Genomic DNA, 82,868 nt, shown 5'->3' with positions numbered 1-82,868 from the left:
AGGGCGGAGGAGAGAGGGGGGCTTCGGGTGGGCCGGAGAAGGTGTAGAAGACGCGGCCCGGCTGGTCCGCCCGGGCGGCCGCCCCCCCGCCCGGGCCGCCGCGACCAGCGTCGATGCGGCGCCCAGCGCGAGGGGGCGGCCGCCGGTGCGGACCAGCCGGCCCAGGTGGATCTGCGTCCCCAGCGCGGTCATCGCGGCGCCGAGCAGCAGGGTGGTGACCGGCTTGACCGCGGGCAGCAACGCGTCGGGCAGCACGCCCGACGACCGCACGGCCACCGCCACGACGAACCCGACCACGAACAGCGGCACGAGCGGCGGCCGTCCGGCGCCCGTCCGGCTCCCCTCCAGCGGGGTGCTCGCCCGCCGCGCGACCCCGACCCCCGCGACCAGCGGCGCGAGCAGCACCACGCGCGCGAGCTTCGCGACCACGGCGACCGACAGCGCCGCGGCGGACACGGTGCCGGCCGCCGCGACCACCTGCGCGACCTCGTGCACCGACATCCCCGCCCACAGCCCGGCGGTCCGGTCGGAGAGCCCGAGCGCGGCGGCGGCGAGCGGCACCCCGACGATCGCGAGGCTGCCGTACACGGTGACCAGCGCGACCGCGGTGGCGACCTCCTCCTCGTCGGCGTCGGCGACGGGGCTCATCGCGGCGACCGCGGCGGCGCCGCAGATCGAGAACCCGGTGGCGACCAGCAGGGTCAGCGCGCGCCCGACCCCGAGCCGGGGCCCGAGCCACCGCGTCGCCGCGAAGGTCACCGCCACCGTGACCAGCAGCACCGCGGCCTCGGCGACGCCCAGCCCCAGCAGGTCGCCGACCGACAGCTGCAGCCCCAGCAGCACGACGCCCGCACGCAGCACCCGCCGGCCGGTCCAGGCGAGCCCGGGCTCGAGCGCCGTCGGCAGCAGCCCCGTGGACCGCGCGACCGCCCCGAGCAGGATCGCGACCAGCAGCCCGGGGAGCACGGGGACGGCGCGGGTGAGCGCGAGGCACGCCGCGGAGACGCCGACCGCGACCAGCACGCCCGGCAGCAGCACGGCCAGGAGCGCGCGCGCCCCGGCGGTGGCGGAGCGGCGGGGGACGGCGGGGACGGGCTGCGGCACCCTGCCACGATCCGCGACGCCGCCGCCCGCCGGAACGCCCGATGCCCTCGCACCCTCTAGCCTGACGCTATGGCTCCGGACGCACCCGGCCGACGTGTCCCGCTCGGCGCGCTCGAGCTGCTCGACGCCGTGGACGCGCACGGCTCGCTGTCCGCAGCCGCGCGGGCGCTCGGGATGGCCCAGCCGTCCGTCAGCACGGGCCTGCGCCGGCTCGAGCGGCAGACCGGTCTGGCGCTCGTGGTGCGCACGGCGTCCGGGACGCGGCTGACCGACGCGGGGACCGCGCTGCTCGGGCGCGCGCGCGACGTGCTGGCCGCGTCGGACGCCCTGGAGCGGGAGGTCGCGGCGCTGCGGACCGTCCAGCAGGGCCGGGTCCAGATCGCGGCCAGCCTCAGCGTCGCGGAGTACCTGGTCCCCGGCTGGCTCGCGTCCCGCCCGGCCGGGTCGCCCGTGGTGGACCTGGAGGTCGCGAACTCCCGCGACGTGGTGGACGCCGTGCTGCACGGCCGCGCCGACCTGGGGTTCGTGGAGGGACCGGACGTCCCGGACGGGCTGCACGCCCGCCCGGTCGGCGACGACGAGCTGGTGGTCGTGGTCGCGCCCGGGCACCCGTGGGCCCGCCGGCGCCGGCCGGTGACCGCGGCGGAGCTCAGCGCGGCGCCGCTGGCCGTGCGGGAGGCGGGGTCGGGGACGCGCGCGGTGCTCGAGCGCGCGCTGGTCGCGGCGGGCCACCCGCTCGGCGGGTCGCCGGCGCAGCTGGGCTCGACGTCGGCCGTGAAGAACGTGGTGCGCGGCGGCTCCGCGGCCGCCGTGCTGTCGGCGCTGACCGTGGCCGACGAGCTCGCGCGCGGGGACCTGCGGCGCGTGCCGGTCGACGGGGTGGACCTGCGGCGCACCCTGCGGGTGGTCTGGGCCCGCGGGCGCCGGCCGTCCGCGGCGGCGCGCGACCTCGCGGAGCACGTGCTGCAGGAGTCGGGGCGCGCACGACGCTGATCCGCCGGGCAGGTCCCTGCGCCGTGGGGGCGGCGCGGCGGGACGCGTCCGGCGGCGGTCGGCCCGGGGGCCGGCCGCGGCGGGTCAGCGGATGCCGGCGGCCTTCGCCCAGGCGACCGCCTCGGCGCGCGTGGAGACGCCGATCTTGCGGTACACCGAGCGGACCTGGGACTTCACCGTGTTGCGGGTGACGAACAGGCGGCGGGCGATGTCCTCGAGCGTGACGTCCTCCGCCAGCTCGGCGAGGACGACGCGCTCACGGACCGTGAGCGGCTCACCGAGGATGCTGGTGGTGGACGGCGTGGGGGCGAGCTCCAGGGTGGCCATGGGTGTCCTCCGTGTGCGAGTGACGAGAAACCGGCTGCTGGGGGTCTCCGGCGGCCTACTCCCCGTTGATCGGCAAGTGTGGCCGTCGGTGTCGCAGTTCGGATCTCACCCGCTTCTCACCCGCGGCGGACCAGACGGTACTGGTGGGTACCGTGGTAGGTCCGAAGTCCCAGGTCACCCTCCGGCAAGCGATATCCAGCCCCTCGGTACAAGTCCACCCGAACGGGCTAACACCCTTTCGGGTGCATCTCAGTCCGTGATCTGAGCCGCGTACTCCTCGGCCGAGAGCAGCGCCCCGGTGCCCGTGACGTCCACGCGGAACAGCCACCCGGCGCCGTACGGGTCGGCGTTCACGACCGACGGCTCGTCCACCGCCTCCTGGTTCACCTCGACGACGGTGCCCGAGACCGGGGAGAACAGCTCCGAGACCGACTTGGTGGACTCGACCTCGCCGACCACCGCGCCCGCGGCGATCTCGCTGCCGACGGTCGGGAGCTCGAGGTAGACGATGTCGCCGAGCGAGTCGGCGGCGTTCTTCGTGATGCCGACGGTCGCGGGGGTCTCGCCCTCGATCCACTCGTGCTCGGCGGTGTACTGCAGGTGGGAGGGGACGTCGCTCATGGGGGTTCTCCGGGGACTCGGTGGGAAGCGGCGGGCGGGGAGGTCGGTCAGGACCGACGGTAGAACGGCAGCGCGACCACGCGGACGGGCTCGCGGCGGCCGCGCACGTCGACGGCCAGCTCGGTGCCGACCGCGCTGACCTCGGGCGTCACGTACGCCATCGCGATGGGCGTGCCGAGCGTCGGGGACGGCGCGCCGGAGGTGACCCGCCCGACGGTGGCGGCGTCCGGGTCGGTGCCGGCGACGACCTCGTACCCGTGCCGGGCGGCGCGGCGGCCGGTCCCGACCAGGCCGACGAGGACGCGGGAGGGGGCGGAGTGCGCGCGGGCGGCCAGGGCCTCCCGGCCGACGAACGGCAGCGGGTTCCCGTCGGCGTCGACCTTGTCGAGGCGCACGACCCGCCCGAGGCCCGCGTCGTGCGGCGCCGTGGTCCGGTCGAGCTCGTTGCCGTACAGCGGCATGCCGGCCTCGAGGCGCAGGCTGTCCCGCGCGGACAGGCCGGCGGGCACGAGGCCGAGCGGCCGGCCCGCCGCGAGCAGCGACTGCCAGAGGCCGGGCGCGGCGGCGGCGGGCACGAACAGCTCGAACCCGTCCTCGCCGGTGTAGCCGGTGCGGGCCACGAGCGCCTCCACGCCGGCGACGGTCGCGGGCACGGCGGCGTAGTACTTCACGTCGCGCACCGCCTCGACCTGCGCCGGGTCGGTCAGCCCGGTGACGATCTCCGCCGCCCGCGGGCCCTGCACCGCGACGAGCGCCGTCTCCAGGGACCGGTCCGTCAGCGAGGCGTCGAACGGGGCGAGCCGCTCGGCCAGCGCGTCACGGACGACGGCGACGTTCGACGCGTTCGCCACCACCAGGTACGACGCGTCACCCAGCCGGTAGACGATGAGGTCGTCGACGATGCCGCCGTCCTCCTGCACGATCATCGTGTAGCGGGCGCGGCCGATCGCGAGGCCGGAGATGTTCCCGACCAGCGCGCGGTCCAGCCCCGCCCCGGCCTGCGGGCCGTCGACGTGCAGCTCGCCCATGTGCGAGAGGTCGAACAGCCCGGCGGCGGTGCGCACCGCCTGGTGCTCGGCGAGGTCGCCGGCGTAGCGCAGCGGCATCATCCAGCCGGCGAACGGCGTCATCGTCGCGCCGAGGGCGACGTGCTCGTCGTGCAGCGGGGACAGCACCGGCTCGGTCGCGGTGGTCGTCGGCTCGCTCACAGTGCGGCTCCCTCGGCGTAGGCCTCGATCGGCGGGCAGGCGCACACGAGGTTGCGGTCCCCGTGCGCGCCGTCGATCCGCCGGACCGGCGGCCAGTACTTGCCGGCGCGCAGGCTCGCGACCGGGTAGGCGGCCAGCTCGCGGCCGTACGGCTTGTCCCACGTGTCCGAGGTGACGGCCGCGGCGGTGTGCGGGGCGCCCCGCAACGGGGACTCCGCGACGGTCCACCGCCCGGCGGCCACCGCGTCGATCTCCCCCCGGATCGCGACGAGCGCGTCGACGAACCGGTCGAGCTCGGCCAGGTCCTCGCTCTCGGTCGGCTCGACCATGAGGGTCCCCGCGACCGGGAACGACAGCGTCGGGGCGTGGAACCCGTAGTCCATCAGGCGCTTGGCGACGTCCTCCGCGGTGACCCCGGTCTCCTTGGTGATCGTGCGCAGGTCGAGGATGCACTCGTGCGCGACCAGCCCCGCGGGGCCGGTGTAGAGGACCGGGAAGTGCGGGGCGAGGCGGGAGGCCAGGTAGTTCGCGGACAGCACCGCGGTCTCGGTGGCCCGGCGCAGGCCGTCGCCGCCCATCAGCGCGACGTAGGCCCACGAGATCGGCAGGATGCCGGCCGAGCCGAACGGCGCCGCGGACACCGCCGGGGCGGACCCGCCCGCGAGCGTGCCCTCGTCGCCGGTCCACACGGCGTCGGTCGCCGGCAGGTACGGCACCAGGTGCGCCGCGACCCCGATCGGCCCGACGCCGGGGCCGCCGCCGCCGTGCGGGATGCAGAACGTCTTGTGCAGGTTGAGGTGCGACACGTCGCCGCCGAACTCGCCCGGCCGCGCGAGGCCGACCAGGGCGTTGAGGTTGGCGCCGTCGATGTAGACCTGGCCGCCCGCGGCATGCACCAGGTCGCAGACCTCGCGCACGTCCTCCTCGTAGACGCCGTGCGTCGAGGGGTAGGTGATCATGATCGCGGCGACCCGGGGGCCGTGCTGCTCGAGCTTGGCGCGCAGGTCGTCCAGCTGGACGGAGCCGTCCTCGGCGGTCGCGACGACGACGACCCGCATGCCGGCCAGGGCGGCCGAGGCGGCGTTGGTGCCGTGCGCGGAGGCGGGGATGAGGCAGACGTCGCGGACCGGGACGTCCTCGGGGGCGGCGCCGGCGGCGACCGCCTCGGCCCGGCGGCCCTCGTGGTACCCGCGGATCGCGAGCAGCCCGGCGAACTCGCCCTGCGAGCCGGCGTTCGGCTGCACGGACACCGCGGCGTACCCGGTGATCTCCGCGAGCCACGCGGTCAGGTCCCCGATGAGCTCCGCGTACCCGGCGGCCTGCTCGGCCGGCACGAACGGGTGCAGCCCGGCGAAGCCCGGCCACGAGATGGCCTCCATCTCGACCGTCGCGTTGAGCTTCATCGTGCAGGAGCCCAGCGGGATCATCGTCCGGTCCAGCGCGAGGTCCTTGTCGGACAGCGCCCGCAGGTACCGGAGCATCGCCGTCTCGGACCGGTGCCGGTGGAACACCGGGTGGGTGAGGTAGGCGCTGGTGCGGCGGAGCGACGCGGGGATCGCGGGTGCGTCGAGGCCCTCGGCGGCACCCGGCGCGCCGGCCGCGGCGTCGGCGTCCGCGAACGCCGCGAGCACCTCGGCCACGTGCGCCTCGGTCGTCACCTCGTCGCAGGTCACCTGGACGTGGTCGTCGTCGGCCGCCCAGACGTTGATCCCGCGGGCGGCCGCCGCGGCGACGACGGCGCGGGCCCGGCCCGGCACCACGGCGCGGACCGTGTCGAAGAACTGCGCGTGCTCGACCCGCACGCCGCCGGCGCGCAGGCCGTCCGCGAGCGCGACCGCCCGTGCGTGCACCCGCTCGGCGATCTCCCGCAGGCCGTCGGGGCCGTGGTAGACCGCGTACATCGAGGCGACGATCGCCAGCAGGGCCTGCGCGGTGCAGATGTTGCTCGTGGCCTTCTCGCGGCGGATGTGCTGCTCGCGGGTCTGCAGGGCCAGGCGGTAGGCGCGGGCGCCGTCCGCGTCGATCGAGACGCCGACCAGGCGGCCCGGCAGCGAGCGCTCCAGGCCGGTTCGCACGGCCATGTACGCCGCGTGCGGCCCGCCGTAGAACAGCGGGACGCCGAACCGCTGCGCCGAGCCGACGGCGATGTCGGCGCCCTGCTCGCCGGGCGGGGTGAGCAGCGTGAGGGACAGCAGGTCCGCGGCGACGGTCACGAGCGCGCCCGCGTCCTTCGCCGCCGCGATCAGGGGCGCCAGGTCCCGCACCGCGCCGGACGCGCCGGGGGCCTGCAGCACGAGGCCGACCAGCGCCTCGTCGCCCAGGTCCGGCAGGCCGGCGGAGAGGTCCGCGACCCGGACGGCCAGCCCGGCGGCCTCGGCGCGCCCCAGCGTGACCGCGAGCGTCTGCGGCAGGCAGTCGGCGTCGAGCACGACCACGCCGGTGCGGCCCTTCGCGGAGCGGTGCATCAGCGCGACGGCCTCGGCGACGGCCGTAGCCTCGTCCAGCAGCGACGCGTTCGCGACCGGCAGCGCGGTGAGGTCGGCGACGACGGTCTGGAAGTTCAGCAGCGCCTCGAGCCGGCCCTGCGAGATCTCGGGCTGGTACGGGGTGTACGCGGTGTACCAGGCGGGCGACTCGAGGACGTTCCGGCGGATCACCGGCGGCGTCACGGTGTCGTGGTAGCCCAGGCCGATCATCTGGGTCAGCACGGTGTTCTTGTCCGCGAGCTCGCGGAGCGCCGCCAGCACCTCGGACTCGCCGCGGGCCTCGGGCAGGGCCAGCGGCCGGTCGGTGCGGATGCTCGCCGGGACGGCGGCGTCGATCAGGGCGTCCAGGCCGGGCCAGCCGTCGCCCACGTGCGCGAGCATCGGGTCGAGGTCGGCCGTGCGGGGGCCGACGTGCCGGTCGGCGAAGCCGCGGGCGGCGTCCGTGCGGGACGCGTCGGCGGGCGTGCCGGCGTCCGTCGTGCGGGCGTCGGTCGGGAGGTGCTCGAGCTGGGTCACGCGGCTGCTCCGGGGTCGGACGAGCGGATGGGGCGTGCGCCTCCCCGCTCTGTCATCCGCCGGCCACGGGCGCGGAGCCCGGGACGTGCGACCTGAGAGTTTTGCCGGTCCGCCAGTGCCCGTCAGGGCCGGGGCGCGCCGACTTGCACCGTCGGTGGACCGGCCGAGGCCGGTCGCTTTCCAGAGTTGCCTCGCCACGACGGTACGGGGGCCTGAGAGTTTCCCGGGGAGGGTTGCTCCTTCGGCGCCTCGCGTCCGGCCGTCCGCACCCGACCGCGGAGGTCGAGCGTCCTGGCCGTGCGGGAGGGCTCTCCCGCCGCGGTTCGAGCAGCGTGTTGAGTTGTCTGCGCGCCAGCCTAGCCGGGCCCGGGCGCGGCGTCTGCCCCCGGGACCCCGTCGGGGCGCGCCACCTCGGCGGCGTCCGCCGCGACCCCCGGGGGCGGCAGCAGCACCGTGGCCGTCGACAGGGCGCCGCGGGCGCGGGCGTCCGCCACGACGCGCTCGACGTCGCGCAGCGTGCCCTCGACGAGCACCGGCTGACCCAGGCCCGCGTCGCCCGACCAGCGCACCGCGGCATCGGCGGGCGGCGCGAACCCGTCCGCTGTCGCCGGCAGGTGCACCACCGCCGCCGCACGCACCGCGGGGTCCTCCGCCCGCCGGACCTCCGCGGAGCGCACCGCGGCCAGCCGCCGCACCGTCCGCATCAGCAGCCGCTGCCGGCGCTCGGACGCGGTGAACGTGACGACGATCAGGCCGACCCCGTCCGCGACGTCGCCCGTGCTGAGGGAGTCGAACGAGACGCCCCGGGTCGAGAACACCCCCGCGACCGCCGTCAGCGTCCCGGTCGCGTCCGCGCCGGCCACGAACGCCACCCAGCGCGGGTCGTCCGCCGCGCTGCCCACGGTCCCCACGGTCGCGGTCACCGGTCGCCCCCGTCCGCCGCGCTGCCCAGGTCCCACGCCCGGAGCATCGCGTCGATCCGCCCGGCCGACGCGAGCAGCCGCCGCGCCTCGTCGGGGTCCGGTTCGTCCAGCAGCACCCGCGTCCACCCCTCCGGCCCCAGGACCACCGGCACCCCCAGCACCCCGCGCAGCGGCGTCCCGGCGACCGTGACCTCCCCGTCCAGCGCGACCTGCCCGGCCACGACGATGTCCCGCCCGTCGAGGATCGTGTCCACCAGGTCGACCGTCGCGTTCGCGGTGGCCGCCGCCGTCTTGGCCCCGCTCTGGTGGGTCAGCCACGGCCGCGCGACGCCCCGCAGGTCCGGCGGCCAGGACTCGATCAGGTCGAACGCCGCCGCGACGTCGTCCGCCATCAGCCCCGCCAGCGTCTCCTTCGCCGCGTCGATCTCCGCGGCGAACCCGTCCAGCGACCGCCCGCCGCGCAGCCCCGCGACGGCCCGCCGGCGCTCATCGGCGTCGAGCCCGCTGATCCGCACGGTCGACCACAGCGGCACCAGGTCGTCCCCGTGCTGGCCCGCGACGAACCCGCCGACGCGGTGCCGGCGGAGGCCGAGCGACACCGCGACCTCGCGGCGGAACCGCAGCGTGTCGAGCCACGCGCCCATCCCGATTACCCGGTGCCGGCCGAGCTCGCGCGCGACGACCGCGACGCCCAGCTCGACGGGGTTCGACACGACCACCACGACCTCGTGGCCGGACCCGTGCTCCGCGATCGCCCGGGCGTACGACGCGAACACCGCGTGGTTCTCGGCCGCGAGCGCCGACCGGTCCGTGCTCGCACCCGCCCGCGCCGGCGCCGTGCGGCCGGCGGTCAGCACGATCACGTCGGCGACCACGTCGTCCGGGTCGAGCGCGACGTCGATCAGCGGCGCGTGCTCGTCGTAGGCGTCGACCAGGTCGGCCCGCAGGCCGTACGACGCGCGGCCCGACGCACCCCCGGGCCGCCCGACCAGCTGCAGCCGCGACGTCGTCGGCAGCACCCGCCGCTCGATGAGCTGGGCGCACACCTGGCGCCCCACGTCCCCTGTCGCACCCAGCACCGCCACGTCCACGCGCCCGAGACTAGGTCAGCCGGATGACGGCCGCGTGACGGCCCCGACGTCGGGTCAGTCGAAGTCGAGGAGGTCGCCGAGCCAGGACTCGCGCTTCTTCTTCCGGCCGTACGGGGAGCGGGGGTCGCGCGGGTCGCGCACGGCGCCGCGCTCGTCGTACCGGCGGTCGCCCTCGCGGTACCGGTCGTCGCGGTACCGGTCGTCACGGGACCGGTCGTCGCGGTAGCCGTCCTCCCGGTAGCCGCCGTAGCCGGGCACGGGGGTGGTCGGGAACCGCTCGAACCCGCGGTCGGGCGCGGGTGCGGGGGGCGGGACGGGGGCGGCCGCCGGTGCCGCGCCGGCGCCCAGGCTCGCGGCGCGGTCCAGGATCTTGTCGAGCTCCCCGCGGTCCAGCCAGATCCCGCGGCACGAGGGGCAGTAGTCGATCTCGACGCCCTGCCGCTCCGCCATCACCAGCTCGGCCCCGTCGGTGGGACACCTCATGCCGTCCTCCTCGCCTCGTCGCGCCGGTGGCCGGCGCAGCGCTCTGGGTGCCGAACGAACGACCCGGACCGTGGGTTCCGCGCGCCGCTCAGAGACTGGCTTGCCAGGCCACGACGCGGTCGACCGCCTCGGCCACCACCGACGGTGCCGACGCGAACGACAGCCGCACCCAGTCGTGACCGTCGACCTGGTCGAAGTCCGTCCCGGGCGTCAACGCGACACCGGCCTCGTCCAGCAGGCGCGCGCACCACGTGCGGGAGTCCAGCCCCGAGGCCGAGACGTCCGCGTAGACGTAGAACGCCCCGTCCGCGGGCGCGACCCGGGACCAGCCGAGGTCCGGCAGCCGGTCGAGCACGGTGCGCCGGGACGCGGCGTACTGCGCGACGTTGGCCTCCGCGGCGGCGTACCCCTCCGGCGTGAAGGCCGCGACCCCGGCGTGCTGCGCGAGCGCGGGCGGGCACAGCGCCACGTTCCCGGCCAGCGCGTCGACCGGCCGGACCAGGTCGTCCGGCATCACCAGCCAGCCGAGCCGCCAGCCGGTCATCGCCCAGAACTTCGAGAACGAGTTCACCACCACCACGCCGGAGCCGAGCGCGGTCGCGGCGGTCGGCGCCCCGGCGGGACCCGGCTCGGCGGCCGCCGCGTCGGCGTAGGTGATGCCGTGGTAGATCTCGTCGGACACCAGCCGGACGCCGTGCTCCGCGCACCACTGCACGAGCGCGTCCAGCGCGGCCCGGTCGATGAGCGTCCCGGTGGGGTTCGCCGGGCCCGCGACGACCAGCCCGTCGATCGGCGCGTCCAGCGCCTCCAGCTGCTCGACGGTCGGCTGGTACCGGGTCTCCGGCCCGCAGGGCAGCTCGACGACCTCGCACCCCAGCGACGCGAGGATGTTCTTGTACGCCGGGTAGCCGGGGCGGGCGAGCGCCACCCGGTCACCGACGTCGAACGCCGCCAGGAACGCGAGCATGAACCCGCCGGACGACCCGGTCGTCACCGCGACCCGCGCCGGGTCGACGTCCACGCCGTACCAGGAGCGGTAGTGCCCGGCGATCGCCGCCCGCAGCGCCGGCGAGCCCATCGCCTCCGTGTACCCGAGGTCGCCGCCCGCCAGCAGCTGCACCGCGCGCTCGCGCACCACGTCGGACGCGCCGGTCGACGGCTCCCCCACGCAGAGGTTGAGCACCGACTGGCCCGCCGCCCGGCGCGCGTTGGCCGCGGCGACGATGTCCATGACGGCGAACGGGGGCACGTGCGAGCGCGTCGACACCTTCATGCGGCCATCCTGCCCCGGCCGGCCGCGCCGCGCGCCGCCCCGTCCCCGGCGCGTGCCCCCGGGCCCCTACCGTGGCGTCGTGCCCGACCTGCTGCTCGACCGCCCCGGTGCCCGCATCGCCTGGTCCGTGGACGCCGGTGCCCCGGGACGCCCGGTCGTCACCGCGCACGGCCTCACCGCCAGCCGCGCGGTCGACGACGCCCGCGGGGTGTTCGACTGGACCGCCCTCGCCGGGCGCGGCCGCCTGGTCCGGTACGACGCCCGGGGGCACGGGCGGTCGACGGGCGGCCCCGTGCCGGAGGAGTACACGTGGCGGTCGCTCGCCGGCGACCTGCTCGCGCTCGTGGACGCGGTGTCCCCGGACGCGCCGGTGGACGCCGTCGGCGCCTCGATGGGCACGGCCACGATCCTCTGGGCGGCGACCCTGCGCCCGGACCGGTTCCGCCGCCTCGTCCTCACCATCCCGCCGACGGCCTGGGCGACCCGCGCCGCGCAGACCGAGGGCTACGAGATCGGCGCCCGCACGATCGAGCGGCACGGCCTCGCGGTCTGGGAGCGCGCCGCCGCCGCGCAGCCGCAGACGCCGGTCCTGGCCCAGGGCGGCTGGCCCCGCGGGGGCTCCCCCGACGTCCCGGAGGACCTGCTGCCGTCGGTCCTGCGCGGGGCGGCGCTGTCGGACCTGCCCGACCCGGACACGCTGGCGGCGCTCCCCCACCCGGCGCTGGTGCTGCCGTGGACGACCGACCCGGGCCACCCGGTGAGCACCGCCGAGCGGCTGGCCGGGCTGCTGCCCTCGGCGACGCTCGAGGTCGCGGCCACGCCCGAGGCGATCCGCGGCTGGGGCCGGCGCGCGGCGGCGTTCCTCGCGGACTGACCGCCCGACCGGACCCCGGCCGCTGGCGCGCTCAGACCGTGGCCGCGTCCCGCCCGTCCAGCCCGGCGCGCACCGCGTCGACCACCCCGTCCGCCGCCGCCTCGATCTCGTCCAGGCAGGTCTCGAAGTTCTCCGGGCCCCCGTACCAGGGGTCGTCGACGTCGAGCAGGTGCTCGTCCCGCACGTCGGCCACCCGGGGGGCAGCCGGGTCGAACGTCCGGAACATCACCACGCGGGAGGCGGCCTCGTCGTCACGGGCGATCCGGCGCAGGGCGCGGGCGTGCGAGGCGGTCATGGCGAGCACCAGGTCCCGCTCCCGCAGGTCGCTCGCGCGCACCTGCCGCGCCGCGCGGTCCGGGACGGGGTAGCCGCGGGCGGCGAGGGCCGCGCGGGCGCGCCGGTCGATCGGGTTGCCGTGCTCCTCGTCGCTGACCCCGGTGGAGTCCACGACCACCCGGTCGCCCAGCCCCGCCTCGTCGAGCCGCGCGCGCAGCACGACCTCCGCCATCGGCGACCGGCAGATGTTGCCGGTGCACACCGTCATGACGCGGTACCGCCCGCGGTCGTCCGTCACGTGCCCTCCTCCGCTCGTGGTGCGCGCAGCAGCACGCGTCGCGCAGGCCCCATCGTGGCACCGCGGACCGGCCACCCCGTCGGCGCGCCGACCCTCGTCCCCAGGCGGCCGTGCCCCCTCTGCCGTCGCGGCCCCGGGCGGCTACCGTCGCTGCCAGCCGGGCGCACCGCCCGCGGCCCCGAGGAGCTGACATGGACGACGACCTGATCGTGGTGACCGGGGCCTCCGGGCGCATCGGGCGGCGGCTGGCCGTCCGGCTCGCCGCGGAGGGCGCGCACCAGCGGCTGGTGGTGCGCTCCCCGGACCGCGCGCCCGCGCTGCCCGGCACGGAGACCGAGGTGGCGATCAGCCCGGGCTACCGCGACGTGGAGTCCATGCGGGCCGCGTTCGCCGGGGCGCGCAGCGTGTTCCTCGTGTCCGGGCGGGAGTCGGCGGACCGCGTGACCGAGCACCGCGCCGCCGTCGACGCGGCCGTGGACGCGGGTGTCGAGCGGGTCGTCTACCTGTCGTTCATGGGCGCCGCCCCCGACGCGACCTTCACCTTCGCCCGCGACCACTGGGCGACGGAGGAGCACATCCGTGCCTCCGGGCTGCGGTTCACGTTCCTGCGGGACTGCCTGTACCACGACGCGATCGCCCGGTTCGTCGGGGAGGACGGCGTCATCCGCGGGCCTGCGGGCGACGGGCGGGTCGCGGCGGTCGCGCACGACGACGTCGCCGACGTGGCGACCGCGGTGCTGCTGGACGAGCGGCCGCGCGCGCACGACGGCCAGGCCTACGACGTGACCGGTCCGACGGCGTACACGCTCGCGGAGGCGGCCCAGGTGCTGTCCAGCGCCACGGGCCGCACCATCACGTACGTCCCGGAGACCCTGGACGAGGCCTACGCGTCGCGCGCCCGGTACGCCGCGGAGCCGTGGGAGGTCGAGGGCTGGGTCTCGTCCTACGCGGCCATCGCCGCGGGTGAGCTCGAGGCGACCGCGCCGACGGTGCGCCGGCTGTCCGGACGCCCGGCGCAGTCGTTCTCCGAGTGGCTGACCGTGAACCCCCGGGAGTGGGCGCACCTGCGGTCCTGAACCGGGGCCGAGTGGCGAGGGCGACGCGCGACCTCCCCCGAGCGCGCGCCACCCCCACCGGCCCGGAGCTCCTGGGTAGGAGGTTCCACCGAAGCATCACCCTCCCCGCTGACCGCGGGGCGGCCGCCGGGTGAACGCGCCCCGTCGCCGCGGCGACGATCGGGCGCCGTCAGCTCGTGCGGGCGGTGAGCACCAGGGGCCCGTCGGGGGTGATCGCGACGGTGTGCTCCGCGTGCGCGGCGCGTGCGCCGTCGGCGGTGCGGATCGTCCAGCCGTCGGGGTCGATCTCGTAGTCGTCGCCGCCGGCCATGAACCACGGCTCGATGGCGATGACGAGGCCGGCGCGCAGCTTCAGCCCGCTGCCGGGGCGTCCCAGGTTCGGCACGTGCGGCTCCTCGTGCATGGTCCGCCCGACGCCGTGGCCGCCGAAGTCCGCGTTGATGCCGAGGCCGGCCGCGCGCCCGACCTCGCCGATCGCCGCCGAGATGTCGCCCATCCGGTTGCCGGGTCGCGCCTGCGCGATGCCCGCCGCGAGCGCCTGCTCGGTCACCTCGATGAGGCGCTGGGACTCCGGGTCGGTGGTGCCGAGCTGGAACGTCAGCGCGGAGTCGGCGACCCAGCCGTTCACCTGGGCCGCGAAGTCGATGCTGAGCACGTCCCCGTCGGCCAGGACCCGGTCGGAGGGCAGCCCGTGCAGGGCGGCGTCGTTCACGCTGGTGCACAGCACGCCCGGGTACGGCATGGCGCCGAACGAGGGGTGGTACCCGAGGTAGACGGAGTGCGCGCCGGCGTCGTCGATCATCCGGTGGGCGTGCGCGTCGAGCTCCTTCAGCGTCATGCCGACGCGGGCGACGTCCTTCAGGCTGCTCAGCACGCTGGCGACGAACGCGCCCGCGGGACGCATCGCCTCGATCTCCCGGGGTGTCTTCAGCTGGACCACCCGGCCACCCTATGCGCGCGCCAGCTCCTGCACCCCGGCCACGAGCATGCCGACGAGGACGTCGAAGCTCCGGTCGAGGTCGCGCGGCAGGCGGTAGCCGCCGCCGAGCTCCAGGGTGACGAACCCGTGCACCCCGGCACGCAGGGCCCGCACGGCGTCGACGGCCCGGTCGTCCGGCAGGTCGAAGCCCCGCAGCACGGCGATCATCACCTCGACGGTCCGCGCCCCGGCGGCGGACAGCTCCGCGTCGGCGGGGTCGTCCGGGTCCGCGGCGACCTGGACCGCGGCGTACCGGCCGGGCCGGGTGCGGGCGTACTCCCGCATCGCCGCCGCGAGCGCACGCACCGCCTCGGGCCCGGACCGGCCGAGCGTGCGGTCCACCAGCACGGACGTGAGGTCACCGGCGGCCAGCACGGCGACCTCGCGCCGGAGCGCCGCCAGCGAGCCGACGTGCTTGTAGAGGCTGGGGGTGGCGACGCCGGCCTCGGCGGCCACCTTCGCCAGGCTGAGGTCCGCGAACCCCGTGAGCCCGCCCGCGTCGACCAGGTCGACCGCGATCCGGACGACCGCGTCCCGGGACAGCCCGGCCCTAGGCACGACGGGCCTCCGGGACCGGGGCGGTGTCGGCGAGGAGCCCGAGCACCGCGGCGGAGACCACGTCGGGCGTCTGGTGCTGCGGGTAGTGGCCGGCGTCGGCGACGAGCAGCGTGCGGGCGTCGACCACGGACGCGATCCACGCGAGCTCCGCCGCGGGGTCGGTCCAGTCGGGGTCGAGGGCTCCGACCACCGCGAGCGCCGGGGCCTGGATGCGGGCCACGCGCGGCTCGACGACCGCGTGCGTGAGGCCGAGGGCCAGCCGGCGGAACGCCCCCAGGTACCCCGGCCGGCGCAGGCTCGCGCGGATCGCGGCGGTGTGCGCGGCCAGGCGGGGCGACCGGGTGCCCTTGTTCAGGACGCCGTAGTAGGCGGCCCACGCCCGGGCACCCCACGGCGCCGCCAGCATGACGCGGAGCACGACCCCGAGCAGCGCGCGCTTGGCGGCACCGCCCGGCGCGTCACGCAGGAACGGGCTGATCAGCACGAGCGCGCGCACGAGCTCGGGCCGGTCCGCCGCGACGACGGCCGCGGCCGAGGCACCCATCGAGTTCCCGACCAGGACCGCGGGGCCGGCACCGAGGTGCTCCACGAGGGCGGCGACGTCCCCGGCGGTGGCCTCGTCGCCGTGGGTGCGGAACCCGGCGTCGGAGTCCCCGTGCCCGCGCAGGTCGGTGGTGACGACGCGGTACCCGGCGTCGAGCAGCGCGGCGCGCAGCTCGTCGTAGGTGGACCGGAGGTCGCCCATGCCGGGGACCGCGACCACGAGCGGTCCGGTCCCGGCGTCGTCGTAGGCCACCAGCCCCTCGGGACGCTGCAGGTGGAGCGTGCGCCGTGCTGTCGATGTGTCCATAGCCCCCAGGCTAATGCCATTAGCCAATGGGAGGCAAGGGGTGCGGTCTGCCATCCTCGACCCCGTGCAGCACGACCTCGCCCTGGAGGGCCACGGAACCCGTCTCGTCCCGCTCGACGCCCCGCACGCCGAGGCGCTGGCCGCGTTCGTCGACGCGCGCGTGTGGGCGGGGATGTCGTCCCTTCTGCCCGTGGGGGTCGACGGGTGGCGCGCCGAGATCACCGCGGCGCAGGCCGCTCCCGGGCGTCTCGCGTTCGCGGTCCTGGACGCCGCGACCGGTGAGGTCCGCGGGAGCACCTCGTTCTACGACTGGGACCCGCGCGTCGGCCGCGTCGAGATCGGGCACACGTTCTTCGCGCCGCGCTGGTGGGGCACGGACAACAACCCGGCGTGCAAGCTGCTGATGCTGACCCACGCCTTCGAGACGTGGGGCTGCGCGCGGGTCGCGCTGCGGGCCGACACCCGGAACACCCGCTCGGTGGGCGCGATCACCCGGCTCGGCGCCGTGCCCGAGGGCGTGCTGCGGAGCCACCGGCTGGCACCGGACGGCACCCGCGGGGACACCGCGTACTTCTCGATCCTGCCGGCGGAGTGGCCCGCGGTGCGCGACGGGCTCCGGGCCCGCCTCGGCGCGGCGGGCTGACGCGCCCGGGCAGGGAACAGCCCGTGGGCCGGACCTCCTTCAGGAGGCCCTGCCGCGAAGGACGAGGTCGCGGCTCCCACGGGCTGCGGTGACTGCGGGGATTCGCTCGTCGCCGTGCCGGTCGGACCGGCAGGGCGGGCGAACGGATCGAGCAATCCGTCCGATGTGCTCGGGCGACTAGCGGACAGTCACCTCACGCGTCCTGGAAGACTTCATGTCTCGGACCACCTCCTTCCCGTGTGGAAAAACCGTACGACTGCGATCCGCGACCGGCCAACCGGTTTTCCGCAGAGCGGACACCCGGCCCGGTGACCAGGAACAACGAGGGCGCCCAGCCCGTTGCCCCCGGCATGACCACGATCGGATTCATCGGCTCCGGCCACATCGGCGGCGCCCTCGCACGGCTGGCCGTCGAGCACGGGCAGGCAGCCGTCGTCAGCAACTCCCGCGGCCCGCACACCCTCGTCGACCTGGTCGCCGAGCTCGGGGACAACGCCCGCGCCGGCACCGCGCAGGAGGCCGCGGCCGACGGCGACGTCGTCGTGGTGACCGTGCCGTTCCACGCCTACCGCGAGGTCCCGGCCGCCCCGCTGCAGGGCAAGGTCGTCATCGACACGAACAACTACTACTGGGAGCGCGACGGCCACGTCGCCGCGCTGGACGACGGCTCGACCACCAGCGCCGAGCTGCTCGCCGAGCACCTCGGGGGCGCGCGCGTCGTCAAGGCCTTCAACCACATCACCGCGGCGGACCTCGGCTCGAAGGGCACGCCCGCCGGCACGCCCGGGCGCCGCGCGCTGGCGATCGCCGGGGACGACGCCGAGGCGAAGGCCGTCGTCACGCAGCTCATCGACCGGTGGGGCTTCGACGTCGTCGACGCCGGCCCGCTCTCCGAGGGCTGGCGGTTCCAGCGCGACATGCCGGCGTACGGCACCGAGCTCGACGCCGAGGGCCTGCGCGCCGCGCTGGCGCAGGCCACCCGGGACTGACCCGCACCCTGACCGCACCCGGGGCGGCGGCGCTCAGTCCGCGTCGCCGTCCCGCTGCCCGGGCACGAGCACCTCGGGTGCCAGGCGGTACCCCAGCCCGCGCACCGTGCTGATCGACCCGCGGTCCCCCACGCCCTCCGCGAGCTTGCGGCGCAGGTTCGCCATGTGCACCTCGATGCTGCGCCGGTCGGCGTCCGTCGGTGACGGCACCGCGTGCGGCCCGTGCACCGCCACCGCGAGCGCGAGCTCGTCCTTCGACACCGGCTGGCCGGCGCGCTCCGCGAGCGCCACGAGGATCTCGAACTCGCTGCGGGTCAGCGGCACCGGCCGGTCCGCGACGCGCACGCACCGCGCGGGGACCTCGACCACGAGGTCGCCACGCACCAGCACCCGGCCGTCGTCGTGGCCGGGCATCTCCCCGATCGCCATCGCCTCACCGTACGGGCCGTGCTCGCGGCTCGCGCGACGAGCCGTGCTGTGCATGCGCTGTGGGTGGTAGCACCCGGACCGTCGCAGCCGACCCTCAGTTTTCCTGACGCGTCGTGATCTCCCGCCGATCAGGGCCCCGTCCAGAACAGGTCGGGGATGGGTCCCCGTCGAGACGAGGGAAGCCCATGCAACGCGAACGACTGACATGGTGGGGCCGGCTCCGGCGTCCCGCCTCCCTGGTGGCAGCGGCGGCCGTCGTGGCCGTCGTCCTGCCGGCATCGCCGGCGATGGCCGCGAACAGCGTGACGATCTCCCCGCCGGTCGCCGGTGCCGAGCGCGCCGGTGAGAGCGCGACGTACGACTTCAGCTGCGACCTGGACACCAGCTCGCGGCTCGGTGCCTACTGGGTGCTGACGGACGCGGAGGGCGTGATCGCCTCCAGCGACATCGACCTCGACGAGGACACCTTCACGCACCGCTCCGGCTCGTTCACGATCAACTACGCTGACCTCGCGGCCGGCCAGTACACGATCGTCGCGGCCTGCTACCTCTCCGGTCAGGCCTCCGAGCCGCAGATCCGCCCCGTCGCGCTGGTCGGTGACGTCGAGACCGTCACCTCCGTCGTCTCCCCCGGCACGGTCGTCGCGGGCCAGCCGGCCACGCTCGCCGCGACCACGACCGGCGTGCCGGTCGGCTCGCCGATCGAGTTCAAGGTCGGGCAGACCGTGGCCGGCACCGCGCCGGTCGACGCGAACGGCCGCGCGGAGATCACCTACACCTTCACGGAGTGGTCCGAGCTGCGCGCGAACTACGCCGGCGCACCCGGGTTCAAGCCGTCCGGCTCCTACTCCTCGGTGAACGTCATCACCGACGTCACCGCCGGCCACTACGGCTACGGCCCGTTCCCGACCGTCGGGCAGCCGGCGTACTTCGAGACGGACGGCTGGAAGCCGACCGTCGAGCAGGGCCTCCGGCTGAGCTGGTCGTGGGCCCTCGACGGCGTGCCGGTCAGCGAGGACCCGACCTTCACCCCGCAGCCCGGCCAGGAGGGCAAGGCGCTCAGCGTGACCGTCACGGGCTCGCACCCGACGCTCGCGCCCGGCACCGCCAAGTCGATCTCCCAGACCCTGGGGACGATCCAGCGCGGCACGATCGCGGCGGGCGACCTGGCCCTCGACGGCACGGTCGACGGCCAGGCCGTCCTCGGCCAGGTCCTCACCCCGCGGCCGTCCGGCTGGGCGGGCGCGTCGATCGCGTACGAGTGGTTCATCGGCGACAACGAGTTCTCCGTGCCCGGCGCCACGTACACCCCCACCGCCGCCGACCTCGGCAAGACCATCCGCGTCCGCGCCACCGTCACCGCCCCCGGCATGACCACCGTGCACGACGACGCCTGGGCGTGGGCGGCCGTGGCCACCCCGACCGTCACGGTCGGCTCGTCGACCGTCGTCGTCGGCCGCGACGCGGTCGTCCCGGTCAAGGTGAGCGGCCCCGCGGGCGCCCCCGTGCCCGCCGGCGACGTGCGGGTGACGCTGACCCCGAAGGCCGGCGGTTCGGCGATCGTCCTGGACGACGCGCTGCTGAACGGCAAGGGCTCGGCGTCCGTCACGGTCCCCGGCCTGGCCGTGGGCACGTACGCCGTCTCGGTGGCGTACCTGCCGACCCCGAGCATGCTCGCCCGGTACGCGGTCACGGCCGTCGACATGTCGACCAACCCGTACCTCGAGGCCCAGGGGTCCGGCACCGTCACCGTCACCAAGGCCACGCTCGCCGTGTCCGCGCCGGCGACGCTCGACGTCCCGGTGGCGACGCAGGGCGCGCTGAAGGTCACCGTCGGCGGGTTCGTCCTGCCGCAGACCTTCGTCGTCCGGGAGGGTGAGACGGTGCTCGGCCAGGGCCAGCTCGCGCAGGACGGCGTCATCGCCATCGACCTGCCGGTGCTCACGCCCGGCACGCACGACCTCGTCGTCGACCTGCCCGAGACCGCCTCCACCCTCGCCGCCTCCGGCGCGGTCCGGGTGACGGTCGGGGGCGAGCCGGCCCGCGTGGGCGCGCTGCCGACCGCGGAGCTGGAGACCCCGAAGGCCGCCACGGCCCCGGGTCAGCAGATGGAGCTCGTCGCCGAGGGCTTCGAGCCCGGTGAGACGGTCGCGTTCTACTTGCACTCCGACCCGGTGTTCCTGGGCACCGCGGTGGCCGACGCGAACGGTGTCGCCCGTCTGCTGGCGAGCATCCCGGCGGACGTCCCGACGGGTGCGCACACGGTCATCGCGACCGGTGGCACCTCGGGCCGCTGGGCGAGCCTCCCGGTCGTGCTCGCGGTCCCCGGGGCGACTCCGGCCGCGAGCCCGGCCGCGGCCGGCGACGACCTCGCCGTGACGGGTGCCCAGAGCGGCGCCCTGATGGCCGGGGCCTGGCTCCTGCTGCTGGTCGGGGCCGGCCTGGTGGTCGTCGCCCGCCGGGTGCGCAGCGCCCGCTGACGCACGTGCCCGACGGCCCCCCGACCCCCGCGGTCGGGGGGCCGTCGTCGTCCGCGCGGCAAAGAGGTCGACGACCCCGCCGGGGGTGGTGGCAGAATCACTCCGGTGCCGCGGGACCGCCGCGGCCGATCAGCACGGAGCTCGAGGGAGCAGGCGCATGCGCGCAGGGAGCGAGGCCGGCCGTCACGGCCACCTTGCGTGACGCGACGTCACCCGTCGCGCCCCGCTGACCCACCCGCCCGCCGCGCCCTCCGGCGCGAGCCCGGCCGGGTCCCCGTGTCGTCCCCGCGACGGGTCCTGCCCTCCCTCCCAGCCGCACTCCCGCGCGCTCGACGCGCGCCGCGGCGACCTGATCCGAGAGCGAGCCCCGCCATGCGTCCCGTCACCGATGCCCAGATCCGCGCGTCCTTCGTCAACTGCTCCCGCCGCGAGGCGGCCCAGGCCACCCTGCCCGCCGGCCTCGCCGCGACGGACTGGGACCGCCTCGACTACCTGGGGTGGGCCGACCCCAAGAACCCCCGCCGCTCGTACGTCGTGACCTGGCTGGACGACCGGCTCGTCGGCATCGTGCTCCGCGCGGCGGACGGCGGCACCAAGCGCAACGCCGTGTGCGCGTGGTGCGAGGACGTCGTCGCGACCAACGAGGTCGCCCTGTTCGTCGCGAAGCGGGCCGGCGTCGCAGGCCGGAACGGCGACACCGCGGGCACGCTGATCTGCACGGACTTCGCGTGCTCCGCGAACGCCCGCCGCCGCCCGACCATCGCCGAGGCGGGGAACGACGCCGCCGGGGTGGTCGCCCGGCGCATCGCGGGGCTCCAGGAGCGCAGCACCCAGTTCGTCGCCCTGGTCGCACGCCCCTCCTGACCGGAGTCCCCGCCCCGGTCCCGGCCGGGGGTCAGAGCACCCCGGCGAGCGCCTCCAGGGCTGCGAGCCGGTCCGGTCCGGCCGGGGCGAGCGCCACCGCGTCCGCCCCGGCCGCGCCGATCGCCGCGATCCGCGCCCGCGCCTGCTCGGGCGTGCCGACCACGGCCAGCTCGTCGATCCAGGCCTCGGGCAGCTCGGCGGCGAAGGCGTCGGGGTCGGGGTGGCGCTCGCTCAGCGCGCGGAGCTCCGCACCGAACGACAGCGGGTCGACGTGCGGGGCCCACGACGGCTGGCCCATCCAGCCGAGCAGGGGCCGGACGGCGGCGCGCGCCGCAGCCGGGTCCGCGTCGACCGCGGCGACCTCGTAGCCGACCACCCGGTGGCCCGGCGCGTCACCGATGTGCCCGCGCGCCGCGCGGACGTACTCGGGTCCGACGGGCTCGGCGAGCACCGTCCCGTCCGCGCACCGGCCGGCGACGGCCAGCGACTTCGGCCCCCGCACCCCGGCCAGCACGGGCGGCACCACCGCGGGCGGGCTCTCCAGCCGCACGCGGTCCAGCTGCACGTACCGGCCGCTGACGGTGACCTCCTCGCCGCGCAGCAGCGCCCGCAGCGCCGTCACGTACTCCTCGAACGCGGTGAGCGGGCTCGCCGGCCACGCACCGACCTGCCGCATCCAGTCCGGCATCCCGTGCCCGATGCCCAGGTGCAGCCGGCCGGGGAACAGCTCGGCGACGGTCGCGGCCTCCATCGCGGCGAACGCCACGTTCCGGGCGCCGACGGGCAGGATCCCCACCCCGACGCGGATCCGCTCCGTCACCGCGAGCGCCGCGGCGGCCTGCGCCATCCCGCCGCGGAACCCGAGGTCCTCCACGACCCACAGCTCCGCGAAGCCGAGCTCGTCCGCGCGCCGCACGTAGGGCAGCACCTGGTCCACGGGCAGGTCACGGGGCAGGATCACGCCGATGTCGGGCAGGCCGGGGGTCGCGTCGTCGAGGCTCACGCGACGACTCTAGGGCCCGTGCGTGGCCCCGCGTGGCCCGTTGTGCTGTGCTGTCCGCAGAGCCCCCGCGCCGTCGCGGGGACGCACCGGGGAGGTCGGCATGGCCACGCTCGTGTACTCCGCGATCACGTCCCTCGACGGCTTCGTCGCCGACCGGTCGGGCCGGTTCGACTGGAGCGTCCCCGACGAGGAGGTGCACCAGGCGGTCAACGACCTGCACCGCGGCGTCGGCACGTACCTCTACGGGCGGCGCCTGTACGACGTCATGGTCGCGTGGGAGACGATGCCGACGGCCGACCAGTCCCCGGCGGTGCAGGACTTCGCCCAGCTCTGGCGCGCGGCGCACAAGGTCGTGTACTCCACGACGCTCACGGAGCCGCGCAGCACCCGCACGCAGGTCGAGCCGACGTTCGACCCCGGGGCGGTGCGGCGGCTGCTCGCGAGCTCCCCGCACGACGTGCTGGTCGGCGGGGCGCACCTGTCGGCGCACGCGTTCCGCGCCGGGCTGGTCGGCGAGGTGCACCTGTTCGTGTCACCGGTGCTGGTCGGCGGCGGGACCCGGGCGCTGCCGCGCGGGGTGCGGCTCGACCTGGAGCTGCTCGGCGTCCGGCGGTTCGGGAACGGGGTCGCGCACCTGCACCACCGCGTACGCCCGGGCGCACCGGAGCCCGTCACCGCAGCGCCCGTCAGCGCAGGACCGGGAACGACAGGTGGGTGACGTGCCGGCCCTGCACGACCGACGTCGGGTCGCCGAGCACCGCGGGCCAGCCCGCGTCGCCGGTGAAGTAGCGGCGGCCGGACCCGAGCACCACCGGCACCAGGTCGACGTTCACGGCGTCGAGCAGCCCCGCGTGCAGCGCCTGCGTCGCGATGGTCCCCGCCGCCACGCCCACCACGGCGTCCCCCGCGATCTCCTGCGCGGCGGCCACGGCCTCGCCGATCCCCTCGTGCATCACGACGAGGTCCGGTGAGCCGAGCGCCGCGGACGCCGCGACGGGCCGGTGCGTCAGGACCACGAACGGCACCCCGAGCGGGTGCGCGCCGCCCCAGCCGTCCGTGAGGTCGAACAGCTCCCGCCCCACGACGAGCGCCCCGAGGGACGCGCGCCAGGCCAGCCAGTACTCCGCGCTCGCCCGGGTCAGGCGGAACGGGGGCAGGTCGCCGTGGTTCTCGACCACCACGTCACCGTTCTCGTACCACGCGAACAGCTCGTCGATGCCGTGGTCCTGCCGGGCGATGAAGCCGTCCAGCGACATCGTCGCCGACGCGATGACCTGTCCCATGGCCCGACGCTAGCCCTGCGGCGGGGTGGGGAGAAGGGGCCGGGGGACGGGGCCCGCTCAGACCTTCGCGTGCCGCGCCCGGCCGAACGCGTACACCCCGTACGCCGCGAACCCGAGCGCCACCAGGGTGAGCAGCACCGCGCCGAACGGCAGGTCCGCCAGCGCGTGCAGCGCCCCGTCGAGCCCCTGCGCCTTCTCGGGGTCGCTCTGCACGGCGGCGACCACCAGCAGCACCCCGACGACCGCGAGCGCCGCGCCCTTGCCGATGTAGCCGACCCGGCCGGCGGTGCGGACCCACGGGGCCGGGCTGCTCTCGAGGTCCTCGAGGAACTTCTCCGTCCAGCCCTTCACCACGTGGTACCCGCCGACCACGACGACGCCCACGCCGACGAGCCCGACCAGCACCCGGCCGGCGCCCGAGGACATCAGCCCGGCCGTCTGGCCCCCGGACCCGCCGGACCCGCCGCCCGAGCCGCTGGTCAGCACCGACACGGTCGTCCAGGCCAGCACCGCGTACACCACGGCCTTGCCCGCGGCCTTCGCACGGTCGGAGGCCTCGCCCCAGGCGACCGCCTCCGTGACCTGCCAGAGCGCCAGCAGCACGAACCCCACGACCAGCACCCACAGCAGCGCCTTGCCGAGCCCGTTCCCCGCGAGCTGCGCGAGCGCGCCCTGCTGGTCGGCCTGCTCCCCGCCGGACGACCACGCGAGCTGGACGGTCACCCAGGCGAGCAGCAGGTGCAGGACGCCGCTCGCCGCGTAGCCGAGCCGGGCGCCCTTCTCGAGGAGCGGGTGGTCCCCGGCGCGGGACGCGGCGTTCTGCATGTGTCCGGTCATGGGGCGAGCGTGGCACCGGACCGGCTCACGCGCGCGCGATGGCGCCCAGGTCCAGCTCCAGGTCAGATGAGCGCGCGGCGGTCCACCTGCTCCGCCGCGGCGTCTGCGTCACGCGCCCCGGCCCACGGCACCGCGCGACCGGCGGCCAGCGACCGCGGCACGTCGAGCACCCGCTGGTTCCGGCTGCCGCGGAACGCCAGCGTCAGGTCCCGCTCGGCGAGCTCGAACCGGCCGTCGACCAGCACGTCCAGCTCGGCGAGCAGCTCCCGCTTGTCGTCCTGCCCGGCACCGGCCTCGGCCAGCAGCTCCTCGAACGTGTAGCCCGTCCAGCACCACACGTCCTTGCCGCGACCGTGCTCCGCGCGTAGCCGCCGCACCACCCGCAGGCACACGCCGGTGCTGAGGAACGGCTCGCCGCCCAGCAGCGACAGGCCCTGGACGGCCTCGTGCGCGAGGTCCGCGGCGATCCGGTCGCCGAGCTCGTCGTCGAAGGGCCGGCCGTACCGGAACGACCACGCGGCCTCGTTGAAGCAGCCGGCGCAGGCGAACGGGCAGCCGCTGACGTACAGGCTGCACCGGACGCCCTCGCCGTCGACCATGACGAACGGCTTGTAGTCGGCGACGTGGTCCTGGCTCAGGGCGGCCGCGCGCCACTGGCCGGGTCGTGGGTCCCGCGCCACGGCGTCAGACGGCGGCGGGCGCGTCGCCGGTGGGCGTCTCGCCGCCGGGCATCGCGCCGGTGCTGCCCGCGAGGTGCTTCACGCGGGACGAGATCTCGACGTGCCGCCCGTGCACCATGGGCCGCTGCTGCGGGTTGCCCAGGTAGCCGCACGTGCGCTTCACGACGTCGCAGGTGCGCGGGTCGGTGTTGCCGCAGCCGGGGCACGCGAACCCGCGCTCCGTCGGCGTGAAGTCACCGGAGAACCCGCACTCCAGGCAGCGGTCGATCGGGGTGTTCGTCCCGAGGTAGCCGACCCGGTCGTAGGCGTAGTCCCACACCGCCTCCAGCGCCTTGGGGTTCTGCTGCAGCACGGGGTACTCGCAGTAGTGGATGAACCCGCCCGACGTCAGGGGCGCGTAGTCCTGCTCGAAGTCGAGCTTCTCGAACGGGGTCGGCGCCTTGCGGACGTCGTAGTGGAAGCTGTTCGTGTAGTAGTCCTTGTCGGTGATGTCCGGCACCGAGCCGAACTTCTTCTTGTCGAGCCGGCAGAACCGGTCCGTGAGGGACTCGCTCGGCGTGGAGTAGACGCTGAACTGGTACCCGTGCCGGGCGGTCCACTCGCGGGCGTGCGTGGACAGGGTGCGCAGGACGCGCAGCGTGAACTCCTTGGCCTCCGGGTCCGACTCCCAGGCGCCGCCGTAGAACGCGGCCGCGGCCTCGTACAGGCCGATGTAGCCGAGCGACACCGTGGCGCGACCGTCCCGGAACAGGGCGTCGACGTCGTCGCCGGGGGCGAGCCGGCGGCCGAACGCCCCGTGCACGTAGAGGATCGGGGCGTTGGCCGGCACGGCCTCCTTGCACCGCTCGACGCGGTAGAGCATCGCGTCGTGCACGGTCTCGAGCCGCTCGTCCAGCAGCGCCCAGAACGCGTCCAGGTCGCCGCGGGTCTCCAGCGCGATGCGGGGCACGTTGAGCGTGACGACGCCCAGGTTCATCCGGCCCTCGACCACGTCCCGGCCGTCCTCGTCCGCCCAGCCCTGCAGGAACGAGCGGCAGCCCATCGGCACCTTGAACGAGCCCGTGATCTCGACGATCTTGTCGTAGCTCAGGACGTCCGGGTACATGCGCTTCGTCGCGCACTCGACGGCCAGCTGCTTGATGTCGTAGTTCGGGTCGTCCGCCGCGAGGTTCAGCCCGCGCTTCAGGGTGAAGATGAGCTTCGGGAAGATCGCGGTCCGCCGCTCCTTGCCGAGCCCGCCGATGCGGATCTGCAGGATCGCCCGCTGGATCTCGCGCTCGAACCAGCCCTCCCCCAGCCCGAAGCCCACCGACGTGAACGGCGTCTGCCCGTTGGAGGTGAACAGGGTGTTGATCTCGTACTCGAGCGACTGCATCGCGTCGTAGATGTCCTTGCGGGTCTTCTCCTCCGCGTACGCGCGCCGGCGGTCGGCCTCGCTGATCCAGCGCTCGGCGTCCGCGAGGTGCTTCGCGAAGTTCCGCTCGGCGTACGGCGCCAGCAGCTCGTCGATCCGGTTGACCGAGCAGCCCCCGTACTGGCTGGACGACACGTTCGCGATGATCTGCGAGATCTGCGCCGTCGCCGTCTGGATCGACCGCGGCGGGTCCACCTGCGCGTTGCCGATCCGGAAGCCCTCGCTCAGCATCGTCCGGAAGTCGATGAGGCAGCAGTTCGTCATCGGCGCGTAGGGGTGGTAGTCGAGGTCGTGGTAGTGGATGTCGCCCTTGGCGTGCGCGTTCGCGACGTGGGCGGGGAGCATCCGCAGCCCGATCGACTTGCTCACCGCGCCGGCCGTCAGGTCGCGCTGGGTGTTGAAGACGTCGCTGTCCTTGTTGGCGTTCTCGTTGACGACCGCCTGCTCCTTGCCGATGAGCTGGCCGATCGAGTGGTTGATGTCGAGGGCCTTGCTCCGGGTCAGGTCCCGCTGCACGCGGTAGTCGATGTACGCGCGGGCGACCTCGTACTCGTGGGACTCCAGCAGCGTGTGCTCGACGACGTTCTGGATCTCGTAGATCTTCACCTCGCCGGTGAACCGCGCGGCGAGCTCGCCCGTGATGCGGGCCTCCAGGTCGGTCAGCGACAGCTCGTGCAGCGGGGTGACCTCGCCGTGCACCTCGACGAACGCCTTCGCGAGGGCCGCGCGGATGCGGGACGAGTCGAACGGGAGCGTCCGGCCGTCGCGCTTGCGCACCAGCAGGCCGGTGGGGCTCTCGGGCGGCTCCGGGGCCGTGCCCACCTGGTCCGTACCGTCCAGCTCGATCGTCGTCACTGCCACCGCTCCCCGTTGATCCGTGCACTACATGTAGTGCGAACTACAGCGCTGCAACACTAGATCTGGTGTTAGGCGCGACCTGGGCCCAAAGGCCCAGCCCGCAGGCTGGAGCGAGGTGTTCACCCACCGTTCCGTTCGCAGTACGGCGGTCTCGTAATTCCCGGCCACCTGACCGAGTTGAAGTACCGGTGTTCTCGGAAACGTCCCCCGAACCCCGGAAAGGTCACCCCGATGCGCCGCTACTCGCTCCCCGCGATGGGCATGCTCGGCATCACCGCGCTCGCGCTCGCCGCGTGCTCGTCCCCCTCCGCCTCCGCCTCCGCCGACGAGGCACCCGCCTCCGACGCGCCCATCACGATCGCGACGCTCCCCGTCTCCGACGACCCCACCCAGGTCAACCCCGTCGAGGCGCTGGTCGAGCTGCTCGAGCAGGAGACCGGCCGCGAGGTCGAGGTGACGGACGTGCCCGACTACCTCAGCGTCGTCGAGGCCATCCGCGCGGACCACGTCGACATCGGCATCATGAGCGGCTTCCCGTCGGCCCTGGCCGTCAACACCGGCGAGGTCGACGCGCTCCTGGCGTGGGAGGGCAGCGACGACCCGGTGTCCACGTGCGTGGTCCTCGACGACTCGCCGGTCCAGACCGTCGCGGATCTGAAGGGGAAGACGGTGGCGTTCGCCGACCAGGCGTCGAGCTCCGGCTACTTCATGCCGGTCTACATGCTCCACGAGGCCGGTCTCGAGCAGGGCGAGGACTACGAGGCGATCTTCGCCGGCGGCCACGAGGGCAGCTTCGCCGCCCTGCAGCAGGGCCAGGTCGACGCGGCCTGCACCGCCGTCGTCCTCACGCAGATGGGCGCCCCGATGTTCCCGTTCGCCGACGGCGAGTGGCGCGCGGTCGGCGAGAGCCCCGCCATGGACATCATGGGCACCGTCCTGGCCCGGCAGTCGCTCGACGACGAGACGCGCACCCTGCTGGAGGAGGCGCTGCCGCGGGTGTTCTCGGAGGAGAACGCGGAGGCCCTGGGCGCGTACAGCTCGTTCACCGGCCTGGACGTCGTGATCGCCCCGGAGCCCAGCGCGTTCGTGTCGTTCGCCCAGATCGCCGCGGTCGCCGGCGTCGAGCTCGAGGACCTGGAGTGACCGTCGCGACGGCCGGCACGGCGGTGCCCGTCACGGGGGCCCGGCCGGTGCTGCCCCTCGTCACGGTGCGGGACCTGCGGGTCGCGTACGACGAGCACGTCGTCCTGGACGGGGTCGACCTGGAGCTGTTCCCCGGGGAGATGGTCGCGCTGCTCGGTTCGTCCGGCTCCGGCAAGTCGACCCTGATGAAGAGCCTCACCGGGTTCGCGCCGGTCACCCGCGGGTCGGTGCGGGTCGCCGGCCACGACGTCACGAACCTGCCGCGCGGGGGCCTGCGCACGCTGCGCTCCGACGTCGGCCAGGTCTTCCAGCAGTTCCACCTGATCCCGCGCCTCAGCGTGCTCACCAACGTTCTGACCGGCGCGCTGCACGGCGCGGGCCCGGTCAACGTGGTCGGCGGCTTCTCCAGCGGCGACCGCGTGCGGGCGATGGAGCTGCTCGACCGCGTGGGCATCGCCCACAAGGCGAAGCAGCCCGCCCGGTCCCTGTCCGGCGGTCAGCAGCAGCGCGTCGCGATCGCCCGGGCGCTGATGCAGCAGCCGAAGATCATCCTCGCGGACGAGCCGGTGGCCTCCCTGGACCCGAAGCTGGCCGGCTCGGTGCTGCGGCTGCTGCGGCAGATCGCGACCGAGGACGGCATCCCCGTGCTCGTCAGCCTGCACGTGCTGCACCTGGCGCTGGAGCACGGCGACCGCGTCGTCGGCCTGCGGGACGGCCGGGTGCTCGTCTCCGCACCGGCCGCGCACCTCGACGCCGACGCCCTCGCCGGGCTGTACGACGAGGAGGAGGACGACCGTGAGCACGACCTCTGAGGCCCCGGCCCGCCGGACGACCCCGCCCCCGCTGCCCCCGGCGGAGCGCGCCCGGCTGGAACGGGCGTTCTCCGTCCCGCGGACGCGCTTCCTCGTCGGCATCCCGGTCGCCGCGATCGTGCTGATCTGGTCGATGGGCGGTGCGGAGTTCAACTTCGTCAAGCTCGGCGAGGGCGGCGTGAACATGGCGGAGTTCCTCTCCCGCCTGTTCCCGCCGAGCTTCGCGAAGCTCGGGGTCATCGTCGAGCTGCTGGTCGAGACCCTGCAGATGGCGGTCGTCGGCACCGTCCTCGGCGCCGTCCTGTCCCTGCTCGTGGCCTTCGCGGCGGCGTCGAACATCGCGCCACGGTGGCTGTACTACCCGGCCCGCTGGGTCATGAACATCATCCGCTCGGTGCCCGACCTCGTGTTCGCGCTGATGTTCGTCTCCGCCGTGGGGCTCGGGCCGTTCGCCGGCATCCTCGCGATGACGCTCGGGTCGCTGGGGTCGATCGGCAAGATCTTCGCCGAGGCCATGGAGTCCGTGGACCGGGGGCCGATCGTCGCGATGGAGGCCGTCGGGGCGTCCAAGCGGCAGGTCATCCAGTACGGCGTGCTCCCGCAGGCGGCGCCGCTGCTCGTCTCGTACACGCTGCTGCTCTTCGAGGGCAACGTGCGCGGGGCGACCATCCTCGGCCTCGTCGGGGCCGGCGGCATCGGCCTGGAGCTGACCACCGCCATGCGCATGTACGACTACGGGCACCTCAGCGCCATCATCATCTGCATCATCGTGCTGGTCACGGTGATCGACCAGGGCAGCGCCCTGATCCGAAGGAGGATCACGTGACCACCACCAGCATCGACCTGGCCCTCAGCGCTCCGGTGAACCTGCGGGACCTGGGCGGCATCCCGGTCGCGGGCGGCGTCGTGCGCCGGGGCTTCGCGCTCCGGGCCGACGACCTGTCGACCATCACCCCGCAGGACGCGGCGGACCTGGTCCGCGACGGCCTGACCGCCGTCATCGACCTGCGGTCCCCCGCCGAGGTCGCGGTCACCGGCCGGGGGCCGCTCGCGGACCACCCCGTCGCCTACCACCACCTGCCCCTGATCGCGCACGTCGGGGACTCCGTCGGAGGGGACCCGCTCGTGCTGACCCACGAGGGCATGGGCGAGATGTACGTCCGGATGGTGCACGACGCCGCCCCGCAGCTCGTGACCGCCCTGTCCGTCATCGCGCACGCCCCCGGCGCCACGGCGTTCCACTGCGCCGCCGGCCGCGACCGCACCGGCGTGCTCGCGGCGTCGCTGCTGCTGGCGCTCGGAGCCGCCGACGACGACGTCGTCACCGACTACGCCCGCACCGGCCCGAACATGGCCGCCGTCATGGAGCGCTCCCGCCCCCTGATGGCCGCGATGTTCGCCGCGCTGGACCTGCCCGCGGGCATCGCGAGCTCGTCCGCGCTGCTCGACGGGTCCATGGACGTCTCGATGCGGATCCTGCTGACCCGGCTCCGCGACCGGCACGGCGACCCGCTGGCCCCGCTCCGTGCCGCGGGCCTCGGTGACGAGACGATCGCCCGGCTGAGGGCGCGGGCGCTCGCCGCATGACGACGGACACCCAGGCTGGGAGCGTGCCGCGGCGCGTTCCCGGCCGGCCCCGCGACGAGGACCTCGACAGCCAGATCATCGAGGCGACGCTCGGCCTCATCGACGCGGAGCAGGAGGTGACGGTCGCCCGGATCGTCGCCCGCAGCGGCGTCAGCCGGGCCGCGCTGTACCGCCGCTGGCCCTCCCTCACCGCCCTGATCGCCGCGGCGCTCGACGTCGGCCGCACGATCCCGCCCGACCTCCCGACCGAGGGCGACCTGAAGGCGGCGGTCATGGCCGCGACCCTCGGAGACCCGACCTCGGCCGCCGGCTCGGTCGCCGTCGGGTACCCGGAGGCGCGGTTCCGCCAGCGAATCCGGCTGGTCATGTCCGACCGCGCGCTGCAGAAGGCGTACTGGACGTCGCACGTCGCCCGGCGGCGCGTGCCGCTGGAGGCCGCGCTCCGCTCCGGGATCGACCGGGGCGTCCTGCGCGCCGACCTCGACGTCGCCGCCTGCTTCGACGCGATCGCCGGGGCCGTCTACTACCAGATCGTCGTCCGCGGCGACCGGTTCGACGACCCCGCCGCGCAGGCCCGGCTGCGGGCGGCGTTCGAGGTCGTGTGGCGGGGGATGCTGGCCTGACCCGGTCGGCTACGGTGCACCCACCAGACCGTCAGCCCGCACCCCGGGGAGCACCCATGCCGAGCGTCGCCGACCTGCTGCACGCCAACCTGCACGACGTCTTCGGCACCCGCGACGCCGCAGCCCGGCACGCCGCCGTCGAGCGGACCTACGCCGCGGACGTCACGTTCACCGACCCCGAGGGCACCGTCACCGGGCGGGACGCGCTGGAGGCCAAGGCCGCCGCGCTGCTGGAGGCGGCCCCGGTGGACTTCGTCTTCGCCGACGACGGGCTGCGGTACGTCTCGCACGACACCGGGGCGCTGGCGTGGGCGTTCGGGCCCGCCGGTGCTCCCGTCGTGCGGGGGATCGACGTGATCACCGTGCGGGACGGGGTGATCGCGTCGGTGGTGACGGTGTTCGCGGAGGGGCAGACGGACTGATCCCCAATCGCGCGTTCGGCGCACCACGGCGTACACGCGCGTTGCTCGGTCAGCTGTGCGGGAGTGTCATCGCCCCCCGCGGCGAAGGGTCTGCGGGGGCGTGTACTTGCGGTAGCGCAGCGGTAACCACGGGTCGAGCGCGCCGCGCAGGCTGAACGGTGCCGGCTGAAGATTGAGGGGGACGTCGTGCATCGACGCCCACTCGCGTAGCCTCCGGGACTCCAGCCAGTCGAACCGCTGCTCGCGCGCGAAAGCCAGCACCTCCGCAGTGACGGGCGTCGTCGACAGTCGATCAGCGATCGAGTAGGCCACGATGACGGCACCCATCGGGTAGGGAGTGCCGGAGTTCGCAGGGAAGTGGCCGCGGAGAACGCCCTCGACGATCACGTTGAACGAGGTCGCCTCCCGGATGAATGGCATCGTTACCGCCCGGAAGTGCTCCACGATCACCCCCGGCCACCCGGGATACCCCGGTTCGTCATAAAGTGGCTGGTGAAGTCCGGTCGCCGCCCGTACTTGGTCGAACTGGTACAGGGTGTATGCCGGATCCTCGACGGTGGCGCACGCGACTGACACCGTCCGGATGCGCTTGAGTCGATTCTCCGGGTTCAAGTACACCGTCATCATGACGTCTCCGGACCGACCTTTGAACTCCTTCCCAGCCCTGACGAAGCCGATCGGCTCCAAATCGTGACCAATCGCGTCGTGCAGACTGAACCTGCTCACGCATTCTCCTTTCGAGGATGAAGCTGATTTCGCCGACAGGGGCCGTGAAGCCACTGAGCATCACGGTGCCGCACCGCGTTGCGGCGACCGCACGGGACAGGGGAAGTCCGACACCAGCGCGTCGTACTCGGCCCTGCCCATCAGCTCGTGGTCGACGTCGAACTGCCCGGGGGGCAGGTCGCGGATCTCCCGGACGTCGACCCGTCCCGCGCCGAACCAGGTGTCTGACGTGTCCACGGTGACGTCCAGCAACGTGTCCGCACCGGCGTAGCTGCCGTCCACCACAGCCCAGTCCTCGCCGTCCAGCCTGACCCCTTCAGGAACGGCGCCGGTGAAGTCCGAGGCCTCCCACACGGCCGCCCACGTGTCCTCACCTGAGAGCTGCTCGACCCTCGCCGAGACGACGCCCTGTCCCGGGCACTGCGGGATCAGGACCGTGATCACGTCCCCGTCGACCCGCAGCCCCACGGGCGGGAGGAGCGGGTCCGACGGAACGAGTGCGCAGGAGGTGATCGCGCTGAGCACGAGCACCGCCACCGTGATCGCAGCGCTCGGCCTCATCAGACCGGGCGGTGTCCCTCGAGGGCCCGTGCCGCGGCGCCGGAGCGGGGAGCCGACGACCGGGGTCAGGACGACGTCTCCGTCCGGTGCATGGACGCGCAGCAGCGGTGAGCGTGGCCGGTGACGACGCACCTCGGTGCCGCCGTGCACGAGGTACCGCACGGCGTCGTCGCCCTCGGTCACCAACTCGGCGGCGATGCCCTCGTCCCGGGGCACCAGGGACCGGAGCAGAGCCGCGACGGTGTCCGTCCTCATCGGGCCTCCTCCGCGGTCCTGCACTCGTCGCCGACCCGACGTGCCACGGCCTTGACCATCGCCGCGCGTCCCACGAGGCCCCGCACGATGATGGTTCGCCCGGTGGTCGGGCGGATCTCCAGCATCGACAGGTACCCCGAGTCGCTGAAACCGTTCGCGAACCCGGAGTACCCGACGGCCCGGACGCTCTGGATCTGGTCCCGCGCGACGCGCCTCGTCATGAACCAGCTGACGCAGCGCACACCACGGTCGTCGACGTCGACGCCGATGAGGGCCGTCCTCACCACCAGCGCCACGGCCAGCACGGCGACGCCCGCGGACGCCCAGGGCAGCCGGTGTGCGCTCTGGCCCACGAAGAGGGCGGCCATCCCGACCCAGTACGCGGCGAAGGTCCAGGCGAGTGGTCCGCGAGCGGCGATCCGAGTCCGGGGCCGGCGGGTGGGCCACGAACCGGCCACGCTCACCACCGCCCCGGCACGTCGAGCAGCTGCTCGACCGCGCGCCGCTGGTCCGGTCGGAGGTCGCGCGCGAGCAGGTCCCGGGCGTGCTGCTTCCCGAACAGCATTCGACCATCACCCGTCGCCCACCGTCGGCCGGTCACCCGCGCACGAGCCCCATCGACACGTACTGCGCGAGCACACCGACCTGGAAGCCACCCACCGTCTCGACGAAGGTGACGTTGAGCAGCACGAAGCGTGCCCGCAGGTCCACGTCGTGCTCCCCGGCGCGGAACGCAAGCTGGCGGATCTCACTCAGGCCCTCGAGCTCCATGCCATCACCGACCTCCTCGCGGCACGTCGTGTCGACTCGCGCGCCGCACGGCTTCGCGCCGTGCACGCGCAGACGCCAACCGGCGAGCGGGAGGCTGCTGGGGCGAACGTAGGGGATCGCGAGGCGACGGCCGTCGCGTTCGGGGTGGAGTCACCCCCTCGGCGTAGCCGGCGATCGCCATCACGCATCATCGCGAGCGGTGAGGGACAGGTGCTGAGCGAGCAACCGGGCGCGGAGTTCCGCCGTCCGGCGGGACGCTGCCGTGCAGCTCAGGTCACGGCGTCTGCCGTCCGCGGTCACGCTCAGCACGAAGACGAACCGGGAAGGACTCCCCTCGGTCACCCAGCCCGCGTACGGCACGGCGTCGACGGACGTGATGGCCGCGAGGTCCACGCTGACGTCCCGCCACCAGGACCGGACGAGCAACCGTCGCTCGTCGAAGCGCATCCCGAGACGCAGGCTGCCCACCAGCAGCACGGCGCTCGCGGTGGCCAGCGCCCAGCCCTCCAGAGGCAGGCGGCCGAGGGTCGATGCGTCCTCCAGGCCGACCACGAACGCGACGACGAGGACACTCGCGACGGCACAGCCGACGACGCGCGCCGCTCGGCACGCGTGCCGCAGTGCCGTGACGTCGGCGCCCCGAGACCTCGTCACGGCTGGAGCTGCGCCTGCAGCGCGTTGTAGTCCGCCACGAGCGCGTCGACCCGGGCGCGCTCCGCGGCGTTGGCCGCCTCCGCCGCCTCGACGGCAGCGAGCCGGACCGGCAGGTCCCGGTCGTCCCGCGCGAGCAGGTCGGCTGCGGCGTCGAGCGTCTCGACCGCGGGTGCCATGGGCAGGTCGGTGCCGTCCCACCAGGTCCACGACAGCAGAAGCCCGGATCGCTGCTGCTCCGGGAGGGCCGCGACCTCCGCGACCTTCTCCTCGTACGCCTGCCGGTAGGACGCCACGGCGCGTGCGTCAGCCTCGTACTGGGCGCGGTCGTGCGCGGTCGTCGTCTCGGTGGCGAGGACGGCCTGGTACCCGGCGTCGATCGCCGCGGTCAGCTGGGCCATCGACGCGCCGACCGCCTCGTGCACCCCGACCAAGGCCGCGCGGTCGGTCACGAAGCGCGCGTACACCTCCTCCAGCCGCTCCCCCAGGCCGCCGTCGCGCCACACCTGCGTCCCGACGTAGGCGAACAGCTCCGTCGGCCGGTTCTCCGCGCGGCCACCGACGGAGCCGGTGATCTGCTCGTGGATCGCGTCGTCCGGCGGCACCCCGGCGACCACGGCGTCCAGTAGACCGGCGAGCTCCTCCTGCTCCGGCGCGCTCAGGGTCGTCCACGCCGCGTGCAGCGCCTCGTGGGCCGTGGTCTCGACGATGAAGCCGCGCAGGCGCGGGTCGGGCGGCGCGTAGACGACGATCGAGCCGTCCGACCGGTAGCACCCCACCCTGCCGTCGGCCTCGACCGCGGCGTGACCGTCCTCGCACTGCCCCGCGAACGCGGCCGCGTCGAGGAACGCCGGCCGGGCGGCGAACAGCAGCCGGCGGCCCTCCTCGGACAGGTGGGCCTCGTCGGCGATCGCCACGAGCTCCGCTGACGGCGGGGGCACCGAGGCAGCGGGTGGGGCACCGATGCCGGTGTCGACGACCGCGAGGAGCCGGTCGGTGCCGCCGGTCGCCCACCACGCCAGCACGACGGCCGCCAGCACGACGAGCGCGAGCACCGGTCCGGAACCGCGCCGGCGTCGTCGAACTGCGCGTCGCCCCTCGACCGGGCCGGCCGGGGGACGCCACATGGCGTCGACGCTCGCGGGCGCGGTGGCCTCGTCGACGACCCACTGCGGCACCCGCCCCGTGGGCGAGCGCGGCAGGTCTTCGGGAGCGGACGGCATGCTCACGTCATCGGCGAGACCTCCGCCGAACTTCAGCGAGACGGCTGCCGCGGTCCGGTACTACTGGTCGAGGTCGTCCGGGTTCGGCCCGGGGTTCGTCGGCGTCACCGGCGGCGTGGCGGTCGCGGCGCCGTGCGTGCGGGCGTCGTCCGCGTCGCGGTCGTCGTCGAGGTCGTCCGGGTTGGGCCCCGGGCTCGTCGGGTGTCCGGACGAGGCGGGCAGTGCCGCGCCGGACGACTGGTCGTCGGGCGTGGGGCCGGTGCTGGGAACCGAGGTGCTCATGAGGGTCACTCCCTTGTGACGGCGACCATGCCCGGGTTCGGGTACGAGCAAGGGTCTCCTGCTGATCATCGCGCGCCTGCGGCCGCACCGCTCGACGGGAACGCGAGAACACTGACCGCCGCGGTCAGGGACGCGGAAGCACACCGAGCAACGCCGACGTGAAGGCCAACCGGAGCCCCTCGCGCAGATCCACGTGCAGCGCCGCGAGCTCGGGCTCGTCCGCGTAGGCAGCAACGAGGCTGGCCGGTGGCGTGACGTACGACGACAGGGCGCCCGCCGAGACGAGGCTCATCAGGCAGAACACCTGCGCGCCCTCACCGAGCTCGGGCACGTGCTGGCGCACGAGCTCGGTCATCGTGGCGAGCCTGGTCAGGGACGAGCGCTTGTGCCGCTTGACCACGTCGACCGAGACGTTGTGCTCCAGGACGCCGCCCTGCGCCCCGAACAGGTCGCACAGCACCACCCGGCCCGCCAACGAGCGACTGAGCGTCTCGGCGAGCTGCCTCGCTCGCACCTCCGGTGCCGCGCTCGCCTCGACACCTGCTGCCAGCTCGCTCTCCAGCTCGTCGAGCCAGCTCCCCAGGAAGTCGTCCAGCAGCTCGAGCAGGACCGCCTCGCGCGACTCGAAGTACCGCAGGACGTTCGACTTGGCCAGGCCCACCCGCCGGCTGAGCTCGTTCAGGGTCACCTCGGCCACGGGCATCTCGTCGAGCATCGCCGCCGCCGTGTCGAGGATCGCCCGACGGCGGATCTCCTTCTGCTCCTCGCTCCGCGCTCGTTGGAAGGTCACCCGCCCACGATATCGGACCGCCGGTCCCTTGACAGCAGACCGCCGGTCCCTTACGTTCGCAATATCAAACCGGCGGTCTTTTAGGAGCGAATCGTGAGCCACGACTGGACCCAGCAGCACATCCCTGACCAGCAGGGCCGGGTGGCGGTCGTGACCGGCGCCAACACCGGGCTCGGCTTCGAGACGGCCCGGATGCTCGCCGAGCGAGGAGCCACGGTGGTCCTCGCGGTCCGTGACGTCGAGAAGGGCAAGCAGGCAGCCGCACGCATCACCGGTGACGTCAGCGTCCAGGCGCTCGACCTGACGTCCCTGGACTCGATCCGGTCCGCCGCAGCAGATCTCCGCGCCGCACACCCGCGCATCGAGCTGCTGATCAACAACGCCGGCGTGATGTACACCCCGCGGCGCACCACCGCCGACGGCTTCGAGCTGCAGCTCGGCACCAACCACCTCGGCCACTTCGCCCTGACCGGTCTGCTGCTCGACCGGCTGCTGCCGGTCCCCGGCTCGCGCGTCGTCACCGTCAGCAGCACCGGGCACCGCATCCGAGCCGACATCCACTTCGACGACCTGAACTGGGAGCGCTCGTACGACCGCGTCGCCGCCTACGGCCAGGCCAAGCTCGCCAACCTGATGTTCACGTACGAGCTGCAGCGTCGGCTCGCCCGGCACGGCACCACGGTCGCGGTAGCGGCCCATCCCGGTGTGTCCGACACCGAGCTCGCACGCAACACCCCCGCCGCACTCCGGCTGCCCGTGACCTGGCTCGCGCCGCTGCTCACCCAGACGGCCGCGATGGGCGCCCTGCCCACCCTGCGCGCTGCCACCGACCCGGCTGTCCTCGGCGGGCAGTACTACGGCCCCGGCAACCGCGGCGAGGTGCGGGGGTACCCGAAGGTGGTCACGTCCAGTCCCGCTTCGTACGACCAGGCCGCCCAGCAACGCCTGTGGGCCGTCTCCGAAGAGCTCACCGGTGTCACACTCCCCCAGGCCTAGTCCACGGGGTCGATGGTGGAACGACGTCGGTCGCCCGGTCACTCATCAGAGCGTGAAGGTCAGCACCGGCCGACGAACGGCTGCCGCGGTCATCGCCCACTCCCGGTCGCCAGGTTCGCGCCAGTTCGCCTCCTGGCAGCACTAGAACTCCAGCGCGCTGGTGGACTCGGGTCGACCCCGAGGACGAAGAAACCCCCGGTCGGAGGATCTCCGACCGGGGGTTCTCGTCTGTGTGCGCGAGGGGGGATTTGAACCCCCACGCCCTTTCGGACACTGGCACCTGAAGCCAGCGCGTCTGCCGTTCCGCCACTCGCGCGCCGCAGAAGATTAGCACGACTCGGAGGTCGGTCCTGACCACCCGCTGACCACCCCGGTCGCGGCCGGACCACCCGACCAGACCCGCCCGGCCCCTCCCGGACCCCCGCGACCACACCCCGCGCGCGACTGCTTCACCAGGTCCGCGCCGCCTCGCCGTCCCCAGGTCGGGGCGGCGGACCTACCGCGTGGCTACCATCTACGCAGGATGTCGGGTGCAGCGAACGTGCCCGACGGTTTGCGCGTGCGGTGAGGAGGTGGTGGGCGTGGGCATCCTGGACCGTTTCGAACACGGTGTGGAGCGCGTGGTGAACACCGCGTTCGCCAAGGCCTTCCGCAGCGAGGTGAAGCCCGTCGAGCTGGCGAGCGCGCTGCGCCGTGAGGTCGACGACCGTGCGGCCGTCGTGGGCCGCGACCGGACGGTGGTCCCGAACGAGTTCACGCTGGAGCTGTCCCCGGGCGACTACGACCAGGTCGAGGCGTGGGGTGCGGAGGCGCTGGCGGACGAGCTGGCGGCGAACGTCACGGAGCACGCGACGGGTCAGCGGTACGCGTTCGTCGGCCCGGTGACGGTGGCGTTCCACGAGTACGAGGACCTGGAGACCGGCCGGTTCCGGGTGAAGTCGGCGACGGTGCGCGGTGCGGCCGCCCCGGCGACGACCTCCGCCCCGAGCCCGCGCCACCCGCTGATCGACATCGACGGTCAGCGGTACCTGCTGACGGGCCCCGTCACGGTGATCGGCCGCGGGTCCGAGGCGGACATCGTGGTCGACGACCCGGGCGTCTCCCGCCGCCACCTGGAGATCCGGGTGTCGCCGCAGGGCGTCGTCGCGTCGGACCTGGGCTCGACGAACGGCCTGTTCGTGGAGGGGCACCAGGTGCCGGCGGCGACACTCCTGGACGGGAACACGCTCACGATCGGCCGGACCCGCATCATGTTCTGGACGGGCGAGGGCGACGGACAGGAACCGGGCGAGTGAGCGACGCGACGAACGGCACGCATGAGTGAGCTGACGGTCACCCTGCTGCGGCTGGGGTACCTCGTGCTCCTGTGGGCCTTCGTGCTGTCCGCGATCGGTGTGCTGCGCCGGGACCTGTACGGGACCCGCATCGTGAACCGCCGCCGGACGGCGACCCCGGCACCCGCACCCGCCGGAGGGGTCCCGACGCCCGCGCAGGAGAAGGGCCGCGGCCGTCGCGCCGGTCCGACCCGGCTGGTCGTGACCGAGGGCCCGCTGCGCGGCACGACGCTGCCGCTGGGTGCGTCGGCCGTCCTGATCGGCCGCGCGCCGTCGTGCACGCTCGTCCTGGACGACGACTACTCCTCCTCGCGGCACGCCCGCGTCTTCCAGGAGGGCGGCCAGTGGCTCGTCGAGGACATGGGCTCCACGAACGGCACCTTCCTGGACGACCAGAAGGTGACCGGCCCGGTGGCGGTGCGCCCCGGCGCGCAGATCCGCATCGGCCAGAGCGTCCTCGAGCTGCAGGGGTAGCGGGGGGATCGTGAGCATCGCGCTGCGCTACGCCGCACGGTCCGACGTCGGGCTGGTGAGGTCGAACAACCAGGACTCCGCCTACGCCGGCCCGCACCTGCTGGTCGTGGCGGACGGCATGGGCGGGCACGCCGGCGGCGACGTCGCGTCGTCCGTGGCGATCGCGGCGCTGGCCCCGCTCGACGGCGAGTCGCACGGGCCGGACGACGCGCTCGACGAGCTGGAGCGGGCGCTGGAGGAGGCGCGCGAGGAGATCATCACGCGCTCCGAGACCAACCCCGAGCTCGCGGGCATGGGGACGACGGTCACGGCGATCCTGCGGGCGGGCAACAAGCTCGCGATGGTGCACCTGGGCGACTCCCGCGGCTACCTGCTGCGCGACGGCGTGCTCACGCAGGTGACCACGGACCACACGTTCGTCCAGCACCTGGTCAACACCGGCAAGATCACGCCGGAGGAGGCCGAGCACCACCCGCAGCGCTCGGTCGTCATGCGGGTGCTCGGCGACTTCGACGTGGACATCGCCCCGGACCTGTCGGTGCGCGAGGCGCGGCCGGGCGACCGGTGGCTGCTGTGCTCCGACGGCCTGTCGGGCTTCGTGAGCGGCGAGACGATCGCCCGCACCCTGCACGAGCTCCCGGACGTCGACACGTGCGCGGAGCGGCTGGTGCAGCTCGCCCTGCGCGCCGGCGGTGGCGACAACGTCACCGTCGTGGTCGCGGACGTCCTGGAGCTCGACCAGGTGCGCGACGGCGCCGGGCCGACGACGAACGCCGTGGTGGTGGGGTCGGCCGCGATCTCCCGCAACCGGCCGACGAGCGCCCACGACGGTCCGGCCGCGCGCGCCGCCGAGCTGTCCCGGCAGGCCGCCGCCAGCACCCCGGGCGGCGGCGTCCCCGCCGTCGACGAGGACGAGGACGACGCGGCCGAGCGCCGCGACCGGCGCCGCCGCCGCACCCGCGCGCTCGTGCTGACCGTCCTGGCCGTCCTGGTGCTCGGCGCCGGGGCCTTCGGCTTCTACCGCTGGACGCAGACCCAGTACTACGTCGGCGTCGACGGGGAGGTGGTCGCGATCTACCGCGGCATCCCCCAGACGATCGGCCCGATCGGCCTGTCCGACGTCGTCGAGACCACGGACGTGGCCGTCGACGACCTCCCGGTCTTCGTCCGCGAGCGCGTCGAGCAGACCATCCACACCGCGTCGCTGGCCGACGCCCGCGAGCGCGTCGACGCCCTCGCCGAGGACGCCGAGCAGGAGTCGGCGCCCTGATGGCCACCGTCGAGGCGCACCGGGTGCGCGCCGGCCGCGGGACGGAGCTGGGGCTGATCGTCCTGGCGCTGGCCATCGCGATCGCCGCGTACGCGCTGGTCGGGCTGGGCGCGACCGACGAGCTCCCCGCCGACGTGCTCGGCTACGGCGCGGGGATGGCCGGCCTGGCCCTCGTCGTGCACCTGGTGCTGCGCTGGCGGGCGCCGTACGCGGACCCGGTGATCCTGCCGGTGGTGATCGCGCTGAACGGCATCGGCCTCGCGATGATCTACCGCATCGACCTCGCGCGGGAGGCGCGCGGCGGCACGGAGATGTTCGCGGGCCGCCAGCTCGCCTGGTCCGCGATCTCGGTCGTGCTGGCCTGCGTCGTGCTGATCGTGCTGCGCGACCACCGCACGCTGCGCCGGTACACGTACACGGCGATGGTGGCCGGTCTCGCGCTGATCGTGCTGCCGCTGGTCCCGGGCCTCGGCGTCGAGATCAACGGCGCCCGGATCTGGGTGCACGCCCTCGGGTTCTCGCTGCAGCCCGCGGAGCTCGGCAAGATCGCGCTGGCCGTGTTCTTCGCCGGCTACCTCGTCACGCACCGGGACACGCTGGCGCTGGCCGGACCCAACGTGCTGGGCCTGCAGCTGCCGCGCCTGCGGGACCTCGGCCCGATCATCGTGGCGTGGGCCGCGTCGATCGCCGTCCTGGTCCTCGAGCGGGACCTCGGCACCTCGCTGCTGTTCTTCGGGTTGTTCGTCGCGATGCTCTACGTCGCCACCGAGCGGCTGTCCTGGATCGTCATCGGCCTCGTGATGTTCGCCGGCGGCGTGGCACTGGCCGCGACGTCGTTCGGGCACGTGGCCGCGCGGTTCGACGTGTGGCTGCACGCGCTCGACCCCGAGATCTTCGACCGGTCCCCCGGCGGCTCCGGCCAGCTGGTCCGCGGCCTGTTCGGGCTGGCCAGCGGCGGGCTGTTCGGCACCGGCTGGGGCCAGGGCCGGCCCGACCTGGTGCCGTTCGCCGAGTCGGACTTCATCATCGCTTCCCTCGGCGAGGAGCTCGGGCTGACCGGCCTGATGGCGATCCTCGTGATGTACCTGGTGCTGTGCCAGCGCGGCCTGCGCACCGCGATCGGCGTGCGGGACGGGTTCGGCAAGCTGCTCGCCGCCGGCCTCGCGTTCGTCATCGCCTTCCAGTGCTTCGTGGTCGTCGGCGGGATCACGCGGATCATCCCGCTGACCGGCCTGACCACGCCGTTCCTCGCGTACGGCGGCTCGTCCCTGCTCGCGAACTGGATCATCGCCGCGCTGCTCCTGCGCATCTCCGACGACGCCCGCCGTCCCGCGCCCGAGCCCGGGGGCGAGCTCCTGTCCACGCCCGCCGGCGGCATCCCGCTCGACGACGACGCCCGCAACCCCGTGGCCGTCGCCGGCCCGGCCGACGACGCGCCCCGCCGTCCCGCCGCGGGCGACGACCAGCCGACGGAGCAGCTCCGCCGCACCTCCGGGGGTGGTCGGCCGTGAACACCGCGCTGCGTCGCCTCGCGACCGTCGTCGTCGTCATGTTCCTCGCCCTGCTCGCCGGGACCACCTGGGTGCAGTTCGGGCAGGCGTCGGCGCTCAACAACGACTCCCGCAACGTCCGCACCCTGTACCGCGAGTACGGGAAGCCGCGCGGGCCGATCATCGTGGCCGGTGAGCCCGTCGCGCAGTCGACCGCGGTCGACGACCCCTTCGGCTACCAGCGCTCGTACTCCCAGCCGGAGCTGTACTCGACCGTCACCGGCTTCTACTCCGTGGTCAACGGCGGCACCCAGCTCGAGCGGTCGATGAACGACGTGCTGACCGGCTCGGCCGACTCGCTGTTCTGGAGCCGGGTGCAGGACCTCATCACGGGCGCGCAGCCGCAGGGCTCGTCGATCGAGCTGACCCTCGACCCCGCCGCGCAGCAGGCGGCGCTCGACGCGCTCGCCGGCCAGCAGGGTGCCGTCGTCGCGATCGAGCCGTCGACCGGCAGGATCCTCGCGATGGTCTCGACGCCCGGCTTCGACCCGAACGCCCTGGCCACGCACGACACCACCGCCGCGAACGCCGCCTACCAGCAGCTGGTCGCGGCCGACGGGGACCCGCTCATCAACAAGACGACCAGCGAGAACTACCCCCCGGGGTCCACGTTCAAGCTCGTGACCGCCGCCGCCGCGCTCGAGTCCGGGTCGTACACGCCGGACTCGGTGCTCGCCGCCCCGCGCGAGCTCACCCTGCCCGGGACCTCGACCACCCTGCCGAACTTCGGCGGGGCCTCCTGCGGGGCGAACGACCAGACCACCCTGGCCGACGCCCTGCGGGTGTCGTGCAACACGGCGTTCGCGCAGCTCGGGGTCGACCTCGGCGACGACGCCCTCCGCGAGCAGTCCGAGAAGTTCGGCTTCGGCTCCGCGGACCTGACGGTACCGATGCGGGTGGCCGAGTCGACCTACCCGGAGGACCCGGACGCCGCGCAGACCGCCCTGTCGGCGATCGGTCAGGAGTCGGTGCGCGCGACCCCGATCCAGATGGCCATGGTCGCCGCCGGCATCGCGAACGACGGCACCGTCATGACGCCCTACCTGGTGCAGACCGTGCGGACCGCCGACCTCGACGTGGTGAGCGAGGCCGAGCCGCAGGAGCTTTCCGAGGCGGTCTCGGCGACGACCGCCCAGCAGCTCACGGACATGATGGTCGGCGTGGTGGAGTCCGGGTCCGGGACGTCCGCGCAGATCTCCGGCGTGCGGGTCGCGGGCAAGACCGGCACCGCCCAGACGGGCCGCGACGGCGAGTCACCGCACGCGTGGTTCACCGGGTTCGCGCCGGCGGACGACCCGCAGGTCGCGGTCGCCGTCATCGTCGAGCACGGCGGGTCCGTCGGGTCCGAGGCCACCGGCGGCCGGGTCGCCGCACCCGTCGCCCGCGCGGTCATGGAGGCGGTGATCGGGCAGTGAGGCCGGCTCCGGGCGTCGTCCTCGGCGGGCGCTACCGGCTGACGCGGCAGATCGCCGTCGGCGGCATGGGCGAGGTGTGGGCCGCGCACGACGAGTCCCTCGCGCGCGACATCGCGATCAAGGTGCTGCGCGAGGAGTTCGCGGGCGACACGGGGTTCCTCGAGCGGTTCCGCACCGAGGCGCGCAACGCCGGCAGCCTGTCGCACGACGGCATCGCCGCGCTCTTCGACTACGGCGAGCAGGACGGGTCCGCGTTCCTCGCGATGGAGCTGATCCACGGCGAGCCGATGAGCGACCTGCTGGAGCGCGAGCCCGTGCTCCCGCCGCGGCGGCTGCTGCCGATCCTCGCCCAGACGGCGCGCGCGCTGCACGCCGCCCACCAGGCCGGTGTCGTGCACCGCGACGTGAAGCCCGGGAACATCCTCGTGACGCCGACCGGCAAGGTGAAGATCACCGACTTCGGGGTCTCGCTGTCGAGCAACCAGGTCCCGATGACGGCCACCGGCATGGTCATGGGCACCGCCCAGTACCTCTCGCCGGAGCAGGCCGTCGGCGGCCCCGCGACGGCGGCGTCCGACCTGTACGCGCTGGGCATCGTGGCGTACGAGGCGCTGGTCGGGCACCGGCCGTTCACCGGCCCCACCGCGGTGGACATCGCGGTCGCCCACGTCAACACGCCCGTGCCGCCGCTCCCCGCGTCCGTGGACCGGCAGCTGGCGGCGCTGGTGATGCGGCTCCTCGCCAAGGACCCCTCCCAGCGGCCGTCGAGCGCCGAGGAGCTCGCGCGGATGTTCGACGCGCTCGTCCCGCACACGCCGGCGGGAGGCAGCCCGCCGGTGTCGATCGTGCCCGGTCGGGCGCGCTCCGCGGTGGCGGTCGGTGCGCCGCCGGCGTCGGCCCCCGCGGACGGCGAGCCGGCGGCCACCCGGCGCGCACGGCAGGGCGGGTCCCGCCCCACGGACGCCGGGGCGACCCGGGTGCGCGGCTCGGCCGCCGCCCCCGCAGCCCCCTCCCCGCACGCCGGGGCGGACGCGGCACCCCCGTCGTTCGACCCCCGGACGGGACGGCCGGTCTCCGCGGCCGGTGCGCAGGCGCCGACCTACCGGGCGACCGGCGGGCGCGGCGGGGCGCACAGCCACCCCACGACCCGCGCGCACGCCCGGGTGCAGGCCGGGGCCGGCAGCGGTGGGTCCCACGTCCGGTGGCCGCTGCTCGTGCTGGCCGTGCTCGTGGTCGCCCTGCTCGGCGCGGCCCTCGCAGACCGGCTGACGGGTGACACCGGCACGCTCGGCCCGATCGGCACCACGGGATACACCCAGGCCGACGGTGCAGGTGGGATGATCTGGCGAGCACAGTCCGGGGCAACCGCACCGGACGCGCGAACGACGACAGCGAAGGACGCCTAGTGGTGGACGACGGATCCCGGATCCTCGCCGGACGGTACGAGGTCGGTGAGCTCATCGGCCGCGGCGGTATGGCCGAGGTGCACATCGGGCACGACACGCGCCTCGGGCGCACCGTCGCGATCAAGATCCTGCGCTCCGACCTCGCGCGCGACCCGTCGTTCCAGGCGCGGTTCCGTCGCGAGGCGCAGGCCGCGGCCGGGCTGAACCACCCGTCGATCGTCGCCGTGTACGACACCGGCGAGGACGTGTACACCGAGCCCAGCGGTGCCGTCGCGCACGTGCCGTTCATCGTCATGGAGTACGTCGAGGGCCACACGGTCCGCGACATCCTCCGTGACGGCCAGGCGGTGCCGATCGAGGAGGCCATCGAGATCACGGCCGGCGTGCTGTCGGCGCTCGAGTACTCCCACCACGCCGGCATCGTGCACCGCGACATCAAGCCCGCGAACGTCATGCTGACGCCCACCGGCGCGGTCAAGGTGATGGACTTCGGCATCGCCCGGGCCGTCGCCGACTCCGCCGCGACCATGACGCAGACGCAGGCCGTCATCGGGACCGCTCAGTACCTGTCGCCCGAGCAGGCGCGCGGCGAGACCGTCGACACCCGCTCCGACCTGTACTCCACCGGCTGCCTGCTGTTCGAGCTGCTGACCGGGCGTCCCCCGTTCATCGGCGACTCCCCCGTCGCCGTGGCCTACCAGCACGTCCGCGAGATCGCGCCCGCGCCGTCCTCCGTCGCGTCCGACGTGCCGGAGGTCCTCGACCGGATCACGGCGAAGGCGCTGGCGAAGGAGCGGGACGCCCGCTACTCCACGGCCGCCGAGTTCCGCGCCGACCTCGAGGCCGCCGCGCGCGGCGGGGCCGTGTCCGCTCCCGCCGTCGCCGCCGCCGCGCTCGGCGCGGGTGCCGCGACCCAGGTGCTGGGCCCGGACGCCGCCTCGACGCAGCTCATGCCCGGTGACGCCCCCGCGTGGGCGCCCACGGCCCCGGGGACCTCCGTGCTGCCCGCGCAGACCGACCCCGACCCGGAGCCCGAGGAGAAGTCGAAGCGCTGGCTCTGGATCACCCTGTCCGTCATCGCCGCGCTGGCTGTCGGCGGGCTGATCTGGCTGCTCCTGCAGGACCGCGAGCCCGACGTGCAGACGGTGACCGTGCCGAACGTCGCCGGCCAGACCGAGGCCGACGCCGTCGCGGCCCTGACCGAGGCCGGGTTCGAGTACACCCGCCAGGAGGAGCCGAGCGCGGACGTCGACGAGGGCACCGTCACCCGCAGCGACCCCGAGGGCGGCACGGAGGCCGAGGAGGGCTCGTCCGTCACCTTCTGGGTGTCGAGCGGCCCGAACGCCGTCAGCGTGCCCGACGTGGTCGGCCTGACCCAGGAGGCCGCCCGCGCGCAGATCGAGGAGGTCGGCCTGACGGTCGGCAGCGTCGAGCAGCAGAACGACCCGAGCCAGCCCCAGGGCCGCGCCCTGGGCACCGACCCGGCGGCGAACCAGCAGATCTCCCCGGACCAGCCCGTGACGCTGTTCATCTCGTCCGGCAACGTCGACCTGCCCGACCTGCGCGGCCAGGCGCAGGCCGACGCGGTGAACACGCTGAACGGCCTGAACCTCGTGTCGAACATCGTGCAGGAGGAGACGGCCGAGGCCGCCCCGGGCACGGTCATCGCCCAGGACCGCGGCGCCGGGATCGTGCCCCAGCGCTCCACCATCGTCCTCACGGTCGCCGCGGCGCCCACCACGGTGACCATCCCGCAGGACATCCTGAACAAGACCGAGGCGGACGCGACCGCGCAGCTCCAGGGCCTCGGCCTGACCGTCGAGTCCATCGCCTCCGACGGGCCCTCGAACCAGCCGGTCGGCACCGTGATCTCGTCCGACCCGGCGCCGGGGCGCACCGTCGACATCGGCAGCACCGTGACGCTGATCCTGTCCGCCGGCCCCGCCACCGCGGACCCCGGCAACAGCGGCGAGAACGGGAACGGCGGCGACTGACGCACCTCGGCCCAGCACGACGCAGGCCCCGGACCCGTGGAGGGTCCGGGGCCTGCGTCGTCCGGTGAGGGAGTGCCTCAGGGGCGCACGAGCGGGTGCAGGTCCGCGGACCGGGCGACCGCATCGGTCTCCCCCGTGAGCACCAGCCAGTTCGCGAGCAGCCGGTGACCGCCCTCGGTCAGCACGGACTCGGGGTGGAACTGCACGCCGTGCAGCGGGAGGTCGCGGTGCTGCAGGCCCATGATGATCCCGTTCGCGCGGGCCGTGACCACCAGGTCCTGCGAGGCGGTCCCGTCGACGACGGCCAGCGAGTGGTAGCGGGTGGCCGTGAAGGGCGTCGGCAGCCCGTCGAAGACGCCCTCCCCGTCGTGCGACACGAGGCTCGTCTTGCCGTGCATGAGCTCCGGCGCGTGCGTGACGGTGCCGCCGAACACCTCGCCGAGCGCCTGGTGGCCCAGGCAGACGCCGAGCATGGGCGTCCCCGACGCGGCGCAGTCGCGGATCACCTGCATGGACGCGCCCGCCTCGGACGGGGTCCCCGGTCCCGGGGAGATGAGGACGCCGTCGAACTCGGCGCGCTCGTCGGCGGGCGGCACGGCGTCGTTCCGGACGACGACTGTCTCGGCACCGAGCTGGTCGAGGTAGCCGACGATCGTGTAGACGAAGGAGTCGTAGTTGTCGACGACGAGGATGCGGCTCACGGGTTCTCCCCCACGGTGGTCTCGTTGAAGGGCATGAAGGGGGCCAGCCAGGGGAACACCCACTGGAAGCAGACCGCCAGCACGGCGGCCGCGAGGACGAGCAGCAGGAGCACCCGGACGACGGCCGGCCCGGGCAGGTGCCGCCACAGCCAGCCGTACATCAGGACGCCTCCACGAGCTCGGCGGGCACGCCCTCGGAGACGGGCGCCCAGTAGTCCAGCACACCGTGCACGATGTAGCGCTCGCGCGCGGAGAACATCGGGTGGCAGGTGGTCAGGGTGATGAACCGCTCGGTGGGGGCGACGCCCGGCTGGTCGGGCACGGGCGCGATCACCTGGCTGTCCTCCGGCATCACGATCTGCGACGAGGTGACGCGGTAGACGTACCAGGTGTCCGCGGTCCACACGACGATCGGGTCGCCCTCCTGGAGCTCCTCGATCCGGTTGAACGGCTTGCCGTACGTGGTGCGGTGCGCGGCGAGCGAGAAGTTGCCCACGCCCCCGGGCATCGCGGTGCCCTCGTAGTGGCCGACGCCCAGCGGGTTCAGCACGTTCGGCCGGTCCGTGCCCTGCGTGATGGTGCGCGTCGGCTCGCCGTCCCACTTCGGGACGCGCATCGACGCGAACGTCGTGAGGTACGGCGGCTCCTCGATGACCGGCGGCTCGTCGTAGCGGGGCGTGACGACCACGGGGCCCTGGTCGAGCGCCTCGAGCGGCGCGTCCCAGCCCTGCTCCTGCACGAGCTCCGCCTGGGCGTCGTTCGCGACGACGTCGGTCCACCAGAGCTGCCACGCGAGGAACGCCAGCAGGAGCACGCCGGCGGTGATGAGCAGCTCGCCCAGCACCCCCACCGCGCCGAGCACGACCCCGCCGCCGCGCGGCGACCGGCGTGCCGGGCGGCGCTCGCGACGTCGGGCGGGTGCCGCCTCCGACACGCGCCCCTCCGGACCACCGGGGCCGTCGAGCGTCGGCCAGGACACGTCGGTCCCGCTCACTCGGAGCCCTCCCGGCTCGGCTTGCCGCTCGTCGCGGTGCTGCCCTCGGCGACGAGACCGGGCAGGACCTCCGTGCCGAGCGGCACGCTGGCGTACCGCATGTCCACCGACCCATCGTAGGCGGGCACCTGCAGGTCCTCGGCGGGGCGCGTGACCTGCCACCCGAGCCCCACGGCGTCCACCCACGACCGGTAGGCGCGCACGGCCGGGTCGGCGTTGAGCGCGGCGACCAGCTCCTGCGGGTCACCGACGGCGGTGACGACGTACGGCGGCGAGTACCGGCGCCCCTGCAGCGACAGCACGTTCCCGATGCACTGGAACGCGCTCGTCGAGATCACGCGCTGGTCCATGAGCGCCATGGCCTCCGCTCCCCCGGCCCACAGCGCGTTGATGACCGCCTGCAGGTCCTGCTGGTGCACGACGAGGTCGTCCGGGACCGTGCCCGCCGGCCGGGGCCCGTCCGCGGGGGCGTCGTCCAGGCTCACGGTGATGCCCCGGCCGCTGACCGCGACCTTCCCGGAGGCGATGTCGAACGCGGCACCGGCGGACTGCCACTCCAGACCCACGGTGTCGGTCTGCTCCTGCGCCAGGGTGTCGACGCGGGCGCGCAGGTCGGCCACCTGGTCCGCGAGCCGCTCCCGCCGGGCGTCCTCGTTGGCCTGCAGCCCGGCCAGGTCCTGCGGCTGGCGGGTGTTGGTCCCGCGCGCGAGCCGGGCGTTGGCCGTGAACAGGGCGCCGGCGAGCGCCATGACCAGGGCGACGGAGACCGTCCCGCGCAGGGCGCGGCCACGGCGGTGCCGGGTCAGGCGGTGGTGGGCCTGCTGCCGGGCGGCGTGCAGGCGCGCCGACGGCTCGGCGGGCTCGGACGGCTCCGCCGCGTGGGCGCCGTGCGTCCGGCGCTCGGGGTGCTGCTCGGGCACGCTCGTCCCCCTCGGTCTCCCCACTACGCTAGGCCACGTCACGCCCGCGCGTGCGCGCGTCCACAGCTGGAGCGTGCGGTGGCCGGGTCAGGTCCAGCGCAGTCAGACGTACGAGGTCAGGAGCATCCCGTGCCCAAGTCGAGGACGCGGCAGAAGTCGCACTACACCGCGCCGCCCGAGCGCTCGGCCGGACCGGCGGTCAACCCGACGTGGTTCGTGCCCGTGCTCGTCGGCCTGCTCGTGGTCGGCCTCGTCTGGATCGTGGTCACGTACCTGACGAACTTCGACTACCCGATCCCGGGCATCGGCTCCTGGAACCTCGCGATCGGCTTCGCGTTCGCGCTGGTCGGGCTCGGGATGGCCACGCGCTGGAAGTGACGCCACCGGCGTCAGGGACGGTCCACCACAGGGCCGTCCCCAGGCGGCGGGCGCTCCTCCACAGGCTCGGACCGCTGTTTCCCCAGGGGTGCACAACCCTGTGGATAACTACACCAGTGTAATTCCACAGCTGTGAGCAGAGCTGGGGACGGGCGTCAGACGCCCGCGTACGTCACCAGCGCGGCACCGACGAGCAGCACGGCCATGCCGGCGCAGGTGCCGATCGCCACGGGGAGCCGCCGCTCGCGGGGGGCGTACGCGAAGGCCGCCCCCACCGCAGCACCGACGACCAGGCCCCCCAGGTGCGCCTGCCACGCGACGCCGGGCAGCAGGAACCCGAGCACCCCGTTGATGACGAGGATGCCGACGATCCCGCGTGCGCTGCGTCCCACGCGCCGCAGGACCACGAGGACCGCTCCGAACAGGCCGAACACCGCCCCCGACGCCCCGACGAGCACGGTGAACCACGACGCGGTGTAGGGCGTCGCCAGCAGCAGGAACATCACCGAGCCGCCGACCGCGCTCAGCAGGTACAGCGCCAGGAACCGCCACCGGCCGAGCGACGCCTCGAGGAACGGGCCCACGGACCACAGGGCGATCATGTTGAACGCGATGTGCAGCACCTGGTTGGGCGCGTGCAGGAACGCGGAGGTGAGGAACCGCCACGGCTCCACCTCGCCCAGCACCGGCACGAACGCCAGCGCCCGGGTCCAGCCGGGGTTCGCCAGCTGCAGCACGAAGCTCACCGCGCACAGCGCGATCAGGGTGAGGGTGACGACGGGCCGGCCGGTGGTCGCCCGGCCCCCGAACGCCGTGCGCGCGACGGGCTGCGACCGGGCCGCCTCCCGCACGCAGTCCACGCACTGGATGCCCACCGCAGCCGGGCGCTGGCACTCCGGGCACGCCGGCCGCCCGCACCGCTGGCACCGCACGTACGCGATGCGGTCGGGGTGCCGGGGGCAGACGGGCGGCGGCGCGGCGGGCGCGGGGCCCGGCTGCGGCTGGGTCATCGAGGCGTCAGGACTCGAACGACACCGACTCGATCACCACGTCCTCGACCGGCCGGTCGCCCGGGCGGGTGCGCGTCGTGGCGATCGCGTCGACGACGGCACGGCTCTCGTCGTCGGCCACCTTGCCGAAGATCGTGTGCTTGCCGTTGAGGTGCGGCGTCTCGGTGACGGTGATGAAGAACTGCGAGCCGTTCGTGCCGCCGACCTGGCCGGTGATCGGGTCGCGTCGCAGGCCGGCGTTCGCCATCGCGAGCAGGTACGGCTCCGAGAACCGCAGCTCGGGGTGGATCTCGTCGTCGAACGTGTAGCCGGGGCCACCGGTGCCGCGGCCGAGCGGGTCGCCGCCCTGGATCATGAAGCCGTCGATCACACGGTGGAAGACGACGCCGTCGTAGAGGGGCGTGGTCTTCTTCTCCCCGGTCGCGGGGTCGGTCCACTCCTTCTCGCCGGTCGCGAGGCCGCGGAAGTTCTCGACGGTCTTCGGGGCGTGGTTGGGGTAGAGCTCCAGGCGGATGTCGCCACGGTTCGTGTGCAGGGTCGCGTGCATGCCCGCCATCCTGTCACGGACCCCTGTGCGGCGGCCCGGTGGGGATCGTGTGTTCACGCGCGACGAACACACGCCTGCCACCTGCGCGAAAGGGCTGACGGTGGCAGAGTGGGACGACACCGGACCAGCTGAGCAGGAGAGTGTGGACATGGCGTTCCTTCACCGACGGAACAAGATCGAGATCGTCTCCGACCCCGCGACCTCCGAGCGCCTCAAGGGGCAGGCGGCCGACGTGGGGGCCGTGCTGGCCGACGCCGGGGTGAAGGCCGCCGACGGCGCGGGCAAGCTCGCCGCCGCCGCCAAGCTGCAGGCCGCGGAGGCCGCCGTGCTGGCCAAGGGTGCCGCCGGCCACGCGGTCGACTGGGGCCAGCCGCGCGTCGACGCCGCCGTCGAGTGGCTCGTCCCCCGCATCGACCACCTGTACAAGGAGAGCGTGAAGGCCGCCGCCCCGCGGGTCGAGAAGGCCGCGGTCGCCGCGACGCCGGTCATCGACACGGCGCACGACAAGCTGGTCGACGAGCTGCTGCCCAAGGTGGTCCAGGCGGTCAACGACGCCGCGGAGCGGGCCGGCGCGGTGGTCGAGAAGGTCGCCGACAAGGAGTCCGCGAAGACGAAGTCGCTCCTGGCGGCCGCGGCCGCCGGTGCTGCCGCCGCCGCGGGCAAGCCCGCGAAGAAGAAGCACAAGGGCGCCAAGCGGTTCTTCCTCGTCGCCCTGCTGCTCGGCGCCGGCGCCGGCGTCTTCGCCTGGACCCGGTCCCGCACCACCACCGACCCGTGGGCCGAGCCGTGGGAGCCCGAGGCCCCCGCCGGCGACCAGCTCCGCGCCCGCGCCGGTGACGCGGCGGAGGCCGTGGGCCAGGCCGCCGGCGAGGCCGTCGCCCGCAGCCGTGAGGCCACCCAGAAGGCCGCCGAGCGCGTCGCCGAGGTCCGCGAGGACGTCGAGGAGCGCGTCGCCGACGCCACCGAGAAGGTGACCGAGGCGACCAAGAAGGCCACGCAGCGCCGTGCCGCCCCGAAGAAGCCCGACACCGGCGCGACGGCGTCCGAGGGCACGACCGGCACCACCCCGGTCGAGGGCACCACGGAGAGCGGGCCCCAGGCCTGACCCGACCGCACGACCCGCACGACGCACGAAGGCCCGGCACCTGCGAGGTGCCGGGCCTTCGTCGCGCGGTGTCGTCGCGCGGACAGGGTCGGACGCTGAGCTGCTAGCGGAGGCGCGGCTGCACCGTGGCCGGACGGAGGTGCTCTTCAAGAGCGACGATGTCACCGCGGCTCGCCGCGTCGCGGATCCGGCCCATCAGGGGATCCCAGTGCCGGGAGTCGATGCGGTTCCTCGCCAGCACGTTCCCGGCCGACACCAGTCGTCCCGCCCAGGCCAGGAGCGGCGGTGCCGTGTCGGGCTCGCGGTCGGCGATGTTCTGGAGCGCATCGAGGGCCTCGCTGATCGCCGCCTCATCGTCCTCCTGCAGTGCGGTGAAGAGGCGCTCCCGCCAGGGCTCGGCATCGATGTCGAGGGTCCCCTCGTAGTAGAGCCGATCCAGCCGTGCGAGAAGCTGCCCGCCACGTCCGGCCGGCGTCTCGGCGGCAGCGTCGCGAACGGCGAGGATCTGCTGGATGTTGCCCGGCAGGAACGGTCCGTGGTTGCCGGTGACCTTGTCCATGTAGCGCAGGATCTGCGCCCCGCCGATACCGATTCCGTCGACACCGGAAATGACGGCGTCGGGGATGTTGTCGTAACGGAATCCCGCCGAGAAGTACGTCAGCAAGCCGGATTCGTGCGCTCGGTGGACGAGAGAGAGGGCGACCGGCCGGGTCAGCTGATCCGTGATGCACCGGCTCGGGTAGGTGTCCGCCGTGCCGTCCCAGGTCACCTTGTCGAATCCCGCCGCGACGGCGATCGCCACGCCCAGCAGTCCGATCTCCTCGTGCGTGCTCGCCCATCGCGCTTCGCCGTGCGCCTTCACGGTCTCCGAGCGGTCGTCGAGAATGGGGATGTTGATGTTCACGGCCGCGGACAGAACTTGTGCGTGACGGTCGCGCCGGACTTCCCGCGCCAACGACGACAGCAGCTCGACTGCCTCCCGGGCCGTCAGCCGTTCGACGGCGAACTTCACCTCGGCCAGACCGTCGGAGAGCAACGAGGACGCTGCTGCGGCGAAGGTCCGGCTGGTCTTGATCAGCGAGTCGGCGACCGTGCCGTCGAACAGCGGTCGACCGATGTAGCTGGACGTCGGTGCGGCCGCACCCACGTGGAGCCGGACGCGGGCGACCATGCGAGGAGACGGAATGCGGTACGGCTCGAGCTCGTCACGGCTCCGGTCCACACCCCGCTCGAGATGCTCGACGTGGACGATGACCCCGTGCAGGTTGCCCGGGAACACCGTGGTGCCCGCCAGGTGACCCTCGCCGGGATCGGTGATGGAGGCGTAGGTCTGCACGTCGCGGAACCCCGAGGTCCCCCAGATGGGGAAGGAGCCGGGGATCTGGACGCCCTGGTCGAGGAGCCAGTAGGCGGCACGCACGGCGATGCGCTCGTCGACGGTCAGGTTGTCCTCCGCTTCCCGCCGCGACCCGAGCAGGGCGGAGGCCGCGGCGAGGAAGTCCTGATCTGCCGAGGCGTGCTGCGGCCGGACCACGCGCACGTACACGTCGAGACCCTCGTCGGTGAAGACCGCGTGGGCGCGGGATCCCGACGCGCTCGGTTCGAACGCGTCGCGGAACGCCTCCAGGGCCGAGCGATAGGCCACGCCGATCTCCCCGAGTCCGGTCTCGCGTGTCGCTGCCGTCGCCAACGCGGCGGAGAACGAGGCTACGAGTCCCCTCTGGTCCGGGAAGCGCGCGGAGAAGGCACCGAGATCGGCGCTCACCTGCTGCACCGCGTCGACGAAGACCTCCTGGCCGCGCACGCGGTAGGGGTCGTCCTTGGTGAAGTTCTCGTTCGTGAACCGCTCACGAGTGAGGTGGGCGTCGGCGCGCACCAGCAGGTCGCCGAGGTGCTCCACGACCAGGTGGGAGGCGGCTCCGGCTGGGACCTGCGTGCTGACGGGCTGATGCACGGTGCGTTCGACGAGCGTGACCATCATTCGTTCCTCTCGAGGGATCGCCGCGAAATTCTGTGGAAGGCTGCGGTGAGTCCACCGCGAATCCGTCGGGACTGCGCCCGTCACCGATCTGTCACCACGGATGCGACTTCTTCTGTCGGTCGTGCGACGCGGGTGAAGCGCCGCACGAGCAGGACGAATTTATGCCGTCGTCGATGGTTACCCGCAAGGGCCGCTACTATCGGACGGGAAGTAGTTCGGCGTTTCGGCCGGACAGGGGGAGTGGAACATGACGATATGTGAAAGCGAAACGACCGGCCTCGACGGCGGACCTCGCGGCGACGTCTATTCGGCGGATTGCCCGTGCCGGGACCTTCTCGACGTCGTGGCGAACAAGTGGGCGGCGCTCGCGATCGGGGCCCTGGCGGACGGTCCACGGCGCTTCGGCTCGCTGCAGAGGCAGCTGCAGGGGGTGTCGCCGAAGGTGCTGACCTCGACGTTGCGCCGGCTGGAGCGTTTCGGCCTCGTCGACCGCACGGTCTTCCCCGCGGTGCCGCTGCACGTGGAGTACTCGCTCACCGCGGACGGCCGCGGTGCGCTCGTGCCCGTGTTCGCGCTCCGCACGTGGGCCGAGTCGCAGTACGCGCGCGCGGTGCCGCAGGGAGACCACGCCTGAGGGCACTACCCGATGGATAGCAGGTCCCCTTTCGGGTAACCACTGCCCCGGAGCTATCGTCCGCGTGCCGCCGCAGCCGGCAGCACCACGACGAGAGGGCTCACACCGATGACATCCGCCACCACCTCGCCCACCGGCACGATGCGTGCGATCGTCTCGCGCTCCGGAGGGCCGCTCACGGGTACCCGCAGCCTGGTCGACGCGGAGATCCCGGCTCCCGCTGCGCCGACCGGTCACGACGTCCTCGTCGAGGTGAAGGCGGTGTCGGTCAATCCCGTCGACGTGAAGGTGCGCGCCAGCGGCGGTCCCGCCACGGACGATCGCGTGCTCGGGTGGGACGCGTCGGGAACCGTCAGCGCGGTCGGCGAGCTGGTCACCCTGTTCCGCCCCGGCGACGACGTCTACTACGCAGGGACGCTCGATCGTCCCGGCACGTACGCCGCACGCCAGCTGGTCGACGAGCGCATCATCGGGCACAAGCCGAGGACGCTCACCCACGCCGAGGCTGCGGCGTTGCCGCTGACGACCATCACGGCGTGGGAGGCGCTCTTCCACAAGCTCCAGCTGCACAAGGAGACCACCGGGACGTTGCTCGTCCTCGGAGCTGCCGGCGGCGTCGGCTCGATCCTCATCCAGCTGGCCAAGGCGTTGACGGATGTCCGCGTGATCGCCACCGCGTCTCGCGAGGAGTCACGGGCGTGGGTGGAGGAGCTCGGCGCGGATGCGGTCGTGGACCACGGCGCGCCGGACCTGGAGGAGCAGATCCTCCGGCTCGCTCCCGGCGGGGTGGACTACGTCTTCACTCCCCAGAGCAGGGGACGGATGCCGCTGTTCGTCTCGGTCACCCGGCCGTTCGGTCAGATCGTCGCGATCGACGACGAGGGCGACCTGGACTTCGCCGCCCTGAAGGGCAAGAGCATCTCCTGGCACTGGGAGTTCATGTTCGCCCGCCCGCTGCACGGCTGGGACCTCACCGCTCAGCACGAGCTGCTCGACGTCGTCTCCGGTCTCGTCGACTCCGGGCGCCTGAGGACGACGCTCACGCACACCTACGCGCCGCTGGAGGCCGAGCAGATGCGCCGCGCCCACGCCGACGTGGAGACCGGGCACGTGATCGGCAAGGTCGTCGTCGCCGACGCCGGATGACGCACGAAGGCCCGGCACCTGCGAGGTGCCGGGCCTTCGTCGCGCTGCGGGTGGTGGAGCCAAGGGGACTCGAACCCCTAACCCCCTGCTTGCAAAGCAGGTGCGCTACCAATTGCGCCATGGCCCCGGGACGCCCCGGTGCACCGGGACGCGGGTGGTGGAGCGAGCCCTACTCGACAGGGTCGGTGACCTCGGCCCACAGGTCGCGGTCGTCGCGCTCGGCGGCGTACCGCGTCCAGGCGACGTAGCCGGCGGCGGCGACGACCACCAGGAGCAGGAGCTTCTTCATGGGTTCCCCCAGGGGCTCGGGAGTGGGCCTAAGAGGACTTGAACCTCTGACCTCTTCCTTATCAGGGAAGCGCTCTAACCGTCTGAGCTATAGGCCCGTGGCACGCTGGCGTGCCGGTCGAGACTACCCCAGCAGGGGCTGCCCGCCCAAACCGGGTGTCACTCGTCCGTCATCGTGACGTGCACGCCGCCCACCAGGGCGGCCGTGATGTTGTACAGGAACGCCCCGATCGTGGCGAGAGCCGTGATGAGGAACACGTCCACGACGGCGACCAGGGTCGCGACGGAGATGACGCGGTCGAACTCCACGTACCGCATCAGGTCGATGCTGGAGTCGGCCAGGATCTCGGTCACGAGGTCGTTCAGCGACGCGAAGACGTGCAGGCCGTCGAGCGTCAGCCACACCACCGCGGTGGCGACGACGATCATGATGCCGATCGCGACGGAGATGAGGAACGACAGCTTCATCACCGACCACGGGTCGACCCGGGAGACCGCGAGGCGCACGCGCCGCGGGCCGGAGCCGCTGGTGAGCGAGCCCGACGCGGGACGGGACCCGGCGGAGGGGGACGCCTTCCGGTCGGTGTCGTCGCGGGGAGAGCCGGCCGGGGTGCTCGTGCGCGGCGCGGCGGCGGCCGGGCGCACGGGCTCCTGCGTGGTGGTCGCAGCGGCTGCCGCGGGGGTCGCCTTGGTGCTCGGCGACGCCGTTGACGCGCTGCGCGCCGGGGCGCCGGACCCCTTCGACGTGGTGCCCGTCGAGGTCGCGCCCGTCGGCGTGGTGGCCGTCGGTGCCTTGCCGGAGGTGGTCGTGGTGGTGCCCGTCCGCGCGCCGGTGTCGGTGGCCGTGCGGCCGCCTGCCGGCTTCTCGGCCGTGTCGCTGCCCGACTGCTTGCGGGGCGGGATGGACGGCGGCGTGTCGCTGCTCATGCATCCTCCTCGGAGGTCTCGTCAGCCACCGGGGCGTCCGGAGCTGTGGTGGCGCTGGTGTCCTCGAGGGCCGCGGATGTCACGTCCTGCTCGCCCGACTCACCCACGGTACCCGCCTCGTCGCCGAGGTGGCGCTCGATGTTGCGTGCGACCGCGATGATCCGGTCGCCGTTGTCGGGCTTCGCGAAGATCACGCCCTGCGTGGTGCGGCCCGTGGCGTTCACCTCGGAGGTCGCGGAGCGCACGATCTTGCCGCGCTCCATGATCACCAGCACCTCGTCGTCCGCGTCCGTGACCAGCGCGCCGACCAGGTCGCCGTTCGCCTCGGGGAGGTTCGCGACCTTGATGCCGAGACCGCCGCGACCCTGGACGCGGTAGTTCTCCACCGTCAGGGCGGTCCGCTTGGCGATGCCGCCCTGCGTGACGGTGAACAGGAACGCCTCCTCGCGGACGACGTCCATCGCGAGCAGCTCGTCGTCCGCCCGGAACTTCATGCCCGTGACGCCGGAGGTCGCGCGGCCCATCGGACGCAGCGCCTCGTCCGTCGCGGTGAACCGCAGGGACTGGCCCTTGCGGGACACCAGGATGAGGTCGTTCACGGAGTCGACGATCCGCGCCGAGACGAGCTCGTCCGGCAGGCCGTTCTCGTCCTCGCGCAGGTTGATCGCGATGACGCCGCCGGACCGGTTGGAGTCGTACTCCGACAGGCGGGTCTTCTTCACCAGGCCGCGCTTGGTCGCGAGGACCAGGTACTCGGCCTGCTCGTAGTCCCGCAGGTCCAGGACCTGGGCGATCTTCTCGCCCGGCTGGAAGGCCAGCAGGTTGGCGACGTGCTGCCCCTTGGCGTCGCGGCCGCCCTCGGGCAGCTCGTACGCCTTGGCGCGGTACACGCGGCCGAGGTTCGTGAAGAACAGCAGCCAGTGGTGCGTGGTCGTCACGAAGAAGTGGTCGACGATGTCGTCCTCGCGCAGCTGCGCGCCGCGCACGCCCTTGCCGCCGCGGCGCTGGGCCCGGTAGTTGTCCGACCGGGTGCGCTTCGCGTAGCCGCCGCGGGTGATGGTGACGACCATCTCCTCCTCGGCGATGAGGTCCTCGACGGACACCTCGCCGTCGAACGGCAGGATCGTCGTGCGGCGCTCGTCGCCGTACTTCGCGACGATCTCGTCGAGCTCCTCGCGCACGATGCCGCGCTGACGCTCCGGGGACTCGAGGATCGCGCGGTAGCCGCGGATCTCGGCCTCGAGCTTCGCGTAGTCGTCGAGGATCCGCTGCCGCTCCAGCGCCGCCAGGCGCCGCAGCTGCAGGGTGAGGATCGCGTTGGCCTGGACCTCGTCGATGTCCAGGAGCGCCATGAGGCCCGTGCGGGCCTCGTCGGCGTCGGGGGAGCGGCGGATGAGCGCGATGACCTCGTCCAGCGCGTCGAGCGCCTTGAGGTAGCCGCGGTAGATGTGGATCTGCTCCTCGGCCTTGCGCAGCCGGAAGTTCGTGCGCCGCACGACGACGTCGAGCTGGTGGCTCGTCCAGTGCCGGATGAACGCGTCGAGGCTGAGCGTGCGCGGCACGCCGTCGACCAGCGCCAGCATGTTCGCGCCGAACGTGTCCTGCAGCTGCGTGTGCTTGTACAGGTTGTTCAGGACGACCTTCGCGACCGCGTCGCGCTTCAGCACGACGACCAGACGCTGACCGGTGCGGCCCGAGGTCTCGTCGCGGATGTCGGCGATGCCCTGCACCCGGTTCTCGCGGACGAGGTCGGCGATCTTCTTGGCCAGGGTGTCGGGGTTCACCTGGTACGGCAGCTCGGTGACGACCAGGCAGATCCGGCCCTGGATCTCCTCGACCTCGACGACCGCCCGCATCGTGATGGAGCCGCGGCCGGTGCGGTACGCCTCCTCGATGCCCCGGTGGCCGAGGATCGTCGCGCCGGTGGGGAAGTCCGGGCCCTTGACGCGGCGCAGGAGCTCCTCGAGCAGCTCCTCCTTGCTGGCCTCCGGGTTGTCCAGGTGCCAGCGGACGCCCTCGGCGACCTCGCGGAGGTTGTGCGGCGGGATGTTCGTCGCCATGCCGACCGCGATACCGGCGGAGCCGTTGACCAGCAGGTTCGGGAACCGCGACGGGAGGATCGACGGCTCCTGGGTGCGGCCGTCGTAGTTGTCCTGGAAGTCGACGGTGTCCTCGTCGATGTCCCGGACCATCTCCATGGCCAGCGGGGCCATCTTGCACTCGGTGTACCGCGGGGCGGCGGCCGGGTCGTCGCCGGGGGAGCCGAAGTTCCCCTGGCCGGCGACCAGCGGGTACCGCAGCGACCAGTCCTGCACCAGGCGCACCAGGGCGTCGTAGATCGCCGTGTCGCCGTGCGGGTGGTACTTGCCCATGACGTCGCCGACGACGCGGCTGCACTTCGAGAACTGCCGGTCCGGGCGGTAGCCGCCGTCGTACATGGCGTACAGGACGCGGCGGTGCACCGGCTTCAGGCCGTCGCGGACGTCCGGGAGCGCACGGCCCACGATGACGGCCATCGCGTAGTCCAGGTAGGACCGCTGCATCTCGAGCTGCAGGTCCACCTGGTCGATGCGGCCGTGCTCGATGTTGTCGCCGGTCAGCTCTGTCACGAATCAGGTCCTTCGGTGGGACTGGTCCCGGCGCAGGCGGCCGGGAGGTCGGGGAGGAGCGGGTGCGCCGCGGTCAGATGTCCAGGAAGCGCACGTCGCGCGCGTTCCGCTGGATGAACGAGCGGCGGGACTCGACGTCCTCGCCCATCAGCACGGAGAAGATCTCGTCCGCCGCGGCCGCCTCGTCCAGCGTGACCTGCAGCAGCGTGCGGTGCTCGGGCGCCATCGTGGTCTCCCACAGCTCCGAGTAGTCCATCTCGCCCAGACCCTTGTACCGCTGGATCGCGTTGTCCTTCGGGATCCGCTTGCCGTTCGCCTGGCCGTCGGCCAGCACGGCGTCCCGCTCCCGGTCCGAGTACACGTAGTCGTGCGGGGCGTTCGACCACTTGATGCGGAACAGCGGCGGCTGCGCCATGTACACGTGGCCCTTGAGGATCAGCTCCGGCATGTACCGGTAGAGCAGCGTGAGCAGCAGCGTGCGGATGTGCTGGCCGTCGACGTCGGCATCGGCCATCAGCACGATCTTGTGGTACCGCAGCTTCGAGATGTCGAAGTCCTCGCCGATGCCGGTGCCGAAGGCCGTGATGAGCGCCTGCACCTCGGCGTTGCCGAGCGCGCGGTCGAGGCGGGCCCGCTCGACGTTGAGGATCTTGCCGCGCAGCGGGAGGATCGCCTGCGTCTGCGGGTTCCGGCCGCGGACGGCGGAGCCGCCGGCCGAGTCGCCCTCGACGATGAAGATCTCGCACTCGGCGGGGTTGTTCGACTGGCAGTCCTTGAGCTTGCCCGGCATCGAGTTCGACTCGAGCAGGCCCTTGCGGCGGGTCGCCTCGCGGGCCTTGCGGGCCGCCATGCGCGCCTGGGACGCCTGGATCGCCTTGCGGATGACGTCGCGCGCGTCGTTCGGGTGCGAGTCCAGCCAGTCGGCCAGCTGCTCGTTCACGACGCGCTGCACGAACGTCTTCGCCTCGGTGTTGCCGAGCTTGGTCTTCGTCTGGCCCTCGAACTGGGGCTCGCCGAGCTTCACCGACACGACCGCCGTGAGGCCCTCGCGGATGTCGTCGCCCGTGAGGTTGTCGTCCTTCTCCTTGAGGATGCCCTTCTCGCGCGCGTACCGGTTGACCAGCGAGGTCATCGCCGCGCGGAAGCCCTCCTCGTGCGCACCGCCCTCGGTGGTCGAGATGGTGTTCGCGTAGGTGTGCACCGACTCCGAGTAGGCGCTGGTCCACTGCATCGCGATCTCCACGGAGATCTTGCGCTCGGTGTCCTCGGCCTCGAAGTCGATGACCTCGGGGTGCACGAGCTCGACCTTCTTGGCCGCGTTGAGGTGCGTGACGTAGTCGACCAGGCCGCCGTCGTACTTGTAGGTGACGCTGCGGAACGCGGGCGCGTCGCCCTCGGCCGCCTCGCCGCTCTCGCCGGCGACCTCGTCGTCGGTGTCCGAGTGCAGCGGGCGCTCGTCGGTCAGCGAGATCTGCAGGCCCTTGTTGAGGAACGCCATCTGCTGGAACCGCGACCGCAGGGTCTCGAAGTCGAACTCGACCGTCTCGAAGATGCTGGGGTCCGGCCAGAACGTCTGCTGGGTGCCCGTCTCCTGCGTCGGCTCGCCGCGGCGCAGCTCGCCGTTCGGCTTGCCGCCGTCCGCGAAGTCCTGCTCCCAGGTGTAGCCGTCGCGCTTGACGACGGTCTCCACCTTCGTCGACAGGGCGTTCACCACGGAGATGCCGACGCCGTGCAGGCCGCCCGAGACCGCGTAGCCGCCGCCGCCGAACTTGCCGCCCGCGTGCAGGATCGTCATGACGACCTCGACGGTCGGCCGGCCCTCGGTCGGGTGGATGGCGACGGGGATGCCGCGGCCGTTGTCGACGACGCGCACGCCGCCGTCGGCCAGGAGCGTGACCTCGATGTGGTCGCAGTAGCCCGCGAGGGCCTCGTCGACCGAGTTGTCCACGACCTCGTACACCAGGTGGTGCAGGCCGCGCTCACCGGTGGAGCCGATGTACATGCCGGGACGCTTGCGGACCGCCTCCAGGCCCTCGAGCACCGTGATCTGCGAGGCGTCGTAGGCGGGAGTCCCGTTCACCGTCCCCCCGGGTGCGTCGTGCGGAGGGTTCGGTCCGGTGGAGGGGCTCTGGTCTGCCACGGGCGGTGGTGCTCCTCAGTTCTCACACGCGGCGGAGACGAGCGTCCTCCGGGCGGGAGGGCGGATCACTCCACGACGACGGAGATCGTGCGTCCTGGACCGGCGCAGACGCGCCAGACATGTCGATTCACAGTGTACCCGGCCCCACGCCAGAACCCCTCAGATCCGCGGCCCCTGTGGACCGTGTCCCCCGCGCGCGCGGGTGTCAGCCCCAGGTGTCGCGCGGGCCCCGGCCGCGGACCGCCCGCCGCCCCTTGCCGAACCCCGGGCCGGCCGGGCCGAGCACGCGCACGTCCTTCACCACGCCCTCGCCGACGTCCTCCGCCATCCGCCGCACGAGCTGCGGGGCGAGCATCTTGAGCTGCTGCGCCCACGCCGAGGAGTCGGTCCGGACGACGAGGACCCCGTCGGCGAACGTCTCCGGGGTGCAGTGGTCGGCGATCTGGTCCCCGACGACGTCGCGCCAGCGGCCGACGACCCCGCCGACCGAGACCTCCTGCACCCAGCCGCGGTCGCGGAACAGCGAGGCCATCGTGCTGGACACGGTCAGCGGGTCGCGAGGGTGCACCCCGGGTCCGCCGCGCTCGGCGGGGGACAGCGGGGACCGGCCGCGTGCCGCCTGACCGGGCCGGTAGCCCTTCGACCGCGCCACGGAGCGGAACCGGGCGAGCGACCGCTTCGCCATCTGGGTCGCCGGCGTGATGTCCAGCTGCTCGCACACGGGCACGGCGGGGTCGACCTCCGGGGTGCTGCTCCCGTCGCGCGCGGGTCCGGCGTCGTCAGACGGCACGGGCGACCTCCGACGCCATGACGTCGTACCGCGCGCCGGACAGCTGCTCGGGGACGTCGCCCGGGACGGCGGCGGTCACGAACACCTGCCGGGCACCGGCGACCATGTCCGCCAGCCGCTCCCTGCGCTTCGCGTCCAGCTCGGCGAACACGTCGTCCAGCATCAGGACCGGCTCCCCGTCCGGACCGGAGTCCGCGACCCACAGCTGCGCGACGTCGTCGGCGGTCCCGGGACGCGGGCCGTTCGTCAGGAGCTCGTAGGACGCCAGCCGCAGCGCCAGCGCCACCGACCACGACTCCCCGTGGCTGGCGTAGCCCTTCGCCGGCAGGTCGCCGAGCGTGAGCACGAGGTCGTCGCGGTGCGGGCCGACGAGGCACACGCCCCGCTCCAGCTCCTTGGGTCGCAGCCGGGACAGCGCCTCGAGCATCTGCGCCTCGACCACCGCGACCGGAGAGGCGGGGGAGTCCGGGCGGGGGGCGTCGTCGCCGGGGTCGGCGAGCGCGGCGGTGAGGGAGGACCGGTAGCCGGCGCTGGCGGCGCCCTGCCCGTCGCTCACCCGCTCGTACGCCTCCGCGACGTACGGGTCGAGCGCGGACACGACGGCCTGCCGGGCCACGATCACCTGCGCCCCGAGCTCGGCGAGCTTGGCGTCCCACACGTCCAGCGTCCGGATGTCGAGGTTCCCCGCGCGCGCCCCGCGGAACCCCGCGGCGGACTTGAGCAGGGCGGTGCGCTGCCGCACCACGCGGTCGTACTCGCCGAAGACGCCGGACAGCCGCGGCGTGACCTGCACCGCCAGCTCGTCGACGAACCGGCGCCGGCCGTCGGGATCGCCCTTGACCAGCGCGAGGTCCTCGGGCGCGAACAGCACCGAGCGCAGCGCACCCACCACGTCCCGGGCGCGCGACGGGGCTCCGTTGAGCTTGACCCGGTTGGACCGCCCCGACCCGAGCTGCAGGTCGATGACGAGCGCGCGCTCCGACCCGTCGTCCTGCGCGCGGACCACGCGGGAGCGCACCACGGCCGCCGACGCCCCGGCTCGTACGAGCGGGGCGTCGGTCGGCACGCGGTGGCTGGAGAACGTCGAGACGTAGCCGATCGCCTCGACGAGGTTGGTCTTGCCCTGCCCGTTCGGCCCGACGAGCGCCGTGATCCCGGGCTCGAAGGTGAGGTCGACCTGGCGGTACGACCGGAAGTCCGTCAGGGACAGGTGCGAGACGTACATCGAGCGGCGTCAGCCCTCCGAGCGCACGCCGGACGGGGCGTCGCCGGAGATGGGGGCGCCTGCGGCCCGGACCGCGTGGCCGCCGAACTGCTGGCGCAGCGCCGCGACCGCCTTCATCGCGGGGGACTGCTCCTGGCGCGACTGGAACCGGGCGAACAGCGCGGCGGTGATGACCGGCAGCGGCACGGCGGCGTCGATCGCCTCGTCCACGGTCCAGCGACCCTCGCCCGAGTCGGCGACCCAGTCGTCGATCCCCTCGAACTGCTGGTCGTCCTCGAGCGCCTTCACCAGGAGCTCGAGCAGCCAGGACCGCACGACGGTGCCGCGCTGCCAGGCCTTCATGGTGCCGGCGACGTCGGTCACGATGTCCTTCGCCGCGAGCAGCTCGTAGCCCTCGGCGTACGCCTGCATGAGGCCGTACTCGATGCCGTTGTGCACCATCTTCGCGTAGTGCCCGGCACCGACGGCGCCCGCGTGCACGAAGCCCTCCTCGCGGGGGCCCTCCGGGCGCAGGGCGTCGAACACGGGCATCACGCGCTCGACCTGGGCCGCGTCGCCGCCGACCATCAGGCCGTAGCCGTTGGCCAGGCCCCAGACGCCGCCGGAGACGCCGACGTCCAGGAAGTGCACGCCCTTCGCGCCGAGCTGCTCCGCGTGGCCCTTGTCGTCACCGAAGTACGAGTTGCCGCCGTCGATGACCAGGTCGCCCTCGGTCAGCAGGCCGCCGAGCTCCTCGATCACCGCGTGCGTCACCGCGCCGGCCGGCACCATGACCCACACGACCCGCTCGCCGGCGGGCAGCGCCTCGACCAGGTCGGCCAGCGACGCGACGTCGGTGACGTCCGGGTTCCGGTCGTAGCCGGTGACCTCGATCCCCGCGTTCCGCATCCGGTCGCGCATGTTCGCGCCCATCCTGCCCAGACCCACCAGGCCGATCTGCATCGCTCCACCTCTCCTCGCCCGACCGCCGCCGGGCCGGTGGGGCCCGGGGCGACTGTGTCGCCCGCCATTCTGCTGCCGAGGCGGGGTGCTGACGAACGATGCGCGCGTCTCGCCCGTCACACCGGCGGGAGGTCCCGCCGGCGCCGGGAGGCTGAGGCGCCGGTCAGGACGCGAAGCGGATCGGCACCAGCAGGTACCGGTACTCCTTGAGGTCCTCGCCCTCGAGCGACTCCTGGCCGGTGAACTCGACCGGCTTGTTCGGGTGCGTGAACGACAGGCGCACGAACGACGTGGTCAGCGCGCCGAGGCCGTCGAGCAGGAACTGCGGGTTGAACGCCACGGCGATGTCGTCGCCGACCAGCGTGGCCTCCAGCGCCTCGGACGCCTGCGCGTCGTCGCCCTGCCCGGCGTCGAGGACGACCTGCCCCTCGGAGAACGTCAGCCGGATCGGGGTGTTGCGCTCCGCGACGAGGGCCACGCGCTTGGCCGCGTCGGCGAGCAGCTGTGTGTTCACGACGGCGTGGATCGGCGACTCGTCCGGGAACAGCCGGCGGACCGCGGGGTAGTCCCCGTCGACCAGGAGCGACGTGGTGTGCCGGCCGCCCGCCTCGAAGCCGATGAGGTCGACGCCTTGGCCCGTGGCGAGCGCGACGTTGACGGAGCCGGACGCGCCGAGCGACTTCGCGGCGTCGTTCAGGGTCCGGGCACGGACGAGCGCGACCTCGGAGACCTCCGGGCGCGCCGGCTTCCAGGTGAGCTCTCGCAGGGCCAGGCGGTAGCGGTCGGTCGCGAGCAGCGTGATCTTCTCGCCCTCGATCTCGACGCGGACGCCGGTCAGCAGGGGGAGCGTGTCGTCACGGCTGGCGGCCACGGTGACCTGGCCGACCGCCTTGGTGAGCTCGTCGCCGTCGACGGTGCCCGTGAGCGCGGGCATCGCCGGGAGCTGCGGGTAGTCCTCGACGGGCATCGTGAGCAGCGTGAACCGGCTGGCGCCGCAGGTGACGGTGACCTTGGTGCCCTCGAGGGACACGTCGACCGGCTTGGCGGGCAGGGCGCGGGAGATCTCCGCGAGCAGCCGGCCGGAGACGAGGACGGTGCCGGGTTCGCTGACGTCGGCGGGGACCTCGGAACGGGCGGAGACCTCGTAGTCGAAGCTCGCGAGCCGCAGCGTGCCGTCGGAGTCGGCCTCGATGCGCACACCGGCCAGCACGGGGACCGGGGGACGGGTGGGAAGGCTGCGAGCGATCCACGTGACGGCTTCTGCGAGGACGTCACGTTCGACGCGGAACTTCATGCCCCACCCTCTCGGTCGGGGGATCACCGTGATCCCTGCTGGTGCTGTGCGACCCCGGCCGCGAGGGCGGCAGAGGTCGTGCCGAACACTACGCGAGTGACCAGGGGTGCGGAACCGAACGCGCGGGCTTGTGGACGCCGGTCGGAGGGCTCCAGCGTTCGTCTGGACGCGACGAGAGCGGGGTGCCGGAGCCGGTGCGTCCCGGGCCGCGGGCGAGGGCTGCGCCAGGAGGCCGCTCCGCGAACGTTCCGGCCCTGCCGGGACGATCCACAGGGGCGCCGGCGTCCTCGTCGTGGGCCGTAGTGGTCGGGCGTGTGGTCCGGAGTGCCGGACCGGCCGGCAGAGCACTGACGGGTTGTGGATCTTCTTCCTAGGGATCAGTCGTCGTCATCGTCGGTTCTGTGAATTCTGGGGACGACGCCCGTTCGTGCTGGTGGGAGCCTTCTGCGGCGTGTGCACGACGACTGTGGACCGGCTGGGGACGACGCAGATGAACGTGGACGACGACGGGTCCGTGCTTCGCCGTCCACGGAGAGCGGAGGACCCGTCCACACGAAAGGTGGGGGTCGTCCACCGGTTTCCACAGGTCCGTCCACAGGTGTGAACATTCGTCCCACCGCTGTTTCAGGGCGTGGTCGAGGGTCGGCCGACGCGCCCTGCCGGGGACACGGGAGAAGGCCCGCCACGAGGTGTGTGACGGGCCTTCTCCGGAACGGGGACTCAGCCCCGGCTCTCCTGCTTGATGCGGTTCGTCAGCTCGGTCACCTGGTTGAAGATCGAACGCCGCTCCGCCATCAGCTCGCGGATCTTCCGGTTCGCGTGCATGACGGTGGTGTGGTCCCGCCCGCCGAACGCCTGACCGATCTTCGGGAGCGACAGGTCGGTGAGCTCCCGGCACAGGTACATCGCGATCTGCCGTGCGGTCACCAGCACGCGCGACCTCGACGACCCGCACAGGTCCTCGATGGTCAGACCGAAGTACGCCGCGGTCTGCCCGATCACGGCCGTGGCGGTGATGTCGGCCTGGTCGTCGTCGGTGATCAGGTCCTTGAGCACGATCTCCGCCAGCGACAGGTCGACCTGCTGCCGGTTGAGGTTCGCGAACGCCGTCACGCGGATCAGCGCGCCCTCGAGCTCGCGGATGTTCGTGGAGATCTTCGAGGCGATGTACTCCAGGACGTCGTCGGGGGCCTGGAGCTTGTCGTTCGCGGACTTCTTCCGGAGGATCGCGATGCGGGTCTCGAGGTCCGGCGGCTGGACGTCGGTGATCAGGCCCCACTCGAATCGGGACCGCATCCGGTCCTCGAACCCGTTCAGCTGCTTGGGCGGCAGGTCGGACGTGATCACGACCTGCTTGTTCGCGTTGTGCAGGGTGTTGAACGTGTGGAAGAACTCCTCCATCGTCTGTTCCTTGCCCTGCAGGAACTGGATGTCGTCGATGAGGAGCACGTCCACCTCGCGGTAGCGGCGCTGGAACGCACCGGCCTTGCCCTCACCGATGGAGTTGATGAAGTCGTTGGTGAACTCCTCGGAGTTCACGTAGCGCACCCGCACCGACGGGTAGAGGTTCCGGGCGTAGTGCCCGATCGCGTGCAGCAGGTGCGTCTTCCCGAGGCCCGAGTCGCCGTAGATGAACAGCGGGTTGTAGGCCTTGGCCGGGGCCTCGGCGACGGCGACCGCCGCCGCGTGCGCGAACCGGTTGGACGAGCCGATGACGAACGTCTCGAACAGGTACTTCGGGTTCAGCCGGGCCGGCTCGACGCTGGGCGTGGGCCCGGCGGGCTCGCGGCGGAACGGCTCGGAGCGGACCGGCGCGTCGACGTGCGCGGAGTCCCCGGTGCTCGGGTGGCCGGTCGCCGCGTGCGCGACCACGGGCGTCGGCTCGGAGTCGGTGCGCGCCGGCGGCGGGGTGGTCGCGAGCCCGGCGTCGGCCGAGTCCAGGGAGGGGTCGACGGTGATCGCGAACCGCGCCTCGCGGCCGAGAGCGGCGGCGAGCGCGTCGGACACCTCCTGGCGGACCCGCGTCTCGAGGTAGTCCTTCGTCAGGTCGTTGCCGACCGCGAGGAGCATCGTGCCGTCGAGCAGGCCGAGCGGCTTCGCCAGCCGGACGAACGCGAGCTGCCTCGGCGTGATGTCCGGGCTCACCTCGAGCTGCGCCATCGCGGCCGACCAGACCTGGCCTGGCTGATCGTCCTGTCCTGACACCTGTACCTCGCTGCCGTCGTGAGTCGCGTGGTCGAGTGTCGCACGCACCTGTCCTGCGTCCACAGACTTGTCCACACCTGTGCGTGACGCCCGATCAGGGACGATCACGGCCTTGCGGGAGCACGTCGGCTCCGTCGGGTGCGGCGTTGTCCACAGGGCCGGCCGGGTCTGTCCACGGGCTGGGGAGACCGGACGCTGCGGGACGCATCGAGCGACGATGCTAGTGGCCGCGGAGGGCGGGCGGGAGAGGGTGCCTCAGGCGGTTTGACCGGACGGCGCGCCCGACGTAACGTTGACCAGCCTTCCTGATGGCTCCTGCTGGCGTGCCCCGACGCCGGCCGCGTCTGGCGACGTGGGTACCGGAGCAGTCGAGCACGGCACACAGACCTGGCTGCACACGCGCGTGCGGCCGATGCACCGAAGTACTTGGAGACCATCGTGAGCAAGCGGACCTTCCAGCCGAACAACCGGCGTCGCGCCAAGACGCACGGTTTCCGTCTGCGCATGCGGACGCGTGCCGGCCGTGCGATCCTCGCCGCCCGTCGGCGCAAGGGTCGCTCCGAGCTGTCGGCCTGACACCACCTGACGCGGTGCTGCCCGCCGCGCACCGGATGCGCAGGTCCGCCGACTTCGAGCGGGCCGTGCGGTCGGGTGCCCGTGCCGGGCGGAACACGCTCGTGGTGCACCTCGTGACGCGAACCGACCCCGGACCTGGTCCGGCGGTCGGTTTCGTCGTGTCCAAGGGCGTGGGCAACGCGGTCGTGCGGAACCGGGTCAAGCGCCGCCTGCGCGCCCTGACCTCCGACCGGCTCGCCGAGCTGCCCCGTGACGCGGACCTGGTCGTGCGCGCACTGGCGCCGGCCGCGACCGTGGACTACGCGACGCTGGGCCGCGACCTCGACGGCGCGCTGCGCACCGCGACCCGGCGCCGCGCCGAGCGAGCGTCGCCGGCCGCACCGACCGGGGACGCACGATGACCGCGGCCTCCCGGGCGCTGCACGCCGTGGTGCGCGTCCCGCGCCGGCTGCTCGTCCTCCTGATCCGGGGCTACCAGCGGTTCGTGTCCCCGCTCACCCCGCCGACCTGCCGGTTCTACCCGTCCTGCTCGCAGTACGCGGTGCTCGCACTCGAGCGGCACGGCGTCGTGCGGGGGACGCGGCTGGCGGTCTGGCGGCTCCTGCGCTGCAACCCGTGGAACCCGGGCGGCGTCGACGACGTTCCACCGGCGGGGTCGCACCGTCGACACTCGCACGGCGCGGTCGCCTCCGCGCACTGACCATCCCCTGGAGAGTTCCCCGATGAGCTGGTTCGACGGCCTGCTGTACCCGATCATGGTCGCTGTCGCGTGGATCATGGTCCAGTTCCACTCCCTGCTGGACTGGCTGGGCCTGGACCCCGCGGGCGGTGCGGCGTGGGGTCTGTCGATCGTCGGCCTCGTGATCGTGATGCGGATCATCCTGATCCCGCTGTTCTTCCGCCAGATCAAGGCGTCGCGCGGCATGCAGCTGCTCGCGCCCGAGATGAAGAAGATCCAGGCGAAGTACAAGGGGAAGACGGACCCGGCGTCCCGCGAGGCGATGAGCCGCGAGACGATGGAGCTGTACCGGAAGCACGGCACGAACCCGTTCGCGTCCTGCCTGCCGATCCTCGCCCAGTCGCCGATCTTCTTCGCGCTGTTCCGCGTCCTGAACTCGCTGCCGCAGCTGGCGGACGGGACGTACGCGCGGCCGAACCTCGGCCCGCTGACGCAGGAGCTCGCGGCGCAGGCGGAGAGCGCCACGATCTTCGGCGCCCCGCTGTCCGGGACCTTCATGACGGCGTCGTCGTTCGGCGACGGCTCGCAGGCGCTGCACATCCGCGTCGTGACGATCATCCTCGTCATCGCGATGTCGCTGACGACGTTCCTCACGCAGCGCCAGCTCACGATGAAGAACATGCCGCCGGCCGCGCTCGAGGGCCCGATGGCGCAGCAGCAGAAGCTGCTCATGTACGTCTTCCCGCTGATCTTCGCCTTCTCCGGCGTGAACTTCCCGATCGGTGTCCTCATCTACTGGACCACCACGAACCTGTGGTCGATGGGCCAGCAGTTCTACACGATCCGCCGGATGCCGGCCCCCGGCTCGCAGGCGGAGGCGGCTCTCCAGGCGCGCAAGGCGAAGAAGGCCGCCGCGAAGGGCATCACCATCGAGGAGGACGTGCCCACCATCGAGGAGCGTCCCGTGACCGGGCAGCGCCAGCAGCCCGTCGGCAAGGCGCGCGCCAAGAAGCGTGCGGCCGGTCCGTCGACCGGGACGGCCTCGTCGGCAGCAGGCGCTGGCTCCACGCCGGCGACCCCCGCTGCGCCCGCGACCCCCGCTGCGTCGGGGACCGGGAGCACGGCCGCGGCGGGTGGCGCCAAGAGCGCGACCCCCGGCTCCGGCGCGAAGAAGAAGCGCAGCGGCTCCGGCGGCGCGGGCGGTGCGGCCGGCAAGGGCGGCAGCGCCGCGAAGCCGTCCGGCAGCTCGACCGACGACTGAGACCTCGCGCCCCGGCGCGGCACCGTTCCCCCATCAAGGAGCACAGATGAGCACACCGATCGACGCGACCGGCGAGACCGGCGCTGCCTCCCGCCTCGAGGAAGAGGGCGAGATCGCCGCGGACTACCTCGAGGAGCTGCTCGACATCGCGGACCTCGACGGTGACATCGACATCGACGTCGACCACGGTCGCGCCGCCGTCGAGATCGTCGCGGAGCCCGGCACGGAGCGTGCGCTCCGCCGCCTCGTCGGGACCGACGGGGAGGTGCTGGACGCGCTGCAGGAGCTGACCCGGCTGGCGGTCCAGGCGAAGACCGGCGACCGCAGCCGGCTCATGCTCGACATCGCCGGCTACCGGGCGGGCCGCAAGGCGGAGCTCGTCAAGGTGGCCGAGCAGGCGATCGCCGAGGTGCGGTCGTCGGGCGCCGCGGTGTCCCTCGAGCCGATGAACCCCTTCGAGCGGAAGGTCGTGCACGACGCGGTCGCGGCCGCCGGGATGACGTCGGACTCCGAGGGCGTGGAGCCGTCGCGCTACGTGGTGGTCAAGCCCGCGAGCTGAGTCGCTCGTCGAGCGTTCGCCAGGAGGCGAGGAGAGGCCGGTCCCGCGGAGGGGCCGGCCTCTTGTGTGTGGCGCGGGCTCCGTACAGGGCGTCCTGGCGAGGTCGTTTGCGCGTGAACTTGCGGCCGGGGTTCGATGTGCAAACGGATACTGCCAAGTCGGTGGACATGTACCGGGCCCGTGGCGACGGCTGGTCGCCGCCACACACGGAGCGGCGGCGTCGAGAAGGGCGTGATCTCGGCCGTGCTCCTTGGGGGGCGTGCGGGCACGCGCGTTGCTTCGCGAGGGGGTGCGCCACGTGCCCCAGCGAGCGGCGGCCGTGGGGAGCTTCAGGGGAGGCGCCTCGGAGGAGCAGGGGCCCGGCCTGGCGGTGAAGGTCGGTCGCGTTCAACGTCGACTCGTGCGGCGGTCGTGCGTCGGCAGGCCATGCCGGGCCAGGACAGTGCACGCGTGCGTTGTCGGTCCGCGAGCAGCGCGCTGTGCGGTGCGGGGCCGCGGGAGTGACGTGACGCCGCCGCGGCACGTCGCCCGGCGCAGGCGGGCGGGATCGCCGGGCGACAGATCGCTGGAACTGCTGCTGCGCCCCACGCGCTGCCGAGGCGCCTTCAGAGAGCTCGCCGGGCGTCGTGGCGCGGAGGTGTCGCCGCACAGGCTCACGTCAGTTCCACGTGAAACGGCTGACACAGCGCACGGCCCCTGTGCGAGCCGACGATTTAAGGGCCCTACCCGCCGTGCCGGTCCGTCGAGCAAGAAGACCCGGCGCGGGCGTGTTCCACGTGGAACACCGTCGCTAGGCGTGCAGCCGACCGCACGCGAACAACGCGGGGCCGTCAAGCGGCGTCTCTGCCAGCACCACGGGAGGCGGCGCGACGCCGGCGCGGGAACTGAACGACAGAAAGACGATCCCACTGGGCGGCGACGGTGCCGCGGCGTGGCCCTACGAGGCGGGACGAAAGCGCTGGGGGGTCGCCGCGCGCCGCGCACGTGAGGTGGGGCGCCTCGGCTCGCTGGGGCATGCCTGGGGGAGTGCAAACGCCTGGGTCCGTGGGACCGAAGCGGCCATTGCACCTTCCAAGGCGACACGCCCCCGCGCCGGCGTCGACCAGCACGGCCCGGCCAAGGCTGGCGCCGCGAGGGGGTCGCCTCGCTCGTAGACCGCCAGCAGAACGGTAGCCGTGCATCTGCGGTCCGGAACGAGCGAGGGCGGGTTGGTCAGAAGGCGCAGCCACGGGTGCGTAGTCATGCAGGGAGCCCCTAGATGCCCGCCGGGACCACACCGCAGAGCGACGAGCCGCGGCGTACGCGGCTGGTACGTGGGGCCGCACCTGGAGTGGGGACTGAACGCGCCCGCCCGCGACGTGGTCGCGTACGGGCCGTCGCGTTCCACGTGAAACACGTCTCGTTCGGAGCGCCGAGGAAGCGGCAGATCGCCTCAGGGATGTGTCACCAGCCCGCTGAGAGGCGTGGGGTGCCTTCAACGGCCAGCGTGTTGCAGCCGCCCCCGTTCGACAGGGGGCTCTGCGTGCGGCGGCACAACCGCGCAACGGGCCCGTTCCACGTGAAACAGCAGCTCCGCGGAAGCCGGACCGTCGCTGAGCGGCTGTCAGGCCCCGGGTAAGCACCGAGCGCGCTTGGTGCCCAGCGTTGGGGGGCCGTCGGCCTGCGCTCAAGCGCGCGGGCGTCCGGTGCGGGCACTGGTTGGGAAGCTCATGCTGCGGATCGGGGGCGTGCGCCGAGCCTGGACCAGAGGCGTCCCCGTGCCGCGGAGGCGAGCGCTGACGCCCCGAGTCGCTCGCCAAACGATCGACCCTGCCGCCCGCGCGTGTTCCACGTGAAACACCGCGACGCACTCTCGGCGGCGAGGACTCGGGGCCCGGCGCGGTACCGTAGAGGACCACGCGCGGGCACGGAGAATGAACCGAGCTGCGCCCGTGAACCACCCGATCTCGAGCTCAGGGGAGTGCTGTGCGGCCTGACCCGGCGACCGCGTCGAGCTCCGACACCGGCGACGTCCTGGCCGACCCTCTGGCGGGCGACGACCGGCTCCCCGCGCTCTTCGGAGCCGCGTGGCCGGCGGTTCAGCACTTCCACGCGCTGCTTCGGGACGAGGGGGTGCTCCGGGGCCTCGTGGGTCCACGTGAGGTCTCCCGGCTCTGGGAGCGCCACCTGGTCAACTCGGCCGCCGTGGTGCCGTTCCTCCCCGAGCACGGGCTGATCGTTGACGTCGGCAGCGGCGCCGGGCTTCCGGGCGTGGTCGTCGCGGCGATGCGGCCCGAGGCCGAGGTGGTGCTGCTGGAGCCGATGGAGCGCCGCACCGACTGGCTGCGCGAGGTGGTCGACACGCTCGGCCTCGGGAACGCCCGGGTGCTGCGAGGGCGGGCCGAGGACCAGATCGGCACGCTCGCCGCAGATGCCGTCACCGCCCGAGCCGTCGCGGCCCTCGAGAAGCTGTACGGCTGGACGTTGCCGCTGCTCAGGGTGGGCGGACAGCTCGTGGCTCTGAAAGGCGGCCGTGCCGGCGAGGAGGCCGACGCCGCGCGCGCCGCGGGGGAGCGGCTCGGCGGCGGGCCGGCGGAGATCCTCGTCGCGCCGACGCTCGACGGGCTCGACCCGACCAGCGTGGTCGTGGTGCACAAGACGAACCCGGGCGACGAGACACCTGCCCGTGTTTCACGTGGAACAGAGCGCGGGCCACGACGTCCGCGACGCTCGACGAAGGGACACCGCCCGTGACGACGGACGCGAGACGCTGGACCTCCGACGACGGCGACGAGCGGCGCCGTGCCGCTCTCATCGAGAGCCTGCCGACGGCCGACGACGAGACGCCGCTCATGGCGGAGCTGCGCCGGGACGCACGCCGACGCATCGAGCTGCGCGGTCGGATCTTCCCGAAGCCGGACCAGACGCGCGTGATCACGGTCGCCAACCAGAAGGGCGGCGTCGGCAAGACCACGACCACGGTGAACCTCGCCGCTGCGCTCGCGCAGTCCGGGCTGCACGTCCTGGTCATCGACAACGACCCGCAGGGCAACGCGTCGACCGCGCTCGGCATCGACCACCACACCGGAGTGACGTCCGTGTACGACGTCCTGGTCGACGGAGCGCCCCTCGCCACCGCGGTGCACCCCAGCCCGGACGTCCCGAACCTGTGGTGCGTCCCGGCGACGATCGACCTGTCCGGAGCCGAGATCGAGCTCGTCTCGATGGTCGCCCGGGAGACCCGGCTGCGGAAGGCGCTCGGGGTCTACCTGGAGGAGCGGGTCGCGAACGGTGAGCCGCGCATCGACTACGTCCTTGTCGACTGCCCGCCCAGCCTGGGTCTGCTCACCGTCAACGCGTTCGTTGTGGCGGACGAGGTCCTCATCCCGATCCAGTGCGAGTACTACGCGCTCGAGGGTCTGAGCCAGCTGCTGAAGTCGATCGAGCTGATCCAGGCGCACCTGAACAAGGGCCTGCACGTGTCGACCATCCTGCTCACCATGTACGACGGCCGGACCAACCTCGCGCAGCAGGTCGCGCAGGAGGTGCGCGAGCACTTCCCGGAGCTGACGCTGCGCACCACCGTCCCGCGGTCGGTGCGCGTCTCCGAGGCGCCGTCCTACGGGCAGACCGTGCTGACGTACGATCCGGGCTCGAGCGGTGCGCTCGCCTACCTCGAGGCGGCACGCGAGCTCGCAGAGCGCGGGACCACGACGAACCGGCAGAAGGAGGACGCGTGAGCGAGAAGCGGCGGGGGCTCGGGCGCGGCCTGGGCGCCCTCATCCCCACGGGCCTGGAGACTCGCAGCGGTGAGGGCAGTCGTCCGGTCGACGTGTTCTTCCCCGAGCGGAACTCCGAGGCGTCGCAGGCGGCCGAAGCGGCGCGTGACGCGCACGACACCGCTCTGACCAGCACAAACGCTCCTGTTCAGCCAGATTCCGCCACCGACGGTGCCCCGGTGAGCACCGGGCACGAGGTCGACGGGCTGTCGGACGGCACCGTGGACGCGCCGAGCGCCGCGGACGGCAGGGCTGCGGACGGCGGCACCGCTCAGTCCAACGGCACCGCTCAGTCGAACGGCACCGCGCAGTCGAACGGCACCGCGCAGTCGGGGAGCACCGAGGACCACGACGCCGCGGCACCGACGCCCGACGCCGGGGGCCTGCTCCCGGTGCCCGGGGCGTCGTTCGCGGAGCTGCCGGTCGGCTCGATCCGGCCGAACCCGAAGCAGCCCCGCACGGTGTTCGACGAGGACGCGCTGGAGGAGCTCGTCGGATCGATCCGCGAGATCGGCGTCCTGCAGCCGATCGTCGTGCGCCCGGTCGACGACGGCTACGAGCTGATCATGGGGGAGCGGCGGTGGCGTGCGACGCAGGCCGCCGGGCTCGCGACCGTGCCGGCGATCGTGCGGCACACCGAGGACTCGGACCTGCTGCGCGACGCCCTCCTGGAGAACCTGCACCGCTCGCAGCTCAACCCGCTGGAGGAGGCGGCCGCCTACCAGCAGCTGCTGGACGACTTCGGCTGCACGCACGACGAGCTCGCGGCGCGGATCCACCGGTCGCGCCCGCAGATCTCGAACACACTGCGGCTGCTGCGCCTGCCCCCGCTGGTGCAGCGCCGGGTCGCGGCCGGCGTGCTGTCGGCCGGGCACGCGCGTGCCCTGCTCGGGCTGAGCGACGGTGCGGCGATCGAGCGGCTCGCGCAGCGGATCGTCGCCGAGGGGCTGTCGGTCCGGGCGGTCGAGGAGATCGTCGCCATGGACGAGGGCAGCGTGCGGCGCCAGCAGCGCCGTCCGCGCGCGGGCGTGCGGAACGAGGCGCTCGACGACCTCGCCAGTCGCCTGTCGGACCGGTTCGAGACCCGCGTGAAGGTGGACCTCGGCAAGCAGCGGGGCAAGCTCACCGTCGAGTTCGCCTCGGTCCAGGACCTCAACCGCATCCTGGCCAGCCTCGCACCGGACGACCCGGGCATCTTCCGGGGCTGACGCCGCAGACGCGGCTGCAGCCCCGGCGGGTCGTCAGAGCCGGCGGGTCAGGGCCAGCGGGTCAGGGCCAGCGGGTCAGGCCCCGCGAAGACCCGCCTCGACCAGGCTGCGGTACAGCGTCGGCAGGTGGTGCCCGCCGGCCTCGGCCGCCTGCGGGAACAGGGACGTCTCCGTCATGCCCGGCGCGACGTTCACCTCGAGGAACCACGGCACGCCGTCGCCGTCGATGATGAGGTCGGTCCGGGACAGGTGCCGCAGCCCGAGCACCTGGTGCGCGCTCACCGCCACCTCGGCGGCGCGCTGCGCGAGGTCGTCGGGCAGCCGGGCGGGCGCGAAGTACTCGGTGCGCCCGGGGTTGTACCGCGCGTCGTAGTCGTACGGCCCGTCGGTGACGACCTCGACGGCCGGCAGGGCGGTCGGGGATCCGTCGAGGTCCACGACGCCCACGGCGACCTCGACGCCCTCCACGGCGCGCTCGATCAGCGCGGTGTCGCCGTACGCGAAGCACGCCACCATCGCCCGCGGGAGGTCCTCGGCCGTGCGCACGAGCGTCACGCCCAGGGCGGAGCCCCCACGCGACGGCTTCACCACGAGCGGCAGCCCGAGCTTCGCGACGACGGCGTCCATGACGCGCCCGGCACCGAGCTCACGGAACAGGCTCTGCGGCAGGGTGACGAACTCGGGCGTCGCGATGCCGGCGCGTGTGACCGACGTCTTGGCGATCGGCTTGCTCCAGGCGACGCGGCTCGCGCGCGGACCCGTGCCCAGGCTCCGGACGCCCAGGAGCTCCAGGACGTCGCGGACCGACCCGTCCTCCCCGCTGGCCCCGTGCAGCAGCGGCCACACGAGGTCGGGCGCCACCTCGGAGAGCGCCGGCACCAGGTCGGCGTCGACGTCGTGCACGGCCACCTCGACGCCCGCGGAGCGGAGGGCCTCGGCCACGCGCCGACCGGAGCGCAGGGAGACGTCGCGCTCGTGGGAGAGGCCGCCCGCGAGGACGACGACGCGCGGGCTGGCGGGGACGGGGTCGTGCGGCACGGGGTCAGGTCCTCCAGGGCGGTGCCGCCGCGGCGGGCGGGTCGGCGGGTCGGGTTGTCGGCGGGTGCGGCGGTCGGCGGGTCGGGTGGTCGGCGGGTCGCGTGGTCGGTGCGTCGGGGCCCCGCGGGCGAGGTCCGCCGGGGATCCGATGCTGCTCGGCGCCCGCGGTCGACGGTACCGGCACCCGGAGGGCGCCCGGGACACGTCGGTGCCGGTCAGGCCAGGTCGGGACCGGGTGACTGCACCGCGTCGCCGGAGCGCGCGCCGCCGGTGCCGAACAGGGAGACGAGCTCGCTCTCGCCGGCGACGACGCCGGCCAGGCGCCGCACACCCTCGCGGATGCGCTCCGGGGTGGGGAAGCAGAACGAGAGCCGCATGTGGTCGGCACCCTGCCCGTCGGCGTAGAACGCGGTGCCGGGCACGTACGCGACGCGTGCGGTGACGGCGCGGGGCAGCATGGCCTTCGCGTCCAGGCCGTCCGGGAGCCGCACCCACGTGTAGAAGCCGCCGTCCGGGACGGTCCACGTGGCGTCGGGCAGGTGCTCGGCGAGCGCGCCGACCATGGCGTCGCGCCGCTCCCGGTACAGCTCGCGGAAGGCCTTGACCTGACCCTTCCAGTCGCACGTCGCGAGGTAACCGCTGATCGCGAGCTGCGAGGCGTTCGACGGGCACAGGATGGCCGACTCCGACGCGAGGACCAGCTTCTCGCGGACGGCGTGCGGCGCGACGGCCCAGCCGACCCGGTAGCCCGGGGCGAACGTCTTGGAGAACGAGCCGAGGTAGATGACGCCCTCGTCGTCGGCGGACCGCATCGCGGGCAGCGGGTCGCTCTCGAACCCGAGCAGGCCGTACGGGTTGTCCTCGATGACCAGGACGCCGTAGCGCTGTGCGATCTCCAGGATGCGGGGCCGGCGCTCGGCGGACAGGGTGACGCCGGCGGGGTTGTGGAAGTTCGGGATCGTGTACAGGAACTTGACCCGGCGGCCGTCGCGCGCGAGGCCGGCGAGCGTCTCCTCCAGCGCCTCCGGCACCAGACCGTCGGCGTCGAGCGGCACGTGCACGACGTCCGCCTGGTACGCCCGGAACACGCCGAGCGCGCCGACGTACGACGGCGCCTCCGCGACGACCACGTCGCCCGGGTCGATGAACAGCCGCGTGACCAGGTCGAGCGCCTGCTGCGACCCGGTGGTGACGACGACGTCGTCGGGGTGGGCGTCGATGCCCTCGAGGCGCATCACCTCGAGGATCTGCTCGCGGAGGCCCTCGTCGCCCTGCCCGGAGCCGTACTGCAGCGCGGTGGTGCCGCGGGTCGCGACGACGCGCTGGGCGAGCTCGCCGATCACGTCGAGCGGCAGGCCCTCCAGGTACGGCATGCCCCCTGCCAGGGAGACCACCTCGGGGCGGTTGGCGACGGCGAACAGGGCGCGGATCTCGGAGGCGCGCATGCCGTGCGTGCGCTCGGCGTAGGAGCCGAGCCAGCGGTCGAGCCGCGTGCCGGCGGCGGGGGTCGGGAGGGGGCCCGACGACTCGCCGGGCCGCGGAGTCGCGGTCATCTCCCGAGTGTCGCACGCCACCCGGGGCCTCCAGCGGCGCGTCCACGACGGGCGCGCCGCACGTTCACACGACGTCCCCGGACCGCCGTGTCAGGACGTGGCGATCTCCGCGAGGGCACCGTCGAGCTCAGCGGTGTACGCCAGCTTCTCCCGGGCGCCCGGCAGCGATCGGACGAGCTCCCCCTCGTGGAACACGTACAGCGTCGGGATCGACAGGATCCCGTACCGGCGGGCGAGCTCCGGGTGCGCGTCGGTGTCGACCGCGACGAACCGGAGCCGCCCCGCGTAGGCGTCGGCGAGCTCCTCCAGCACGGGCGTGACCATGCGGCAGGGCACGCACCAGTCCGCCCAGAAGTCCACGACGACCGGCAGCGGCGACCGGAGGACCTCCTGCTCGAAGGTCTCCCCGGTCACCGCGAGGGCCGTGGCCACCCCGTGGTCAGTGCCCCGCAGCGGCCGCAGCCGCCGCGGTGTCCGCACCCTGCGCCGCGAGGGCGTCCGACGCGTCCACGTCCGCCTGCTCGACGGCCGTCGGGATGTCGGCTGGGGAGGCGGGGTCGACGTCGCCGAGCGCGGCGAGGTAGTGCTGGGCGTCGAGCGCCGCGGCGCAGCCGGAGCCGGCCGCGGTGATCGCCTGCCGGTAGGTGTGGTCCACCGCGTCGCCCGCGGCGAACACCCCGGGCAGGTTGGTGCGGGTCGAGCGGCCCTCGACGACGATGTAGCCGTTCTCGTCCAGGTCGACCTGCCCGGCGAGCAGCTCGGTGCGCGGGACGTGGCCGATCGCGACGAACACGCCGGTCGCGCCGTGCTCGCGGGTCTCACCCGTGCGGGTGTCGCGCAGGGTCACGCCGGTGACCTTGTCCTCGCCGTGGATCGCGACGACCTCGCTGTGCCAGGCGAACTGGATCTTCGGGTCGTTCTTCGCGCGGTCAGCCATGATCTTCGAGGCCCGCAGCTCGCCGCGCCGGTGCACGATGGTGACGGACTTGCCGAACCGGGTCAGGAACGTGGCCTCCTCGACCGCGGAGTCACCGCCACCGACGACGATGATGTCCTGGTCCCGGAAGAAGAACCCGTCGCAGGTCGCGCACCAGGACACGCCCCGGCCCGACAGCCGCTTCTCGTCGTCCAGGCCGAGCTCGCGGTACGCGGAGCCGGTCGACAGGATCACGGCGCGGGCACGGACGGTCTCGCCGCCGCCGGTGACGATCGTCTTCACCGGCCCGGCCAGGTCGACCTCGGTCGCGTCGTCCCACAGCACCTCGGCGCCGAACCGCTCGGCCTGCTTCTGCAGGTTGTCCATCAGGTCCGGGCCGAGGATCCCGTCGGGGAAGCCCGGGAAGTTCTCGACGTCGGTGGTGTTCATCAGCGCACCGCCGGCGGTGACCGACCCGGCGATGACGTACGGGGACAGGCCCGCGCGCGCCGCGTAGATCGCGGCGGTGTACCCGGCGGGTCCGGAACCGACGATGACGATGTCGCGGACGGGGGTCTCGGTCACGGTGCTTCCTCAGATGTCAGGGGACGAGCTGATGCTGCGGAGAACAGATCGTAGGCGTGGTCTGTTCCGCCGCGGGGAGTGCCGGTCAGGAGACCGCCACGTTGCTGATCTCGATGCGGTTCTGGCCGTCGGGCGTCTGCGACAGCGACGTGAACCACAGCACGAGGCTCTGGGTCTCGGTCGGCTGCGCGAGGGTCAGCACGGTCTGCGGGGCGAGGGCACCGGCGGCGAGGACGTCCCCGGCCGTCGGGTTGGCCGCGTCGGTCGACCGGACCTCGACGTTCCCGCCGGAGCCGTTGACGTCCAGGGTGACCGAGGTGACGGTGGCGGGCGCCTGGAGCGTGATGACCAGGCCGACCGCGTCCTTGAAACCCGCGAAGTCCGGGCGGTTGTAGGTGTGGGTGTACCAGGTGGTCGCGGGATCGCCGTCCACGAGGCGGCCGACGAGCTCCTCGTGCTCCCCGTCGCCGTCGGACGGGTCGATGGTGGTGACGCCGGCGATCACCGGGGGCACGGCGGCGGGTGCCTCACCGGCGGCGTCGCCCTCACCCTCGGCGGGCTGCTCCGCCGGCGGTGCGGTGGCGACGGGCGCCTGCGTGGCGGCCGCGCCCGCGTCGTCGTCGCCGGAGCCGAACGGGGAGAGCACGTTCGCGAGGGCGACCACGACACCGACGACCACGGCGAGTGCGACCAGTCCGAGGACCCAGCGGGTGGGGTCGAACCGGCGCTCGGTCACGGAGTCGGCGGGCCGCTCGGACGGGAAGGGCAGGTCCCAGTCGGGGCGGGAGGGTCCGTCGCCCGCGTCGCCCGCCGCCGGGGACACGGGTGCGTCGTCGGGCTGCTCCTCCGGCGCGACCTCCTCGGGGAGGAAGGCCTCGGGCCGGTCCGTCGACGCGGTGCCGGCCGCGGGCGTCGTCGCGGCGGACCCCGCAGCGGCGGTGCGGCCGAAGGCGGAGGACGTCCGGCGCACCGGCGTCGGGACGACAGCGGTCGGCGCCGGTGCGGTCGGGCCGCCGCCCGAGGGCACGGTCGCGTCCGAGGGCACGCTTCCGTCCGAGGTCACGGCGGACGGCTCGTCGGTCCGGTCGTCCGACACGGAGGTGATACCGGCCACGGCGAGCTCCGCCGCGGCGGGGGCCTCGGCAGGCGAGGGGGCCTCGGCGGCGGCGGAGGGCTGAGGAGCGGCGGACGCCGGGGG

General features: G+C 73.6%; 81 protein-coding genes, 3 tRNA genes, 1 pseudogene and 1 riboswitch. Of the genes and pseudogenes, 34 read left to right on the top strand and 51 right to left on the bottom strand.

Annotation, left to right across the window (positions count from 1 at the left end; translation table 11 throughout):
• A partial coding sequence (locus KJP73_RS18910; RefSeq protein ID WP_213284421.1) for a YeiH family protein occupies positions 1–1,104 on the bottom strand: 1,104 nt, incomplete at its 3' end.
• Positions 1,105–1,173: 69 nt separating this feature from the next.
• On the opposite strand from KJP73_RS18910, the gene KJP73_RS18905 reads away from it, so the two are divergent.
• Entirely contained in the window at positions 1,174–2,097 is a 924-nt protein-coding gene (locus KJP73_RS18905; RefSeq protein WP_213284420.1) for a LysR family transcriptional regulator, read from the top strand.
• An 84-nt stretch (positions 2,098–2,181) separates the two neighbouring features.
• On the opposite strand, the gene KJP73_RS18900 is transcribed toward KJP73_RS18905, so the two are convergent.
• The 8 genes from KJP73_RS18900 to KJP73_RS18865 form a co-directional block, all read right to left on the bottom strand.
• Positions 2,182–2,424, bottom strand: coding sequence for a helix-turn-helix domain-containing protein (locus KJP73_RS18900; protein ID WP_213284419.1), 243 nt, complete (start codon positions 2,422–2,424; stop codon positions 2,182–2,184).
• A 249-nt stretch (positions 2,425–2,673) separates the two neighbouring features.
• The gene (gene gcvH / locus KJP73_RS18895; protein WP_213284418.1) at positions 2,674–3,045 is read right to left on the bottom strand and encodes a glycine cleavage system protein GcvH; all 372 of its coding nucleotides are present in this window, start codon (positions 3,043–3,045) and stop codon (positions 2,674–2,676) included.
• Between the two features lie 47 nt (positions 3,046–3,092).
• Complete coding sequence (gene gcvT / locus KJP73_RS18890) at positions 3,093–4,253, bottom strand: glycine cleavage system aminomethyltransferase GcvT (RefSeq protein WP_283770248.1); 1,161 nt, start codon at positions 4,251–4,253, stop codon at positions 3,093–3,095.
• A complete protein-coding gene (gene gcvP / locus KJP73_RS18885) occupies positions 4,250–7,255 on the bottom strand; it encodes an aminomethyl-transferring glycine dehydrogenase (protein WP_213284417.1) in 3,006 nt (1,001 codons plus the stop codon). The genes gcvT and gcvP overlap by 4 nt, the downstream gene beginning before the upstream one ends.
• A 190-nt stretch (positions 7,256–7,445) precedes the next feature.
• Positions 7,446–7,581: riboswitch (glycine riboswitch) on the bottom strand.
• A gap of 30 nt (positions 7,582–7,611) precedes the next feature.
• Complete coding sequence (locus KJP73_RS18880) at positions 7,612–8,178, bottom strand: hypothetical protein (RefSeq protein ID WP_213284416.1); 567 nt, start codon at positions 8,176–8,178, stop codon at positions 7,612–7,614.
• Positions 8,175–9,269 (bottom strand): lactate/malate family dehydrogenase, encoded by a 1,095-nt coding sequence (locus KJP73_RS18875; protein ID WP_213284415.1) that lies wholly within the window; start codon positions 9,267–9,269, stop codon positions 8,175–8,177. The genes KJP73_RS18880 and KJP73_RS18875 overlap by 4 nt, the downstream gene beginning before the upstream one ends.
• 54 nt (positions 9,270–9,323) lie before the next feature.
• Positions 9,324–9,752 carry a zf-TFIIB domain-containing protein gene (locus KJP73_RS18870; protein ID WP_213284414.1) on the bottom strand — a complete coding sequence of 143 codons (429 nt, stop codon included), beginning with the start codon at positions 9,750–9,752 and terminating at the stop codon, positions 9,324–9,326.
• Between the two features lie 88 nt (positions 9,753–9,840).
• Complete coding sequence (locus KJP73_RS18865; RefSeq protein ID WP_213284413.1) at positions 9,841–11,025, bottom strand: pyridoxal phosphate-dependent aminotransferase; 1,185 nt, start codon at positions 11,023–11,025, stop codon at positions 9,841–9,843.
• Positions 11,026–11,104: 79 nt separating this feature from the next.
• On the opposite strand from KJP73_RS18865, the gene KJP73_RS18860 reads away from it, so the two are divergent.
• Positions 11,105–11,899, top strand: a complete 795-nt coding sequence (locus KJP73_RS18860) for an alpha/beta fold hydrolase (RefSeq protein ID WP_249669554.1) — start codon at positions 11,105–11,107, stop codon at positions 11,897–11,899.
• 31 nt (positions 11,900–11,930) lie between these two features.
• Here KJP73_RS18860 and KJP73_RS18855 read toward each other — a convergent pair whose 3' ends face one another.
• A complete protein-coding gene (locus tag KJP73_RS18855; protein ID WP_213284431.1) occupies positions 11,931–12,443 on the bottom strand; it encodes a low molecular weight protein-tyrosine-phosphatase in 513 nt (170 codons plus the stop codon).
• Positions 12,444–12,664: 221 nt separating this feature from the next.
• Between KJP73_RS18855 and KJP73_RS18850 the strand changes: the two genes are divergently transcribed.
• Positions 12,665–13,549, top strand: coding sequence for an SDR family oxidoreductase (locus KJP73_RS18850; protein WP_213284411.1), 885 nt, complete (start codon positions 12,665–12,667; stop codon positions 13,547–13,549).
• A gap of 169 nt (positions 13,550–13,718) precedes the next feature.
• Here KJP73_RS18850 and map read toward each other — a convergent pair whose 3' ends face one another.
• From map to KJP73_RS18835, 3 genes are read right to left on the bottom strand one after another with little or no spacing between them, the layout of a single operon-like run.
• A complete protein-coding gene (gene map / locus KJP73_RS18845) occupies positions 13,719–14,489 on the bottom strand; it encodes a type I methionyl aminopeptidase (RefSeq protein ID WP_213284410.1) in 771 nt (256 codons plus the stop codon).
• A 9-nt stretch (positions 14,490–14,498) separates the two neighbouring features.
• A complete protein-coding gene (locus KJP73_RS18840) occupies positions 14,499–15,086 on the bottom strand; it encodes a TetR/AcrR family transcriptional regulator (RefSeq protein WP_213284409.1) in 588 nt (195 codons plus the stop codon).
• Positions 15,079–15,936: an alpha/beta fold hydrolase gene (locus tag KJP73_RS18835; RefSeq protein WP_213284408.1), complete on the bottom strand. Its 858-nt coding sequence runs from the start codon at positions 15,934–15,936 to the stop codon at positions 15,079–15,081. Before KJP73_RS18835 ends, KJP73_RS18840 begins: the two co-directional genes overlap by 8 nt.
• Before the next feature lie 64 nt (positions 15,937–16,000).
• Here KJP73_RS18835 and KJP73_RS18830 point away from each other — a divergent pair, with 64 nt between their 5' ends.
• Complete coding sequence (locus KJP73_RS18830; RefSeq protein WP_213284430.1) at positions 16,001–16,579, top strand: GNAT family N-acetyltransferase; 579 nt, start codon at positions 16,001–16,003, stop codon at positions 16,577–16,579.
• A gap of 350 nt (positions 16,580–16,929) precedes the next feature.
• Positions 16,930–17,568 carry an NADPH-dependent F420 reductase gene (locus KJP73_RS18825; protein ID WP_213284429.1) on the top strand — a complete coding sequence of 213 codons (639 nt, stop codon included), beginning with the start codon at positions 16,930–16,932 and terminating at the stop codon, positions 17,566–17,568.
• A gap of 33 nt (positions 17,569–17,601) precedes the next feature.
• Here KJP73_RS18825 and KJP73_RS18820 read toward each other — a convergent pair whose 3' ends face one another.
• The gene (locus tag KJP73_RS18820; protein ID WP_213284407.1) at positions 17,602–17,997 is read right to left on the bottom strand and encodes a winged helix-turn-helix domain-containing protein; all 396 of its coding nucleotides are present in this window, start codon (positions 17,995–17,997) and stop codon (positions 17,602–17,604) included.
• A gap of 185 nt (positions 17,998–18,182) precedes the next feature.
• Here KJP73_RS18820 and KJP73_RS18815 point away from each other — a divergent pair, with 185 nt between their 5' ends.
• Both KJP73_RS18815 and KJP73_RS18810 read left to right on the top strand, forming a co-directional pair.
• On the top strand, positions 18,183–20,477 hold the full coding sequence (locus KJP73_RS18815; protein WP_213284406.1) for a hypothetical protein: 2,295 nt from the start codon (positions 18,183–18,185) through the stop codon (positions 20,475–20,477).
• A gap of 372 nt (positions 20,478–20,849) precedes the next feature.
• Positions 20,850–21,341 carry an FBP domain-containing protein gene (locus KJP73_RS18810; protein WP_213284405.1) on the top strand — a complete coding sequence of 164 codons (492 nt, stop codon included), beginning with the start codon at positions 20,850–20,852 and terminating at the stop codon, positions 21,339–21,341.
• A gap of 31 nt (positions 21,342–21,372) precedes the next feature.
• On the opposite strand, the gene KJP73_RS18805 is transcribed toward KJP73_RS18810, so the two are convergent.
• Positions 21,373–22,344, bottom strand: a complete 972-nt coding sequence (locus tag KJP73_RS18805; RefSeq protein ID WP_249669553.1) for an LLM class flavin-dependent oxidoreductase — start codon at positions 22,342–22,344, stop codon at positions 21,373–21,375.
• 100 nt (positions 22,345–22,444) lie between these two features.
• On the opposite strand from KJP73_RS18805, the gene KJP73_RS18800 reads away from it, so the two are divergent.
• Positions 22,445–23,062, top strand: coding sequence for a dihydrofolate reductase family protein (locus tag KJP73_RS18800; protein ID WP_213284404.1), 618 nt, complete (start codon positions 22,445–22,447; stop codon positions 23,060–23,062).
• On the opposite strand, the gene KJP73_RS18795 is transcribed toward KJP73_RS18800, so the two are convergent.
• The 4 genes from KJP73_RS18795 to nrdD form a co-directional block, all read right to left on the bottom strand.
• Positions 23,031–23,627, bottom strand: a complete 597-nt coding sequence (locus tag KJP73_RS18795) for a dihydrofolate reductase family protein (RefSeq protein ID WP_213284403.1) — start codon at positions 23,625–23,627, stop codon at positions 23,031–23,033. The two genes, KJP73_RS18800 and KJP73_RS18795, sit on opposite strands and share 32 nt — an antisense overlap.
• Before the next feature lie 57 nt (positions 23,628–23,684).
• A complete protein-coding gene (locus KJP73_RS18790) occupies positions 23,685–24,464 on the bottom strand; it encodes a DUF1206 domain-containing protein (RefSeq protein ID WP_249669552.1) in 780 nt (259 codons plus the stop codon).
• 62 nt (positions 24,465–24,526) lie between these two features.
• Entirely contained in the window at positions 24,527–25,144 is a 618-nt protein-coding gene (nrdG, locus tag KJP73_RS18785; protein WP_213284402.1) for an anaerobic ribonucleoside-triphosphate reductase activating protein, read from the bottom strand.
• Positions 25,145–25,148: 4 nt separating this feature from the next.
• Entirely contained in the window at positions 25,149–27,413 is a 2,265-nt protein-coding gene (gene nrdD, locus KJP73_RS18780; protein WP_249669551.1) for an anaerobic ribonucleoside-triphosphate reductase, read from the bottom strand.
• 234 nt (positions 27,414–27,647) lie between these two features.
• Between nrdD and phnD the strand changes: the two genes are divergently transcribed.
• Genes phnD through KJP73_RS18750 form a run of 6 tightly spaced genes read left to right on the top strand, consistent with a single transcriptional unit; the run spans position 27,648 to position 32,003 of the window.
• Complete coding sequence (phnD, locus tag KJP73_RS18775; RefSeq protein WP_213284400.1) at positions 27,648–28,559, top strand: phosphate/phosphite/phosphonate ABC transporter substrate-binding protein; 912 nt, start codon at positions 27,648–27,650, stop codon at positions 28,557–28,559.
• Positions 28,556–29,371 carry a phosphonate ABC transporter ATP-binding protein gene (locus KJP73_RS18770; protein ID WP_213284399.1) on the top strand — a complete coding sequence of 272 codons (816 nt, stop codon included), beginning with the start codon at positions 28,556–28,558 and terminating at the stop codon, positions 29,369–29,371. Before phnD ends, KJP73_RS18770 begins: the two co-directional genes overlap by 4 nt.
• Positions 29,355–30,197, top strand: coding sequence for a phosphonate ABC transporter, permease protein PhnE (gene phnE / locus KJP73_RS18765; protein WP_213284398.1), 843 nt, complete (start codon positions 29,355–29,357; stop codon positions 30,195–30,197). Before KJP73_RS18770 ends, phnE begins: the two co-directional genes overlap by 17 nt.
• A complete protein-coding gene (locus KJP73_RS18760) occupies positions 30,194–30,958 on the top strand; it encodes a tyrosine-protein phosphatase (protein ID WP_213284397.1) in 765 nt (254 codons plus the stop codon). Before phnE ends, KJP73_RS18760 begins: the two co-directional genes overlap by 4 nt.
• The gene (locus tag KJP73_RS18755; protein WP_213284396.1) at positions 30,955–31,581 is read left to right on the top strand and encodes a TetR/AcrR family transcriptional regulator; all 627 of its coding nucleotides are present in this window, start codon (positions 30,955–30,957) and stop codon (positions 31,579–31,581) included. Before KJP73_RS18760 ends, KJP73_RS18755 begins: the two co-directional genes overlap by 4 nt.
• Positions 31,582–31,637: 56 nt before the next feature.
• Entirely contained in the window at positions 31,638–32,003 is a 366-nt protein-coding gene (locus KJP73_RS18750) for a nuclear transport factor 2 family protein (RefSeq protein ID WP_213284395.1), read from the top strand.
• A 66-nt stretch (positions 32,004–32,069) separates the two neighbouring features.
• Here KJP73_RS18750 and KJP73_RS18745 read toward each other — a convergent pair whose 3' ends face one another.
• From KJP73_RS18745 to KJP73_RS18710, 8 genes are all read right to left on the bottom strand, one after another.
• Positions 32,070–32,729 (bottom strand): hypothetical protein, encoded by a 660-nt coding sequence (locus KJP73_RS18745; RefSeq protein ID WP_213284394.1) that lies wholly within the window; start codon positions 32,727–32,729, stop codon positions 32,070–32,072.
• Between the two features lie 60 nt (positions 32,730–32,789).
• Positions 32,790–33,266 (bottom strand): hypothetical protein, encoded by a 477-nt coding sequence (locus KJP73_RS18740; RefSeq protein ID WP_213284393.1) that lies wholly within the window; start codon positions 33,264–33,266, stop codon positions 32,790–32,792.
• Positions 33,267–33,541: 275 nt separating this feature from the next.
• Positions 33,542–33,913: a PH domain-containing protein gene (locus tag KJP73_RS18735; RefSeq protein ID WP_213284392.1), complete on the bottom strand. Its 372-nt coding sequence runs from the start codon at positions 33,911–33,913 to the stop codon at positions 33,542–33,544.
• Between the two features lie 229 nt (positions 33,914–34,142).
• Entirely contained in the window at positions 34,143–34,382 is a 240-nt protein-coding gene (locus KJP73_RS18730; RefSeq protein ID WP_213284391.1) for a hypothetical protein, read from the bottom strand.
• Positions 34,383–34,496: 114 nt separating this feature from the next.
• Positions 34,497–34,970 carry a hypothetical protein gene (locus KJP73_RS18725; protein WP_213284390.1) on the bottom strand — a complete coding sequence of 158 codons (474 nt, stop codon included), beginning with the start codon at positions 34,968–34,970 and terminating at the stop codon, positions 34,497–34,499.
• Entirely contained in the window at positions 34,967–36,190 is a 1,224-nt protein-coding gene (locus KJP73_RS18720; protein WP_213284389.1) for a hypothetical protein, read from the bottom strand. The genes KJP73_RS18725 and KJP73_RS18720 overlap by 4 nt, the downstream gene beginning before the upstream one ends.
• Before the next feature lie 60 nt (positions 36,191–36,250).
• Complete coding sequence (locus KJP73_RS18715; RefSeq protein ID WP_213284388.1) at positions 36,251–36,472, bottom strand: hypothetical protein; 222 nt, start codon at positions 36,470–36,472, stop codon at positions 36,251–36,253.
• Between the two features lie 124 nt (positions 36,473–36,596).
• On the bottom strand, positions 36,597–37,262 hold the full coding sequence (locus KJP73_RS18710) for a TetR/AcrR family transcriptional regulator (RefSeq protein WP_213284387.1): 666 nt from the start codon (positions 37,260–37,262) through the stop codon (positions 36,597–36,599).
• Between the two features lie 93 nt (positions 37,263–37,355).
• On the opposite strand from KJP73_RS18710, the gene KJP73_RS18705 reads away from it, so the two are divergent.
• Positions 37,356–38,258 carry an SDR family NAD(P)-dependent oxidoreductase gene (locus KJP73_RS18705; protein ID WP_213284386.1) on the top strand — a complete coding sequence of 301 codons (903 nt, stop codon included), beginning with the start codon at positions 37,356–37,358 and terminating at the stop codon, positions 38,256–38,258.
• 233 nt (positions 38,259–38,491) lie between these two features.
• Here the strand turns inward: KJP73_RS18705 and KJP73_RS18700 are convergent.
• Positions 38,492–38,574, bottom strand: a tRNA-Leu gene (locus KJP73_RS18700).
• A gap of 265 nt (positions 38,575–38,839) precedes the next feature.
• Between KJP73_RS18700 and KJP73_RS18695 the strand changes: the two genes are divergently transcribed.
• The 7 genes from KJP73_RS18695 to pknB are packed head-to-tail and all read left to right on the top strand — an operon-like array spanning position 38,840 to position 47,701.
• Complete coding sequence (locus KJP73_RS18695; protein WP_213284385.1) at positions 38,840–39,553, top strand: FhaA domain-containing protein; 714 nt, start codon at positions 38,840–38,842, stop codon at positions 39,551–39,553.
• Positions 39,554–39,574: 21 nt separating this feature from the next.
• Positions 39,575–40,066, top strand: a complete 492-nt coding sequence (locus KJP73_RS18690) for an FHA domain-containing protein FhaB/FipA (protein ID WP_213284384.1) — start codon at positions 39,575–39,577, stop codon at positions 40,064–40,066.
• A gap of 10 nt (positions 40,067–40,076) precedes the next feature.
• Complete coding sequence (locus KJP73_RS18685; RefSeq protein WP_213284383.1) at positions 40,077–41,336, top strand: Stp1/IreP family PP2C-type Ser/Thr phosphatase; 1,260 nt, start codon at positions 40,077–40,079, stop codon at positions 41,334–41,336.
• Positions 41,336–42,847, top strand: a complete 1,512-nt coding sequence (locus KJP73_RS18680; protein WP_213284382.1) for an FtsW/RodA/SpoVE family cell cycle protein — start codon at positions 41,336–41,338, stop codon at positions 42,845–42,847. The genes KJP73_RS18685 and KJP73_RS18680 overlap by 1 nt, the downstream gene beginning before the upstream one ends.
• On the top strand, positions 42,844–44,301 hold the full coding sequence (locus KJP73_RS18675; protein WP_213284381.1) for a peptidoglycan D,D-transpeptidase FtsI family protein: 1,458 nt from the start codon (positions 42,844–42,846) through the stop codon (positions 44,299–44,301). Before KJP73_RS18680 ends, KJP73_RS18675 begins: the two co-directional genes overlap by 4 nt.
• Positions 44,298–45,707: a serine/threonine-protein kinase gene (locus tag KJP73_RS18670; RefSeq protein WP_213284380.1), complete on the top strand. Its 1,410-nt coding sequence runs from the start codon at positions 44,298–44,300 to the stop codon at positions 45,705–45,707. Before KJP73_RS18675 ends, KJP73_RS18670 begins: the two co-directional genes overlap by 4 nt.
• On the top strand, positions 45,707–47,701 hold the full coding sequence (gene pknB / locus KJP73_RS18665) for a Stk1 family PASTA domain-containing Ser/Thr kinase (protein WP_213284379.1): 1,995 nt from the start codon (positions 45,707–45,709) through the stop codon (positions 47,699–47,701). The genes KJP73_RS18670 and pknB overlap by 1 nt, the downstream gene beginning before the upstream one ends.
• Positions 47,702–47,778: 77 nt before the next feature.
• Here the strand turns inward: pknB and KJP73_RS18660 are convergent, their stop codons facing one another.
• The 4 genes from KJP73_RS18660 to KJP73_RS18645 are packed head-to-tail and all read right to left on the bottom strand — an operon-like array spanning position 47,779 to position 50,316.
• Positions 47,779–48,402, bottom strand: coding sequence for an aminodeoxychorismate/anthranilate synthase component II (locus KJP73_RS18660; RefSeq protein ID WP_213284378.1), 624 nt, complete (start codon positions 48,400–48,402; stop codon positions 47,779–47,781).
• Positions 48,399–48,563, bottom strand: coding sequence for a hypothetical protein (locus tag KJP73_RS18655; protein WP_213284377.1), 165 nt, complete (start codon positions 48,561–48,563; stop codon positions 48,399–48,401). Before KJP73_RS18655 ends, KJP73_RS18660 begins: the two co-directional genes overlap by 4 nt.
• Complete coding sequence (locus KJP73_RS18650) at positions 48,563–49,396, bottom strand: class E sortase (RefSeq protein ID WP_249669550.1); 834 nt, start codon at positions 49,394–49,396, stop codon at positions 48,563–48,565. Before KJP73_RS18650 ends, KJP73_RS18655 begins: the two co-directional genes overlap by 1 nt.
• Positions 49,393–50,316: a DUF881 domain-containing protein gene (locus KJP73_RS18645; protein WP_249669549.1), complete on the bottom strand. Its 924-nt coding sequence runs from the start codon at positions 50,314–50,316 to the stop codon at positions 49,393–49,395. Before KJP73_RS18645 ends, KJP73_RS18650 begins: the two co-directional genes overlap by 4 nt.
• Positions 50,317–50,445: 129 nt before the next feature.
• Between KJP73_RS18645 and KJP73_RS18640 the strand changes: the two genes are divergently transcribed.
• Positions 50,446–50,694, top strand: a complete 249-nt coding sequence (locus tag KJP73_RS18640) for a cell division protein CrgA (protein ID WP_213284376.1) — start codon at positions 50,446–50,448, stop codon at positions 50,692–50,694.
• A 155-nt stretch (positions 50,695–50,849) separates the two neighbouring features.
• Here the strand turns inward: KJP73_RS18640 and KJP73_RS18635 are convergent, their stop codons facing one another.
• Complete coding sequence (locus KJP73_RS18635; RefSeq protein WP_213284375.1) at positions 50,850–51,704, bottom strand: rhomboid family intramembrane serine protease; 855 nt, start codon at positions 51,702–51,704, stop codon at positions 50,850–50,852.
• A 7-nt stretch (positions 51,705–51,711) separates the two neighbouring features.
• Complete coding sequence (locus KJP73_RS18630; RefSeq protein WP_213284374.1) at positions 51,712–52,251, bottom strand: peptidylprolyl isomerase; 540 nt, start codon at positions 52,249–52,251, stop codon at positions 51,712–51,714.
• Between the two features lie 148 nt (positions 52,252–52,399).
• Here KJP73_RS18630 and KJP73_RS19580 point away from each other — a divergent pair, with 148 nt between their 5' ends.
• Complete coding sequence (locus KJP73_RS19580; RefSeq protein ID WP_213284373.1) at positions 52,400–53,356, top strand: hypothetical protein; 957 nt, start codon at positions 52,400–52,402, stop codon at positions 53,354–53,356.
• Positions 53,357–53,459: 103 nt separating this feature from the next.
• Here KJP73_RS19580 and KJP73_RS18620 read toward each other — a convergent pair whose 3' ends face one another.
• Entirely contained in the window at positions 53,460–55,334 is a 1,875-nt protein-coding gene (locus tag KJP73_RS18620; RefSeq protein WP_213284372.1) for a hypothetical protein, read from the bottom strand.
• Between the two features lie 346 nt (positions 55,335–55,680).
• Between KJP73_RS18620 and KJP73_RS18615 the strand changes: the two genes are divergently transcribed.
• Entirely contained in the window at positions 55,681–55,971 is a 291-nt protein-coding gene (locus KJP73_RS18615; RefSeq protein WP_249669548.1) for a winged helix-turn-helix transcriptional regulator, read from the top strand.
• A gap of 108 nt (positions 55,972–56,079) precedes the next feature.
• Entirely contained in the window at positions 56,080–57,117 is a 1,038-nt protein-coding gene (locus KJP73_RS18610; RefSeq protein WP_213284370.1) for a zinc-binding alcohol dehydrogenase family protein, read from the top strand.
• Positions 57,118–57,168: 51 nt separating this feature from the next.
• Here the strand turns inward: KJP73_RS18610 and KJP73_RS18605 are convergent.
• The 11 genes from KJP73_RS18605 to dnaA form a co-directional block, all read right to left on the bottom strand.
• Positions 57,169–57,244: transfer RNA gene (locus KJP73_RS18605), tRNA-Ala, on the bottom strand.
• A 42-nt stretch (positions 57,245–57,286) separates the two neighbouring features.
• On the bottom strand, positions 57,287–57,406 hold the full coding sequence (locus tag KJP73_RS18600; protein WP_213284369.1) for a DLW-39 family protein: 120 nt from the start codon (positions 57,404–57,406) through the stop codon (positions 57,287–57,289).
• A gap of 23 nt (positions 57,407–57,429) precedes the next feature.
• Positions 57,430–57,503, bottom strand: a tRNA-Ile gene (locus KJP73_RS18595).
• A gap of 61 nt (positions 57,504–57,564) precedes the next feature.
• Positions 57,565–58,332, bottom strand: coding sequence for a DUF3566 domain-containing protein (locus tag KJP73_RS18590; RefSeq protein WP_213284368.1), 768 nt, complete (start codon positions 58,330–58,332; stop codon positions 57,565–57,567).
• Positions 58,329–60,941 (bottom strand): DNA gyrase subunit A, encoded by a 2,613-nt coding sequence (gene gyrA / locus KJP73_RS18585; protein ID WP_213284367.1) that lies wholly within the window; start codon positions 60,939–60,941, stop codon positions 58,329–58,331. The genes KJP73_RS18590 and gyrA overlap by 4 nt, the downstream gene beginning before the upstream one ends.
• A gap of 73 nt (positions 60,942–61,014) precedes the next feature.
• Positions 61,015–63,021, bottom strand: a complete 2,007-nt coding sequence (gene gyrB / locus KJP73_RS18580; RefSeq protein WP_213284366.1) for a DNA topoisomerase (ATP-hydrolyzing) subunit B — start codon at positions 63,019–63,021, stop codon at positions 61,015–61,017.
• Positions 63,022–63,286: 265 nt separating this feature from the next.
• Positions 63,287–63,871, bottom strand: coding sequence for a DUF721 domain-containing protein (locus KJP73_RS18575; RefSeq protein ID WP_249669547.1), 585 nt, complete (start codon positions 63,869–63,871; stop codon positions 63,287–63,289).
• Positions 63,861–65,096, bottom strand: coding sequence for a DNA replication/repair protein RecF (gene recF / locus KJP73_RS18570; protein WP_213284365.1), 1,236 nt, complete (start codon positions 65,094–65,096; stop codon positions 63,861–63,863). The genes KJP73_RS18575 and recF overlap by 11 nt, the downstream gene beginning before the upstream one ends.
• A 9-nt stretch (positions 65,097–65,105) precedes the next feature.
• On the bottom strand, positions 65,106–66,038 hold the full coding sequence (gene gnd, locus KJP73_RS18565; RefSeq protein WP_213284364.1) for a phosphogluconate dehydrogenase (NAD(+)-dependent, decarboxylating): 933 nt from the start codon (positions 66,036–66,038) through the stop codon (positions 65,106–65,108).
• Positions 66,039–66,201: 163 nt separating this feature from the next.
• Positions 66,202–67,332: a DNA polymerase III subunit beta gene (gene dnaN / locus KJP73_RS18560; RefSeq protein WP_213284363.1), complete on the bottom strand. Its 1,131-nt coding sequence runs from the start codon at positions 67,330–67,332 to the stop codon at positions 66,202–66,204.
• 720 nt (positions 67,333–68,052) lie between these two features.
• Positions 68,053–69,492 (bottom strand): chromosomal replication initiator protein DnaA, encoded by a 1,440-nt coding sequence (gene dnaA, locus KJP73_RS18555; RefSeq protein WP_213284362.1) that lies wholly within the window; start codon positions 69,490–69,492, stop codon positions 68,053–68,055.
• A gap of 483 nt (positions 69,493–69,975) precedes the next feature.
• On the opposite strand from dnaA, the gene rpmH reads away from it, so the two are divergent.
• From rpmH to KJP73_RS18515, 8 genes are all read left to right on the top strand, one after another.
• A complete protein-coding gene (gene rpmH, locus KJP73_RS18550) occupies positions 69,976–70,113 on the top strand; it encodes a 50S ribosomal protein L34 (RefSeq protein ID WP_013885212.1) in 138 nt (45 codons plus the stop codon).
• A gap of 14 nt (positions 70,114–70,127) precedes the next feature.
• Complete coding sequence (gene rnpA / locus KJP73_RS18545; RefSeq protein WP_213284361.1) at positions 70,128–70,514, top strand: ribonuclease P protein component; 387 nt, start codon at positions 70,128–70,130, stop codon at positions 70,512–70,514.
• A complete protein-coding gene (gene yidD, locus KJP73_RS18540) occupies positions 70,511–70,813 on the top strand; it encodes a membrane protein insertion efficiency factor YidD (protein ID WP_213284360.1) in 303 nt (100 codons plus the stop codon). The genes rnpA and yidD overlap by 4 nt, the downstream gene beginning before the upstream one ends.
• 22 nt (positions 70,814–70,835) lie before the next feature.
• Positions 70,836–72,053 (top strand): membrane protein insertase YidC, encoded by a 1,218-nt coding sequence (gene yidC / locus KJP73_RS18535; protein ID WP_213284359.1) that lies wholly within the window; start codon positions 70,836–70,838, stop codon positions 72,051–72,053.
• Positions 72,054–72,099: 46 nt separating this feature from the next.
• A complete protein-coding gene (locus tag KJP73_RS18530) occupies positions 72,100–72,612 on the top strand; it encodes a protein jag (protein ID WP_213284358.1) in 513 nt (170 codons plus the stop codon).
• A gap of 1,965 nt (positions 72,613–74,577) precedes the next feature.
• Positions 74,578–75,345: a 16S rRNA (guanine(527)-N(7))-methyltransferase RsmG gene (gene rsmG / locus KJP73_RS18525; protein ID WP_249669545.1), complete on the top strand. Its 768-nt coding sequence runs from the start codon at positions 74,578–74,580 to the stop codon at positions 75,343–75,345.
• Positions 75,342–76,331, top strand: coding sequence for an AAA family ATPase (locus tag KJP73_RS18520; RefSeq protein WP_349628350.1), 990 nt, complete (start codon positions 75,342–75,344; stop codon positions 76,329–76,331). The genes rsmG and KJP73_RS18520 overlap by 4 nt, the downstream gene beginning before the upstream one ends.
• Positions 76,328–77,578: a ParB/RepB/Spo0J family partition protein gene (locus KJP73_RS18515; RefSeq protein ID WP_213284357.1), complete on the top strand. Its 1,251-nt coding sequence runs from the start codon at positions 76,328–76,330 to the stop codon at positions 77,576–77,578. Before KJP73_RS18520 ends, KJP73_RS18515 begins: the two co-directional genes overlap by 4 nt.
• Positions 77,579–77,653: 75 nt before the next feature.
• Here the strand turns inward: KJP73_RS18515 and KJP73_RS18510 are convergent, their stop codons facing one another.
• The 5 genes and pseudogenes from KJP73_RS18510 to KJP73_RS18490 all read right to left on the bottom strand — a co-directional run.
• Complete coding sequence (locus KJP73_RS18510; protein ID WP_213284356.1) at positions 77,654–78,616, bottom strand: D-alanine--D-alanine ligase family protein; 963 nt, start codon at positions 78,614–78,616, stop codon at positions 77,654–77,656.
• Positions 78,617–78,831: 215 nt separating this feature from the next.
• Positions 78,832–80,169: a PLP-dependent aminotransferase family protein gene (locus KJP73_RS18505; protein ID WP_213284355.1), complete on the bottom strand. Its 1,338-nt coding sequence runs from the start codon at positions 80,167–80,169 to the stop codon at positions 78,832–78,834.
• Positions 80,170–80,259: 90 nt separating this feature from the next.
• Positions 80,260–80,583, bottom strand: coding sequence for a thioredoxin (gene trxA, locus KJP73_RS18500; RefSeq protein ID WP_249669544.1), 324 nt, complete (start codon positions 80,581–80,583; stop codon positions 80,260–80,262).
• Between the two features lie 25 nt (positions 80,584–80,608).
• Positions 80,609–81,670 carry a thioredoxin-disulfide reductase gene (trxB, locus tag KJP73_RS18495; RefSeq protein ID WP_213284353.1) on the bottom strand — a complete coding sequence of 354 codons (1,062 nt, stop codon included), beginning with the start codon at positions 81,668–81,670 and terminating at the stop codon, positions 80,609–80,611.
• Positions 81,671–81,755: 85 nt separating this feature from the next.
• Positions 81,756–82,868: pseudogene (locus tag KJP73_RS18490) on the bottom strand (hypothetical protein); the annotation flags it as partial.

The sequence above is a fragment of the Cellulomonas hominis genome (genome assembly GCF_901521055.1).
GTDB classification, from domain to species: Bacteria; Actinomycetota; Actinomycetes; order Actinomycetales; family Cellulomonadaceae; genus Cellulomonas; species Cellulomonas endometrii.
This window is presented reverse-complemented; position numbering and strand designations above follow the sequence as displayed.

Bases quoted from the DNA above. Each gene is read 5' to 3' on its own strand.
- KJP73_RS18905 (WP_213284420.1), top strand. From the start codon at position 1,174: ATGGCTCCGGACGCACCCGGCCGACGTGTCCCGCTCGGCGCGCTCGAG.
- KJP73_RS18900 (WP_213284419.1), bottom strand. From the start codon at position 2,424: ATGGCCACCCTGGAGCTCGCCCCCACGCCGTCCACCACCAGCATCCTC.
- gcvH (WP_213284418.1), bottom strand. From the start codon at position 3,045: ATGAGCGACGTCCCCTCCCACCTGCAGTACACCGCCGAGCACGAGTGG.
- KJP73_RS18870 (WP_213284414.1), bottom strand. From the start codon at position 9,752: ATGAGGTGTCCCACCGACGGGGCCGAGCTGGTGATGGCGGAGCGGCAG.
- KJP73_RS18865 (WP_213284413.1), bottom strand. From the start codon at position 11,025: ATGAAGGTGTCGACGCGCTCGCACGTGCCCCCGTTCGCCGTCATGGAC.
- KJP73_RS18855 (WP_213284431.1), bottom strand. From the start codon at position 12,443: ATGACGGTGTGCACCGGCAACATCTGCCGGTCGCCGATGGCGGAGGTC.
- KJP73_RS18850 (WP_213284411.1), top strand. From the start codon at position 12,665: ATGGACGACGACCTGATCGTGGTGACCGGGGCCTCCGGGCGCATCGGG.
- KJP73_RS18835 (WP_213284408.1), bottom strand. From the start codon at position 15,936: ATGGACACATCGACAGCACGGCGCACGCTCCACCTGCAGCGTCCCGAG.
- KJP73_RS18825 (WP_213284429.1), top strand. From the start codon at position 16,930: ATGACCACGATCGGATTCATCGGCTCCGGCCACATCGGCGGCGCCCTC.
- KJP73_RS18820 (WP_213284407.1), bottom strand. From the start codon at position 17,997: ATGGCGATCGGGGAGATGCCCGGCCACGACGACGGCCGGGTGCTGGTG.
- KJP73_RS18815 (WP_213284406.1), top strand. From the start codon at position 18,183: ATGCAACGCGAACGACTGACATGGTGGGGCCGGCTCCGGCGTCCCGCC.
- KJP73_RS18810 (WP_213284405.1), top strand. From the start codon at position 20,850: ATGCGTCCCGTCACCGATGCCCAGATCCGCGCGTCCTTCGTCAACTGC.
- KJP73_RS18800 (WP_213284404.1), top strand. From the start codon at position 22,445: ATGGCCACGCTCGTGTACTCCGCGATCACGTCCCTCGACGGCTTCGTC.
- KJP73_RS18795 (WP_213284403.1), bottom strand. From the start codon at position 23,627: ATGGGACAGGTCATCGCGTCGGCGACGATGTCGCTGGACGGCTTCATC.
- KJP73_RS18790 (WP_249669552.1), bottom strand. From the start codon at position 24,464: ATGACCGGACACATGCAGAACGCCGCGTCCCGCGCCGGGGACCACCCG.
- phnD (WP_213284400.1), top strand. From the start codon at position 27,648: ATGCGCCGCTACTCGCTCCCCGCGATGGGCATGCTCGGCATCACCGCG.
- KJP73_RS18755 (WP_213284396.1), top strand. From the start codon at position 30,955: ATGACGACGGACACCCAGGCTGGGAGCGTGCCGCGGCGCGTTCCCGGC.
- KJP73_RS18750 (WP_213284395.1), top strand. From the start codon at position 31,638: ATGCCGAGCGTCGCCGACCTGCTGCACGCCAACCTGCACGACGTCTTC.
- KJP73_RS18735 (WP_213284392.1), bottom strand. From the start codon at position 33,913: ATGGCCGCCCTCTTCGTGGGCCAGAGCGCACACCGGCTGCCCTGGGCG.
- KJP73_RS18720 (WP_213284389.1), bottom strand. From the start codon at position 36,190: ATGCCGTCCGCTCCCGAAGACCTGCCGCGCTCGCCCACGGGGCGGGTG.
- KJP73_RS18715 (WP_213284388.1), bottom strand. From the start codon at position 36,472: ATGAGCACCTCGGTTCCCAGCACCGGCCCCACGCCCGACGACCAGTCG.
- KJP73_RS18690 (WP_213284384.1), top strand. From the start codon at position 39,575: ATGAGTGAGCTGACGGTCACCCTGCTGCGGCTGGGGTACCTCGTGCTC.
- KJP73_RS18680 (WP_213284382.1), top strand. From the start codon at position 41,336: ATGGCCACCGTCGAGGCGCACCGGGTGCGCGCCGGCCGCGGGACGGAG.
- KJP73_RS18655 (WP_213284377.1), bottom strand. From the start codon at position 48,563: ATGTACGGCTGGCTGTGGCGGCACCTGCCCGGGCCGGCCGTCGTCCGG.
- KJP73_RS18635 (WP_213284375.1), bottom strand. From the start codon at position 51,704: ATGACCCAGCCGCAGCCGGGCCCCGCGCCCGCCGCGCCGCCGCCCGTC.
- KJP73_RS18630 (WP_213284374.1), bottom strand. From the start codon at position 52,251: ATGCACGCGACCCTGCACACGAACCGTGGCGACATCCGCCTGGAGCTC.
- KJP73_RS19580 (WP_213284373.1), top strand. From the start codon at position 52,400: ATGGCGTTCCTTCACCGACGGAACAAGATCGAGATCGTCTCCGACCCC.
- KJP73_RS18620 (WP_213284372.1), bottom strand. From the start codon at position 55,334: ATGGTCACGCTCGTCGAACGCACCGTGCATCAGCCCGTCAGCACGCAG.
- KJP73_RS18610 (WP_213284370.1), top strand. From the start codon at position 56,080: ATGACATCCGCCACCACCTCGCCCACCGGCACGATGCGTGCGATCGTC.
- KJP73_RS18600 (WP_213284369.1), bottom strand. From the start codon at position 57,406: ATGAAGAAGCTCCTGCTCCTGGTGGTCGTCGCCGCCGCCGGCTACGTC.
- KJP73_RS18590 (WP_213284368.1), bottom strand. From the start codon at position 58,332: ATGAGCAGCGACACGCCGCCGTCCATCCCGCCCCGCAAGCAGTCGGGC.
- recF (WP_213284365.1), bottom strand. From the start codon at position 65,096: ATGTACGTCTCGCACCTGTCCCTGACGGACTTCCGGTCGTACCGCCAG.
- gnd (WP_213284364.1), bottom strand. From the start codon at position 66,038: ATGCAGATCGGCCTGGTGGGTCTGGGCAGGATGGGCGCGAACATGCGC.
- dnaN (WP_213284363.1), bottom strand. From the start codon at position 67,332: ATGAAGTTCCGCGTCGAACGTGACGTCCTCGCAGAAGCCGTCACGTGG.
- dnaA (WP_213284362.1), bottom strand. From the start codon at position 69,492: ATGGCGCAGCTCGAGGTGAGCCCGGACATCACGCCGAGGCAGCTCGCG.
- yidD (WP_213284360.1), top strand. From the start codon at position 70,511: ATGACCGCGGCCTCCCGGGCGCTGCACGCCGTGGTGCGCGTCCCGCGC.
- yidC (WP_213284359.1), top strand. From the start codon at position 70,836: ATGAGCTGGTTCGACGGCCTGCTGTACCCGATCATGGTCGCTGTCGCG.
- KJP73_RS18530 (WP_213284358.1), top strand. From the start codon at position 72,100: ATGAGCACACCGATCGACGCGACCGGCGAGACCGGCGCTGCCTCCCGC.
- KJP73_RS18505 (WP_213284355.1), bottom strand. From the start codon at position 80,169: ATGACCGCGACTCCGCGGCCCGGCGAGTCGTCGGGCCCCCTCCCGACC.